Origin of the sequence: Streptomyces sp. NBC_01334 (assembly GCF_035983595.1) — a bacterium.
Classification (GTDB): domain Bacteria; phylum Actinomycetota; class Actinomycetes; order Streptomycetales; family Streptomycetaceae; genus Streptomyces; species Streptomyces coriariae.
Window position 1 is genome coordinate 5939849 of the sequence record NZ_CP130718.1, and the last position, 115343, is coordinate 6055191.

Annotated in this window: 103 protein-coding genes and 1 riboswitch (2 of these 104 running past the window's edge); of the genes, 55 read left to right on the top strand and 48 right to left on the bottom strand. The window is 72.4% G+C overall.

The genetic code is table 11. The features are described 5' to 3' along the window. Both OG736_RS26785 and OG736_RS26790 read right to left on the bottom strand, forming a co-directional pair. Positions 1–365, bottom strand: the 5' portion of a protein-coding gene (locus OG736_RS26785; protein WP_327184664.1) for a pyridoxamine 5'-phosphate oxidase family protein. It extends 109 nt beyond the left edge of the window; 365 of the gene's 474 nt are visible here — the first part of the coding sequence; the start codon lies at positions 363–365; its stop codon lies off the left edge, out of view. 74 nt (positions 366–439) lie between these two features. After that, positions 440–1066, bottom strand: a complete 627-nt coding sequence (locus tag OG736_RS26790; protein ID WP_327184665.1) for a hypothetical protein — start codon at positions 1064–1066, stop codon at positions 440–442. A gap of 109 nt (positions 1067–1175) precedes the next feature. Between OG736_RS26790 and OG736_RS26795 the strand changes: the two genes are divergently transcribed. Continuing rightward, entirely contained in the window at positions 1176–1970 is a 795-nt protein-coding gene (locus OG736_RS26795; RefSeq protein ID WP_020132127.1) for a class II aldolase/adducin family protein, read from the top strand. A 154-nt stretch (positions 1971–2124) separates the two neighbouring features. Here OG736_RS26795 and OG736_RS26800 read toward each other — a convergent pair whose 3' ends face one another. Next, positions 2125–3060, bottom strand: coding sequence for a DUF4429 domain-containing protein (locus OG736_RS26800; protein WP_327184666.1), 936 nt, complete (start codon positions 3058–3060; stop codon positions 2125–2127). A gap of 201 nt (positions 3061–3261) precedes the next feature. Between OG736_RS26800 and OG736_RS26805 the strand changes: the two genes are divergently transcribed. Then, positions 3262–4551, top strand: a complete 1290-nt coding sequence (locus OG736_RS26805) for a hypothetical protein (protein ID WP_327184667.1) — start codon at positions 3262–3264, stop codon at positions 4549–4551. A 244-nt stretch (positions 4552–4795) separates the two neighbouring features. Next, entirely contained in the window at positions 4796–5332 is a 537-nt protein-coding gene (locus OG736_RS26810; RefSeq protein WP_327184668.1) for a DoxX family protein, read from the top strand. 170 nt (positions 5333–5502) lie between these two features. On the opposite strand, the gene OG736_RS26815 is transcribed toward OG736_RS26810, so the two are convergent. Both OG736_RS26815 and OG736_RS26820 read right to left on the bottom strand, forming a co-directional pair. Then, positions 5503–5748, bottom strand: a complete 246-nt coding sequence (locus OG736_RS26815; RefSeq protein ID WP_327184669.1) for a hypothetical protein — start codon at positions 5746–5748, stop codon at positions 5503–5505. Further along, on the bottom strand, positions 5735–7489 hold the full coding sequence (locus OG736_RS26820; RefSeq protein ID WP_442817078.1) for a PspC domain-containing protein: 1755 nt from the start codon (positions 7487–7489) through the stop codon (positions 5735–5737). The genes OG736_RS26815 and OG736_RS26820 overlap by 14 nt, the downstream gene beginning before the upstream one ends. A 143-nt stretch (positions 7490–7632) precedes the next feature. Here OG736_RS26820 and OG736_RS26825 point away from each other — a divergent pair, with 143 nt between their 5' ends. Further along, on the top strand, positions 7633–8961 hold the full coding sequence (locus OG736_RS26825; RefSeq protein WP_442817079.1) for an ATP-binding protein: 1329 nt from the start codon (positions 7633–7635) through the stop codon (positions 8959–8961). Continuing rightward, entirely contained in the window at positions 8958–9704 is a 747-nt protein-coding gene (locus OG736_RS26830; protein ID WP_327184671.1) for a LuxR C-terminal-related transcriptional regulator, read from the top strand. The genes OG736_RS26825 and OG736_RS26830 overlap by 4 nt, the downstream gene beginning before the upstream one ends. A 40-nt stretch (positions 9705–9744) precedes the next feature. On the opposite strand, the gene OG736_RS26835 is transcribed toward OG736_RS26830, so the two are convergent. After that, positions 9745–10836, bottom strand: coding sequence for a C40 family peptidase (locus OG736_RS26835; protein WP_327184672.1), 1092 nt, complete (start codon positions 10834–10836; stop codon positions 9745–9747). A gap of 462 nt (positions 10837–11298) precedes the next feature. On the opposite strand from OG736_RS26835, the gene OG736_RS26840 reads away from it, so the two are divergent. After that, positions 11299–11652 (top strand): hypothetical protein, encoded by a 354-nt coding sequence (locus tag OG736_RS26840; RefSeq protein WP_171398995.1) that lies wholly within the window; start codon positions 11299–11301, stop codon positions 11650–11652. On the opposite strand, the gene OG736_RS26845 is transcribed toward OG736_RS26840, so the two are convergent. Both OG736_RS26845 and OG736_RS26850 read right to left on the bottom strand, forming a co-directional pair. Further along, positions 11630–12637: a tellurite resistance/C4-dicarboxylate transporter family protein gene (locus tag OG736_RS26845; protein ID WP_327184673.1), complete on the bottom strand. Its 1008-nt coding sequence runs from the start codon at positions 12635–12637 to the stop codon at positions 11630–11632. The genes OG736_RS26840 and OG736_RS26845 overlap by 23 nt on opposite strands. Positions 12638–13015: 378 nt before the next feature. Beyond that, positions 13016–14185 carry a C40 family peptidase gene (locus OG736_RS26850; protein ID WP_327184674.1) on the bottom strand — a complete coding sequence of 390 codons (1170 nt, stop codon included), beginning with the start codon at positions 14183–14185 and terminating at the stop codon, positions 13016–13018. A gap of 456 nt (positions 14186–14641) precedes the next feature. Between OG736_RS26850 and pcrA the strand changes: the two genes are divergently transcribed. Next, entirely contained in the window at positions 14642–17140 is a 2499-nt protein-coding gene (gene pcrA / locus OG736_RS26855) for a DNA helicase PcrA (RefSeq protein ID WP_327184675.1), read from the top strand. Between the two features lie 131 nt (positions 17141–17271). On the opposite strand, the gene OG736_RS26860 is transcribed toward pcrA, so the two are convergent. Further along, the gene (locus OG736_RS26860; RefSeq protein ID WP_327184676.1) at positions 17272–18801 is read right to left on the bottom strand and encodes a M23 family metallopeptidase; all 1530 of its coding nucleotides are present in this window, start codon (positions 18799–18801) and stop codon (positions 17272–17274) included. Between the two features lie 274 nt (positions 18802–19075). Then, a complete protein-coding gene (locus OG736_RS26865) occupies positions 19076–20080 on the bottom strand; it encodes an esterase/lipase family protein (protein ID WP_327184677.1) in 1005 nt (334 codons plus the stop codon). 498 nt (positions 20081–20578) lie between these two features. On the opposite strand from OG736_RS26865, the gene OG736_RS26870 reads away from it, so the two are divergent. Beyond that, a complete protein-coding gene (locus OG736_RS26870; RefSeq protein WP_020132112.1) occupies positions 20579–20995 on the top strand; it encodes a coenzyme B12-dependent isobutyryl CoA mutase small subunit in 417 nt (138 codons plus the stop codon). 220 nt (positions 20996–21215) lie between these two features. Here OG736_RS26870 and OG736_RS26875 read toward each other — a convergent pair whose 3' ends face one another. Together OG736_RS26875 and OG736_RS26880 are read right to left on the bottom strand one after the other, a co-directional pair. Continuing rightward, positions 21216–22826, bottom strand: a complete 1611-nt coding sequence (locus OG736_RS26875; protein WP_327184678.1) for a DUF5691 domain-containing protein — start codon at positions 22824–22826, stop codon at positions 21216–21218. 100 nt (positions 22827–22926) lie between these two features. After that, positions 22927–24279 carry an SWIM zinc finger family protein gene (locus OG736_RS26880; RefSeq protein WP_327184679.1) on the bottom strand — a complete coding sequence of 451 codons (1353 nt, stop codon included), beginning with the start codon at positions 24277–24279 and terminating at the stop codon, positions 22927–22929. Positions 24280–24458: 179 nt separating this feature from the next. On the opposite strand from OG736_RS26880, the gene OG736_RS26885 reads away from it, so the two are divergent. From OG736_RS26885 to sucD, 6 genes are all read left to right on the top strand, one after another. Further along, entirely contained in the window at positions 24459–25601 is a 1143-nt protein-coding gene (locus OG736_RS26885) for an ATP-binding protein (protein ID WP_327184680.1), read from the top strand. A gap of 112 nt (positions 25602–25713) precedes the next feature. After that, the gene (locus OG736_RS26890; RefSeq protein WP_327184681.1) at positions 25714–28350 is read left to right on the top strand and encodes a DUF5682 family protein; all 2637 of its coding nucleotides are present in this window, start codon (positions 25714–25716) and stop codon (positions 28348–28350) included. Next, entirely contained in the window at positions 28347–29519 is a 1173-nt protein-coding gene (locus OG736_RS26895; protein WP_327184683.1) for a VWA domain-containing protein, read from the top strand. Before OG736_RS26890 ends, OG736_RS26895 begins: the two co-directional genes overlap by 4 nt. A 66-nt stretch (positions 29520–29585) precedes the next feature. Next, positions 29586–30707, top strand: a complete 1122-nt coding sequence (locus OG736_RS26900; protein WP_327184684.1) for a hypothetical protein — start codon at positions 29586–29588, stop codon at positions 30705–30707. A 543-nt stretch (positions 30708–31250) separates the two neighbouring features. Beyond that, a complete protein-coding gene (gene sucC / locus OG736_RS26905; RefSeq protein WP_327184685.1) occupies positions 31251–32429 on the top strand; it encodes an ADP-forming succinate--CoA ligase subunit beta in 1179 nt (392 codons plus the stop codon). 21 nt (positions 32430–32450) lie between these two features. Beyond that, positions 32451–33338 carry a succinate--CoA ligase subunit alpha gene (gene sucD / locus OG736_RS26910; protein WP_020131111.1) on the top strand — a complete coding sequence of 296 codons (888 nt, stop codon included), beginning with the start codon at positions 32451–32453 and terminating at the stop codon, positions 33336–33338. 99 nt (positions 33339–33437) lie between these two features. Here sucD and OG736_RS26915 read toward each other — a convergent pair whose 3' ends face one another. Continuing rightward, on the bottom strand, positions 33438–34643 hold the full coding sequence (locus OG736_RS26915; RefSeq protein WP_327184686.1) for a helix-turn-helix domain-containing protein: 1206 nt from the start codon (positions 34641–34643) through the stop codon (positions 33438–33440). A 96-nt stretch (positions 34644–34739) separates the two neighbouring features. Between OG736_RS26915 and OG736_RS26920 the strand changes: the two genes are divergently transcribed. Then, positions 34740–36500 carry a cell division protein PerM gene (locus OG736_RS26920; protein WP_327184687.1) on the top strand — a complete coding sequence of 587 codons (1761 nt, stop codon included), beginning with the start codon at positions 34740–34742 and terminating at the stop codon, positions 36498–36500. Between the two features lie 134 nt (positions 36501–36634). On the opposite strand, the gene OG736_RS26925 is transcribed toward OG736_RS26920, so the two are convergent. Then, positions 36635–37393, bottom strand: a complete 759-nt coding sequence (locus OG736_RS26925; protein ID WP_327184688.1) for a hypothetical protein — start codon at positions 37391–37393, stop codon at positions 36635–36637. 310 nt (positions 37394–37703) lie between these two features. Between OG736_RS26925 and purN the strand changes: the two genes are divergently transcribed. Next, complete coding sequence (gene purN, locus OG736_RS26930; protein WP_327184689.1) at positions 37704–38333, top strand: phosphoribosylglycinamide formyltransferase; 630 nt, start codon at positions 37704–37706, stop codon at positions 38331–38333. Then, entirely contained in the window at positions 38330–39913 is a 1584-nt protein-coding gene (gene purH / locus OG736_RS26935; RefSeq protein WP_327184690.1) for a bifunctional phosphoribosylaminoimidazolecarboxamide formyltransferase/IMP cyclohydrolase, read from the top strand. The genes purN and purH overlap by 4 nt, the downstream gene beginning before the upstream one ends. Before the next feature lie 119 nt (positions 39914–40032). Here the strand turns inward: purH and OG736_RS26940 are convergent, their stop codons facing one another. After that, positions 40033–40665, bottom strand: coding sequence for an RDD family protein (locus OG736_RS26940; protein ID WP_267018784.1), 633 nt, complete (start codon positions 40663–40665; stop codon positions 40033–40035). A 292-nt stretch (positions 40666–40957) separates the two neighbouring features. On the opposite strand from OG736_RS26940, the gene OG736_RS26945 reads away from it, so the two are divergent. The 5 genes from OG736_RS26945 (at position 40958) to OG736_RS26965 (ending at position 45590) form a co-directional block, all read left to right on the top strand. After that, complete coding sequence (locus OG736_RS26945) at positions 40958–41812, top strand: bifunctional methylenetetrahydrofolate dehydrogenase/methenyltetrahydrofolate cyclohydrolase (protein WP_327184691.1); 855 nt, start codon at positions 40958–40960, stop codon at positions 41810–41812. A 76-nt stretch (positions 41813–41888) separates the two neighbouring features. Then, positions 41889–42380 carry a DUF3017 domain-containing protein gene (locus OG736_RS26950; RefSeq protein ID WP_442817192.1) on the top strand — a complete coding sequence of 164 codons (492 nt, stop codon included), beginning with the start codon at positions 41889–41891 and terminating at the stop codon, positions 42378–42380. Between the two features lie 260 nt (positions 42381–42640). Further along, positions 42641–43099 carry a helix-turn-helix domain-containing protein gene (locus OG736_RS26955; protein ID WP_267018781.1) on the top strand — a complete coding sequence of 153 codons (459 nt, stop codon included), beginning with the start codon at positions 42641–42643 and terminating at the stop codon, positions 43097–43099. A gap of 127 nt (positions 43100–43226) precedes the next feature. Continuing rightward, entirely contained in the window at positions 43227–44207 is a 981-nt protein-coding gene (locus OG736_RS26960; RefSeq protein ID WP_442817080.1) for a helix-turn-helix domain-containing protein, read from the top strand. Between the two features lie 393 nt (positions 44208–44600). Continuing rightward, positions 44601–45590, top strand: a complete 990-nt coding sequence (locus OG736_RS26965) for a malate dehydrogenase (protein WP_020131101.1) — start codon at positions 44601–44603, stop codon at positions 45588–45590. 69 nt (positions 45591–45659) lie between these two features. On the opposite strand, the gene OG736_RS26970 is transcribed toward OG736_RS26965, so the two are convergent. The 7 genes from OG736_RS26970 to OG736_RS27000 are packed head-to-tail and all read right to left on the bottom strand — an operon-like array spanning position 45660 to position 55031. Continuing rightward, a complete protein-coding gene (locus OG736_RS26970) occupies positions 45660–49007 on the bottom strand; it encodes an SAV_2336 N-terminal domain-related protein (protein ID WP_327184693.1) in 3348 nt (1115 codons plus the stop codon). Position 49008: 1 nt separating this feature from the next. Then, positions 49009–49959, bottom strand: a complete 951-nt coding sequence (locus OG736_RS26975; protein ID WP_327184694.1) for an AAA family ATPase — start codon at positions 49957–49959, stop codon at positions 49009–49011. Continuing rightward, complete coding sequence (locus OG736_RS26980; RefSeq protein WP_327184695.1) at positions 49956–52055, bottom strand: VMAP-C domain-containing protein; 2100 nt, start codon at positions 52053–52055, stop codon at positions 49956–49958. Before OG736_RS26980 ends, OG736_RS26975 begins: the two co-directional genes overlap by 4 nt. A 57-nt stretch (positions 52056–52112) precedes the next feature. Continuing rightward, positions 52113–52493 carry a CU044_2847 family protein gene (locus tag OG736_RS26985; protein WP_230194855.1) on the bottom strand — a complete coding sequence of 127 codons (381 nt, stop codon included), beginning with the start codon at positions 52491–52493 and terminating at the stop codon, positions 52113–52115. Next, positions 52478–52768 (bottom strand): DUF397 domain-containing protein, encoded by a 291-nt coding sequence (locus tag OG736_RS26990; protein WP_327184697.1) that lies wholly within the window; start codon positions 52766–52768, stop codon positions 52478–52480. Before OG736_RS26990 ends, OG736_RS26985 begins: the two co-directional genes overlap by 16 nt. Further along, positions 52750–53592 (bottom strand): helix-turn-helix domain-containing protein, encoded by an 843-nt coding sequence (locus tag OG736_RS26995; RefSeq protein WP_327184698.1) that lies wholly within the window; start codon positions 53590–53592, stop codon positions 52750–52752. The genes OG736_RS26990 and OG736_RS26995 overlap by 19 nt, the downstream gene beginning before the upstream one ends. A gap of 41 nt (positions 53593–53633) precedes the next feature. After that, positions 53634–55031: an MFS transporter gene (locus OG736_RS27000; protein WP_327184699.1), complete on the bottom strand. Its 1398-nt coding sequence runs from the start codon at positions 55029–55031 to the stop codon at positions 53634–53636. Positions 55032–55132: 101 nt separating this feature from the next. On the opposite strand from OG736_RS27000, the gene OG736_RS27005 reads away from it, so the two are divergent. Beyond that, positions 55133–56077, top strand: a complete 945-nt coding sequence (locus OG736_RS27005) for a LysR family transcriptional regulator (protein ID WP_442817081.1) — start codon at positions 55133–55135, stop codon at positions 56075–56077. On the opposite strand, the gene OG736_RS27010 is transcribed toward OG736_RS27005, so the two are convergent. Then, positions 56078–57007 (bottom strand): GNAT family N-acetyltransferase, encoded by a 930-nt coding sequence (locus OG736_RS27010; protein WP_327184701.1) that lies wholly within the window; start codon positions 57005–57007, stop codon positions 56078–56080. A gap of 255 nt (positions 57008–57262) precedes the next feature. Between OG736_RS27010 and OG736_RS27015 the strand changes: the two genes are divergently transcribed. The 5 genes from OG736_RS27015 to OG736_RS27035 are packed head-to-tail and all read left to right on the top strand — an operon-like array spanning position 57263 to position 64436. After that, complete coding sequence (locus tag OG736_RS27015) at positions 57263–58792, top strand: aldehyde dehydrogenase family protein (protein ID WP_327184702.1); 1530 nt, start codon at positions 57263–57265, stop codon at positions 58790–58792. A gap of 56 nt (positions 58793–58848) precedes the next feature. After that, positions 58849–60381, top strand: coding sequence for a GMC family oxidoreductase (locus OG736_RS27020; protein ID WP_327184703.1), 1533 nt, complete (start codon positions 58849–58851; stop codon positions 60379–60381). 5 nt (positions 60382–60386) lie between these two features. Continuing rightward, positions 60387–61517, top strand: coding sequence for a quaternary amine ABC transporter ATP-binding protein (locus tag OG736_RS27025; RefSeq protein WP_442817193.1), 1131 nt, complete (start codon positions 60387–60389; stop codon positions 61515–61517). Continuing rightward, complete coding sequence (locus OG736_RS27030; RefSeq protein WP_327184705.1) at positions 61517–63463, top strand: ABC transporter permease; 1947 nt, start codon at positions 61517–61519, stop codon at positions 63461–63463. Before OG736_RS27025 ends, OG736_RS27030 begins: the two co-directional genes overlap by 1 nt. A 1-nt stretch (position 63464) precedes the next feature. Then, positions 63465–64436, top strand: a complete 972-nt coding sequence (locus OG736_RS27035; protein WP_327184706.1) for an ABC transporter substrate-binding protein — start codon at positions 63465–63467, stop codon at positions 64434–64436. Positions 64437–64439: 3 nt separating this feature from the next. On the opposite strand, the gene OG736_RS27040 is transcribed toward OG736_RS27035, so the two are convergent. From OG736_RS27040 to OG736_RS27050, 3 genes are read right to left on the bottom strand one after another with little or no spacing between them, the layout of a single operon-like run. Beyond that, a complete protein-coding gene (locus OG736_RS27040; protein WP_327184707.1) occupies positions 64440–65177 on the bottom strand; it encodes an isocitrate lyase/PEP mutase family protein in 738 nt (245 codons plus the stop codon). Next, complete coding sequence (locus OG736_RS27045; protein WP_327184708.1) at positions 65174–65617, bottom strand: carboxymuconolactone decarboxylase family protein; 444 nt, start codon at positions 65615–65617, stop codon at positions 65174–65176. The genes OG736_RS27040 and OG736_RS27045 overlap by 4 nt, the downstream gene beginning before the upstream one ends. After that, positions 65614–66132, bottom strand: a complete 519-nt coding sequence (locus OG736_RS27050; protein WP_327184709.1) for a carboxymuconolactone decarboxylase family protein — start codon at positions 66130–66132, stop codon at positions 65614–65616. Before OG736_RS27050 ends, OG736_RS27045 begins: the two co-directional genes overlap by 4 nt. 47 nt (positions 66133–66179) lie before the next feature. On the opposite strand from OG736_RS27050, the gene pdxR reads away from it, so the two are divergent. After that, complete coding sequence (gene pdxR / locus OG736_RS27055) at positions 66180–67622, top strand: MocR-like pyridoxine biosynthesis transcription factor PdxR (RefSeq protein WP_327184710.1); 1443 nt, start codon at positions 66180–66182, stop codon at positions 67620–67622. Positions 67623–67644: 22 nt separating this feature from the next. Next, the gene (locus tag OG736_RS27060; RefSeq protein ID WP_327184711.1) at positions 67645–68130 is read left to right on the top strand and encodes a carboxymuconolactone decarboxylase family protein; all 486 of its coding nucleotides are present in this window, start codon (positions 67645–67647) and stop codon (positions 68128–68130) included. 99 nt (positions 68131–68229) lie between these two features. On the opposite strand, the gene OG736_RS27065 is transcribed toward OG736_RS27060, so the two are convergent. From OG736_RS27065 to OG736_RS27090, 6 genes are all read right to left on the bottom strand, one after another. Beyond that, the gene (locus tag OG736_RS27065) at positions 68230–69042 is read right to left on the bottom strand and encodes an aminotransferase class IV (protein WP_327184712.1); all 813 of its coding nucleotides are present in this window, start codon (positions 69040–69042) and stop codon (positions 68230–68232) included. 10 nt (positions 69043–69052) lie between these two features. Further along, on the bottom strand, positions 69053–70231 hold the full coding sequence (locus tag OG736_RS27070; protein ID WP_327184713.1) for an FAD-dependent oxidoreductase: 1179 nt from the start codon (positions 70229–70231) through the stop codon (positions 69053–69055). Beyond that, on the bottom strand, positions 70228–71811 hold the full coding sequence (locus tag OG736_RS27075; protein ID WP_327184714.1) for a class I adenylate-forming enzyme family protein: 1584 nt from the start codon (positions 71809–71811) through the stop codon (positions 70228–70230). Before OG736_RS27075 ends, OG736_RS27070 begins: the two co-directional genes overlap by 4 nt. Before the next feature lie 65 nt (positions 71812–71876). Next, positions 71877–73595: an AMP-binding protein gene (locus tag OG736_RS27080; protein WP_327184715.1), complete on the bottom strand. Its 1719-nt coding sequence runs from the start codon at positions 73593–73595 to the stop codon at positions 71877–71879. Then, positions 73592–76021 (bottom strand): chorismate-binding protein, encoded by a 2430-nt coding sequence (locus OG736_RS27085; protein WP_327184716.1) that lies wholly within the window; start codon positions 76019–76021, stop codon positions 73592–73594. The genes OG736_RS27080 and OG736_RS27085 overlap by 4 nt, the downstream gene beginning before the upstream one ends. 31 nt (positions 76022–76052) lie before the next feature. Beyond that, complete coding sequence (locus OG736_RS27090; protein WP_327184717.1) at positions 76053–76631, bottom strand: putative antibiotic biosynthesis monooxygenase; 579 nt, start codon at positions 76629–76631, stop codon at positions 76053–76055. A gap of 217 nt (positions 76632–76848) precedes the next feature. On the opposite strand from OG736_RS27090, the gene OG736_RS27095 reads away from it, so the two are divergent. After that, positions 76849–77628: a DUF3050 domain-containing protein gene (locus OG736_RS27095; RefSeq protein WP_327184718.1), complete on the top strand. Its 780-nt coding sequence runs from the start codon at positions 76849–76851 to the stop codon at positions 77626–77628. Here OG736_RS27095 and OG736_RS27100 read toward each other — a convergent pair. Beyond that, complete coding sequence (locus tag OG736_RS27100) at positions 77609–78475, bottom strand: DMT family transporter (protein ID WP_327187722.1); 867 nt, start codon at positions 78473–78475, stop codon at positions 77609–77611. The genes OG736_RS27095 and OG736_RS27100 overlap by 20 nt on opposite strands. 129 nt (positions 78476–78604) lie before the next feature. Between OG736_RS27100 and OG736_RS27105 the strand changes: the two genes are divergently transcribed. The 5 genes from OG736_RS27105 to OG736_RS27125 all read left to right on the top strand — a co-directional run bounded on the left by OG736_RS27105 (position 78605) and on the right by OG736_RS27125 (position 83856). Continuing rightward, on the top strand, positions 78605–79072 hold the full coding sequence (locus OG736_RS27105; protein WP_327184719.1) for a hypothetical protein: 468 nt from the start codon (positions 78605–78607) through the stop codon (positions 79070–79072). 32 nt (positions 79073–79104) lie between these two features. Beyond that, entirely contained in the window at positions 79105–80301 is a 1197-nt protein-coding gene (locus tag OG736_RS27110; protein WP_327184720.1) for a glutathionylspermidine synthase family protein, read from the top strand. Between the two features lie 112 nt (positions 80302–80413). Next, positions 80414–80504, top strand: a riboswitch (ZMP/ZTP riboswitch). 40 nt (positions 80505–80544) lie between these two features. Next, positions 80545–81996, top strand: coding sequence for a glycine hydroxymethyltransferase (locus tag OG736_RS27115; protein WP_327184721.1), 1452 nt, complete (start codon positions 80545–80547; stop codon positions 81994–81996). 80 nt (positions 81997–82076) lie between these two features. Further along, positions 82077–83090 carry a tryptophan--tRNA ligase gene (gene trpS, locus OG736_RS27120; protein WP_327184722.1) on the top strand — a complete coding sequence of 338 codons (1014 nt, stop codon included), beginning with the start codon at positions 82077–82079 and terminating at the stop codon, positions 83088–83090. Positions 83091–83277: 187 nt separating this feature from the next. Continuing rightward, the gene (locus OG736_RS27125) at positions 83278–83856 is read left to right on the top strand and encodes a 2'-5' RNA ligase family protein (RefSeq protein ID WP_327184723.1); all 579 of its coding nucleotides are present in this window, start codon (positions 83278–83280) and stop codon (positions 83854–83856) included. A 14-nt stretch (positions 83857–83870) separates the two neighbouring features. On the opposite strand, the gene OG736_RS27130 is transcribed toward OG736_RS27125, so the two are convergent. Beyond that, the gene (locus OG736_RS27130; protein WP_327184724.1) at positions 83871–84626 is read right to left on the bottom strand and encodes a decaprenylphospho-beta-D-erythro-pentofuranosid-2-ulose 2-reductase; all 756 of its coding nucleotides are present in this window, start codon (positions 84624–84626) and stop codon (positions 83871–83873) included. Further along, on the bottom strand, positions 84623–85996 hold the full coding sequence (locus OG736_RS27135) for a decaprenylphosphoryl-beta-D-ribose oxidase (protein ID WP_327184725.1): 1374 nt from the start codon (positions 85994–85996) through the stop codon (positions 84623–84625). The genes OG736_RS27130 and OG736_RS27135 overlap by 4 nt, the downstream gene beginning before the upstream one ends. 132 nt (positions 85997–86128) lie before the next feature. On the opposite strand from OG736_RS27135, the gene OG736_RS27140 reads away from it, so the two are divergent. The 3 genes from OG736_RS27140 (at position 86129) to OG736_RS27150 (ending at position 88641) form a co-directional block, all read left to right on the top strand. Next, positions 86129–86638 carry a phosphatase PAP2 family protein gene (locus tag OG736_RS27140; protein WP_327184726.1) on the top strand — a complete coding sequence of 170 codons (510 nt, stop codon included), beginning with the start codon at positions 86129–86131 and terminating at the stop codon, positions 86636–86638. Further along, positions 86631–87584: a decaprenyl-phosphate phosphoribosyltransferase gene (locus OG736_RS27145; protein WP_327184727.1), complete on the top strand. Its 954-nt coding sequence runs from the start codon at positions 86631–86633 to the stop codon at positions 87582–87584. The genes OG736_RS27140 and OG736_RS27145 overlap by 8 nt, the downstream gene beginning before the upstream one ends. A 139-nt stretch (positions 87585–87723) precedes the next feature. Further along, positions 87724–88641: a YihY/virulence factor BrkB family protein gene (locus OG736_RS27150; RefSeq protein ID WP_327184728.1), complete on the top strand. Its 918-nt coding sequence runs from the start codon at positions 87724–87726 to the stop codon at positions 88639–88641. On the opposite strand, the gene OG736_RS27155 is transcribed toward OG736_RS27150, so the two are convergent. After that, a complete protein-coding gene (locus OG736_RS27155; protein ID WP_327184729.1) occupies positions 88595–89956 on the bottom strand; it encodes a D-alanyl-D-alanine carboxypeptidase family protein in 1362 nt (453 codons plus the stop codon). The two genes, OG736_RS27150 and OG736_RS27155, sit on opposite strands and share 47 nt — an antisense overlap. A 91-nt stretch (positions 89957–90047) precedes the next feature. Between OG736_RS27155 and OG736_RS27160 the strand changes: the two genes are divergently transcribed. From OG736_RS27160 to OG736_RS27175, 4 genes are all read left to right on the top strand, one after another. Further along, positions 90048–90287 carry an SCO4848 family membrane protein gene (locus tag OG736_RS27160; RefSeq protein WP_142265844.1) on the top strand — a complete coding sequence of 80 codons (240 nt, stop codon included), beginning with the start codon at positions 90048–90050 and terminating at the stop codon, positions 90285–90287. Positions 90288–90289: 2 nt separating this feature from the next. After that, entirely contained in the window at positions 90290–91699 is a 1410-nt protein-coding gene (locus OG736_RS27165; RefSeq protein WP_327184730.1) for a metallophosphoesterase, read from the top strand. A 208-nt stretch (positions 91700–91907) separates the two neighbouring features. Continuing rightward, positions 91908–93446 carry an ABC transporter substrate-binding protein gene (locus OG736_RS27170; protein WP_327184731.1) on the top strand — a complete coding sequence of 513 codons (1539 nt, stop codon included), beginning with the start codon at positions 91908–91910 and terminating at the stop codon, positions 93444–93446. A 122-nt stretch (positions 93447–93568) separates the two neighbouring features. After that, positions 93569–93970: an ATP-binding protein gene (locus OG736_RS27175; RefSeq protein ID WP_327184732.1), complete on the top strand. Its 402-nt coding sequence runs from the start codon at positions 93569–93571 to the stop codon at positions 93968–93970. Between the two features lie 36 nt (positions 93971–94006). On the opposite strand, the gene OG736_RS27180 is transcribed toward OG736_RS27175, so the two are convergent. After that, positions 94007–95452 (bottom strand): sensor histidine kinase, encoded by a 1446-nt coding sequence (locus OG736_RS27180; RefSeq protein WP_327184733.1) that lies wholly within the window; start codon positions 95450–95452, stop codon positions 94007–94009. Continuing rightward, positions 95449–96138 carry a response regulator transcription factor gene (locus OG736_RS27185; protein WP_327184734.1) on the bottom strand — a complete coding sequence of 230 codons (690 nt, stop codon included), beginning with the start codon at positions 96136–96138 and terminating at the stop codon, positions 95449–95451. Before OG736_RS27185 ends, OG736_RS27180 begins: the two co-directional genes overlap by 4 nt. A gap of 167 nt (positions 96139–96305) precedes the next feature. Here OG736_RS27185 and OG736_RS27190 point away from each other — a divergent pair, with 167 nt between their 5' ends. After that, entirely contained in the window at positions 96306–98711 is a 2406-nt protein-coding gene (locus OG736_RS27190) for an MMPL family transporter (RefSeq protein ID WP_327187723.1), read from the top strand. Here OG736_RS27190 and OG736_RS27195 read toward each other — a convergent pair. The 4 genes from OG736_RS27195 to OG736_RS27210 form a co-directional block, all read right to left on the bottom strand. Next, a complete protein-coding gene (locus OG736_RS27195) occupies positions 98704–99564 on the bottom strand; it encodes a TetR/AcrR family transcriptional regulator (protein WP_327184735.1) in 861 nt (286 codons plus the stop codon). The genes OG736_RS27190 and OG736_RS27195 overlap by 8 nt on opposite strands. Positions 99565–99574: 10 nt before the next feature. After that, positions 99575–100087: a thiol-disulfide oxidoreductase DCC family protein gene (locus OG736_RS27200; RefSeq protein WP_327187724.1), complete on the bottom strand. Its 513-nt coding sequence runs from the start codon at positions 100085–100087 to the stop codon at positions 99575–99577. Between the two features lie 5 nt (positions 100088–100092). Further along, positions 100093–100509, bottom strand: coding sequence for a hypothetical protein (locus OG736_RS27205; protein ID WP_020131054.1), 417 nt, complete (start codon positions 100507–100509; stop codon positions 100093–100095). Between the two features lie 112 nt (positions 100510–100621). Beyond that, positions 100622–101029: a VOC family protein gene (locus OG736_RS27210; RefSeq protein ID WP_327184736.1), complete on the bottom strand. Its 408-nt coding sequence runs from the start codon at positions 101027–101029 to the stop codon at positions 100622–100624. A 149-nt stretch (positions 101030–101178) separates the two neighbouring features. On the opposite strand from OG736_RS27210, the gene OG736_RS27215 reads away from it, so the two are divergent. The 3 genes from OG736_RS27215 to OG736_RS27225 all read left to right on the top strand — a co-directional run bounded on the left by OG736_RS27215 (position 101179) and on the right by OG736_RS27225 (position 102593). Continuing rightward, the gene (locus tag OG736_RS27215; RefSeq protein ID WP_327184737.1) at positions 101179–101682 is read left to right on the top strand and encodes a TM2 domain-containing protein; all 504 of its coding nucleotides are present in this window, start codon (positions 101179–101181) and stop codon (positions 101680–101682) included. Further along, a complete protein-coding gene (locus tag OG736_RS27220; protein ID WP_327184738.1) occupies positions 101675–102094 on the top strand; it encodes a DUF2752 domain-containing protein in 420 nt (139 codons plus the stop codon). Before OG736_RS27215 ends, OG736_RS27220 begins: the two co-directional genes overlap by 8 nt. Positions 102095–102329: 235 nt before the next feature. After that, positions 102330–102593 carry a TM2 domain-containing protein gene (locus OG736_RS27225; protein WP_310432318.1) on the top strand — a complete coding sequence of 88 codons (264 nt, stop codon included), beginning with the start codon at positions 102330–102332 and terminating at the stop codon, positions 102591–102593. A gap of 117 nt (positions 102594–102710) precedes the next feature. On the opposite strand, the gene OG736_RS27230 is transcribed toward OG736_RS27225, so the two are convergent. The 5 genes from OG736_RS27230 to OG736_RS27250 all read right to left on the bottom strand — a co-directional run bounded on the left by OG736_RS27230 (position 102711) and on the right by OG736_RS27250 (position 106931). Next, complete coding sequence (locus OG736_RS27230; RefSeq protein WP_020131049.1) at positions 102711–103472, bottom strand: succinate dehydrogenase iron-sulfur subunit; 762 nt, start codon at positions 103470–103472, stop codon at positions 102711–102713. Continuing rightward, positions 103472–105226 carry a succinate dehydrogenase flavoprotein subunit gene (sdhA, locus tag OG736_RS27235; RefSeq protein WP_142265855.1) on the bottom strand — a complete coding sequence of 585 codons (1755 nt, stop codon included), beginning with the start codon at positions 105224–105226 and terminating at the stop codon, positions 103472–103474. Before sdhA ends, OG736_RS27230 begins: the two co-directional genes overlap by 1 nt. A 33-nt stretch (positions 105227–105259) precedes the next feature. After that, entirely contained in the window at positions 105260–105742 is a 483-nt protein-coding gene (locus OG736_RS27240) for a succinate dehydrogenase hydrophobic membrane anchor subunit (protein WP_314221136.1), read from the bottom strand. A gap of 5 nt (positions 105743–105747) precedes the next feature. Further along, positions 105748–106128, bottom strand: a complete 381-nt coding sequence (gene sdhC, locus OG736_RS27245) for a succinate dehydrogenase, cytochrome b556 subunit (RefSeq protein WP_078615861.1) — start codon at positions 106126–106128, stop codon at positions 105748–105750. Between the two features lie 263 nt (positions 106129–106391). Next, entirely contained in the window at positions 106392–106931 is a 540-nt protein-coding gene (locus OG736_RS27250; protein ID WP_327184739.1) for a 2-oxo-4-hydroxy-4-carboxy-5-ureidoimidazoline decarboxylase, read from the bottom strand. A gap of 249 nt (positions 106932–107180) precedes the next feature. Here OG736_RS27250 and OG736_RS27255 point away from each other — a divergent pair, with 249 nt between their 5' ends. The 8 genes from OG736_RS27255 to OG736_RS27290 all read left to right on the top strand — a co-directional run bounded on the left by OG736_RS27255 (position 107181) and on the right by OG736_RS27290 (position 114720). Continuing rightward, positions 107181–108788 carry a beta-N-acetylhexosaminidase gene (locus tag OG736_RS27255; protein ID WP_327187725.1) on the top strand — a complete coding sequence of 536 codons (1608 nt, stop codon included), beginning with the start codon at positions 107181–107183 and terminating at the stop codon, positions 108786–108788. A gap of 112 nt (positions 108789–108900) precedes the next feature. After that, positions 108901–109626 (top strand): DUF4328 domain-containing protein, encoded by a 726-nt coding sequence (locus OG736_RS27260; RefSeq protein ID WP_327184740.1) that lies wholly within the window; start codon positions 108901–108903, stop codon positions 109624–109626. 91 nt (positions 109627–109717) lie between these two features. Further along, on the top strand, positions 109718–110272 hold the full coding sequence (locus OG736_RS27265) for a hypothetical protein (RefSeq protein WP_327184741.1): 555 nt from the start codon (positions 109718–109720) through the stop codon (positions 110270–110272). A gap of 55 nt (positions 110273–110327) precedes the next feature. Further along, positions 110328–110801, top strand: a complete 474-nt coding sequence (locus OG736_RS27270) for a hypothetical protein (RefSeq protein WP_327184742.1) — start codon at positions 110328–110330, stop codon at positions 110799–110801. Positions 110802–110969: 168 nt separating this feature from the next. After that, positions 110970–111602 carry an RNA polymerase sigma factor gene (locus OG736_RS27275; RefSeq protein WP_267018735.1) on the top strand — a complete coding sequence of 211 codons (633 nt, stop codon included), beginning with the start codon at positions 110970–110972 and terminating at the stop codon, positions 111600–111602. A 94-nt stretch (positions 111603–111696) separates the two neighbouring features. Then, a complete protein-coding gene (locus OG736_RS27280) occupies positions 111697–112575 on the top strand; it encodes a hypothetical protein (protein ID WP_327184743.1) in 879 nt (292 codons plus the stop codon). Positions 112576–112867: 292 nt separating this feature from the next. Next, the gene (locus tag OG736_RS27285; protein ID WP_327184744.1) at positions 112868–113527 is read left to right on the top strand and encodes an RNA polymerase sigma factor; all 660 of its coding nucleotides are present in this window, start codon (positions 112868–112870) and stop codon (positions 113525–113527) included. After that, positions 113527–114720 (top strand): hypothetical protein, encoded by a 1194-nt coding sequence (locus OG736_RS27290; protein WP_327184745.1) that lies wholly within the window; start codon positions 113527–113529, stop codon positions 114718–114720. The genes OG736_RS27285 and OG736_RS27290 overlap by 1 nt, the downstream gene beginning before the upstream one ends. A 216-nt stretch (positions 114721–114936) precedes the next feature. Here the strand turns inward: OG736_RS27290 and OG736_RS27295 are convergent, their stop codons facing one another. Then, a protein-coding gene (locus OG736_RS27295) for a L,D-transpeptidase family protein (RefSeq protein ID WP_442817082.1) crosses the window boundary here: on the bottom strand, positions 114937–115343 show its final stretch. The gene runs 430 nt beyond the window's last position; 407 of the gene's 837 nt are visible here — the last part of the coding sequence; its start codon lies off the right edge, out of view; the stop codon is at positions 114937–114939.

The following is a 115343-nucleotide window of genomic DNA, read 5'->3' on the forward strand; positions in this document are numbered from 1 at the left end:
AAGAGGTGGAACGGCTGCGGCGGTTCCACCTCTTTCACGTACGTCGCCCTCGCCTCCCCGTCCGCCACCTCGACCGCCCGACCCGCGATCCGTACGTCGCCCCCGCCCATCCCGGTGCCCTCGCCGGGGTTGGCCTGGAGGCAGAAGCGTGCGTCACGGCGCAGGTCGAGGGCCTTGAGCGAGTCCGGCATCATGCCGAGCCACAGCTCACCGCCGAGGAAGCGGACCTCGATGCCGGTGGTGCGAGGGGAACCGTCCTTGCGGAGCGTCGCGAGGACGTGATGCGTGAAGGCTCCGAAGCGTTCTTCGGTGATCTTCGCGAGTGCGGGTTCGGCTGCGGCGAAGGCCGCCCAGTTCGCTGTCATACGGCGAGTGTGGCCCCCATACCCGACATCCGCTGTCGGGTATGGCCCGGACTGTGGGTCAGAAGCGCTGCGGGTCAGAAACCCTGCGGCACCGGCCGTACGTACCGCTCCAGCCCCGCCGCGTCCCGCACCGGCGTGCAGCCGGCCGCCGTGAGCCGCTGGGCCAGCTTCGCCCGCCGGGTCGTGTTGACCTTGAGGGAGCCCAGCATGAACAGCGGCATCAGCACGGCGAGCGGGAGCAGGACGGCGTACTTGCCGGTCAGCACCGCCATCAGCAGGAACAGCATCGCCGAGCCCCAGCCGATGGCCAGCATCTGCTTACGGTTGGCGGCCGCGCCGAGGGCGTCGTGGCGGATGAGCGCCGTGATCACGTCGACCTCCGGCTGCACCTCGGGGACCGGGGTGAGCGAGCCCAGGTACATGCCCGGCACCGGGCGGCCGGGGCCCGGGTCGGGGAAGGCCGCCGAGTTCGCCGCGGCCCGCTGCCGCGCCCAGGGGTTGGAGTCGCGCACCAGCTGGACGTGCATGATGCGGTGCTTGCCGACCAGGCGCACGCTCTCGTAGCGGAAGCCGTAGCACTCGGCGAGGTAGACCAGCGCGCCGAACGTCTCCAGCTCCGCGAAGGGATGGACCAGCTCGATGTCGTTGCGCGTCGCGATCTGGCGCATGAGGGCGGTGATGTGGCGGTCGGTGAGACTCACGGTGTGCTCCGAAGGTGACGGAAATCGTCATCTTTACATAACGGCTCTGCCCTTTTGCACTGACCGACGGTAACTTCCGCGTCGTAAAGCAACCAGTGCTGGAGGACCGATGCACGGGCCCACGCCGCCTGCCCCCCTGCCCACCGACCGGCTTCAGTTCGCGATGCCACCGATGCACGACTCGGTGGAGGACGAGCGCCGACACCGCAAGGAACGCCTGGCGGGCGCGGTACGCATCTTCGGGCGGCTCGGCTTCGAGGACGGAGTCTCGGGGCACATCACCGCCCGCGACCCGGAGTTCGACGACTGCTTCTGGGTCAACCCGTTCGGGATGCCCTTCAAGCACGTCACCGTCGGCGACCTGGTGCTGGCCAACGCCGACGGACAGGTCGTCGAGGGCCGCTACCACGTCAACCAGGCCGCCTTCACCGTGCACGCCCAGGTGCACGCCGCCCGCCCGGACGTCGTCGCGGTCGCCCACTGCCACTCGGTGCACGGCCGTGCCCTCGCCGCGCTCGGCGAGCTGCTCGACCCCATCACCCAGGAGAGCTGCGCGTTCTACGAGGACCACGCGCTCTACGACGCCTACACCGGCGTGGCCGTCGACGCGGAGGAAGGGCGGCGGATCGCGTCCGCGCTCGGCTCCCGCAAGGCGCTCGTGCTGCGCAACCACGGGCTGCTGACGGTCGGCGACTCGGTGGACGCCGCCGCCTGGTGGTTCCTGTCGATGGAACGCTCCAGCCAGGTCCAGCTGACCGCGCGGGCGGCGGGCCGGCCCGTCCTGATCGACCACCGGGCGGCGGTCGCGACCCGGGAGCAGCTCGGCGGCGACCTCGTGGCGTGGATCAACTACCAGCCGCTGTGGCAGGACATCAGCCGGGGCGAGCCGGACCTGCTGAGCTGAGCCACGCCCCGGCGGACGGGTCCGCAGACCGCGTCCGCAGGCCGTGTCCGGAAGCCGTGTCCGCAGGCCGCGTGCGAAGTGGGGGCCGGGTGATGGATGGGCGCCGCGTGCCGGATGGACCGCTTGCCGGATGGAGGCCGTGCCGGTGCGCGTTCTAGAAGCCGCGCAGGACGACCGCCTTCGTCCGGGCGAACTCCTCGTCCGTGAGCACCCCGTCCCGGTGCAGCTCACCCAACTCGCGCAGTCGGCGCAGCAGTACGTCGTGGTGGTCGGACGGGGGCGGGACGGACGCCACGAGCCCGCGCCCGCGGGCCAGGTCCCCGGACTCGCGTACCTGCTCACGTTCCTGGTCGCGCTCGTGCCCCCGCTCCGCACCCGTGTGGGTGGAGGGATGCGGGAGACGCACGGTGACCGCGGTCGCGACCAGGGCCGTCAGCAGGTCGCGGCTCACGTTCCCCCACAGATCCAGGGCGTACGGGTCCTTCTCGGCCGGCAGCTTCGAGAACACCGTCTCCCGGGTCACGAAGCGCAGGAAGCCGTCCTCCAGGCCCGAGTTGGGCAGCCACTCGACCCGCACGACATCGCCGACGTTGATCACGCGCGGGCCCGTCGCCCGCTTCACCCGGTCCGAGGTGTCCGCCCAGTCGACCCGCACCTGGGTGCCGTCGAAGGAGACGGTGCCGTCGGAGGAACGCACCGAGACCGGAACCGGCGGACCCGGCAGGAGGTACGCCTTGGTCGGCTCGCCCGGAACCTGGTCGAGGAGCAGTGCGTGCCGGATCTCCTCGGCGAGGTACTCGGCGACCCCGGAACGGTCCACGTCCACGGTGAGCCGGTAGGGATCGGCCCGATCGGGGAGCCGGCCGCCGGTGGCGTGCAGCAGCGGATCCGCCCCTTCACGCAGCCGCAGCCGCAGCCGCCCGCGCTTGCGTTCGGGCTCGTGGACGATCCCGGCGACCGCCTCCAGGGGCACGGTGATCTCCCCGTACGTCTGCCGGAACAGCGGTACGGAGCGGTGGAGTCCCGGGGTGATCCTGACCGATGTGCCGTCGAAGGCCCAGGTCCCGTCACGCTGGATGATCTCGGCCATACGGAAATTCTCGCAGTCGGGTCAACACGGCCCTGCCCGCTTCACCCGCGCTGACCAGACCTGCCGGGAACAAGGGGTGTGCCGTAGGGCACAATTCGCTGTCATTGCGGGGGAGTTGTTCTCAGTGCGGCGGCCGGGATCCAGACAGGGTCCTTCAAGGGTCGCCATCCGATCGGGTCGTGGGGAAGGCGGGCGTCGGACATGGCGGTACAGGAGGCGAGACAGGGCACCGAGTCGAGCAGGAGGCCGGGCACTCACGAGGGGGGCTGTACCTGCGGGGACTGCCCGCACGGGGCCCGCGCGGGACACCGGCGGGCGGTGGCGGAGTTCCTGGTGCAGCGGGACGGCTTCGCTGCCGGGCACGGACTGCCGGCCGCCGTCGCCCACTCCGTCTCGGCCTCCCGCCAGTGGGTCTCCGAGGAGCTCACCCAGTCCGCGGAACTCGTCGCCGAACGCGGCCGCGCCGAGGGCGAGGCCTGGCTGGCCCGTCTGTGGCTCCGCACGGCGGTCACCGTGTGGGTGTCGGTCGTGGCGCTGTTGCTGGTGCAGTCCCTGACCGCCATCGGCGTGGGCTGGACCGACGCCCGCACCGCCGGACTCCTCGCCGCGCTGGTCGTGGCCGGCGCGCTGACCGCCGCCTCCTGGTTCCATCGGGCGCGCGGCGGGGCCCTCGCCCCCGTGATCGGCGAGGACAACCGCCTCTCCACCTCCCGCGCGGTCGCCGTCGGCTGGGTGCTGCTCGTGGCCTACGCGGTACTGGTCCTGGTGGGCCGGCTCGCCGCCGCCTCCGGCCACGCCGAACGCGACGCGCTGCTCGCCGGGCTCGATCTCTCCCGCGGCGCCGGCGTGGTGACCGTCCTCGCCGTCGTCTGCGGGATCGCCGTGCTGGTGCGCCGGGTGGTCGGCCTGCGGGTCCTCGGCCAGCGACTCCAGAAGGTCCGCGCCCACCGCCCCCGGGCCGCCGACCTGCTGACCGACGACGCCGGTCGCGGTACCTTCGCCGACATCCAGTACGTCGTGATCTGCGCGGTCGCGCTGGCCTTCGCCGCGGTCCGGCTGGCCCGCCGCCCCGACCAGCTGCCCGACCTCCCCTGGGGCCTGGCGGTCGTGGTCCTCGTCTCGGCCGCGACCTACCTCGCCGGCAAGTACGCGGAGGGCGGCCGCCCCGTCATCCTCTCCGTCGTCCGCTCCCGCGAGGCCGGCGACCTCGACGCCCCGATCCGAACCGGCGACGACATCGAGATCCGCGGCGCCGGATTCGTCCCGCCCGGCGCGCAGACCGCCGACCGGCTCTCCCGCATGGTCGTCCGCATCGGCCCGGTCCATGTGCACGTCCCCCTCGTGCCGGTCACCGGCGGCTTCAGCAACCCCACCGACGCCGTCCTCACCGTCCCGGTCCCGGCGGACGTGGAACCGGGCCGGGTGGACGTACAGGTCGTCACGGCCGCGGGTGCGGAAACGAACCGGTACGCCATCGACGTCACGGACTGAACCGGACCCGACCGGACCCGACCGGACCCGACCGGACCCGACCGGACCCGACCGGACCGTACTGAACCGGTGGGGTGGAGGGGGCCTCTCGGACCCGGGTGGGCCGACGGGCCGCAGTGAATCGGTCGGGCGAAGTGAACCAGTGGTGCCGAGAGCTCGTGCAAACAGTTGAGCGCACCCCCCATTTCGTACGTATGGTCTGTCGAGGGGTCCCACCACTCCGGGCGAGAGGCGGCTACGGGCGATGACTCATGGCATGCGGACGGATACCTACCCCCCCTATCTCGACGGCGGCGGCCGCGACTGGCGGGACACCGCCGCCCGGTACGCCCTCCTTCCCTTGCGCATCTTCCTCGGTGTCACCTTCATCTACGCCGGCCTCGACAAACTCACCGACGGTGCCTTCCTGAAGGACAGCGGCGCCGGCTCGATCGGCGACACCATGCGCGCCGTCCGTGACTCCTCGGCCATCCCGGCCCTGGTCGACATGGCCCTGAAGAGCCCTGTCGGCTTCGGCTACGCGATGGCCTTCGGTGAACTCGCCGTCGGTATCGGCACGCTGCTGGGCGTCCTCACCCGGCTGGCCGCGCTCGGTGGCGCGCTGATCTCGCTCAGCCTGTGGCTGACGGTGAGCTGGGCCTCGGACCCGTACTACTACGGAAACGACCTCGCCTACCTGATGGCCTGGCTGCCCCTGGTTCTCGCCGGCGCCCCCGTCCTGTCCCTCGACGCCGCCTGGCGCTCCAGGCGGCGACAGCGAGCGGGGACCCGAGCCAGGTAGGCCCACGACCGGCCGTCCCCACCGACGCGTGGACCGTGCGGAAGCCTGTCTGTCGGTGGGTCGGTGGGTCGGTGGGTCGGTGAGCTGGTCACCCGGTCGGCTGGTCGGCCGGGGCCAGCCTGTTCGTCGGTGAGCCGGTGAGCCCGTCTGCCCCTCCGCCGGTCAGTCGATCAGGCGGCCGGGCCCGGGCCGGTGCCGGCCGGGGTGGTCCGGCGGGACGGGCCCCGTCGTCTGCGTATGCTCCTCGCCACGACGCCCGTCGCGCCCGCCAGACAGAGTCCTGCCGTGACGACCGGGATCACCACGAACCACGGCGTCTCCCAGAGGCCGCCCGCGTCACCTGCGTAGATGACGCCCGCGAGGGTGAAGAAGGCGCCGGCGACCAGCCTGCCGGGCCGGAACTCATGACGCAGCACGGGCCACCTCCGCCTGTCCCACGCCGACCTGGAGGTCGAGGTCGATGGTCCCGGCGTCCTTGCCGCCCGAGGCCGGCGACAGGGTCACCTCCTTGTGCTTGCCCGGCTGCACGTCCACATCCTTCTCGTCGTCGCCCGGCAGCTGGATGTCTCCCAGTCCCACGTCGATCCTCACCTTCACGGTCACGTCCGGCGGGACGATCACCCGCAGTCGGCCCGCCCCCACCTCGGCATCGGTGCTCACCGTCTGTCCTTTCGCGAGTTCCAGCCGGGACAGGTCCAGGGTCCCGTCCCCGGTGCCCAGGTCGTAGGCCGTCCGTACGTCCGCCACCGCGGCGGGCTGCCACACCGTGTCGATCCAGTGCGTCCCGATGTCCTTGGGCAGGACGGTCGTACCGGCCAGGAGACCCGCCGTGACGATCGCCAGGAACACCGACCCCGCTCCGGTCCGCCCCAGGAACGAGCTGACCGCGATACCCACGCCGAGCACGATGAGCGCGGCCGCGAGCCCCGCCTGCAGGCTGGTGCCGAGCGGGTGGTCGTCCCAGGTGAGCCGGGTGACGAGGGCGGCCGCGACCGCGGCCAGCAGGAAGAGCCAGCCACCGATCCAGCGCGGGCCGCGCGGTCCGGCGTAGGGCTTGTGCAGGGTCCGTATGTCCTCGGGGCGCCGCGTGTGGCCGACGAGGTCGACGTCGATGGTCGCCGTGATGTCCCGGGCGCGGGCGTCCCACGGGCCCCACAGATAGCCCGTGCCGCCGTCGTGGGTGCCGTCCTTGACGATGGGGTCGCGCCACCAGGAGGGGTAGGCGGAGGGGACGGGCGGTGCCTGGGCCTCCGGCGGCGCGTCGGCCACGGCCTGTGCGGCCAGGGGATCGGGGTCCGAGGAGTCCCGGTGCCGTGACCAGTAGCCGGCGCCCGCGAGGAGGAAGGAGACGACGACGGCGAAGGTCAGCACGCTGCCGTTGTTCAGCATCGACAGAAACACCCCGCAGCCGACCAGCGCGAACAGCACGGCGGCGAGAGCCTGGCCGTCGACCCGGCCGGTCAGGAGTTTGCGCACCTCGTTCTGCTCGTCGTCGGAGTAGGGGACGAAGAGCCAGGCGAAGCCGTAGAAGATGAGGCCGATGCCGCCGGTCGCGGAGAGCACGGCGAGCGTGATCCGGAAGATCACCGGATCCATGTCGCACTGCCGCCCGAGGCCCGCGCACACCCCGGCGAGCACCTTGTGCTCGCGGTCCCGTTGGAACCTGGGCGGAGGCCCGACTGCTTCGGCTGCTTGTGCTGCCCGGGGGCCACCCGGCTCCTGACCTCCGCCGGGCCTCTGGCTTTCCCCCGGCCTCCGGCTTCCGCCTGCCCCCTGGCTCGCTCCCGGTCCTCGGCCTCCCCCCGGGCCCGGACCTTCTTCCGGCCCTCGGTTTCCGCCTCCCGAACCGTCGTCGGAGTCCGTCCCGCCGTTGGCTGTCGCGCCGGTGCGGGCCGCCGCCGCGGCGGTCGCGGCCTCGGTGGCCGCCTCGACCACTGTCCTGTCGGCGTCCGCGTCCGTATCCGTGCCCGCGTCCGGGCCGGGGCCTTCCGACGGGCCGTGTCCTGCGCCCTCTCCCTGTTTCTCGTGCGCGCCCGCCCGCTCGTGCGCGCGAGGTTCCTCACCCGCGGCGCCCCGGGCGCCGGGGGACGGGGCGGCCGCGTCGGGCGCGGTGCCCCCGTCGGGCACGGCGTCCGCGGCGTGCTGGTGATCTGTCATGAGTCCATGGTGGCGGGCGAGCCGCCCTCGCGGCAGTCGGAATGACCCTGGTCGGACCCTGATATCGGCCCTGAGCCGGGGCGGGGGAGGCGTTCGACGGGCGAGGACCCCGGAGATCAGGGGAGTCTCGGGGGCGAACCCTGATGCCCGGGACCGGCGCCCGTGTGACCATCGTTGGCATGCCGGAAGCCGCAGCAGTGCCACTCGTCGAACCGCGGCCGCCGCGCAAGCTCTACCGCAGCAGTGACGGACGCTGGCTCGGGGGCGTGGCGCGGGGGCTCGCCGGGCATCTCGGGCTGCCCGTGGTGTGGGTGCGGCTCGTTTTCGTCGGCCTGTTCATGGCGGACGGTCTCGGCGCCCTGCTCTACGCGGCTTTCTGGTTCTTCGTGCCGCTCGGGGTCGGCGGGGTCGGCGGGCAGAAGCCCCCGGCGCTCGTCGGCACCGAGACCGCGCCCGACGGCCGTCGCAGGCTCGTCGCCCGCAAACCGGACAAGGGGCAGATCGTCGCGCTGCTCCTCATGGTCGTCGTCGCCATGGTCTTCGTGGGCAATGTGAATCTGGGCAGCGGTGCCAAGGCGTATCTGCTGCCCGCCGTCCTCGTCGGCGCGGGCGTGGCCCTCGTCTGGCGCCAGGCGGACAACGCGCGCCGGGCCCGCTGGGTCGAGGTCGGCCGCAGGCGCCGTACGCTCACGCTCCTGCGCGCGGGCGCCGGCGTCCTGCTCGTCACGGCCGGTGTCTCCGGCATCTTCGTCCTCCAGGGCTCCGCCGCCCACCTCGGCTCCGTGCTCCAGGCGGCCCTCGCCGTCCTCGTGGGCATCACGCTCCTCGCCGGTCCCTACCTGGTCCGTATGACCCAGGACCTCTCCGAGGAGCGCCTGATGCGCATCCGGGCCCAGGAGCGCGCGGAGGTCGCCGCACACGTCCACGACTCGGTGCTGCACACCCTGACCCTGATCCAGCGCAACGCGGAGAACGCCGGGGAGGTGCGCCGCCTCGCCCGCGCCCAGGAGCGTGACCTGCGCACCTGGCTCTACAAACCCGAGGGCACCGGCAAGGAGGAGGCCGACGAGCCGACCACGGTCGCCGACGCGGTGCGGCGCAACGCCGCCGAGGTCGAGGACAAGCACGGCGTCCCCATCGAGGTCGTGGTCGTCGGCGACTGCCCGCTCGACGACCGGGTCGGGGCACAGATGCAGGCCGCGCGTGAGGCGATGGTGAACGCGGCCAAGTACGGTGGCGAGGGCGGCGCCGTGCAGGTCTACGCCGAAGTCGAGGGCAGAACGGTCTTCGTGTCCGTCCGGGACCGCGGACCCGGCTTCGACCTCGACTCGATACCCGCCGACCGCATGGGCGTCAGAGAATCGATCATCGGCCGCATGGAGCGCCACGGGGGCACGGCGCGACTGCGGGCCGTCCCGGACGGCGGCACGGAGGTCGAACTGGAGATGGAGAGGGCGGAGAAGACGTCATGAGCGACCCGACCGACACGAACGGCACGGCGGGAGCGGCGGAGGGGGCCGAGCCGGCGAAGACCTCCGGCGACGGCACGGGCGGGCGCCATGTGCGCGTGGTCCTCGTCGACGACCACCGCATGTTCCGTACGGGAGTACAGGCCGAGATCGGCCAGACCGAGCAGACCGGCGTCGAGGTCGTCGGTGAGGCGGCGGACGTCGACCAGGCGGTCACGGTGATCACCGCGACCCGGCCCGAGGTGGTTCTCCTCGACGTCCATCTGCCGGGCGGCGGCGGGGTCGAAGTGCTGCGCCGCTGCGCTCCGTTGATGGCCGACGCCGAGCAGCCGGTGCGCTTCCTCGCCCTGTCCGTGTCGGACGCGGCGGAGGACGTGATCGGGGTGATCAGGGGCGGCGCCCGCGGCTACGTCACCAAGACGATCACCGGCACCGACCTTGTGAACTCCATCTTCCGGGTGCAGGAGGGCGACGCCGTGTTCTCGCCGCGGCTCGCCGGGTTCGTGCTCGACGCCTTCGCCTCGACGGACGCCCCGCCGGTCGACGAGGACCTGGACCGTCTCACCCAGCGCGAGCGCGAGGTGCTGCGGCTCATCGCCCGGGGCTATGCCTACAAGGAGATCGCCAAGCAGCTCTTCATCTCCGTCAAAACGGTCGAGTCGCATGTCTCGGCGGTGCTGCGCAAGCTCCAGCTGTCCAACCGGCACGAGCTGACCCGCTGGGCGACGGCACGACGGCTGGTGTGAGGGACGCGCCGCCTGACCGGGCGCGCCTCACCGGGCGGTCTCACACGACGCGCGTCGCGCCCGCGAACGGCATCTCGTCGATGGGCGCCACGCGCACCGGAGCCGACGGGTTCGGTGCGTGGATCATCTGGCCGTCGCCGATGTAGAGGCCGACGTGGGTGATGCCGGAGTAGAAGAACACCAGGTCGCCCGGGAGGAGTTCGGAGCGGGAGACCCGCTGCCCGGCGCCGATCTGGGCGTAGGTGGTGCGGGGCAGGGAGACGCCGGCGGAGCGGTACGAGGCGAGGACCAGGCCCGAGCAGTCGAAGGCGTTCGGACCGGTCGCGCCCCACACATAGGGGCTGCCGAGCTTGGAGTAGGCGTAGGAAACGGCATCCGCGGCACGGGAGTTGGGAGCTCGGTCGGTGGCGGTGGCGGTGGCGCTACCGGGGGCCTGGAGGCCGTCGCGGCCGTCTGCCGAGGAGCGTGAGGCGCGGCCGCTCGCGGTGCCGCCGCTCGTTCCCTCGCCGATCCGGGACCGATCCGCCGCCGTCAGCCGGTTCAGCAGGCGCCGCGCCGCGTCGAGTTTGCCGGTGATCGTCTTCTTGTGGGTCCTCAGCTCGGCCTGGCGCGTCTTGAGCGAGGTCAGTTCGACACGCGCGGCGCCTCGCAGCTGCTCGATCTCCCGCAGCTGTCTGCGTACTCGGGTGACGGCGGCCGACTGGCGGTCCCCGGCCCGTTCGGCGAAGGCGGCGCCGTCGAGGTAGCGGTCGGGGTCGTCGGAGAGGGCCAGTTGTACGGCCGGGTCGAGCCCGGTGCTGCGGTACTGCGCCGCCGCCATCGAACCCAGCGTCTCCCGTGCCGTGTTGAGTTTCTCCTCCTTGCGCGCCGCCTCGTCCCGCAGGCTCTCCAGTCGCTGCTCGGCCGCCGTCGCCTTCTCCCGGGCGCCGTTGTACTTCTCGGTGGCTTCCTCCGCCTCCTGGTAGAGCTTCGCCACCTTCGCCTTGACCTGGACCGGAGTCAGGTTCGGTTCGGCCTGTCCGGTCCCGTCGAAGGCCGTCGCCGTCGCGGCGCCCGCGAGAGCGAGGGTGAACGCCGTGCGGGCCGTCTGGCCGCCGAGCGAGCGCTGTCGGGGCTTGCGGTGCGCTGCCACGTGGGACTGCACGTCCTTTCGTACGACCGCCTCGCCCGTCCGTACAGCTGCCGGAGAGCCGTCGGGGGAGCGGACGGACGGCCCCGGAGGGCGGTTGACGCGTCCGGCGACGGCCCGCACAGGGGGAGCGGGACGCCGCCGGACCTTCTCGGCGGTGGTGGCCGACTGCCGCCCCTGGCCCGGGCGGCGGTGGGGAGCCGGTCACCTGGGGGAGGACGCTAGGCCCGGCTGTGACAGTCCGGTAACGCGAAGTGCGGAAGTGGCGCGAGCGGACCGCGTCATGATCACAAATGCTCGAAAACCCGGACCCGGGCCGTCGGGTTCGCGCGGCGCGCTGACCGAAACGGCGATTTCGGGACACGTCGGAGCGGCGGGGTGCTATGGGGCGCATATATGCACGTGTGGCCGGAGGGGAGGGCCGGTGGCGAGTGCCCCCAGCACGGCTCGTTAGCATCCGGCTTCATGGACGTACTCATCCATCTTTTCGTCGGCCTGCACATCATCGGCATCGCCGCGCTCCTCGGCGGCTTCCTCACGCAGATGAAGGCGATGGGCCAGGGCACGGCCCGCTTCGTCCCCGCCATGCTCCACGGCGCGGCGACGATGCTGGTCACCGGCGTGATCCTGGTCGGCCTCAACCAGGCGGACGACCAGCACGTCAACAACATCAAGATCGGCGTGAAGCTGGCCCTGCTGATCGTGATCCTCGGCCTCGTCTATGTGAAGCGGGACGACGAGACGGTGGAGAAGCCCCTGTTCGGCCTGGTCGGACTGCTGACCGTGGCGAACATCTTCATCGCGGTGCTCTGGACCTGACGGACGCCAGCGCCTTGACCAGGGCCGCCGCCGCGACCGCCAGCCACGCCGCCACCGCGACCCACAGCAGCACCTCCCCGGGCCCCTTCAGCGACGGCACGTCGACAGCGGCGGCGACGGACAGGGTCGCCGCCGCCGTCATGCCCATCGGGAACACGGTCGCCCAGCGGCACATGTCGTAGCGCGGACGCGGCCACCGCACCTCGGCGACGAGCAGGACTGCGTACCAGGCCAGGGCGAACACCAGCAGCGCCACGGTCACCGTGCGCAGGACGCCGGTGTCGTCGGCGTTCCACAGGTACAGGCCCCCGTCGTCGGCCGCGAGGAGACCCGCCCCCGCCAGCGCCGAGATGGCGAGCGCGCCGCCCGCCACCCACTGGTCCCCGGCGCCCTCGGCCACCTGCCGCAGGTCGAAGAGGGCCAGGGCGACGCCGTAGAGCACGAGCCCGAGCCAGAACAGCACGAGCGCGGTGTGCGCGAGCCAGGCCACCGCCTCCGCCTCGGCGAGGACCGCTCCCTGCACGGCGAGCCCCTGGGTGGCCACACAGCACAGGAACACCACCCCCGGCATGCCCCGTTTCCACTGCCGTACGACGGTCACGAGCAGCACGGGCCACAGCACCGCCGCCAGCGCCAGCAGCGCCTCGGCGAGGGTGTGCCGGCCGAGCGTGGTGACCCGTGTGCCGAGCACGGTCGTCGCCGCCACCGCGTTCAGCGCCCCGGGCGTGCCCGCCTCCGTCAGCCACCGCTCGCGCCTGCGCACCAGCCGTACGGCGAAGTCCGCCGCCAGCGCCGCCCACGCGACGGCCGCCATCACCAGCGTGACGCGGGAGAGGACGTCGTATCCCGTCAGGTTCAGTCCGATCGACACGATGCCGGTCGCCATGACCGCGGCCCCCGCCGCCGGTGGCCGCTGCGCCCACCAGACGCCGAGCGGGGAGCCGGGGGAGGGGGCCGGTGACGGGAGGGCGGGGGAGCCTGACATGGGGCCGATGCTAAGGAGCACGGCGCGCTGCGGAAGCGGGGCACGCGCGCGGGCGCACGAAAATACGCGCGGGCGCAGGGCGAGGGGCGTGCGCGCAGGGGCGGGGGGCGGTGCCGGGGGTGCGCGCAGGTCCGGGGTGGGGGCGCAGGGGCGTGGCGTACGAGCCGGGGTCCCGGGTGCAGGGGCGCGGCGGACCATGTCGCTCGAGAACGGAGGCCCCACGCGCGCGTGCCCCGCGTGTCCCACGTGTACGTGTCCCGCGTGTCCCACGCGTACGTGTCCCTGTGTCCCACGCGCGCGTGCGCCGCTTGTCGTACGCGTACGTGCCCATTGCGGTCCACGCACGTGTGCCCCCTGCGTCCCGCGCGCCCTGCGTCCTCAGGCCGGGCGTACGACGCTGTGGATGCCCGACTCGCCGTCGTAGAAGACGGACTCCTCGCGGACGTACGCGCCCGGCTTCGGGGCGTGGATCATCGTGCCGTTGCCGATGTAGACGCCGACGTGGCTGACGTCGTCGTAGAAGAAGATCAGGTCGCCGGGCCGGGCGTCGGCGAGGGAGACCGTGGTGCCCGCGTTCACCTGGTCGTAGGTGGTGCGCGGGAGGGTGACGCCGGCGGCCTTCCACACCGCCTGGGTGAGACCCGAGCAGTCGTAGGAGTCGGGGCCCGTGGCACCCCAGACGTACGGCTTGCCGATCTGCGCGCGGGCGAAGGCGAGCGCCTTCTCGGCCTTGGTGGTGTACGAGGGGTCCTCGGAGGCGGAGGCGGAAGGGGCGGTCGAGGAGGACCCCGTGCCCGCCGACGCGCCGCCGCTCTCCTGCTGGGCCGCGGCCTGCTCCGCCGCCTGCTGCCGGGCGAACTCCGCCGCCTTGCGCGCGGCCTCCTCCCGCCGCTGCTTCTCGATCGCCGCGAGGCGCGCCTTCTCCTGGGCCGTCAGCCGGGACAGCAGCTCGCGCGCGTCACCGAGCTTCTTCTGGACGGTGGCCTTGGCGATCTTCAGGTCGTTCTGCGCGTCGGTGAGCGTCGCGAGGCTCTCGGTGGCCTCCTGCCGCTGCTTCATCGTCGCGGACTGCTCGGTGACGTAGTCGTCGACCGCACCCTTCTGGCGGTCGGTCAGCCGGCTCATCAGCTGGTTCTGGTCGAAGTAGTCCTGCGGGTTGTCCGCGAGCAGGAAGGCCGCCGTGTCGGGCGCGGAGGCGCCGGTGCGGTACTGGGCCGCGGCGTAGGAACCCAGCTCCTCCCGCGCCTCGTTGAGCTTCTGGGTGCGCTGGGCGACGTCGTCCATGAGGCCGTCGGTGCGCTTGCGCTGCTTGGTCGTCTTCTCCTTGGCGGCGTTGTACTTCTCGGTCGCGGACTCCGCCTGGCGGTAGAGGTCGTCGACCTTCTTCTCGACCTCCTCCAGGCTGGGCTTGCCGTCGTCCGACGGAGCGGCGTTCGCCGTCTGGGAGAGCAGGGCCACGGACGTGAGGGCGGCGGTGGCGAGGGCGGGGGTGCGGATCCCCGTCACGCGCGCGCCCGCGGAGCGCGGCTTGCGGTGCTGCGACGCCAAGGGAGGCGACTCCTTCCAGTGCTCCGCCTGCCGGGTCAGCGGTGGGGGTCTCTCCCCGGCTGGTCAGGCACTGGGGGAGGGTTCGGGCAGGTATGTCGGAAGGGTTGCCCTACGGCCCGCCCCCGGAAGGGCGTTGGGCCGATTCACCCCGAGGTCTCGGTGACTCCCCGGTTCCGTCGGCGTGAGCGGACGCGTCGGACTCGGCGGAGGCCGTGCGGTCCGGCGGGGTTCGCCGGTGGGGGTCGTACGGCCTTTCGGCACGGTAGCCAACTCGTGTGGTCCGTGTGAAGGTTGATGGGCGATATGCCCGATACATTTTCGTGACCTTCGGTCGAGAACCCGCGTCGCGGTCGTGCGGGTCGCGGATCGTGACAGGGGTGCCCCGGAGGGTGAGGGCGGGAGATGTTCCCGGGACGGCGGCCGGTTGTCAGTGGCGCCCCCTAGACTCGGAGAGCGATGAGCAGCCTCTTTGACGACAGCTTCCTGGCGAACCTCCAGGGCCCCCGCGCCCACGAGGAGGAACCCCCGCCACCGCCCGAGGACGATCACGGACCGGAGTCGGTTCCGGACGATCTGTTCGGCGGGAAGTTCGACGTGCCTCCGGACCGGGACACCCACTACCGCGACGGCGCCCCGCGCCCCGTCCTGGACGTGGCCGCGCTCCTGGAGGGGCTGAACGAGAACCAGCGCGCGGCCGTCGCCCACGCGGGCTCCCCGTTGCTCATCGTGGCCGGCGCCGGCTCCGGCAAGACGCGCGTGCTCACCCACCGCATCGCCCACCTCCTGGCCGAGCGGCATGTGCACCCCGGGCAGATCCTCGCGATCACCTTCACCAACAAGGCCGCGGGCGAGATGAAGGAGCGCGTCGAAGCGCTCGTCGGCCCGCGCGCGAACGCGATGTGGGTGATGACCTTCCACAGCTCGTGCGTGCGCATCCTGCGCCGCGAGAGCAAGAGGCTCGGCTTCACGTCGTCTTTCTCGATCTACGACGCCGCCGACTCCAAGCGGCTGATGGCCCTGGTCTGCCGCGACCTGGACCTCGACCCCAAGCGCTACCCGCCCAAGTCCTTCAGCGCCAAGATCAGCAACCTGAAGAACGAGCTGATCGACGAGGAGGACTTCGCCGCCCAGGCCGCCGACGGGTTCGAGAAGACCCTCGCCCAGGCCTACGCCATGTACCAGTCCCGGCTGCGCGAGGCGAACGCCCTCGACTTCGACGACCTGATCATGACGACGGTCAATCTGCTGCGCGCCTTCCCGGACGTCGCCGAGCACTACCGCCGCCGGTTCCGTCATGTCTTGGTCGACGAGTACCAGGACACCAACCACGCCCAGTACGCCCTCGTGCGCGAGCTGGTCGGCACCTCCGAGCACCCCGTCGACGTACCCCCGGGCGAGTTCGACGTGCCGCCGGCCGAGCTCTGCGTCGTCGGTGACGCCGACCAGTCGATCTACGCCTTCCGCGGCGCGACGATCCGCAACATCCTCCAGTTCGAGGAGGACTACCCGGACGCGACGACGATCCTGCTGGAGCAGAACTACCGCTCCACGCAGACGATCCTGTCCGCCGCCAACGCCGTCATCGAGCGCAACGAGTCCCGCCGCCCCAAGAACCTGTGGACCAACGCGGGCGCGGGCGCGCGCATCACCGGCTACGTCGCCGACACCGAGCACGACGAGGCGCAGTTCGTCGCCGACGAGATAGACCGACTGACGGACGCGGGCGACGCGAAGGCGGGCGATGTCGCCGTCTTCTACCGCACCAACGCCCAGTCCCGTGTCTTCGAAGAGATCTTCATCCGCGTCGGCCTGCCCTACAAGGTCGTCGGCGGGGTCCGCTTCTACGAGCGCAAGGAGGTCAGGGACGTCCTGGCCTACCTGCGCGTGCTGGCCAATCCGGAGGACTCGGTGCCGCTGCGCCGGATCCTCAACGTGCCGAAGCGAGGCATCGGCGATCGCGCCGAGGCGATGATCGACGCCCTCTCCCAGCGCGAGAAGATCAGCTTCCCGCAGGCCCTGAAGCGTGTCGACGAGGCGTACGGCATGGCCTCGCGGTCGACCAACGCCGTGAAGCGGTTCAACGCGCTGATGGAGGAGCTCCGCACGATCGTCGAGTCGGGCGCCGGTCCGGCGACGGTCCTGGAGGCCGTGCTCGAACGCACCGGCTACCTCGCCGAGTTGCAGGCCTCCACCGACCCGCAGGACGAGACGCGGATCGAGAACCTCCAGGAACTCGCCGCCGTCGCCCTGGAGTTCGAGCAGGAGACCGGCGAGGCGGAGGGCGACGGCACGACGCCGGTCGGGCTCTCCGCATTCCTGGAGCGGGTCGCCCTGGTCGCCGACTCCGACCAGATCCCCGACGAGGACGACGGCTCGGGCGTCATCACCCTGATGACCCTGCACACCGCCAAGGGCCTCGAGTTCCCCGTCGTCTTCCTCACCGGCATGGAGGACGGCGTCTTCCCGCACATGCGCGCCCTCGGCCAGACCAAGGAGCTCGAGGAGGAGCGCCGCCTGGCGTACGTCGGGATCACCCGCGCGCGGGAGCGGCTCTACCTGACGCGGTCCGCGCTGCGCAGCGCCTGGGGGCAGCCGTCGTACAACCCGCCCTCCCGGTTCCTGGAGGAGATCCCGCCGACGCACGTGGACTGGAAGCGGACGGGGGCGACCGCGCCCGTGTCCTCCGGTCCCGTCTCCGGTGTGGCGGCCTCGCTGTCCTCGTCCCGCTCGCGTTCCTCGGCCGCGGGCGCGTCCGGCTTCGCGACACGTCGGTCCGCCGCGGACAAGCCGGTGGTCACGCTGGCCGTCGGTGACCGCGTCACGCACGACCAGTTCGGTCTCGGCACGGTCGTCGGCGTGAAGGGCACGGGCGCGAACGCGGAGGCAACGGTCGACTTCGGCGACGTCAAACCGAAGCGTCTGCTGCTGCGGTACGCGCCGGTGGAGAAGCTGTAGCTGCCGGAGCCGCGTCCGTGCTCACTGCGGTCCGCATGAAGTGAGCCCCCGCTTCGGGGGCGGGGGCTCACTTCATGCGGACAAGCCGAGCGGTCGCAGTCGCGCTCGGGCGCTCACGTCGGGTCGAGCGGCTACGTCGGGTTGAGATCGTGGCTGCGCAGCCACGGCAGCGGGTCGATCGCGGAGCCTCCCGCGGGCCGGACCTCGAAGTGCAGGTGCGGGCCGGTGGAGTTGCCGGAGTTGCCGGAGTACGCGATCGGGTCGCCGGCTTTGACCGTCGTACCGGAGGAGACGCGGTAGCTGGAGAGGTGGCAGTACCAGGTCTCCGTGCCGTCCTTCGCCGTCACGATCATCATGTTGCCGTAGGCGCTGTTCCACTGCGTCCGTACGGTGCCGTCGGTCGCCGCCATCACGGTCGTGCCGTAGGAGACGGGGAAGTCGATACCGGTGTGCTGGGACATCCAGTTGATGCCGGCCTGGCCGAAGTAGGCGCTGAGGCCGTGCTGCGCGACCGGGAGGGCGTATTTGGGGCGCAGCCGCTCCTTGCGGGCCGCCTCGGCCGCCGCCTTCTTCTTCTCGGCTTCCTGCTGCGTCTTGAGGTCGAGACGTTCCTGCGTCCGGCTGGCCCGGTCGGCGAAGTCGTCGGCCCCGGCGCTGAGGGTCTCGAGCTGGGCGTCCAGCTTGTTGTTGGCGGCGGACGGTTTCACCGGCTGCGCGTCCGAGGCGGAGGCCGTGGTGTCCTTGTCGTCGCCGCCGGTCAGCGTGCCGACCGAGGCCGCGGCGATCCCGGCGACCCCCATCACGCAGGCCGAGGGCACGGCCACGGTCAGCAGCGCGGAGCGCCTCGCGGGCATCCGCCGCCGGGAACGGTTCGCGTTGCGGGCGGCCGCCCGACCGCCCGGCGCGGGGGCCGGGGCCGCCTCCTCCTGGTCGTCGAGGAGGAGCAGCGGGGTGTCGTCGGACAACTCGCTTTCGGCCGGGGCGTGTTCGTCGAGCAGCCCGACCTGTTCGAAGGTGGCGGTGGCCTGCTGGTCGAACGGGACCTCGGCCTGCTGCTCGTGCTCGTCGGAGGCCTGCTGGGCGCCCTCGTCGCCGTCGGAGTTCCACTGCGTGGCGTCGTAGGCGCCGGTGTCGAAGGCCTGCGTGCCCCATTCCCACTGCTGGGTCTGGTCGGCGGGGCTCACGGGCTGGTCGGGCTGGAGCCAGGCGCTCGCGTCCCACTGTCCGCTGGCATCCGGTGCCGTTCCCTGCTGCGGGACGGCGTTCAGCTGCTGGTGGTGGTCCGTGGACCAAGCGGTGGCGTCGTACGCGCCCGTGTCGTGGGCGGCGTGGTGCTGGGCCGCGTACCCGTCGTAGTTCAGGGTCTGGTGACTGCCCGTGTCCGGGACATGGTGGCCGCCGGTGCCCCACTGGGTGTTGTCGTACGTGCCGGTCGCGGGGGCCGTGCCGTCGCCCGGAAGCTCACCGAAGAGCGGGTCGGCCGGCGCGAAGTGGCCGGTGGCGTGGGCGCCGGCGTCGAAGGAGCCGGTCTCGTAACCGTGGTACGTGGTGAAGCCGTCGTACTGGGCTTCCTGGGTGCCGTACGACGCGTAGTGCGCCGAAGCGGCGTCGGAAGCCGGGGTCGGGGTGGTCATGATCCCCGACGGGTGACGGTCGTTCACCAACTTCTCTTTCGCCGACAACAGGGGCTGCCAGAGCAGTGCGGCGACTGTACCCGGCAGTACGCGGGCACGACAATCTTCCGCAGGTTTCGTGCCTGCGGGAAAGGGGCATTCGGCCGTGTTTCGGGGGACGGCGGGCGCGGGTTTGGCCCTACGTTCGAATAGCGTTCGATATCGGACGGCGGTCGAAGGGCGCTCGAAGGGTGGTTGGAGGGCGCTCGAAGGGTGGTCGGGCGGCGGTCGGACGGTCGTGCGGGGCCGGCAGGGGCCGTTGTCAGGCCACGGTGAGGTCGTCGGCCTGGGCGTCTGTGCGGGTGACGGCTCGGCTGCCGGTCCGGGCGCCGGCGGACGCGCCCGTACGTGCCATGTCGAGGGCCTGCCGTATGCCGGTGGCGACAGCCGGGTGGACAGGCAGGGCGAGGTGGCCGATCCCGGTCACCCGGACGTTCTGTACCAACAGGTCGGGATGGTCGACGCAGGCGGACTCCAGCGGGTCCATGAGGTGGTCGAGGTCGCTCCAGAAGCTGACGAACTGCGTACGGCAGCCCGGCGCCGGCCGGGAGAGTTCCTCGATCAGCTCGGAGCCCGGGCGCATCTGGCGCACGATCGGGTGCGCGTTCGCCAGCGGCGCCACCCGGGTGCCGGAGTGCGGGGTGCCCAGCGTGACCAGTGTCCTGACCCGGCCGTCACCGCCCAGCCGCTGCACGTAGTAGCGGGCGATGAGGCCGCCCAGACTGTGTCCGACCACGTCGACCTGCGAGCTGCCGGTGCGCTCGCAGATCTCCTCTATGTGCCGGCCGAGCAGCTCGGCAGCCGTCCGGATGTCGCAGGTCAGAGGGGAGTAGTTGAGTGACTCCACCCGGTGCCTGCCGTGCTGGGCGAGGCTGCGGCGCAGCAGGACGAACACGGAACGGTTGTCGATGAACCCGTGCAGCAGGACGACCGGGGGCGGGGCCTTGGTCGGCAGCTGGGCGGGGTCCTCGCCGCCGGCCGCTCTGGGCAGTGCGGGGCGGGCCGTGGCGCGGCGCTCCTGGGCGATGCCGGAGGGGTAGAGGAGCAGGTGGCCCGCGAGGATCGCGAGATCCAGGGCGGTCGCCTTGAGGAGCGTCAGGGACAGCCCGGCCAGTCTGCTCGGCAGGCCGGGGAGGCCGGGGAGTCCTGGGAGGTTCGGCAGGCTCGGGAGGCTTGAGAGGTTCAGGATGCCCGGAAGGGTCCGCATGTCCGGCAACAGACGCTGGTACAGCGGAAGAAAGGGCTGAAGTGCCCGGGTGACCTTCATGGCCGACCTCCTGTCGGCACGCTGAGGACTTCTCTGTCCCCCGTGTGCCCTCGTGGAAGTCGCGTGGAGGAGGTCGATCGGGCACGGCAGGGAGTGGGGCGGGTGCGGCCTGGCGTGCGGGGCGTGTACGGCTTGTGTGACACCCGTTACACCGATGACGACAAGGAACCCTGCCGGTCTGGCGACGAGGCTCCCCGCTGTCGTGCCTTACCTGTCCTACGTGCCCATCGTGCCTTCCGATGCGCCGTACCGCCACGCCAGCGGCCTGTGGCGTGACGGTACGGCGACCTCTTTGCGGCTCCCGGTGCGACTGTTCCCCGTGGTGCGGGGGATCGGTGCGCGGTGAAAGTGTCCCTTCGTGTGATTTCCCCCTCGGTCCACACCGTGAAACTGCCGGTTGCGGGATGCTGGCGATAACGTTCGTTCACTTCCCCGGGCGGTCTGGCACGGGGTGTCCGTGCCGTTGAGGATGGACGTAGTCGCTTCATGGAGGCAGTGATGGGTGTGGCAGCCGGTCCGATCCGCGTGGTGGTGGCCAAGCCGGGGCTCGACGGCCACGATCGCGGGGCCAAGGTGATCGCGCGGGCGCTGCGTGACGCCGGTATGGAGGTCATCTACACCGGGCTCCACCAGACGCCCGAGCAGATCGTCGGCACGGCGATCCAGGAGGACGCCGACGCGATCGGTCTGTCCATCCTGTCCGGGGCCCACAACACGCTCTTCGCCGCGGTGATCGAGCTGCTGAAGGAGCGGGACGCGGCGGACATCCTGGTGTTCGGCGGGGGCATCATCCCGGAGGCGGACATCGCGCCGTTGAAGGAGAAGGGGGTCGCGGAGATCTTCACGCCGGGGGCGACCACCGCTTCGATCGTCGACTGGGTCCGGGCGAACGTGCGGCAGCCTGCCGGCGCCTGAGCGGGTTGTTGTGCGGGGGTTTTGGGCGGGCCTTCCCTGGGGGCGCTGCCCCCAGACCCCCGGTCGGCCCTGAACGGGCCTCGTCCTCAATCGCCGGACGGGCTGGATGGATGGACCGGCGCTCCTGAGGTGTCGGACGGGCTGGATGGTGTGGGCCGGGCGTTCCTGAGGTGTCGGGTGGGGTGGATGGTGTGGGCCGGCGCGTGTTTGGGTCTTGCTTCTAGGGCTTGAGTTCCGCTGCCATCACCGCCCGCAGGCGCAGTGTCCTGCCCAGTCGTTGGAATGCCTCCGCCCAGTAGCCGCCGGCGCCCGGGGAAGCGTCCTCCGGTTCGTCCGGTACTGCCAGGAGGGCGTCCAGGCGGGTTGCCTCCTCGGGGTCGAGGCAGCGTTCGGCCAGGCCCATGACGCCGCTGAAGCTCCAGGGGTAACTGCCTGCGTCCCGTGCGATGTTGAGCGCGTCCACGACGGCACGGCCGAGCGGCGTGGCCCACGGCACGGGGCACACGCCGAGCAGTTGGAACGCCTCCGAGAGGCCGTGGGCTGCGATGAAACCGGCGACCCACTCGGCCCGTTCGGCCACCGGAAGCGTGCCCAGCAGTTTGGCCCGTTCGGCGAGGGAGACCGCGCCCGGCCCGCCCGCGCCCGGCGCCGACGGCACCCCGAGCAGCGCGCGCGACCAGTCGGCGTCGCGCTGCCGGACGGCGGCCCGGCACCACGCCGCGTGCAGTTCGCCCAGCCAGTCGTCGGCCACCGGCAACGCCACGATCTGCTCCGGCGTACGGCCGCCCAGGCGCGCCGGCCAGGTGGCGAGCGGGGCCGCCTCCACGAGTTGGCCGAACCACCAGGACCGCTCACCCCGGCCGGGCGGCGCCTTCGCCGACACACCGTCGCGTTCCATGGCCGCGTCGCACTCGTGCGGGGCCTCCACGAGAAGCGTCGGGGTGTCCAGGGTGTGGTCGACCGCCACGCACGCGCCGGCCCGGACCGCCATCCGCGCGGCGAGCGCCGAACCCGGCAGCGCCGAGAGCAGTTCCGCGGCGGTGGCACGCACGTTGCGGCTCCGGTCGGTCAGGGCCTGTTCCAGGAAGAGCTCGTCCCTGGGGCCGAGGCCGGTGCGCAGCGAGTCGAGGAACATGAGCCGGTCCTCGGCACGCTCCGTCGACCAGGACGCGGTCAGCAGCTCGCGGGCCGCGTCGGGGTCGCGGAAGCGGATCGACGCCAGGAGGGCCACCCGCTCGGCGAACAGGCCTTCCTGCCAGAGCTTCGCGGCGCGTTCGGTCTCCGCGGGGCCCGGCAGCGAGGTGCCGCCGCCCGGTGTCGCGCGCAGCGCGAACCGCCAGTCGGGGTTCAGCCGGGCCAGCCACAGGGCGCGCGGTCCGGCGAACTCCAGCGCCGCCGGGCGCAGGTCGGTACGCCCGCGCGCCGCGTCGAGCAGGGCGGGGAGGGACTCGGCGGGCGCGGCGAACCCTCGGGCGTTCACCGCGGTCAGCCACTGGGGCAGCAGCTCCATGAGATCCGGTGCGGTGCCTCTGCGGCCACCGGTGCCGGTGCCGGGGCGGTCGGCCAGCAGGAAGGCGAGCCGGCGGGCCGCCGCGACGGGCAGTGCCGGACGGGGATCCTCGGCGGCCGGCGCAGGCCGAGGGGCCGCCCGGCCCGGGCGCAGGCCGGCCCGTCGGCGCACGGTCTCCGCGGCCGCCGCGTCCAAGAGCGCGGCCGGCGCGGTCCGGCCGGGGGCCGCGCCCGGGGGCGTACGGCGATCCGTGCCGAGCAGGGCGGCGGTGACCAGGTCCTCCCAGGCGGTCGGTGGGGGGAGAGGCGGGGTGGCGTTCATGAGACTCCCTTCTGCTGCCGTCCTTCTGCCGCCGTCGTCGTGGCGGTTGGTGCGCACGGTGCGCCTGGTGCGGCCGTCGTTGCTGATGCGGGGCGTCGGTTCAGCACAGGCGTACCGCCTCTCCCGGGGCCGTCGGCCAGGCCGTCAGCGGGGTGAAGCCACGATGGCCGCACTCGCCGAAGACCTTGACGGGGGCGCCGCCCGAGAGGGCGACCAGGCGCCACAGGCCGGGGCGTGAGACCGCCGCGGGGGTGAGCGGCAGCGCCGTGTCGCCCTCGGCGTCCGCCAGTTGCCAGGAGGCGCCGTCCGGGGTCGGTATGACGTTGTCCAGCGTCACCGGGACGGAGTCCTGCCAGGGGTCGTGGCGCAGGGTCTCGCCGTAGCGGGCGGTCGCCTCGGTCGTCGTCATGCCGGGGGGACGGGTTCCGGTGAGGACGGGTGGGGCGAACTGCTCGCCGAGGGAGACCCGTTGTCGTCCCGCGTCCGGGTGCGCCGACACTTCGGCTTCCAGTGCGAGGCCGACGGGCAGCGTGAGCTCCGGTGCGCGGCCCGCGGCGCCGTAGGAGAGGAGGAGCGCCGTGCGGCCCGAGGCGGTGCCGTACAGCCAGATGCGGCGGGTCGTCAGTTTCGGGTCCGGCGTGTCGTACTGGGCGAGCACCAGCCAGTGGTCGCGGACCGGCGGGCCCGTCGGGGAGGTCGGCAGACCCACGCGGGCGCGGACCGTCGCCGCCAGGGCCTCCGGCAGTCGCTCACGGTGCAACCAGCCCTGGTCGAGGAGGTGGAGCAGCGCGCTCTCCTCCAGCAACCGCACCGGCCAGTCCGGCCCGGACCCCGGAACTGCCCCCAACTCCCTTACGCGAGAAGACAGTCCGGGTGCCTGCGCGTCGACCATGCGGGCCGCCGTCTCCTCCCACAGCGCGTACCCCGACTGCTCGGCGGCGGCCAGGCCCGAGCGCAGCAGATCGGCGAGCCGCTCCTCCAGTTCCGTCGCCCCCGCGGTGATCCGCTCGGCGCGTCGCTCGGCCCTGCGGCGCGCCCCCTCCGGATCGGCGGGGCCGGACCCGGCACCCGTGGGGCCGGCCTCCCGCTTCTCCTGTGTGCGCCTGCGTCCCGCGATCCACTGCTCGGCCCAGTCCGGTGCCTGTCCCGCCGGCGTGGCCCCCTCGCCGCCCGACCAGAGCAGCAGCAGCCCGAGCGCGTGCTTGCACGGGAACTCACGGCTCGGACAGCTGCACCTGTACGCCGGACCGGTCCCGTCCGCGGTGTCGACGACCGTCCGGTACGGCGTGCCGCCGCTGCCCTCGCACAAGCCCCATACCGCCCCCTCCCGCGAACTGCCCGTGCCCGACCACGGATCGGCCGTGCCGAGTTTGCTTCCCGCTTTGCGTGACGTGGAGTCAGGCGCCAGTGCCAGCACCTGGTCCGCCGTCCAGCGCACCCCCTGCTGAGTCATGACATCGAAGGTAGATCCCACCACTGACAATCGGTCCGGCGAGCGGCCGCCGACCGTCGGGCGGCCGTCCTTCGCGGGTGGCCGGGAGGGCGTTTTCGCAGGTCGGATCGCATTGTCAGTGGCGTGGTGCACGGTGGACACCAGATGCCGAACCGGCCGAGCTGGAGGGGGCCTCAGCCATGTCCGTGTCCGTAGATCCCACGACAGATCCGACGTCCGTGCAACCGAGTGGGAACGAGCCCGCGGAAGCATTGCGTCCGCACGCCGAGGACGCCTTCGCCGACGAACTCACCGCGCTGGCGGCGCAGGACGACCGCCCGCGCCCGGCCCGCTGGAAGCTGTCGCCGTGGGCCGTCGCCACCTATCTCCTCGGCGGCGTCCTGCCGGACGGCACAGTGATCTCGCCGAAGTACGTGGGCCCGCGCCGCCTCGTCGAGGTCGCGGTGTCCACCCTCGCCACCGACCGCGCCCTGCTGCTGCTCGGCGTCCCGGGCACCGCCAAGACCTGGGTCTCCGAACACCTGGCGGCGGCGGTCAGCGGTGACTCGACGCTGCTGGTGCAGGGCACCGCGGGCACGCCGGAGGAGGCGATCCGCTACGGCTGGAACTACGCGCAGCTGCTCGCGCACGGTCCGAGCCGCGACGCGCTGGTGCCCAGCCCCGTCATGCGGGCCATGGCGGAGGGGGCGACGGTACGGGTCGAGGAACTGACCCGGATCCCGGCCGACGTGCAGGACACCCTCATCACCATCCTGTCCGAGAAGACACTGCCGATACCGGAGTTGGGGCAGGAGGTGCAGGCGGTCCGCGGGTTCAGCCTCATCGCCACGGCCAACGACCGCGACCGCGGGATCAACGAGCTGTCCAGCGCCCTGCGCCGCCGCTTCAACACGGTGGTGCTGCCGTTGCCCGAGAGCGTCGAGGCCGAGGTGGACATCGTCGCCCGGCGCGTCGACCAGATCGGCCGCTCCCTCGACCTGCCGGCCGCTCCCGACGGCATCGACGAGATCCGCCGGGTGGTGACGGTCTTCCGCGAACTGCGCGCAGGCGTCACCTCCGACGGGCGTACGAAGGTGAAGTCGCCGAGCGGCACGCTGTCGACCGCCGAGGCCATCTCCGTCGTCACCGGCGGTCTCGCGCTGGCCGCGCACTTCGGCGACGGCGTACTGCGGGCCGGGGACGTGGCCGCGGGCATCCTCGGCGCCGTCGTCCGCGATCCGGCGGCCGACCGGGTCGTCTGGCAGGAGTACCTGGAGGCGGTCGTCCGGGAACGGGCCGGCTGGACGGACTTCTACCGGGCCTGCCGGGAGGTGAGCGCGTGAACGGGAGCGACGCAAGCAACGGGAACGAGGAGATCCGGGCGTGGGCCCGCGGAGCGTGGAGGGTGGCTGTGGACGACGACACGAGGTGGCCCCGCAGGCGTGAGGGCAGGGGATGACGGGCGTCGCGGAGGGCGGCGGCCAGGGCCCGGAGGCGGGCCGGCCGTTGCTGCTCGGGGTGCGCCACCACGGGCCGGGGTCGGCGCGGGCGGTACGGGCGGCGCTGGACGCCGCCCGGCCCCGGACCGTACTGGTCGAGGGGCCGCCCGAGGCAGACGCGTTGATTCCGCTGGCCGCCGACGAGGACATGCGGCCGCCGGTCGCGCTGCTCGCCCACGCCGTCGACGAACCCGGCCGTTCCGTCTTCTGGCCGCTGGCCGAGTTCTCCCCGGAATGGGTCGCCCTCCGCTGGGCCCTGGAGCACGGCGTCCCCGCCCGCTTCATCGACCTCCCGGCCACCCACACCCTGGCCTGGGAGGAGAAGGGGCACGGCGAGAGGCATGAGGCGGGGCGGGAGAAGGGGCCGCGACCCGACGGACAGAACGAGGGCGGGAGCGGCAACGGGAGCGAAGACGACGACGCGCCCGTTGCCTGGGAGGGGGTGCGGGGGGACCCGCTCGGGCGGCTCGCCGCGGTCGCCGGATACGACGATCCCGAGCGGTGGTGGGAGGACGTCGTCGAGCACCGGTCGACGGGCGCGAAGGACCCGTTCGCGCCGTTCGCCGCGATCGAGGAGGCCATGGGGGCGCTGAGGGAGGCGTGCGCAACCGAAGCAGGGGAGCAAGGCGACGGCCGGGATCTCGTGCGGGAGGCGTACATGCGCCTCCAAGTGCGGTCGGCACAGAGGGAGTTCGGGGCGGCCGGGGTGGCCGTGGTGTGCGGGGCGTGGCATGTGCCCGCACTGCGCCGGAAGGTCGCCGTCGCCGCCGACCGGGCGCTGCTCAAGGGGTTGCCCAAGGTCAGGGCCGACCTGACCTGGGTGCCGTGGACCCACCGCAGACTGGCCCGGGCCGGGGGGTACGGGGCGGGTATCGACTCGCCGGGCTGGTACGCCCACCTGTTCGGCGCGCCGGACCGGCCGGTCGAGCGCTGGCTGACGAAGGTGGCGGTCCTGCTCCGTGCGGAGGACCGGATGGTGTCCTCGGCGCATGTCATCGAGGCGGTCCGGCTGGCCGAGACGCTTGCCGCGCTGCGCGGCCGGCCGCTGCCCGGTCTGAGCGAGACGTCCGACGCCGTGCGCGCGGTGCTGTGCGAGGGCTCGGACGTTCCGTTGGCGCTGGTACGCGACCGGCTGGTGGTCGGGGACGTCCTGGGTGAGGTGCCGGCCGGCGCGCCCGCCGTGCCGTTGCAGCGTGACCTCGACCGGCTTCAGCGCCGACTGCGGCTCAAACCGGAGGCGGACGCACGCGAGTTGGCGCTCGATCTGCGCAAGGACAACGACGCCGAGCGCAGCAGGCTCCTGCACCGGCTGCGGCTGCTGCGTGTCGGGTGGGGCGATCCGGCCGCCTCGCCCGGCAGCACGGGAACGTTCCGGGAGGCGTGGCGGCTGCGGTGGGAGCCGGAGCTGTCGGTGCGGACCGCCGAGGCCGGGGTGTGGGGGACGACCGTGCTCGCCGCGGCCACCGCCAAGGCGGAAGCGGACGCCGTCGCCGCGCGGGGCCTCGCCGAGGTGACCGGGCTCGCCGAGCGCTGCCTCCTGGCCGGGCTGTCGGACGCGCTCCCGACGGTGATGCGGGTCCTCGCCGACCGGGCGGCACTCGACACGGACGTCGGTCATCTCGCCCAGGCCCTGCCCGCGCTGGTGCGTTCGCTGCGCTACGGCGACGTACGGGGCACCGACACCCGAGCGCTGGCGGAGGTGGCCGCCGGCCTCGCCGAACGGGTCTTCGTCGGCCTCCCCCCGGCCTGCGTCTCGCTGGACGCCGACGCGGCGGACGAGATGCGGCGCCAGGTGGACGCGGTGCACGGAGCGGTGGGGATGCTCGAGGAGACGTCGACGACCCCGGGACGGGCCGACGCACCGGCCGGGGCATCGGCAGGCGCACCGACCGGGGCGGCGACCGGGGCGGCGGGGGGCCGCTCCGGGGCCGTGGAGACGGACGGGGGCGGGGGGCGGCCGGGTGCCTCCATGGGGGGCGACCGGGACCTCGGCGGTGAGTCCCGTCCGGGTGGCGGCGGGCTGCGGGAGCGCTGGCGGGGGGTGCTGCGGGTGCTCTCCGGGCGGGACACCGTGCCCGGGGTGATCCGGGGGCGGGCCGTGCGGCTGCTTCTGGACGAGGGGGAGTTGGACCAGGACGAGGCCGCGCGGCTGATGGGGCTCGCCCTGTCACCGGGGACACCGCCGTCCGACGCGGCCGCCTGGATCGAGGGCTTCGTCGGAGGCGGCTCCGGGGGCGGACTGCTCCTCATGCACGACGAACGGCTGCTCGGGCTGGTCGACGGATGGCTCACGGCGGTGCCTGCGGACGCGTTCACGGACGTACTGCCGTTGCTGCGGCGGACGTTCTCGGCGTATGAACCGGGGGTGCGCAGAACGCTCGGCGAGCTGGTCCGGCGCGGCCCGGGGCAGCGGGGCGGCGGGCCGGGCACGGGCTCCGGGACACCCGGGTTCGCGGCCGGACTCGACGAGGGACGCGCGGACGCCGTCCTGCCGGTGGTGCGGCTGCTGCTGGGGCTGGCACCGGGGCCGGGACCGGGGCCGGGACCGGATCCTGGCCCGGCCGACGACGAGTTTGCGGGGGTGGGCACATGACGACGACCGACGCGGCGACGACCGAGGCCGGACAGGAGCGGCTGCGGCGCTGGCGACTGGTGCTCGGGGGCGACACGGCGGACGGCACCGGTCACGGGCTCTCCGGGCGGGACGCCGAGATGGACGGGGCGCTCACCGCGCTCTACGGAAAGGAGAGCGGGGCGCGGACGGGGCGGGACCGCTCGGCGGGGCTCGGGGCCTCGGCGCCGTCGGTGGCGCGCTGGCTCGGGGACATCCGCACGTACTTCCCCACCTCCGTCGTACAGGTCATGCAGCGCGACGCCATCGACCGGCTGGGGCTGTCCGCGCTGCTGCTGGAACCGGAGATGCTGGAGGCGGTGGAGGCGGACGTGCACCTCGTGGGCACCCTGCTCTCGCTGAACAAGGCGATGCCGGAGACGACGAAGGAGACGGCACGGGCCGTGGTCCGCAAGGTCGTCGAGGACCTGGAGAAGCGGCTCGCCACCCGCACCCGGGCCGCGCTCACCGGTGCCCTCGACCGCGGCACGCGCGTCCACCGCCCGCGCCATCACGACATCGACTGGAACCGCACGATCGCCGTCAACCTCAAGCACTACCTGCCCGAGTACGGGACGGTCGTGCCGGAGCGGCTCGTCGGGTACGGGCGGGCGTCGCGGTCAGTGAAGAAGGAGGTGATCCTCTGCATCGACCAGTCGGGTTCGATGGCGTCGTCGGTCGTGTACGCGTCGGTCTTCGGGGCGGTACTGGCGTCGATGCGGTCGATCAGCACGCGGCTCGTCGTCTTCGACACCGCGGTCGCCGATCTCACCGACCTGCTCGACGACCCGGTGGACGTCCTGTTCGGCACCCGGCTCGGTGGCGGAACGGACATCAACCGGGCGCTCGCGTACTGCCAGACGCAGATCACCCGGCCCGCCGAGACGGTGGTGGTGCTCATCAGCGACCTGTACGAGGGAGGCATAAGGGACGAGATGCTCAAGCGCGTCGCGGCGATGAAGGCGTCCGGCGTGCAGTTCGTCGCGCTGCTCGCGCTGTCGGACGAAGGGACGCCCGCCTACGACCGGGAGCACGCGGCGGCACTCGCGGCGCTGGGCGCACCGGCGTTCGCCTGCACGCCCGATCTGTTCCCGGACGTCATGGCGGCGGCGATCGAGAAGCGCCCGCTGCCCGTGCCGGACACCGCCTGACGCGACGCGGGACGCACATGCAAGGATCGGGGCCACGTAGTCGCCGCACGGGAGGAACCTCCCCCCTTGACCTGGCCCACCGCCCTGCCTGGTGCCGCTCTGCGGATCCTGCGCGTCCTGCGCGGCGCGGCCGGGCGGCGCGTGGTGCAACTGGCGCTCCTGGTGGGCGGTTTGTTCGCGCTCGGGTTTCTCTGCGGGGAACAGGCACACGCGGCGGAGGGCCTGTCCGCACCGGCACGGTCGGCACCCGCACTGTCCGCACCGGCACGGTCGGCCCCGGTCCTGTCCGTGCCGGCCGGGGTGACCGACCAGGTCGAAACCCTGAGTTCGGTTCCGGGGGCCGGTGACGTCGTGGTGGCGGCCGTGGGTGAACAGCGTGAGCGGCTCTCGGCGCAGGTGTCGTGGTCGCCCGTCTCCCCGTCGTCCGTCTCCCCGTCGTCCGTCTCCCCGTCGTCCGTCTCGTCGCCGCCCGTCTCGTCGTCGCCGAGGCCGCCGATCTCGCCGGCCCTTCCCGAGCCCCCTGACCTTTCCGAGCTCCCCCAGCTTGCAGATCTTCCCGAGCTCCCTGGCGTCTCCGGCCCGACCGGCCTCCCGAGTCCTCCCGCCCTCCCGGTCCTCCCCGACCTGCCCGCCATCCCCGACCTTCCGGCGCTCCCCGTACTCCCCGCTCTCCCCGACCTTCCGGCCCTTCCGTCGGTTCCGGTGCGGACGCTCCCGGTGCCGGTCGTGGAGGTGCCCGGGCAGGGCGCCGTGGCCACCCCGTCGCCGGACGGACACGGGCTCGGCGACCGGAAGACCGCCGACGCGGTGCCGGAGCCGGTGACCGCGAAGGTGACGGCGGCGGACGCGGCGGTGGACGCGGAGACGGCATCGTACGGCCCGGTGAGCACCGGCGGCGGTTCGGTCGACGTCGGTCACCGCGTCGCGTCCGCCCGCACCGGGCAAGCTCCCGTGCACGCCCCTGCTCACGCTCCCGGGCCGGTGCGCCGAGGGCCCGCCGGTGACCGTGACGGTGTGCTGGCCGGCGGTGCGTCGGTGCTCGACGGCGGTGCGTCCCGGCACGGCGACACGCATGCCGTCACGCCGCGTCACCAATTCCCGCCGCGACCGGTGCCCGGCAGTGCCGCGCGCTCCGAGGCGGCAGGTACCCGGGACGGGCACCGGACCATCCCGGTCTTCCCCGGCTAGGGGCAGGCACCCCTCCCTCCCCGAGCCCCGAGCATCCGAGCCTTCCGCGTTCGGGGCGTCGCGCAGATCGCGCGAACCACGTTCCACGGCAGCGCGTCACGCGTCTGACCGGTTGACTCCGTGAGGCGGCAGGCCCCCGGACGGCCGAAAGCCACCGGTTCGTCCGACCGAAACCTCACGGGTGGGGTCGAGTGGTCCTCATTGGGGTGAGGATCGACCGACCTGAGCCCTCAAGGGGCTGTTCAGGGGGCCTCACCGGGTCAACCCCAACCCGGTGAGGCCCTTCCCGTCCCCTCTCGATCTCCTCACACCCGGCACCGGGTGCCAGTGATCCCGGCATCATGTGACAGGTATCACCGCTCAGGTGTGACCCTCGATTTAGGGGCCTCCTGCAAGCAGCGATAACCTGCGAGACGGACATGCCGCGCGCTCGGACACCGTGTGCGCCTCCCTTGTGACTGACAGACGGCGGACGTCACGTTGCCCTCGCGGCACGCCCACGCAGACAACGAACCGCGAGATCACTGATAGGGACGGAAGCGCGTGGACCTGTTCGAGTACCAGGCGAGGGACCTCTTCGCCAAGCACGATGTACCGGTGCTGGCCGGTGAAGTCATCGACACGCCTGAGGCGGCCCGCGCAGCCACCGAGCGTCTCGGTGGCAAGTCCGTCGTCAAGGCCCAGGTGAAGGTCGGCGGGCGTGGCAAGGCCGGCGGCGTGAAGCTCGCCGCCTCCGCCGACGAGGCCGTGGAGCACGCGACCAACATCCTCGGCATGGACATCAAGGGCCACACGGTCCACAAGGTGATGATCGCCGAGACGGCCCCGGAGATCCTGGAGGAGTACTACGTCTCCTTCCTCCTCGACCGTGCCAACCGCACCTTCCTCTCCATCGCGTCCGTCGAGGGCGGCATGGAGATCGAGGAGGTGGCGGAGACCCGCCCCGAGGCCGTCGCCAAGACGCCGATCGACGCCAACGAGGGTGTGACCCCCGAGAAGGCCCGTGAGATCGTCGAGGCCGCGAACTTCCCGGCCGAGGTCGCCGACAAGGTCGCCAACGTCCTCGTGACGCTGTGGAAGACCTTCATCGAGGAGGACGCCCTCCTCGTCGAGGTCAACCCGCTGGCGAAGGTCGCCTCCGGCGACGTCATCGCCCTCGACGGCAAGGTCTCGCTGGACGAGAACGCCGAGTTCCGTCAGCCGGGACACGAGGAGTTCGTCGACCACGCGTCGGCCAACCCGCTCGAGGCCGCCGCGAAGGCGAAGAACCTCAACTACGTCAAGCTCGACGGCGAGGTCGGCATCATCGGCAACGGCGCGGGTCTCGTCATGAGCACCCTGGACGTCGTCGCGTACGCCGGTGAGGCGCACGGTGGGGTCAAGCCCGCCAACTTCCTCGACATCGGTGGTGGCGCCTCCGCCGCCGTCATGGCGAACGGCCTGGAGATCATCCTCGGCGACCCGGACGTCAAGTCCGTCTTCGTCAACGTCTTCGGTGGCATCACCGCCTGTGACGAGGTCGCCAACGGTATCGTCCAGGCGCTTCAGCTGCTCGCGGACAAGGGTGAGGAAGTCACCAAGCCGCTGGTCGTGCGTCTCGACGGCAACAACGCCGAGCTGGGTCGCAAGATCCTCTCCGACGCCAACCACCCGCTGGTACAGCGTGTGGACACCATGGACGGCGCGGCCGACAAGGCCGCCGAGCTCGCGGCTGCGAAGTAAGGGAAGAGGGACAGAACAGCCATGGCTATCTTCCTGAACAAGGACAGCAAGGTCATCGTCCAGGGCATGACCGGTGCCACGGGCATGAAGCACACCAAGCTCATGCTGGCGGACGGCACCAACATCGTCGGTGGCGTGAACCCCCGTAAGGCGGGCACGTCCGTCGACATCGACGGTACCGAGATCCCGGTCTTCGGCACGGTCGCCGAGGCGATCGAGAAGACGGGCGCCAACGTGTCCGTCCTCTTCGTGCCGCCGGCCTTCGCGAAGGCCGCCGTCGTCGAGGCGATCGACGCGGAGATCCCGCTGGCCGTCGTCATCACCGAGGGCATCGCCGTCCACGACTCGGCCGCGTTCTACGCGTACGCCGTGTCGCAGGGCAACAAGACCCGGATCATCGGCCCGAACTGCCCCGGTCTCATCACCCCGGGCCAGTCGAACGCCGGCATCATCCCGGGCGACATCACGAAGCCGGGCCGCATCGGTCTGGTCTCGAAGTCCGGCACGCTGACCTACCAGATGATGTACGAGCTGCGGGACATCGGCTTCTCGTCCGCCGTCGGCATCGGTGGCGACCCGATCATCGGTACGACGCACATCGACGCGCTCGCCGCGTTCGAGGCCGACCCCGACACCGACCTGATCGTCATGATCGGTGAGATCGGCGGCGACGCCGAGGAGCGGGCAGCGGCCTTCATCAAGGACAACGTGAAGAAGCCGGTCGTCGGCTACGTCGCGGGCTTCACCGCGCCCGAGGGCAAGACCATGGGCCACGCCGGCGCCATCGTCTCCGGCTCCTCCGGCACCGCCCAGGCGAAGCAGGAGGCCCTCGAGGCCGCCGGCGTCAAGGTCGGCAAGACGCCGACCGAGACGGCGAAGCTGGCCCGCGAGATCCTCGCGGCCGGCTGAGTTCCGGACCGGGTACCGGTGGGCCCGTTCCCCTTGGGGGGAGCGGGCCCACCGGCGTTTGCGGGTCGCGGGTGCCGGGCCGGGCCGGGCGGGCCGGGTTCATTCGGCCAGCGGGATCAGCCGTTGCGGGCCGTGCTGGATCCCGGACCGCAGCTTGGCGCGCAGGTTCAGTTCCGCGTCCGAGAGCGTGCCGGGGGCCGACCGCGGGGGCACGCCCTGCACCGTCTCACCGGGGGGCACCGCGGGCTCGTAGCGGGTGGGGGCCGTGCGTACGGTCAGTGCGGTCGCGCCGATGATCGCGACCGTGAACGCGATCGCCGCCCTGGTCCAGAAGCGGGCTCGCTGTTCGCTGCCCGCCCGCACGGTGGTCGGCTCGGCCGCGCGCAGCCGTTCGGCGGACGCCACCTCCGCCAGCCGCCGGTGCAGTGCCGAGGGGCTCGCCAGCTCGGGCAGCCGTGTGGCCACCGCCTCACGGGCGTGCAACAGCCGGTTCGCCGCCGCGGGGGTGCTCGCCTCCGTCTCCGCCGCCGTCTCCGGGAGGTCGAGGCCCACACCGTCGTAGAGGAGGAGCGTGCGGCGGTAGGGCGCGGGAAGGGTCAGCAGGACGTCCAGCAGCGCGCGGTCGGCGGCGTCGGACGGGGGCGGCTCCGGGTGGCGGTAGCGGGGGCGGAACCGGTGCCAGGGCGAGAGCGCGTACTCGTACGCCGTCGCCCGCACCCAGCCCGCCGGGTCCCGGTCCACGGCCACCTCGGGCCAGCGCTGCCAGGCCACTTGGAACGCCTGCTCGACCGATTCGCGCGCGAGTTCGCGGCGGCCGCAGAGCAGGTACGCCTGCCGTACGAGGGCGGGGGCGCAGAAGGCGTAGAGCGCGTCGAAGGCCTGAGCGGGTGTCAGGGTGGTCCCGGTGGGCCGGCCTCCAGGGCCTCCAGGGGTTTCAGCGCCCTCAGCGCCCTCAGTGCTGCCAGGGACTTCGGGGACTTCGCGGGCTCCGGGGGCTCCGGGGGCTGCTGGGATCTCCAGGGTTTCGGGGTGGTCAGGGTCGCTGTTCAGGCACACCGTCACCTGGGGCGGGCGCTCTGCCTCCTGGGTGTTCGTCACCATGTCCGCCTCGGTCGGCGATGCCAGCAGTTGCGCGTACGCCTCCCGCCTGCGGCCGCGCGGTGTCGTGCGGCCGGACTCCCACGCGCGCACCGTCTCCCGGGTGACACCCACCCGCTCGGCGACCTGATCCTGTGTCAGCGAGGCCGCCTCGCGCAGGTGTCGGCGCAGCTTGGGCGGGGGGAGTGGGGCAGGGCTCTGTGTCACAGGGGAACCCTTCGCGCGAAAATGTACATAAACGTATATTGAGCGACACAACGGTACTTCGCCTGTTACGACGGGAAAGCGCGTGTCGTTGGGAGCATGACGGGCGTGACCCAGATGACCGCTCGCCGACTGTCGTTGTCGCCCCTGCTCAGCCGGATGCGTGACCGATCCTCCGGGCTGGCCGCCGGCCTCCTGGGTGGTGCGCTCGCGGCCGGGCTCGGGCTCGGTTCGTTCGCCGTGCTCGTGATGGTGCTGTGGATCAGCTCGCCGTATCCCGACAGCGGGCCGGACGGCGCGCTGCATGTCGCCGCCGCGCTGTGGCTGCTGGCCCATGGCGCGGAACTGGTACGCGTCGACACGCTGTCCGGGGTTCCGGCGCCGGTCGGCGTCACCCCGCTGCTGCTGCTCGCGTTGCCGGTGTGGCTGGTGCGGCGCGCCGCGCGGGACGCGGTGGGCGGGGGCGCCGGTGACGACGAGGGTGCGGTGCTCGTGAGTGCCCGTACGGCGTGGGCGGGTGTCGTGCTCGGCTACCTCGCCGTGGGGACGGGCGTCGCCTGCTACGCCGCCACCGGTGGCGCACTGCGGCCCTCGTGGGCGTGGACGGCGGTGTGCGTGCCGGCGGTCGCGGTGCTGGCCGCCGGGGTCGGGGTGTGGTCGGCCTACGACTGTCCCCGCGGGCCCGTCGACAGCGCGCTGCTGGTGCTGCCCCGCGGTGTGCGGCGGCTGCTGCTCGAGCCGGACGGGCGGGAGCGGCTCGGGGTCGCCGGGCGGGCGGCGGGGGCCGGGGCGGCGGTGCTCTTCGGGGGCGGGGCGGCGCTGTTGGCGGTGTCCTCGGTATGGCACCTGGGCGCGGCGCGTGAGGCGTTTCTCCAGCTGACGGAGGGCTGGTCGGGGCGGTTCGCGGTGCTGTTGCTGTGCGTGGCGCTGGTTCCGAACGCGGCGGTGTGGGGGGCGGCGTACGCCCTCGGGCCGGGGTACGTCCTCGGCGCCGGACATGTGGTGGCGCCGTTGTCCTCCGACCCGGCGCCCATGCTGCCGCCGTTCCCCCTGCTGGCGGCGGTGCCGGAGGCGGGGGGCGGGACGCCGTGGAACTGGGCGGTGGGGGTGGTGCCGGTGGTCGCCGGAGTGACGGTGGGGGTGTTCGTGGCTCGGGGGGCGGGGGCCGGGGGCGCCTGGTCGTGCGGGCGGACCGCGGGGGGTGTGGTGCTGGCGGGGGTGATGTGCGGGGTGCTGATGGGAGCGCTCGCGGGGTTGGCCGGTGGGCCGTTGGGGGTTTCCGCGTTGGCTCGGTTCGGGCCGGTGGGGTGGCAGGTGGGTGGTGCGGTGGTGTTGTGGACCGTGGGGGTGGGTGTGCCGGTGGCCTTGGTCGTGCGGGGGTGGCGACGCTGGGTGGCGGCGAGGGCGGGGAAGGGCGGTACTGCGGGTTCTGCTGCCGCCGGCTCGGTGGTGAGGGCCGAGCTGTATGACTTCTCGCCGGTGGAGCGCGGCGATGCGGTGGCGTATCGCGGTGCGGTGGCGCATGGCGACACCGCCGAGACTGGCGCGTCCGTGCAGGCCGTGCAGGCTGTGCCGCCCGTACCGGCGGTTGCGCCCGCGCCTGTCGAGCTGGTGGATCCCGTCGGTCGGTTGGACGCCATGGACCCGCGGGACCCCAGGGACTTCCGGGACCCCGTGCACCCCTGGGACCACATCGACCCACTGGACCTCAGGGATTCCAGGGGCCCCGTGGGTTACGTGGAGCCGGTGTGGCACGGGGATGTGGCTCGGGAGGCTCGGTGGGCGGCGTTGCGGGAGGCGGGGGAGGACGAGGGAGTGGACGGTTCGGAGGGGAGTGAGGGGGGTGGGGTGGGGCGGTGACCGTCCAGGGTTTCTCGCCCCCGCCGCCCCTTCCCGTCCCCGGGGGCTGCCGCCCCCGGACCCCCGCTTCGGCCCCGAAGAGCCTCGTCCTCAAGCGCCGGACGGGCTGAAAGCACGCCGGTCCGGGCCGAACGTCACGCGTTGGCGCCCAGGATGTTCTTCAGTTCCTTGGGGAGCAGGTCGTCGCAGGACTGTTTGGCCTCGTTGGTGAGGGCGTCGTTCGTGCAGGTGTAGTAGTCGCTGTAGACCAGCTGCGCGGTGAAGCTCGCGGCGACCAGGGCCAGGGCGAGGGACGCGGTGACCAGGCCGCTGACGGCGGCGGTCTTCTGGGGGCGGCCGGTGGGCTCCGGGGCCGGCGGGGCGTCGGGGTCGGGGGTGCGCGGCTTGGCGCGCAGGGCGCTGATTCCCCAGTTCAGGGCCAGCGCGCCGAGCAGCAGGGCCACGTACGGCCAGCCGAAGAGCGCGAAGAAGAAGGCCCACATCCCGCAGAGCAGGGCGTAGCGCGCGTGGCGCTGGGCGGGGTCGGTGGGGTCCCAGCGCTTGGCCGGGTCGGTGCCGGGGCCGCCGCCTTCGGGGGCGCCGCCGGGGCGCTCGCCGAAGCCACCGGGGGAGCGGCCGGGCTGCTGGTCGCTCCACTGGCCGCCCCACGGGGTGCGTCCGCCCTCGGGGGCGCCGCCCGCCGGGCGCCGGGGCTGCCAGGGGCGGTCCGGGGTGCCCTCGGGGGGCGGGGCGAAGGGGTTGTCGTCCTCGGGGGGCGGGTTGTCGCCCGAGTTGTCGCCCGAGGGGGCGTCGGGGGGAGAGGTTGGGCGCTCTCGCAGCAGCACGGCGCCGCGCTCCCCTCCCTGCCGTGACTGCGGGGGGAGCGTGAGGAGTCGCAGACTGCGGTCCGGCATCAAGTGGGCGTCTTCCCCTAGTGATCGGCTAGTGATCGGCTTTTGGCTGGTGATGAACGGTTTTGGGCTGGTACTGCCTAGCTGGGCCGTCACTTGCAGAACGCACCGCGTCGCCACCGCGTTCCCGAGCCCGCTCGCCCCAGACGCTACCTTCCGGCCACGCCCCCGTCCCGTGGGGGCCGTCCGGTGTGCCGGTATCGTTGCTGACGGTCGGCCGCTTCGTAGACTTCCCCGTATCCCGGGGCGCGAAGCATTCGTACGAATGTATAAACCGGCCGTGCAAACGCTTCCCCGAGAAAGGGCCCCCACCGTGGCCGCCAAGCCCGTGGCCAAGCGCCTCGTCGTGCTGGTCTCCGGATCCGGTACGAACCTCCAGGCTCTCCTCGACGCCATCGCGGCCACCGGCGTCGATGCCTACGGCGCCGAGATCGTCGCCGTCGGAGCCGACCGGGAGGGCGTCGAGGGGCTCGCCCGGGCCGAGCGCGCCGGGATTCCCACCTTCGTGCGCAAGGTCAAGGACTTCGGGAGCCGGGAGGAGTGGGACGCCGCGCTCGCCGAGGCGGTGGCCGCCCACGAGCCGGACCTCGTCGTCTCCGCCGGGTTCATGAAGATCGTGGGGAAGGAATTCCTGGCGCGGTTCGGGGGGCGGTTCGTCAACACGCACCCGGCCCTGCTGCCCAGCTTTCCCGGGGCCCACGGTGTGCGGGACGCGCTCGCGTACGGCGCCCGGGTCACCGGCTGCACCGTCCACTTCGTCGACGACGGCGTCGACACCGGACCGATCATCGCCCAGGGCGTGGTCGAGGTCCGGGACGAGGACGACGAGAGCGCTCTGCACGAGCGCATCAAGGAAGTCGAGCGAAGGCTGCTCGTCGAGGTCGTGGGGCGGCTCGCCCGCAACGGCTATCGCATTGAGGGACGAAAGGTAGTTATCCAGTGACCGCCGACAGCACTGTCACGGCAGAGAGCAGCAAGCGGGGCATCCGTCGCGCGCTCGTCAGCGTCTACGACAAGACCGGTCTGGAAGAGCTCGCGCGCGGGCTGCACGAGAGCGGCGTCGAGCTCGTCTCCACCGGTTCCACCGCCTCCCGTATCGCCGCCGCCGGCGTTCCCGTCACCAAGGTCGAGGAGCTCACCGGCTTCCCCGAGTGCCTGGACGGCCGGGTCAAGACCCTGCACCCCAAGGTGCACGCCGGCATCCTCGCCGACCTGCGACTCGACAGCCACCGGCAGCAGCTGGACGAGCTGGGCGTCGCGCCGTTCGACCTCGTCGTCGTGAACCTCTACCCCTTCCGGGAGACCGTCGCCTCGGGCGCCTCCGAGGACGAGTGCGTCGAGCAGATCGACATCGGCGGGCCGTCCATGGTGCGCGCCGCCGCGAAGAACCACCCGTCGGTGGCCGTGGTCACCAGCCCGGCGCGGTACGCCGACGTCCTCTCGGCCGTGCAGTCCGGCGGCTTCGACCTGGCCGCCCGCAAGCGGCTCGCCGCCGAGGCCTTCCAGCACACCGCCGCCTACGACGTGGCTGTGGCCTCCTGGTTCGCGTCCTCCTACGCGCCGGTGGACGAGTCGCGGTTCCCCGACTTCCTCGGCGCCACCTGGGAGCGCAAGAGCACCCTGCGCTACGGCGAGAACCCGCACCAGCCCGCCGCGCTCTACGTGGACGGCAGCGGTGGCGGTCTGGCCGAGGCCGAGCAGCTGCACGGCAAGGAGATGTCGTACAACAACTACACGGACACGGACGCCGCGCACCGTGCCGCGTACGACCACGCCGAGCCGGCCGTCGCGATCATCAAGCACGCCAACCCGTGCGGGATCGCCGTCGGCGCGGACGTCGCCGAGGCGCACCGCAAGGCGCACGCCTGCGACCCGCTGTCGGCCTTCGGTGGCGTCATCGCCGTCAACCGGCCGGTCAGCAAGGAGCTGGCGGAGCAGGTCGCCGAGATCTTCACCGAGGTCATCGTCGCGCCCGACTACGAGGAGGGGGCGCTCGAGGCCCTCACCAAGAAGAAGAACATCCGGGTGCTCAGGGCGCCGCAGGGCCCCGCGGGCGCCGTCGAGCTCAAGCCCGTCGGCGGCGGCGCGCTGCTCCAGGTCACGGACCGGCTCCAGGCCGACGGCGACGACCCGGCGAACTGGACCCTGGCGACCGGCGAGGCGCTCGGCGCGTCCGAGCTCGCCGACCTGGCGTTCGCCTGGCGGGCCTGCAGGGCCGTCAAGTCCAACGCCATCCTGCTCGCCAAGGACGGCGCCTCGGTCGGCGTCGGCATGGGGCAGGTCAACCGGGTCGACTCGGCGAAGCTGGCCGTCGAGCGGGCCGGTGAGGAGCGGGCGCGCGGCTCGTACGCCGCCTCCGACGCGTTCTTCCCCTTCCCCGACGGGCTGGAGGTCCTGGTCGAGGCGGGCGTCAAGGCCGTGGTGCAGCCCGGTGGTTCGGTCCGTGACGAGCTGGTCGTCGAGGCCGCCGAGAAGGCGGGCGTGACGATGTACTTCACGGGGACGCGTCACTTCTTCCACTGATCTTCCCCGATCGACGCGGCGGCCCCGGTCGCCTCTCCTGGAGCCAGGAGGGGGACCGGGGCCGCCGTGCGTTCATCCGCGGCGCAGCGCGTGCGTCAACGCGCGCGTCACGGCGTGTGTCAGTGCGTGCGGATCACGATCGAGCTGCACACCTTGTCGGCGAACGTCTGCTTCTTGGCGTCCCAGGCGGGCCACAGCCAGCCCAGGTAGCACGCCAGGCTGTCCAGGAAGTGGGCCAGGCGGCGGACGAACGCCATGCCGACACCGAGGGGCTGTCCGTCGATCTCCCGCACCAGGCGGATGCCCAGTGCCTTCTTGCCGACCGTCTGGCCGGTGCGGCCCTCCTGGATCAGCTGCCAGATCGCGAGGCCGAGCAGGGCGACGGCGCCGAGGGCCATCAGCGCCGGAGTGTCCTTGCCGATGATGACGAGGGCGTAGGGCACCGCGAACACCAGCATGTCGACCAGGGTGCCCAGGAACCGCTGGCCCCAGTTCGCGTACGGCGGCTGACCGCCGTAGCCGGGCTGCTGCGGGTAGCCGTAACCCTGCTGCGGATAACCCGGCTGCTGCGGGTATCCGGGCTGCTGGGGGTAGCCGGGCTGCTGCGGCTGGCCGTACCCCTGCGGGGGGACGCCCTGCGGCGCCTGCTGGCCGTAACCGGGCTGGCCCTGCTGGGGGTAGCCGTAACCGGGCTGCCCCTGCTGGGGGTTCTGCGGCTGACCGTAGGGGTCGTTGGGCGGGCCGAAGCTCATGGCGATTTTCCTCCGTTGCACAAGCGGGGACGACGCGGAGTGCGCGGAGGAACATCTTCAGATGAGCGGTTTGCCCCCCAACACCGACCGCATACTGCGGAGCCCCATCGTTCTTGGACAGGTGTGCTCCTGTCCAGCCGCATTCCGCAGGCTTTGTGCAAGTGCAACCTTCCCGATCATGGCCGAAACGGCACCGGGCGGACCCGTCGAGGGGGTGGCCGGAGCCGGGTTCGCCGGTGCCCGGGTTCATCCGGATTGGAACCGGGGGCCCGTCATCCGGGAGGATGGGTCCATGACCGCCCAGATTCTCGATGGCAAGGCCACCGCAGCCGCGATCAAGTCCGATCTGACCGCCCGGGTGGCGGCGCTGAGGGAGAAGGGCGTGACGCCCGGACTCGGCACGATCCTCGTCGGCACCGACCCCGGCAGCCAGAAGTACGTCGCCGGCAAGCACCGTGACTGCGCCGAGGTCGGCATCGCCTCCATCCAGCGCGAGCTGCCCGGCACGGCCACCCAGGAGGAGATCGAGGCGGTCGTCCGCGAACTGAACGACGACCCCGCCTGCACCGGCTACATCGTCCAGCTCCCGCTGCCCAAGGGCATCGACGAGAACCGGATCCTGGAACTCATGGACCCGGCCAAGGACGCCGACGGCCTGCACCCGATGAACCTCGGCCGGCTGGTCCTCAACGAGCCCGCCCCGCTGCCCTGCACCCCCAACGGCGTGCTCACGCTGCTGCGCCGGTACGGCGTCGAGATCAAGGGCGCCGAGGTCGTGGTCGTCGGCCGCGGTGTCACCATCGGCCGCTCGATGCCGCTGCTGCTGACGCGGCGCAGCGAGAACGCGACGGTGACCCAGTGCCACACCGGCACCCGGGACCTCTCGGCGCACCTGAAGCGGGCCGACATCATCGTCGCCGCGGCCGGTTCCGCGCACCTGATCCGGGCCGAGGACGTGAAGCCGGGCGCGGCCGTGCTGGACGTCGGCGTCTCCCGCAACGCGGAGGGGAAGATCGTGGGCGACGTCCACCCGGACGTCCGCGAGGTGGCCGGCTGGGTCTCCCCGAACCCCGGCGGCGTGGGCCCGATGACCCGTGCTCAGCTGCTGGTCAACGTGGTGGAGGCGGCGGAGCGCAGTGCCCACTGACGGAACCGCCGGCAAGGCCGGGAACATCGACGAGACCGACAGCGCCGACGTCACCGACGCCCACAGCACCGTCGGGATCGACAGCACCGCCGGCACCGACAGCGCCGACGTCACCGAGGGCATCGACGGCATCGAGGTGCGCGACCCGGTCAGCGCGCCCGACGCCGACGGGGTGCCGCGTCGCACCACCCGCCGCTTCCCGCTGTTCACCCGGGACACCGCGCGCCCCGAGGGCGGCGGCCGGGCCGCGCCCGGTGACGCGTTGGCCGCGCGGCAGTGGCCGATCATCGTCGTCCTGGGCATCGTCGCGCTCGGTCTGCTGGTGACCGCGCTCGACGTGTTCCGGATCGGCACGATCCTGATCGGCGTCGGGCTGCTGGTCGGCGCCGTGCTGCGCTGGCTGCTGCCCGGGGTCGGCATGCTCGCCGTGCGCTCCCGCTTCACCGACATCGTGACGTACACCGTGCTGGGCACCGCGATCGTCCTGCTGTCGCTGATGGCGCAGCCCGAACCGTGGCTCCAGATCCCCTTCCTGAAGGACACCCTGCACTTCACGGTCAGCAGCTGAGCCGACCGAGCTGAGCGAGGCCGAGCTGAGCGCAGCGCAACGCGTCGGCGGCCCGTCCCCATCCCCCGAGGAGGACGGGCCGCCGACGCGTTCCACGTTCCACCCTCCTGAACTGCCTGTTCAACAGTCGGCGGGGCGCTGTGGCACGGAGGTGACCGTTCCGCCACGGTGTGCGCGCCCCGCCACAGCCGCCCCCGCTCCGGGAACCGTCCGGCCGTCCCTTGTCGTCCCCTCAACGGATCGAAGGAAAGGTGGGCGGGATGGGCGCCTGGCAGCCGCTGCCGGACGGGCTGCCGTCGGAGGTACGGCACTTCGTGGAGCAGTTGCGGCAGCTCAAGGACGGTACGGGCCTCAGCCTGGCCTCGCTCGGCGCGCGCACCGCGTACAGCAAGTCCTCCTGGCAGCGCTATCTCAACGCCGTTCAGCCGCCGCCCCGGCAGGCCGTCGCCGCGCTGTGCCGGGTGGCGGGTCTGGCCGGCGCGGACGCCGAACGGCACGTCGTGCGCTGGGAGCTGGCCGTCGAGGTCTGGCCGCGGCCGGTGCCGGCGAACCCGGCCGAGGAGTACCGGGACGACCCGACGATCCCCTGGTGGGACCGGCTGGAGGAGCCCGCTCCGCAGGCCTCGCCCCGGCCCGCGGGACGCCTGCTGCTGTATGCGGCCCTGCTTCTGCTGGCCCTGCTGTGCACCGCCGTCGGGGGAGCGGTCGTCTTCGGCTGATGTGCGTTCGTCGCGCGGAGGTGCGCTCGTCGTGTCGATACGTTGACAGTTCGGGCATGTGTCCCGAATCGTCTCGTCATCGGGTCTAACGTGGCCAATGGGGGACTTGGCGGAGGGAGGGGGTTCGATGGCTCGCTGGAGGGCTCTGCCCGGTGAACTCGACCCGCAGGTGAGGGAGTTCGCCGAGCAGTTGCGGCGGGTCGTGGACCGCACGGGACTGAGTGTCGCGGTGGTGGCCGACCGTACGGGCTACAGCAAGACGTCCTGGGAGCGCTATCTCAACGGCCGGCTGCTCGCCCCGAAGGGCGCGATCGTCGCGCTGGCCGAGGTCACCGGCACGCCTCCCATCCATCTCACCACCATGTGGGAACTGGCCGAGCGGGCCTGGAGCCGCTCGGAGGCGCGGCACGACCGGACCATGGAGGCCGTCCGGATCTCCCAGGCGCGGGCCGCGCTGGGGGAGTTCGGGCCGGCGCCCGACGTGCGGGAGTTCGACGCGGGCCGGATGGCGTTGACCCCGGGCGTCGCGGGACCGGCGGGCGTGTCACCGACGATGCCGGTGTCGCCCGAGACGCGGGAGAAGCGCGGTTCCGCCTGGGGCCCGGGTGGTTCAGGCCCGCGGCGCACGACGCTGTTCCTCGCGGGGGTCGTGGGGGTGGTGACGATCGTCGTGGGCGCGTTCCTGCTGACCGACGGAGGGGGCCCGCAGCAGGCGGTGGGCACCACCGGGTCGCCGTCGCCCGCCTCGGCCGCGCCGAGCACCGCGCTGCCCTCCGGGGTGCTGTGCGCCGGCTCCGACTGCACGGGCCGGGACGCGGAGGAGATGGGGTGCAGCGGCGACCTCGTGACGACGGCGAAGATCGCGACGGTCGGGACGACCCTGGTCGAGGTCCGCTACAGCAGGACGTGCGGGGCGGCCTGGGGCCGGATCACCCGGGCCGCGCAGGGCGACGGGGTGCGGGTGACCGTGGGTCCGGTGCGGCAGACCGGCGCCGTCACGGTGGCCGGCGACACGATCGCGTACACCCCGATGGTGGCGGTGAAGAGCGCGGCGGACGCGACGGCGTGCGCGGTGCTGGCGTCGGGGCAGCAGGGGTGCACGCCCTGAGACGGCCCGACGCTGGGCCGAACGGGTGAGGTGAGCGGCGTCGGTGGAACCTGGCGCAAAAAAGTCGGAGCGGGCAGGAATACCGGCCTTCGCCCCGGGCACGCGAACCGTACCCCCACGGGAGTCCGGCGCGACCCGGTACCCCCTCCACGGCGGCCGCTCGGTTCCACCTCTCCCGGACCGGCGGCCGCCGCTTTCGTCCGGCCGGGGCCGCTCCTTCGGGACCGCCGGGGGCCACTCTGTGGGACGGGCCACACAACCCCGGACGCCCGGGATCCCGACGGCGCGATAGCCTGACCGCTGGTTGGATCTCTTGATACCGAGAGATCGATCATTTGTACGTCCCACCAGGGGCAGGGACGCCCCACCGACAGCTGTCATACGGAGAACGCCATGACCCGCACTCCCGTGAACGTCACCGTCACCGGCGCGGCCGGCCAGATCGGTTACGCCCTGCTCTTCCGCATCGCCTCCGGCCAGCTGCTCGGCGCGGACGTGCCGGTCAAGCTGCGCCTGCTGGAGATCACCCCCGCGCTGAAGGCCGCCGAGGGCACCGCCATGGAGCTCGACGACTGCGCGTTCCCGCTGCTCCAGGGCATCGACATCAGCGACGACCCGAACGTCGCCTTCGACGGCGCCAACGTCGCCCTCCTCGTCGGCGCCCGCCCGCGCACCAAGGGCATGGAGCGCGGTGACCTCCTCGAGGCCAACGGCGGCATCTTCAAGCCGCAGGGCAAGGCCATCAACGACCACGCCGCGGACGACATCAAGGTCCTGGTCGTCGGCAACCCGGCCAACACCAACGCCCTGATCGCCCAGGCCGCCGCCCCGGACGTACCGGCCGAGCGCTTCACCGCGATGACCCGCCTCGACCACAACCGCGCGCTGACCCAGCTCGCGAAGAAGACGGGCTCGACGGTCGCCGACATCAAGCGGCTGACCATCTGGGGCAACCACTCCGCGACCCAGTACCCGGACATCTTCCACGCCACGATCGCCGGCAAGAACGCCGCCGAGACCGTGAACGACGAGAAGTGGCTGGCCGAGGACTTCATCCCGACCGTCGCCAAGCGCGGCGCGGCCATCATCGAGGCGCGTGGCGCGTCCTCCGCCGCCTCCGCCGCCAACGCGGCCATCGACCACGTGTACACCTGGGTCAACGGCACGGCGGACGGTGACTGGGCCTCCATGGGCATCCCGTCGGACGGCTCCTACGGCGTCCCGGAGGGCCTCATCTCCTCCTTCCCGGTCACCACCAAGGACGGCTCGTACGAGATCGTCCAGGGCCTGGACATCAACGAGTTCTCCCGCGCCCGCATCGACGCGTCGGTGCAGGAGCTGGCGGAGGAGCGCGAGGCGGTCCGCGCCCTCGGCCTCATCTGAGCCCTGCCGGCCGGTCCCTGACCGCTGCCGACTGTTTCTGATCCCCGGGTGGCTTCGGCTGCCCGGGGATCAGTGCGTTCCGGGGCTCGTGACGAGTTCCGCCAGCTTCAGGTACGCCCGGGTGGTCGCCGGGCGCAGCCGGCCGAGGCCGTCGAAGCCGGAGTTGCGCAGCGCCGGGTCGAACGGGATGCGGACGACGCGTTCGGCGTCCACGCCCAGGCGTTGCGGGAAGTCGGCGGGCAGACGGCGGCTGGTGTTCCCCGGGCCGCCGACCACCACGACGACGTCCCTCAGCAGGACCCGAGACCGGTCCTCGGGCAGCCCGCGGAGCATGCGTCTCGTGTCGGCGAGGGAGGCGTCGGACGCGGTGCAACACAGGATCAGCTGGTCCGTCAGATCCAGGACCGCTTCGGCGGGTCGGCCCGAGCGCGACGGCAGGCAGTTGGTGAGCACGAACGCGTAGTAGGGATCGGCCAGGGTCAGCACCCGGGCGTACTCCTGCGCGTGTGCGGGATTGAGGTCGGCCCGGGCGCCGTACCCGGCGATCTCCAGACCGGAGTCCAGACGCGCGGTGAGGGCCCGGATCCCCGCGTACGGAGTGTCGGGCGGCAGCAGCGCGATGTCCCGCGTCGTGGCCGTCACCGGGCCCCTCGGATAGATGTCCAGGGCCCGTTCGGTGGGCGGTCCGTCGAGGGCGAGGACGGGCTCGCCGCGCACGGTGGCCAGCAGGGAGCCGAGAACCACCGTCGTGACGGTCCGCCCGGTGCCCGAGTGGGCGCCGAGCACGGTCAGCCGCCGGCCCTGCTCCAGCGGGACGCGCAGCCGCTCCAGCAGTGCCTCGCTGTCCCGGCGGGCGGTGCCGAAGCGGGGCAGCCGCAGCGGACTCACGGTCTCGGCCCGCACGGGCCCGGCGGGCGGCGGGCGCAGCGGCACCCGGGGGGCGAGGCGGATCGGCACCCGTGACGGCGAGGAGTCCCGCACCGCGCGCGCCAGGCTGATGTACCGGGCGAGGACGTCCGCGATCTCCCCCGCCGCCGGGCGCACGGCGGGGAGCGGGTCGAAGCAGCGCAGGACCAGCAGGCGCAGGCTCTCCCATCCGTCGCCCTGCCACAGGTGCATGCCGTCCGGCAGACCCGGGGTGTTCACCCCGACCCTGCTGCTGATCAGCTGGAGCAACTCGCCCAGCGAGCGCATGTTGTCCTTGACCGTGGGGGCCGAGCCGGTGCCCTCGTAGCGGCCGTCCACCACGCAGTCCGACAGGTTGCCGAGCACCACCGTGCGCCGCAGCACGAACACGCCGTCGGCGCTCAGGTCGGAGAGCACGAGCCCGTTGAGATGGCACACGCTCAGCGCGCTCGACAGATGCCAGCCGACGAGCAGTCCGGTCAGCAGGTCGAAGGGGGCGCTGCCGTCCTCGGCGGCCGCGGTCAGCAGTTCGGCTAGGCGGGGTGGCTGCTGTCGGAGGGAGCCCTCGTCGGCGATCGGGGCCATCGCCAGCCACGGCGGGCTGTCGTCGAGACCGGTGCCGAGCAGCTCGGGGGCGTACTGGCCGCCGAGCCGTTCGAGCACCCGGGCCTCCACCTCGATCAACCGCGCGTTGGCGGCGGGCAGATCGGGTCGCGGGGTACGCACCACGGCCCGTTCCCGGCTGCCGTTGGCCCGCTCGGTGACGCCCCAGTACGCCACCGTGCGGCGTCCGCGCCGCCGCCCGCGCAGCTCGTACGGACCGATGCGCCGGGGGTCGGACTCCGTGAGCTGTCCCCAGTCGTCGCTCAGGTCGGACGGCTGGGCGGGACGGGACGGTCCCGCCCCGCGGTCGCGCCGTACGGTCGACACCCCGAGCCGGGTCAGCAGCCGCCGCTCCACCGAGGTGAACGGCCGATGCGAGCCCGGGAGTTCGGCCGAGCCGTCCGGATGCGCCAGCCAGGCGGGGAAGTCCGGCGAGTTGCCCGCCAGTTGCTCGAGGCGCCGTCCGATGCTGCGGCTGGTGCCGAGGAGTTCGGCCTGCGGAACGGCGTCCAGCAGCACCGCCTTCGACTCCTCGGTGAAGTCGAAGACCAGGTGCTTGGCGGGCAGCGGACCGGGCACGGGGGCCGGCGCGGGCCGGACCAGCCCGCCCAGGAACACCTCCGCGAGGTGCGAGGTCGTCGCCGGCCACGGCACCGCCGACTGCACCAGACGCATCACCGGCACCGACAGCGGCGAGACCGCCGCCAGATGCGCGGCCAGCCGGTACGCCTCCGGGGTGGCCGCGTCCCGGAAGTGCTGGGCGCTCTGCAGGTCACGGGCGGCGGTCACGGCCGCGTGCCGGGTCGGCCGGGACAGCAACGGCAGCTCCACGGTGGTGCCGGGCGAGGCGAGCAGCCGCGCCCAGTCGCCGAGCGCCCGGGCCGAGGGCTCCAGGACCGGTACCGGTACGTCGGCGAAGCGGGCCAGTTCGGGCGGCAGCACCGGATCGGTGATCCGCCAGGACGTGTTGGCGCCGCCGATGCGCCGGGTCGTCGCCTGCCAGCGCTCGGCGTGGATGCCGGACGCCTCCCACATCTCCGGCGGCAGGGTGTGCAGCAGCGCCACCGGGCCGCGGGCCGCCCACGAGTGCAGCAGCGCGTACAGGGCCCCGTGCCGCCAGGCCCGGCCCATGCCGTCACTCACCACGAGCACCAGGGTGCGGCCCGTCGGGTCGTTGACGGTGGTCGTGGGCACGGGCGTGCTGTCCGGCTGGAAGGGGCGCACGTGCAGCCGGGGTTCGCCCGCGGAGCGGGTGTCCAGGCCGAGGACGCGGGTGGTGGCGAAGGCGCCCAGACGCTCCAGGAGGACGCGCAGCTCGGCGCCGAGCCGGTGCCACAGCAGCATCGACAGGCCGTCGTCGACGAGCAGGACGAGATGCAGCCAGCGTTCCTGTACCGGCCGCAGCACCACGTCCGGCAGCCGGGTCTCGGCGAGTTCCACGGCCGTGCGCTCCTCGTCGATCTCGCGCCGCCGACGGCTGGCCTGTCTGCGCCGCAACGGCCTGAGCGCACGGCCCAGTCCGAGTTCGTCGGTGAGCGCCTTGCCCTCCGGTACCCGCACCGGCATCGCCGACCGCGGCTCGGCCTGCCGGGCGGGCCGCAGTTCGGGCAGGGCGGGGGCCGGCGGACGGCGGGCCGACGCGTACAGGGAGGACGAGGTGAGGTCGGGCAGGTCCTCGCCCCGCGGTGGCGGCGCCGACCTCGGCGGCGTCTCGCCACCCGCCGGGGCGCTCGGCGGCGGGGGCGGCGGCTCCTCGGCCGGACGCAGCCCCCGGCTCAGCGGCGCGTCGGGGCCGGCCGGCAGCCGGCGGGCGAGCCAGAGCACGTCGAGGACCTGTTCCGCGTCCAGGTCGTGGCCGCAGGCCCGCAGGACCCGCAGCGCCTCGGCGAGCCCGCTGCCCCCGGACATCTCACATCGACCCGGTGAGCTGGTGCAGCACGGCGTCGAGCAGGCCCTCCGCGTCGAGGTCGACCCCGCCCGCGCGCAGGAAGACGGCGTTGAGTAGCTGGTCGGTGGCCAGCTCACCCGGCACGCGCCGCCGCAGGAACGCCTCCAGCAGGTCGTCGGCCGCCCGCAGCGCGTCCTGCCCGAGATGCGCGGCGACGATCCTGCGCAGCCGCTCCTCGTCGGGCACCGGCAGGTCCAGGCGGATGCAGCGGCGCAGGAAGGCGGGCGGGAAGTCGCGCTCGCCGTTGCTGGTGATGACGACGACAGGGAACTCGGCGCACTGGACGCGGCCCTGGTGCACCCGGACCGTGCCGCGGTGGTCGGCGGTCTGCACCTCGATGTCGGTGACGTCCTCGGGGAGGCGGGTCAGCTCGGGGATCTCGAAGACCCCCTCCTCGAAGACGGTGAGCAGATCGTTGGGCAGGTCGACGTCACCCTTGTCCATCTCGTCGATGAGCAGGGCGCGCGGCACCTGGGACGGCACCAGGGCGGTACCGAGCGGGCCGAGCCGGACGAACGTGCCGATGGACGGCTCGCGTTCGCCCCGGTCGCGACTGAGGGTGGTCTCGCGCAGCCGTCCGATCGCGTCGTACTGGTACAGCGCCTCCTTCACGGTGGAACGGCTGTTGATGGGCCAGCGCAGCAGCTCGCCCAGCCGCAGCTCGTGCGCGACGGCCCGGGCCAGGGAGGACTTGCCGGTGCCGGCCGGTCCGGTGACCAGCAGCGGGCGGCGCAGGTGCAGCGCGGCGTTGACGACGTCCGCGTGCTTCGGCTCGATGAGGTACGGCAGTTCCTGGCGCCCGGCCCCGGCGGGCCCGAAACGGCGCCACGGCGGGGCCGCGGGCAGGGCGACGGCACGGGGCACGCCGTCGCCGCGGAACAGGCGCCAGTCCGCTTCGGCGGCGGAAGTCATGTGCTCTCCTGGGGGTCGGTCAGGTGCAGCCGGGGCACGGTGCGGTCGGCGTCGGCCCAGGCCAGGACGGGCCGGCCGGGAAACTCCAGCGGGCGGGCCAGAGTGTTGGCGCGGTAGGAGCGCACCCCTTCGGGCAGCTCACGGGTGGCCACCTCCGCCAGGCGCTCCACCACATGGCCGTCGGCGTCCCGGTCGCGGTCCCACACGACGACCGGGACGCCCACCGCGAGGCAGATCTGCACGACGCGGTCCCGTAGGGCCGGGTCGGCGGCGACGGAGACACGGACCGTGTCGAGACGGCCCATCAGTTCGTAGTAGATCTTGTTCGGATCGAGCGTGGCGTCCGAGACGACCAGCGTCGTGCCGGAGTCGAGCCGGCTCCAGCGGCGCCGCCAGTCGGGGAGGAAACGCTCGTGCCGGCGCAGAAGTTCCGGACAGTGCACGACCAGCGGGAACTCGACGCCGAGGACGCCGGGCACGATCTGGTCCGGGGTGTGCCCCTCCCACTCGTCGATGGGCAGGTTGAGGCCGGTCCGGTCCACCAGCACCTCCACCAGGGGTCGTTGCCCGTCCACGGCTGACGGTCCCAGGGTCTCCAGGACCCGCAGCAGCTCGCGGGCCGCCCCGGACGCCGAGTACGACACGGACGTGTCCGTGGACACCTGGCGCGGACCCGCCCCCTCGTCGCACCAGATCCGCAGCCGGTGACGGCCCGGCTCGGCCCGGCCCACCTGAACCAGGACACGGGTGCGCAGGGAGCGGCCGCGCAGCACCCGGCCCCACTCCTGGGCGTCCGAGCGCCGCTCGCCCATCGCGGAGCGCGGGATGCCGAGCCGGGCGGCCACCCCGTCCGACCACAGGCGCACGCCCGCCCGCTGCGACCCGCAGAGCTCGCCGAAGTACTCCACCGCGCGCAGCAGCGCCGGGACCCGGGGTTCGCCGTCCTCGGCGCGGCCGTCGCCGGGCAGGGTCTCCAGGTGGTCGATCAACGCGTCCAGCGTCCCGCCGCCCGGGAACGCGGCCGCCAGGGGCAGCGCGGCCCGTACCGCTTCCGCGAACCGGCCCACCACCTCGTGGTCGAGGCGGCGCAGCAACTCGTGCAGCCCGTGCAGCTCCCGCGTGGAGAGCAGCCGCGGCACGCGTGAGAGCCGGCCCGCCGCCTGGATGCGGTCGACGGCCTCGGGGTCGCGGCGGTCGCGGCGCAGCAGCCCGATCAGGGCGGGCAGCGCCCGCGGCCGGGTCAGGAGGAAGGACACGAACTCCTCGACCGTGGGCGGGGTGACCTCGCTGCCGGGCGGGACACCGCACTCCCAGGCCAGTCGGCGGGCGATGCCGCCGCGCTCGCTCGCCGTGGGCAGGGCGCTGTCGATCTCCTGCATGAGCACCACGCACGCCGGATCGTCGAGGCCGACGGGCGCCGGCTCGGTGCTCTCCAGGGCTCCCACGGTACGCAGTTCGGCCTGGACGGTCTGCCAGGAGAAGCCCCAGCTGCGGCGGATCAGGTCCTGGGGGTTGAACGGGCGGGGCTGCCCGGTGGTGTCGACGGGCGGTACGAAGTAGTGGGCGACGAGCAGGCCGACGACGGCCTCGTCGTGCAGCGACCACAGCGGTCCGCCGCTGAAGCCGCGGCTGACCGCCATGCCGGTGGCCGCTCCGTCGAGGTAGGCGACGGGCCCACGGTCGGTCTTGACCTTCAGGTCGGCGAAGGTGTCCTCGCGGCCGCTGCAATGCCAGGCGCGCACCGCCTGCCCGGCCCGCAGCGCGGCCCGGCGGGGTGGCGCGGGGGCGCGGCCGGACGGGGCGTCGATCCGCAGTACGGCGAGGTCGCCGAACCACACGTCGGTGCTTTCGGACACCGGGCCGCCGTCCCGGTCACGCGGCGGAATCCAGTGCGCGACCCGGGCGGGGCAGTACTCGGCGGAGTCCCGTTCCCCCCGGAGGACCACACGCAGTGCCACGGGGCCGGGTGGCCGGGACTCCAGCAGGGACCTGCCGAGGGCGTCGTTCACGACATGGGCGCAGGTGAGCACCAGGTCGTCGCCGAGCAGGAGACCTGCCCCCGACCAGTCGCCGTCGTCCGCCCCGCCGACGGACACCGGGGCCGGTTCCGCACCGCCCCCGTGACCTGGTGTTCCCCCGAACCATCCCATGGCTCACTCCGCGCCGGGCGCCGGTTTCCAACTGGCGGTCACCGTCAGATGTGCCTGCCCGTTCCCGCCCACGATCCCGAGCTTCAGGTCCTGCCCGATCTGGACACCGAACGTGACGCTCAGCTCGGCGGGTGGGTCCGGCACGGCCGAGACGACGTCGTGCACCTCTTGCAGCAGCGGCCCGAGCGGCTTGAGCGCGGCCTTCAGCGCCCCCGCCGCGAAACTGGCGACGGCGGCGCCGCCGGTGGCCACGGGGACGGCCCGGCCCATGCCCTCGGGGAGGCCGTCACCGCCCGCCGGGACGGGGGCGGCCCTGGGCGTGAGGAGGAATCTGACGGGCGTCCCGTCGTCCAACTCTGCCTCTGCGCTTATCGGTTCGGCCACGCCGACATTGTGATCGACGAGACGAAAACGGACCAGACCGCCGCATCGAACAGGAGGGCGCCACGGTCGGGGGCTTTACTGTCCCGCACGGGGACGACAGCGGGGATGCCTTCGGCGACTTCGAGGCACTCACCACCGGTGGTGTTGCTGTAACTGGACTTGCGCCAGTTGGCGGTGCTCAGGAAGTCGTCGGAGACTTCGAGGCACTCGCCGGCGTCCGAGTTGCTGTAGCTGGACTTGCGCCAGGTCACGTTGCTCAGGTCGAGGGCTCGCACGGCAATTCCTCCAAGAGCTGCATGATGAACTTGCGTGACTCGGCGGGGGAAAGCGCCTGGTCACGCATCGCATCGTAACGCTGAAGGAGCAGCTCAACAGAGGAGGATTCCTGGATGAGTTGACCCCGGTGGGCGTTTTCCGCGTGGGCGACAGTGGTTCCGTCGGGCATCCGGAGGAACATCAGGCTGGTGCTGGCCAGTCCATGGAGACCGGCGGCGAACGGAAGCACCTGCACGGTGATGTTGGGGCGGTCGGCAGCTTCCAGCAGGCACTCCAACTGCTCCTGCCACGCCGTCGCGCAGCGCAACGGCGTCCGCAACACCGCCTCGGAGACGATGGTGCGAAACGGGGGCGCGTCGTTCCCCTCCAGCAGCCTTTGCCGTCCGAGCCGGGCATTCACATGCTGCGCGAGTTCCGAGTCCCTGGAGCCGTGCAGCGAGATGACCTCGCTCGCGTAGGCCGACGTCTGCAGCAGGCCGGGCAGCAAGCTGACGCTGAAGTGCCAGAGGGCGCGCGCCTCCGCCTCGCGGGCCATGTACTGCCGGTACCGCTCTTTGAACTGACTGTTGTCCCCCAGCGCCAGTTCCCACAGCGTCAGCAGCAACCCCGGCGTTCCGTAGTGCTGGTCCAGCGCCTCGACGATCTCGGGGCTGCCCAGCGACTCCCCGCTCTCCATCTTGCCGAACGTGGACGGGTCCCAGCCCAGCCGCTCGCCCACCTGACGCAGGCTCTCCCCGCGCGCGCCGCGCAGCAGCCGCAGTTCCTCGGCGAACCGGCGGCGCGGTTCCTGGCTCCGTCCGGTGACCACTCGTCGCGATGGCATCGCACGCTCCTCGGTGTAACCCCTGGAACACGCAGAGTAATTCAACGCCGTTCCGGGATCAGGCGGTTCGCCGGTACTGCCTCATCGGCGGCCGCCCCCCGGCCACGCAGGCCGGTCACGACCACGGCGGTCGCGGCCAGGACGATCACGGCGACCGTGCGCAGGGCCGGGCCCATGCCGCCCGTGAAGTCGGTGTGGCCGGCCAGGACGGTGCCGGTGACCGCGACGCCCAGGGCCGCGCCGATCTCCCGGGCCGAGGTGCCGAGGCCGGAGCCGAGGCCCGCCTGGTGGTGGGGGAGGGAGGCGACGACCCCCAGGGTGAGGGCGGGCATCGACAGGCCCGTGCCCGCCGAGATGACCAGCAGCCAGCAGGCGTACAGCGCGTAGGGCGTGCCGGCGTCCGCGGTGGACGCGCCGAGCAGGCCCAGGCCGATCAGGGCGAGCCCGGTGCCGATCACCGGGCGCGGGTGCGCCGACCAGCGGGCGGCCAGCTTCGGGACGAGGGCCATACCGGTGATCAGGGGGACGATCGCGACCCCGGTGACGGCGGGCCCGTAGCCCTTCACGTCCTGCAGGTACTGGGAGTTGACGAAGAACAGCGCGAACAGGCCGAAGAAGCCCGTCGCCAGGCCGAGGCTGGTTGCCCGCAGGCCGGGGGAGCGGAACACGCGGGGGTCGAAGAGGGGTGTACGGGAGCGCAGGGCCTGGAGCGTGAAGGCGGCGACGAGGAGCGCTCCGGCGCCGAAGGAGCCCAGGATGCGCGGTGAGGTCCAGCCGTGGTCCGGTCCCTCGATGATGCCGAAGAGGACGGCGACCAGCCCGGCGGTGAGCAGCAGGGTGCCCAGCGGGTCGAGGTTGCTGTGCGGGGAGCGGTCGGTGCGTGGGGTGGTCAGTGCCACGGCGAGCGCCAGCAGCGCCGCCAGCGGGACCATCGCGCCGAACAGGGCCCGCCAGGTCAGGAACTGGCCGACCAGGCCGCCGCCCAGGTTGCCCGCCAGGCCGCCGAGGCCGAGGGCGAGGGTCCAGGACGCCATCGCCTGGGCCCTGCGCCGCGGGCCGGCGAGGTGGACGAGGATCGACATCGTCGCCGGGGTGATGAGGGCCGCGCCCGCTCCCGAGATGCCCCGGCCCGCGATCAGTACCGCAGGGTGGGGCGCGAAAGCGCTGGTGGCGGCGCCCGCGGCGAACAGGCCGAGCCCGGCGAGCAGGGCGCCCTTGCGGCCGTAACGGTCGCCGAGTGCGCCGGCCGGGATGAGCAGACCGGCGAACGCGATGACGTAGGCGTCGACGGTCCACAGGATCTCGGTGTGCGACGGGTGCAGGGACGACGAACCCAGTTGCGGGATGAGGAGGTTGATCGCGGCGACCATGCTCTGCGCGACCAGCACGCAGGCGCACAGCGCGAGGAGGGTGGACCGTTTCAGGGCGTGCGAGGGCACGGCTCCTCCCGGGAGCTCGTCGGAGTGGGATGCCCTTTCAGGCCCTGTCACCGTAGGCTCGCGCCAGACCTGCTTTCCAGTGCAACCTTTGCAAGGGATAAATGCGTATGACGCAATCCGCGATCGGGCCGGCGGACGGATCCGCGGGCGGCCCCCTGGGCATCGACCTGAATCTGCTGGTCGCGCTGGATGTGCTGCTGGAGGAGCAGAGCGTGCAGGGCGCGGCCCGGCGCCTGCACCTGTCGGAACCGGCCATGAGCCGCACCCTCGGCAGGATCCGCAAGGCGCTCGGCGATCCGGTCCTGGTGCGGGCCGGGCGGCGGATGGTGCCGACGCCCCGAGCCATCGCCGCACGGGCCGAGGTGAGCGCGGTCGTGGAACGGGCGCGGGCGCTGTTCGCGCCGGTCGAGGGCACCGACCTGAGGACGGTGGTCCGCTCCTTCACGATCCTCGGCCACGACGCCATCGCGGCCGCCCACGGCCCGGCCCTCTACGCCCGCATCGCCGCCGAGGCGCCCGGTATCCGGCTCCGCTTCCTGAGCGAGAGCCACATCGACGCGCCGTTCCTGCGCGAGGGCACCGCCGATCTGGAGGTGGGCGTCCTCGACACGGCCGCCCCCGAGGTGCACCGCGAACAGCTCCACGAGGACCGCATGATGGGTGTCGCCCGGGCCGGACACCCTTTGCTGGAGGGCGAGTTGACGCCCGAGCGGTACGCGCGGGAGGCCGACCACATCCTGGTGTCCCGGCGCGGCAAGCTGCACGGGCCCGTCGATGCCGCGCTCGCCGAACTCGGCCTGGAGCGGCGGGTGGTGGGAACCGTCGGTTCCCTGCCCTCCTCCCTGTTCGTCATCCGCGACACCGATCTGGTGGGCCTCAACACCGCCTGGGGGCTGCCGCTGGCGGAGAGCCTCGGTCTGGTCTCCTTCGAGGTGCCGCTGCCTCTGCCCCCGCTCCGGCTGGGCATGGCCTGGCACCCGCGCCACGACGCCGACCCGGCCCACGCCTGGCTGCGCGGTGCGGTGCGGGACCTGGTCGCCGAGTAGTCAGCGCAGCGGCGCCGACGGCGTGAGCCGCTTCTCGAACCAGTGGTCGGCGTAGACGTGGTCGACGTACGCCGGGATCTCACGGTACCCGCACGCCCGGTACATCGCCTGTGCCTCGGTGAGCGACGCGTTCGTGTCCAGGCGCAGCACGTTGAGGCCGCGCTCGGCCGCCGCTTCCTCCAGCTGTTCGAGGAGCCGCCGGGCCAGGCCGAGGCGGCGGGCGTCCGGGTGCACCCAGACGTGCTTGAGCTCGCCGACGCCGGGTTCCAGCGTGCGCAGCCCTCCGCAGCCCACCGCCCGTCCCTCCTCGTGCGCTACGAAGAAGGCGCCGGTCGCGCCGGAGACCTCCTCCGGGCCGACCAGGTCGGACGCCGTGAAGCTGCCGAAGCGGGCGGTGAGGTCGGCGGCGTAGGCCTCCAGACAGGCGCGGGCGTCCGGCGCGGCGCCGTCGACCCGCTCGACGGTGATGGCCGCCAGGCGCAGCAGGCGGCGCGCGGTGGCCATCGCCTCGGTCAGTTCCGCGCGCTGTCGCGCGTCGAGTCCGGTCAGCAGGTCGGTCGTGCGCACGTCGGCGCGGCGGTTCTGCTCCTTGAGCTCGACGTGTCCCGCCGGGGTCAGTTCGACCATCCGCAGCCGGTTGTCGTCGGGGTGCACGCTGATCCGGACCATGCCCTGCGCCTCCAGGGCCTTGGCCATCCGGCTCAGATACCCGGCGTCGAGGCCCAGCCGGGCGCGCAGCGTGCGCAGGGACACGCCGGTCTCGGCGTCGGCGACCTCGAAGAGCAGCCGGGCCTCGCCCAGTGGGCGGCCCTGGCCGAGGTAGTGGTCGTCCAGGGCGCCGATCCGGCGCGTGAAGTAGCGGTTGAAGCGGCGGAAGGCCGCCACCTGCTCGGCCGCCATCTGCTCGGACTGCACCTGCTCAGCCGGCATCGGCTCCGTCTGCACTGGCTCCATAGTTCTTTGACTTTAGTCAAAGGTTCCGGCCGCGTCCATGGTCCGTCCAGGCCGGGCGGTCATGATCAGGATACGGTTTGTCACTTTATGTCCATAACTTCAGTGATGCAGCGCACTTTCGGCCAAACATTGCGCATGCAATGAGAGGTTGGGGGCATGTGGACGCCGTCGCCGAGACAGACCCATAGGTGACGCAGGGGGACTGAACAGGAACGGAAGGCGACAGCGATCATGGCCGACAGGACGGAACAGCCGGAACAGCGCGACCACCGGACGATCCACGCGGGCGGAGAGTGGCTGGAAGCCTTCTCCGGCGCGACCCGCGAGATTCTCGACCCCGCGGACGGCCGCCCCTTCGCGGTGGTCGCGGAGGGCGACGAGAAGGACACCGACCTCGCGGTCGCGGCCGCCCGCACCGCCTTCGACGAGGGCGACTGGCCGCGCACCCCCGTCGCCGAACGTGCCGCCCTGCTGCACCGCGTCGCCGATCTTCTCGTGCGCGATCGCGAACGGCTCGGCCTGCTGGAGAGCCGGGACGCGGGCAAGACGCTCGAGGAGGGGCGCGTCGACATCGACTGCGTCGCCGACGCCTTCCGCTACTTCGCCGCACTCGTCGCCGCCGAGTCCCCGGGCCGGGTGGTGGACGCGGGCTCACCCGACGTCCACAGCGTCGTCGTACACGAGCCGGTCGGCGTGTGCGCGCTCATCACCCCGTGGAACTACCCGCTGCTGCAGGCGAGTTGGAAGATCGCTCCGGCGCTCGCCGCGGGCAACACGTTCGTCGTCAAGCCGAGCGAGATCACCCCGATGACGACGATCGCGCTCATCGACCTGCTCCTCGAGGCCGGGCTGCCCGCCGGGGTCGCCGGCATCGTCACCGGACCCGGGCACACGGTCGGCGCCCGGCTCGCCGAGCACCCCGACGTCGACCTCGTCTCCTTCACCGGCGGCCTGGTCAGCGGTACGAAGGTCGCGCAGGCGGCCGCCCCGACCGTCAAGAAGGTCGCCCTCGAACTCGGCGGCAAGAACCCCAACGTGGTCTTCGCCGACGCCTGCGCCACCGACGAGGCCTTCGACACCGCCGTCGACCAGGCCCTCAACGCCGCCTTCATCCACAGCGGCCAGGTCTGCTCGGCGGGCTCCCGGCTCATCGTCGAGGAGTCGGTCCGGGACCGCTTCGTCGCCGAACTCGCCCGCAGGGCCGAGCAGATCCGGCTCGGCCGCGGCACGGAGGACGGCGTCGAGTGCGGTCCGCTCGTCTCCGAGCAGCAGCGCGCCAAGACCGAGGCGTACGTCGCCTCCGCCCTCGCGGAGGGCGCCGTGCTGCGGTCCGGCGGCCGGCGTCCGGAACCCGCCCCGCAGCGGCCGGAGTCCGGCTACTTCTACGAGCCCACCGTTCTCGACCGCTGCCACCGCGAGATGAAGGTCGTGCGGGAGGAGGTCTTCGGACCGGTCCTCACCGTCGAGACCTTCCGCACCGAGGACGAGGCCGTCGCGCTCGCCAACGACACCGAGTACGGCCTCGCGGGCGCCGTCTGGACCGCCGACGCGGGCCGGGCCCGCCGGGTCGCCGGCCGGCTGCGGCACGGCACCGTCTGGATCAACGACTTCCACCCCTATCTGCCGCAGGCGGAGTGGGGAGGCTTCGGAAAGAGCGGAGTGGGCCGCGAACTCGGCCCCGCCGGGCTCGCCGAGTACCGCGAGTCCAAGCACATCTACCAGAACCTCGCGCCGCGCCCCGTCCGCTGGTTCGCCGGCTGACGCCCCGCCCGCCCCGAGCCTGCTCGAAGACTTCGCACGCCCCTGGAGTACCCCCCATGCCAGAGAACGCACATGTCTACGACTATGTCGTCATCGGAGGCGGAACCGCCGGTTCTGTCATCGCCTCCCGGCTGACCGAGAACCCGGACACCACCGTCGCCGTCATCGAGGGCGGCCCCAGCGACGTCGGCCGCGACGACGTCCTCACCCTGCGCCGCTGGATGGGCCTGCTCGGTGGCGAGCTCGACTACGACTACCCGACCACCGAGCAGCCGCGCGGCAACTCCCACATCCGGCACAGCCGCGCCCGCGTCCTCGGCGGGTGCTCCTCCCACAACACGCTCATCGCCTTCAAGCCGCTGCCGTCCGACTTCGACGAGTGGGAGGCGGCCGGCGCCCGGGGATGGGGCGCGGTCCCGATGGAGGCGTACTACGCGCGCCTGCTGAACAACATCGTCCCGGTCGACGAGAAGGACCGGAACGCCATCGCCCGCGACTTCGTCGAGGCCGCTCGGCAGGCCACCGGAGTGCCGCGGGTCGAGGGCTTCAACAGCAAGCCCTTCGACGACGGCGTCGGCTTCTTCGACCTCGCCTACCACCCGGAGACCAACAAGCGGTCGAGCGCCTCGGTGGCCTATCTGCACCCGGTGATGGACGAGCGGCCCAACCTGACGATCCTGCTGGAGAGCTGGGCCCACCGGCTGGAGCTCGACGGCACCCGCGCGGAAGGCGTGCACGTCCGCACGAAGGACGGCGAGGAGATCCTCGTACGGGCCCGCCGTGAGGTCGTGCTGTGCGCGGGCGCCGTCGACTCGCCGCGCCTCCTCCTGCACTCCGGCATCGGCCCGAAGGCCGACCTGGACGCGCTCGGCATACCCGTCGTGCTCGACCTGCCCGGCGTCGGCGAGAACCTCCTCGACCACCCCGAGTCGGTGATCGTCTGGGAGACCCACGGGCCGCTCCCGGAGAACTCCGCGATGGACTCCGACGCCGGTCTCTTCGTGCGCCGCGACCCCGCCCACCAGGGCCCCGACCTGATGTTCCACTTCTACCAGGTCCCCTTCACGGACAACCCGGAACGCCTGGGCTACGAACGCCCGCCGTACGGCGTCTCGATGACCCCCAACATCCCCAAGCCGAAGTCCCGCGGCCGGCTCTACCTGGAGAGCGCGGACCCGTCCGTGAAGCCCGCCCTCGACTTCCGCTACTTCACCGACGAGGACGACTACGACGGCCGCACCCTCGTCGACGGGATCAGGATCGCCCGCGAGATCGCGAAGACCGAGCCGCTGGCCGGCTGGCTCAAGCGCGAGGTGGCGCCGGGCCCGGACATCACGGGCGACGAGGAACTGAGCGAGTACGCCCGCAAGGTCGCACACACCGTCTACCACCCCGCGGGCACCTGCCGCATGGGCGCCGAGGACGACGAACTGGCCGTGGTGGACCCACGGTTGCGGATCCGAGGCCTGGACGGCATCCGCATCGCGGACGCCTCCGTGTTCCCCACCATGACCGCCGTGAACCCCATGATCGGGGTGCTCATGATCGGCGAGAAAGCCGTCGACCTGATCGGAGACGATGCGCGATGACGATCATGCCCGCCACCCGTAAGCCGCCCACCGCGGACACCGGAGCCCCCGTCTTCTCGGTGGACGGCCTCTGGAAGGTCTTCGGACCCAAGTCCGAGAGCGTCCCGGCCGACCCCGAGCTCGCCGCGCTCCCGCCCGCCGAACTCCGCTCCCGCACCGGCTGCACCGCCGCCGTCCGCAACGTCTCCTTCGACGTGCGCAAGGGCGAGGTCTTCGTCGTCATGGGCCTGTCCGGCTCCGGCAAGTCCACCCTGGTGCGCTGTCTGACCCGGCTGATCGAGCCGACGGCCGGCACCATCGTCGTCGACGGCGAGGACGTCCGTGCGATGGACCGCACCCGGCTGCGCGAACTGCGCCGGCACCGCGCCGCGATGGTCTTCCAGCACTTCGGCCTGCTCCCGCACCGCACGGTCCTCGACAACGTGGCCTACGGCCTGGAGATCCAGGGCATGGGCCGCGCCGAGCGACGCGCCCGCGCCAAGGAGGTCGTCGACAAGGTCGGCCTGGACGGCATGGAACAGCGCAGGCCCGCCCAGCTCTCCGGCGGCCAGCAGCAACGCGTCGGCCTGGCCCGCGCGTTGGCCGTCGACCCGGAGGTGCTCCTCTTCGACGAGCCCTTCAGCGCCCTCGACCCGCTCATCCGGCGCGACATGCAGGAGGAGGTCGTCCGGCTGCACCGCGAGGAGGGCCGCACGATGGTCTTCATCACCCACGACCTCAGCGAGGCGCTGAAGCTGGGCGACCGGATCGCCCTGATGCGCGACGGCGAGGTCGTGCAGCTGGGCACGCCCGAGGAGATCGTGGGCTCCCCGGCCGACGACTACGTCCGCGAGTTCGTCCGTGACGTACCGCGCGAGCAGGTCCTGACGGTGCGTACGGCCATGCGGCCCGCGTCCCTGGAGGAGGCGGGCACCGGCCCGGCCGTGTCCCCGGACGCCACGGTGTCCCAGGCCATCGAGGCGGTCGCCCGGGCGGGCGTCCCGGTACGGGTCATGGACTCGGCCCGCTGCCTGGGCGTCGTCGACCACGAGGGACTGCTCGGCGTGGTGGCCGGCACGGGCCCCGCAGCCGTCCCGGCCGGACGGGGGCCCGGATCCGTCGCCGTCGGAACGGAGCCCCGTAAGGAGGCGGTCTGATGGCCACGCTGACCACACCCGCCCCCCGGGTCGCCCTTCCGGGCTTCCTCAAACACCAGGCCGTCCGCAAGCTCCTGATGCTCGCGCTCGCGGCCGCGATCCTCGTCCCCCTGGCCAACGCCCGGTGGTCCAGCGGCACCTGGCCGCACGCGCTCACCGTCGACCTGACCGACCCGCTCACCGGCGCCAGCGACTGGATCGTCGACAACCGCGACAGCAACCCCCTGTTCCTCTACTTCTTCGGCTACCTCAGCAACGGCGTGGTCCTCTCGGTGCGCGCCGTGTACCTGGTGCTGCTCGGCGCGGGCTGGGCCGGGGTCACCGCGGCGGCCGCACTGGTCGCCTGGCGGGTGGCCGGGGTGCGGCTCGCGCTCGGCACGGCGGCCGCCTTCCTGGCCTGCGGCCTGCTCGGCATGTGGGTGCCGACCATGCAGACACTGGCCCTGATGATCGTCGCCGTCCTCGTGTCGGTCGTGGTGGGCGTGGTGCTCGGCCTGGCCGGCGGTCTCTCCGCGCGCCTGGACCGCGGTCTGCGCCCGATCCTCGACACCATGCAGGTACTGCCCGCCTTCGCCTACCTGCTCCCGGTCGTGCTCGTCTTCGGCATCGGCGTCCCGGCGGCCGTCCTGGCCACCGTCGTCTACGCAGCCCCGCCCATGGCCCGGCTCACCGCGCTCGGACTGCGCGGCGCCGACAAGGAGGTCCTGGAAGCGGTGGAGTCGCTGGGCGCGACCGCCCGGCAACGCCTGCTGACCGCCCGGATCCCGCTGGCCCGCAAGGAACTCCTCCTCGGCCTCAACCAGACGATCATGATGGCGCTGGGCATGGCGGTCATCGCGTCGGTGATCGGCGCGGGCGGCCTCGGTGACCGCGTCTACCAGGCACTGGCCTCGGTCGACGTGGGTGCCGCCCTCGCCGCCGGTATCCCGATCGTGCTCCTCGCGGTCGTCCTGGACCGCGTCACGGCCGCCGCGGGCCGTGCCGGCGACGGCGAACCGGGCAGCCACCGGGCCGGCTGGCTCTACGCCGCCGGCGCCGCCGTGGCCGTGGCGCTCGCCGGGCGCGCGGTCGGCCGGCTCGACTGGCCCGACGCCTGGACGGTGAGCATCGCCGCCCCGGTCAACGACGCCGTCGACTGGATGACCGACCACCTCTACTCCGGGGTGCCCGTGATCGGCGGCACCGCCGACTGGGCCGGCCACTTCACCACCTGGGTCCTCGACCCCCTCAGGGCCGGCCTCCAGGGCCTGCCCTGGTGGGCCGTGCTGCTGCTGGTCGCCGCGATCGCCTGGCCGATCGGCACCTGGCGCACCGCGCTGACCGCCGTCCTCGCGCTGGCCGCGACCGGTGTGCTCGGCGTGTGGGAACCGTCCCTGGACACCCTCTCCCAGGTGCTGGCCGCCGTCGCCGTCACCCTCGTCCTCGGCTTCGCGACCGGCATCGCCGCCGCCCGCAGCGACCGCGTCGAACAGGTGCTGCGCCCGGTCCTGGACGTGTTCCAGACGATGCCGCAGTTCGTGTATTTGATCCCGGTCGTCGCCCTGTTCGGCGTCGGCCGCGCCCCCGCCGTCGCGGCGGCCGTCGTCTACGCGCTGCCCGCCGTCGTCCGCATCACCACGCAGGGCCTGCGCCAGGTGGACCCGGCGGCGATGGAGTCCGCGCGGTCCCTCGGCGCGACCGGTGCGCAGCAGCTGCGCCAGGTCCAGCTCCCGCTCGCCCGGCCCGCGCTGCTGCTGGCCGTGAACCAGGGCGTGGTCCTCGTCCTCGCCGTCGTCATCATCGGCGGTCTGGTCGGCGGCGGCGCGCTCGGCTACGACGCCGTGTTCGGGCTCGCCCAGGGCGACCTCGCCACCGGTCTGGTGGCCGGCGCCGCGATCGTCTGCCTCGGCCTGATGCTCGACCGGGTGACCCAGCCGGCCGACCGCCGCGTGAAGAAGGGAGCGTGACATGCGACTTCGTGACCTGCGGCTTCGTACGACTGCCATGACCGCCGGGGCGTCGGCGCTCCTGCTGCTGACCGGCTGCGGCGCCGCCGACATGACCAAGCAGGCGTCGCCCTTCGCCAACGCGCAGGGCGCCAAGACCGTGACCCTCTCGGTCCAGTCCTGGGTGGGCGCGCAGGCCAACGTGGCCGTCGCCCAGTACCTCCTGGAACACAAGCTCGGCTACCGCGTCGACACCGTCCAGGTCGACGAGGTGCCCGCCTGGGACGCGCTCAGCCAGGGCCGGGTCGACGCGATCCTGGAGGACTGGGGCCACCCCGACCAGGAGCAGCGCTACGTCGACGACAAGAAGACGATCGCGCGCGGCGGCGACCTCGGCGTCACCGGGCACATCGGCTGGTTCGTCCCGACGTACTTCGCCAAGCAGCACCCGGACGTCACGAACTGGAAGAACCTGAACAAGTACGCGTCGCAGTTCCGCACCGCCGAGAGCGGCGGCAAGGGCCAGCTCATGGACGGCTCCCCGTCCTACGTCACCAACGACAAGGCCCTGGTGCAGAACCTGAAGCTCGACTACCAGGTCGTCTTCGCCGGTTCCGAGGCCGCCCAGATCACCCAGATGCGGCAGTTCGCCAAGGAGAAGAAGCCCTTCCTCACCTACTGGTACGCCCCGCAGTGGCTCTTCGAGAAGGTCCCGATGACCGAGGTGAAGCTGCCCGCCTACAAGGAGGGCTGCGACGCGGAGCCGGACAAGGTGGCCTGCGGCTACCCGCACACCCCGCTCCAGAAGTACCTCAACGCGGACTTCTCGAAGGACGGCGGCAAGGCGGCCGCCTTCCTGAAGAAGTTCAAGTGGACGACGGAGGACCAGAACGAGGTGTCCCTGATGATCGCGGACCAGAAGCTCACTCCGGAGGCGGCCGCCAAGAAGTGGGTGGACAGCCACGCGTCGACGTGGAAGGCGTGGCTGTCCTGACGGTCACGGCCTCAGCTCGGTGGCGAGATCCCGCAGAAGGACCATCGCCCGCTGCTGGAGTCCCGGTCCGAACGTGACGCGGGTGGCCCCGAGTTCACCGAGTGCGGTGGGCGAGGGGCCCGCGCCGACCTGCGCGAACACGTTCAGCGGCCCCTGCGTCCCGGACCGCAGCAACGGCAGGACGGCCGCCGGGGCGCCGATCGGATAGACGCAGTCGGCGCCCGCCGCCACGTACGCCGCCGCCCGTCCGATGGCGTCGTCCGGGTCCCCGTCGCCGTACGCGAAGGTGTCGACGCGCGCGTTGACGAACAGCCGGTCGCCCGCCGCCCGCCGCACCTCGGCCAGCCACTCGGCGTGCTCGTGCGGGTCCTTGAGGACGCCGTCGACCGAGTCCTCCAGGTTGCAGCCGACCGCACCCGTCTCCAGCAGCCGTTCCACCAGCTCCTTCGGGGGCAGCCCGTACCCGCCCTCCACGTCCGCCGACACCGGCACGTCCACCGCCCGGGCGATCCGGGCGACCGCCGCGAACATCTCGTCGGCCGGGGTCAGCCCGTCCGCGTACCCGAGGGAGGCGGCGATGCCCGCGCTGGGCGTGGCGAGCGCCGGGAACCCGGCCTCGGCGAACACCCGGGCGCCGGCCGCGTCCCAGGGGCCGGGCAGCACGAGAGGGTCGTCCGGCAGCCGGCCGAGGTGCAGCCGACGGAAGCCGTCCACCTTGCTCACGCCGTCCACCTCGCTCATGGCGTGTAACCCCCGGGCGGGATACGGCGGGCGACCATCACCCGGTTCCAGCTGTTGATGGCGGTGATCAGCGCGACGAGGTGGGCGAGCCGCGGGGCGTCGAAGTGCCGGGCCGCCCGCTCGTACACCTCGTCGGGCACGAAGCCTTCCGTCAGGACGGTCACCGCCTCGGTGAGCGCGAGCGCGGCCCGCTCCCGCTCGTCGTAGACGTCCCCCGCCTCCTCCCACGCGCTCAGCAGATCGAGCTGCTTGGCGCTCACCCCGTGCTCGCGGGCGATCGTGAGGTGCATGTCGAGGCAGAACGCGCAGTGGTTGAGCTGCGAGGCGCGGATCACCACGAGCTCGGCGAGCGCGGGGTCGCCGAGACCCTGCTTCGCGGCCGCGCTGAGCGTGGACATGGCCCGGCCGACCTCGCGGTCGAGGAGGTTCGTACGGCTCATGCGTGCTGACCCGGCCGGTAGTGGCCCGGCACCAGGCGGCAGGTCACGCCGAACCGGTTCCACGCGTTGATCACCGTGATCGCGGCGATCAGCTGCGCCAGCTCGGCCTCCTCGAAGTGCTCGGCGGCCCGCTCGTACACCTCGTCGGGCACGAAGCCCTCCGTCAGGACGGTCACCGCCTCCGTCAGGGCCAGCGCCGCCAGCTCCTTCTCGGTGTAGAAGTGCGCCGACTCCTCCCACGCGCTGAGCTGGATGATCCGCTCGACGCTCTCGCCCGCCGCCAGCGCGTCCTTGCTGTGCATGTCGACGCAGAGCGCGCAGTGGTTGATCTGCGAGGCGCGGACCTTCACCAGCTCGACCAGCTTCGGGTCGAGGCCCTTACGGGCGGCGGCGTCGAGCCGGAGCATCGCCTTGAGCACCTCGGGGGCGTGCGCGGACCAGTTCAGCCGGGGGGTGTGCTCGGGAGCGTAGAGAACCTGTTCGTCGGTGGTCGTGGGGTCTGCGTGCGTCGTCATGTCCTCGACCCTAGGAGCGGGGCAGCCCAGGGGTATGGTCCATTTCCATGGCAAGATCCTGGGCCACTTTCGGCGTCGACCTCCATCTGGAACCGACCGGACCGCACCTGCGCCGGGGCCTGACCGACGCCCTGCGCGAGGCCGTCCGCAGCGGCCGGCTGCCCGCCGGCACCAGGCTCCCCTCCTCGCGCTCGCTCGCCGCCGACCTGGGCATCGCCCGCAACACGGTCGCCGACGCCTACGCCGACCTCGTCGCCGAGGGCTGGCTCACCGCCCGCCAGGGCTCGGGCACGCGGGTGGCCGAGCGTCGGGTCGTGCCGCCGTCGGGCGGGGCGCCCCCTCGCCCCGAGCGCCGCCGGCCCGCCTACGACCTGCGCCCCGGCACCCCCGACCTCGGGTCCTTCCCGCGCGCCGAGTGGCTCAGGGCGGCCCGCCGCGCCCTCACCGCCGCCCCCTCCGACGCCCTCGGCTACGGCGATCCCCGCGGCCGGGTCGAACTGCGCACCGCCCTCGCCGGCTACCTCGCCCGTGCCCGCGGCGTGCGCGCCGACCCCGAACGCATCGTGGTGTGCGCCGGGTTCGCGCACGGCCTGAGACTGCTCAGCACCGTCCTGCGGGCGCGCGGGGTGCGCACGATCGCCGTCGACTCGTACGGCCTGGACGAGCACTGGAGGCTGCTGGCGGCGGCCGGGCTGGCCATGACCGCGCTGCCCGTCGACGAACGCGGCACGGACACGGGGCTGTTGACGGACCCAGGGCCGTCGAAGGGCGCAGGGGCGGTCCTGCTCACCCCCGCCCACCAGTTCCCGATGGGCGTGCCGCTGCACCACGACCGGCGGGCGGCCGTCGTGGACTGGGCGCGGCACACCGGCGGGCTGGTCCTGGAGGACGACTACGACGGCGAGTTCCGCTACGACCGCCAGCCCGTCGGTGCCCTCCAGGGCCTGGACCCCGACCACGTGGTGTACCTGGGCACCGCGAGCAAGTCACTGGCTCCCGGCCTGCGCCTGGGCTGGATGGCGCTGCCGCCGGACGTCACGGAGGAGGTGCTGGCGGCCAAGGGCGGGGTGGACACCTCGGGCGTGCTGGACCAGTTGACGCTGGCGGAGTTCATCACGTCGGGCGCGTACGACCGTCATGTCCGGGCGGCGCGCACCCGCTACCGCCGACGCCGTGACGCGCTGGTCGCGGCCCTGGCCGCGCACGCCCCCGCGATCCGCGTCACCGGTATCGCGGCGGGCCTGCACGCCGTGCTGCGGCTGCCGCCCGGCGCGGAGGAGGCGGTCGTGCGGGCGGCGGCCTACCAGGGCCTCGCGGTCGACGGCCTCACCCCCCGCCACCGCCACCCCGACGCGGTCACCGAGCCCCTCGACGCCCTGGTCGTCGGTTACGGGACCCCGCCGGACCACGCCTGGTCCGGCGCGCTGGACGCGTTGTGCGCGGCGCTTCCTTTCGGTGAGAACGGCTCGGGAATTCCTTTTCCCGGATAGATTTCCCGGATACAGTCTCCCCATGACGAACAACAATTCCGTGTCCCGCGTGGCCCTCAAGAAAATAACCCCCGATGTTTCCGCCGCGATGGGATCCCTGCACGGCGCCGCCGTTTCCGCCGCCCAGGACGCCAAGGTCGAACCCGAGATCCTGGAACTGGTCAGGATCCGCGCCTCACAGCTCAACGGCTGCGCGTTCTGCCTCGACATGCACACCAGGGACGCCCGCGCCCAGGGCGAGGCCGAGCAGCGGATCTACGCGCTGAACGCCTGGCGGGAGACCCCCTTCTTCAGCGTCCGGGAGCGCGCCGCACTGGCGTTGACCGAGGCGGTGACCCTGGTGCACGACGGGCAGGTGCCGGACGCGGTGTACGCCGAGGCCGCCGAGGTCTTCGACGAGGCCCAGGTGGCGGCGCTGATCTGGGCGGCCACGGTCATCAACGCGTACAACCGGATCGCCATTGCGACGCGTATGGTGCCGGGGGCCTACCAGCCGGCCAAGAAATAATTCCGGGCACCATCCGGGAAAAGCATTTCCGGGCCATGCGGAATCGGGGCATCTGCGGTATTCGCCGATGCCCGTCCTTTTGTTTCTTCGCTCGGTTCTCTATTGATCCGGAAGCGGCTCCGGCAGTCCCTCCAGCCATTCCCGCCATTCCGGCGCCCGTACCGCGGGCCCGGCTGTCATCGGCTCACCGATCCAGCTCGTCACCGGTCGCAGCCCGTGCAGCGCGTTCACTGTCCACACCTCCCGGCCGTCCAGCTCGGCGAGGGTCCGCTCGCGGTGGGCGACGGTGATCCCGGACCGTACGGCCCGCTCCCGGACGAGTCCCACGGTCACTCCGGGCAGGACGGGCAGCCGGGGCGGCGGCAGGCACAGGGTGTCGTCCTCCCACCACAGCACGCTCGCGGTGGCCGACTCCAGCACCACCCCGGACGGACCGACCAGCACCCCTTCCTGCGCCCCTTCGTCGATCGCCCGCCCCCGCACCCGGGCCAGGACGTCCAGGTCCGGGCCCTTGCGGAGGGGAGCGGTCCGCCGGTCCGGCTGGCCGACGGACCAGAGGCGCACCTCCGTGCCGAGCGGCGGGGCGGGCCGCAGCCGCAGTCTCAACTCCCGGGAACCGGCTGAACCGGCCGTGAGTTCCACCCGCGGGAACCAGTCGCCGGTGCGCGGCAGCGCCGCGGTCACGTCCTGCCAGAACTCGACGAGCCGGCGCGGCCCCGGGCCGCCGCACTCCGCGCAGGCCCGCAGAAACCGCTCCCGGTGCCGGCCGTACCCGCGCACCCGGCCCTCGCGGACCAGCCACGAGTCCGCGACGAGCAGCGGCCCGTCCGTCACGGATTCCGCGGCGACGGTCAGCCCGCGGCCGGGCGTCCACGTCGACAGCCCCTCACCGACGGTCAGTCGTGCACCCACTCGGTCCTCCTCAGTACTTCCCGCCCGCCACCGCCGGCGCCCCGCCCCGGGGTCCGTACGGCGCGTGCTCCAGCCATGAGCCGCACGAGGGCAGCACGGGCGCGAGGGCCGCCGCCGCGCGCTGTCTGAGCCGCACGGTCCGACGCCGTGGCCGCAGATGTTCCAGGGCCAGTCCGGCGGCCTCGCTGTTGAACAGCCCCGCGGCCCGCCGTACCTCCGCGAACGCGGCCGCCGCCTCCGGCGTCCCGGCGGCCACGGCCTGCGCGGCCGCCGCCGCGTCGGCGATCCCGCTGTTCATGCCACGCGCGCCGAACGGCGGGAAGAGATGCGCGGCCTCGCCGACGAGCAGCACCCGCCCGTGCGGGTCCGTGAAGGAGGCCGCGACCTTGCGCAGGAAGCGGTACGTGGACACCCACAGGATCCGGTCGGCGTACCCGTCGCCCACCACCCCGGGCAGCCACTCCCGCACGGCGTCCTCGGTGCCGAAGGCCTCCTCCGGGTCGTCGTCGCGGCACTGGAGGTCCACCTGGAAGCCGCCGGTGAACGGCACCCGCATCACACTGCGGCCCCCGACGCCCGGATGCTCGTAATGGAAGACCCGCTCCAGCGGCAGCTCGGCGCCCGGCACGTCCGCCACGTCGACGACGACATGGAAGCCCTCGCCGCGCACGCCCTCCAGGAGGATGCCCAGCCCGCCCCGGACGGCCGAGCGGGCCCCGTCGGCGGCGACGACGTACCCCGCGCCCCACTCCCGTCCGTCCTCGCCGACGAGCGTGACACCCGACCCGGAGGTGCGGACGTCCTCGATCCGCGCGTCCCAGACGAAGTCCACCCCGGCCCGCTCGCACGCGGCACGCAGGAAGCGCTCGGTGTCGAGCTGGCGCAGGCTCGTGAAGGGCGGCAGCCCGGACGGGGGCGGGAAGGTGCGCGCGTACACCTCGCGGCCCCGGTAGAGGGTGCGCCGGGTGTGCCACGTCCGGCCGTACGCCGTGATCTCGGCGGCCAGGCCCGGGGACATCCCGTCGAGCAGCCGCAGGGTCTCCCGGTGCACGAACAGGGCCCGGCTGCCCGGCCGTTCACGGCCGGCGGGGTCCGCCTCCAGGAGCACGACCGGCAGCCCGTGCCCGCGCAGGGCCAGCGCGGCCGAGAGACCGACCGGACCCGCGCCCACCACGATCACGGGATTCACGCGCGCACGCTCGCCGGGGTCTGTGTCAGCTGCGTCAGCATCCGGGTGATCTCCACCCGCTTCACCTTCCAGGTCGCCGTCATCGGCAGCTCCTCGAACCGCCACTGGCGCGGCTCGGCCATCGCGGGCAGATCGGCGGTCGCCTCCCGCCAGCGCTCCGGGTCGAGCGGCTGTTCGCCCCGCACGCACACCACCGGCACCGGCTCACGGTCCGCGCCGGCCACGATCACCACCTCGCGGAGTTCCTCCAGCCGCTCCATCAGCGCGTCCTCGACCGCCAGATTGCTGTGCACGGCGTCGATCCGGTCGACCTCCCGGTCGATCAGATGCAGCGCGCCCAGGCGGCTCATGTACCCCATGTCGCCCATCTGCCACCAGCCGCCGTCGAGTTGACGCTCGTACTGCGCCCGCGCGCCGAGGTAGGTGAGGATGCGGCCCCTGGTGCGGGCCTCGATCCGCCCGGCAGTGCCGGGCGCGACCGGCCTGCCGTCGGGGTCCGCGATCCGGACCCGGGTGAAGCCGGGGATCCCGATCCCCACCCGCCGCCCGTCCGCCCGTTCCGCGCTGCGCCGGGTGAACCACTGGAACGCCACGGGCCCGGTCTCGCTCTGCCCGTACAGCTGGATCAGCCACGGCGCCCGCCGACGCGAGGCGCCCAGCAGCCGTCGTACGGTGCGCGGATGGATCGCGTCGAAGGTGGAGCCGTACGACTTCACCCGGGACAGCGGAGCTCCGGGCGCGTCGGCCAACTCCTCCCACAGCACGAAGGTGTTGGGGTGGGTCTCGACGATGCCGGGGCGGTGCCGGGCCAGCAGCGGTCCCACGCTCGCCGGCTCCGGGTCGGTGATCAGCACCAGCGGGCTGCCGAAGTGCAGCAGGACGCCGAGCAGGTGATAGAAGCGCGAGTGCACGAACGACATGTGCAGCGCGGCGGTCTCGCCCCGGGTGGGCCAGCCCATCGCCTTCTGCGGCACCAGCCGGTTCCACATGGTGTTCGGGCAGTGCACGGCCAGCTTGGGGACCCCGGTCGTGCCCGAGCTGTGGGTGATCAGGGCGGGCTCACGCGGGTGCAGCCGTACGGGAGCGGGCGGCTCGGCGCCGGCGTACTTCGCCAGGGGCTCGGCGCCGGGCGCGTCGTCGACGGAGAGGGTCCGGCGCACCTGCGAGGCGAGGCCGGCGTCCTTCAGTGGCCCCTCCAGCTTGGCCCGGTCGGTGATCAGCCAGGGCTGCCGCAGCCGTTCGAGCAGCTGCCCGACGACCGGACCGGCCAGACCGGGGGAGAGGAGCACGGGGACCGCGCCGATACGGGAGACCGCGCAGGTCAGCAGCACGATGTCGACGTTGTCCGTCTTGTGGACGACCACCTGTTCCGAGGGCCGTACCCCGGCCGCCCACAGCCGGCCCGACAACTCCTCGACCACGTCGGCCAGCTTCCGGTAGTCGAGGTCGACCCCGAGGGAGGGGTGGGTGTCCAGCGGCCGGTCCAACGTGACGAAGACGGCTCCGTGCCGGTCGGCAGCCCGCCGGAACAACGGACCCAGGTAGAACCCGCGATCGGCGAGCAGGGGTTGCTGCGACATGTGGCTGTTCCTCTCGGACACGGACGGGGACACAGGCGGGGACATGGACGGGGATGCGGACGCGGTCACCACGCCCCCTGGCGCACCAGGTGCCGACGGAGCTTGCCGGTGGGAGTACGGGGCAGCGACGCGACGAAGCTGACACCCCGCGGCACCTTGAACGCGGCGAGCCGCTCCCGCGCGAGTGCGACGAGCTCGGCCTCCAGCCGCGCGAGCCCGGTGGGACCGGTGGGTCCGGCGGGACCGGTGGGTCCGGCGGATCCGAGGGGCCCGGGCGGGCCGGGTGGGGCAGGTGGGTCCGGGGGAGCGGTCGAGGTGGTCGGGGTGACGGGGGTTGTGGGGGCGGTCGGTGTGGTCGGGACGACGAAGGCGCGCAGGCGGGTGCGGCCCTGCCCGTCCGGGACGGCGGCGACCGCGACCTCGCGGACCGCCGGGTGGGTGCGCAGGACGGCCTCCACCTCCAGCGGGGAGACGGTGATCCCGCCGACCATCTCCATGTCGTCGGTGCGGCCCAGGTGCCGGTAGGTGCCGTCCGGCTCGCGGCGTGCCCGGTCGTGGGTGGCCAGCCAGCCGCCGACCAGCGTGCGCCGCGTCTCCTCGGGCCGGTTCAGGTATCCGGGTGTCACCGTCGGTCCGCGCACCCACAGCTCCCCTTCCGTACCGTCCGGCACCGGCCGCCCGGCGCGGTCGCGCAGCTCCACCTCGAAGCCCGGCACGGGACGCCCGACGGTGCCCGGACGGTCGTGGCCGAGACTGTTGGCGCAGAAGGCGTGACCGGCCTCGGTCGAACCGATCTGCTCCAGCACCGGTGCGCCGAGCAGCTCGGTGATCTGTCCGCCGAGCCCGTCCGGCAGGCCCTCGCCGGCCGACACCGCGGCGCGCACCGAGGCGAAACAGGCCGCGTGACCGCTGCCCCGGTCGGCGACCAGCGCCGCGTACGCCGACGGCACGGAGTACAGCAGGCTCACCCGGTGCCGGGCGACGAGTTCGTCGACGGCGGCCGGTGTCGGCCGCCGGTCGACCAGGACGGCACTGGAGCCGGAGAAGAGCGGGAAGACGAAGGCGTTGCCGAAGCCGTACGCGAAGTACAGCTTCGACACCGACAGCGTGACGTCCTCCTCGGTGATCCCGAGCAGCCGCCGGCCGATGAGGGCGTGGTACGCCCCCGGATCGCCGTGGGTGTGCACGACCCCCTTCGGGCGGCCCGTGGTGCCGGAGGTGTACTGCACGTACAGCGGCGTCCGCGCGTCCACCGGGTGGGCGGCGGTCGGCTCGGCGGCGGGGGCGAGCGCGAGGAACTGGTCGGCGCCGAGGCACGCCCGGTCCGGGAAACGGTCCTCGAGACCCGGCCCGGTCACACACAGCACGGCGTCGACGTCCGCGGCCATGAACGTGTGCTCGGGCGCGGGCAGTTCGGGATTGACCAGGACGGCCACGGCCCCGAGCCGGGCGACGCCGAGGAAGGCCGCGACCCATGCGATCCCGTCGGGCAGTGCCAGCAGCACCCGGTTCCCGGCCCGCACCCCGAGCTCGGCGAGCACCCCGGCCGCCCGCGCCCCCAGCTCGTGCACCTCACCGTGGGTCCACACCTGGTGCCCCTGATGAAACGCGGCCCGCCCACCCCACCCACTCCGCTCGGCGAGCGCGGCAAGCTCCGCGGCGAGATTCCCGACCCCGACTCCCACCCCCTGCTCACGGGAGCCACCCGAGCGACTGGAGCCATGGGGACCATCGGCCGGCCAGGTCGCGGGCTGTGAGGTCGTCGTCGACCGCGGGGGCGTCATCGGGTGGCCCCCTTCGCACCGGCCGGGCCGGGGGTGGTGCCCCGGGAGCGGCCCGCGCCCGCCCGTGCCGCGGCCGGCTCCGGCTCCCCGGGCGCCCGGGTGAGCGCCGCGCCGTGCTCCCGCAGGGCCCGCATCTGCGCGGCCGTCTTCAGCAGCATCTCGTCGTACTCCGCCGCCGGATCGGAGTCCAGGACGATCGCGCCCCCGGCCCCCATCCGCATCAGACCGTCGGCCAGGACGGCCGTGCGGATGACGATGTTGAGGTCCGCGCCGCCGCTGCACCCCAGATAGCCGAGGGCACCCGCGTACACACCGCGCGCCTCGGTCTCGAGACCGTCGATGATCTCCAGGGTGCGCTGCTTCGGCGCCCCGGTCATCGAACCGCCGGGGAAGCAGGCGCGCACACAGTCCACCGCGTCGGTGCCCTCGCGCAGCCGGCCCTCGACGGTGGAGACGAGCTGGTGCACGGTGGCGTACGTCTCGGTGGCCATGAGCCGGGAGACCCGCACGGTCCCGGTCCGGCTGACCCGCCCCAGGTCGTTGCGGAGCAGGTCGACGATCATCAGGTTCTCGGCACGGGTCTTGGCGTCCGCCGCCAGCGCGTCCCTGAGCCGGGCGTCCTCCAGCGGACCGGCACCGCGCGGCGCCGTCCCCTTGATGGGCTTGGCCTCGGCGACACCGTCCCGGGTGATCCGCAGGAACCGTTCGGGCGAGGAGCCGACCACGTCGAGGTCGCCGAATCTCAGGAAGGCCGCGTACGGCGCGGGGTTGACCCGGCGCAGCACCCGGTAGAAGCCGTACGCGTCGTCCGGAGCGGGTAACACCGCGGCGTCGGTCAGGCAGATCTCGTAACTGGTGCCCTCGGCGAGTTCGCGCCGGCAGGCGGCGATGTCCGCGAGATATGTCTCCCGGTCCCGCACCAGCCACGGCTCGACGTCACCGACCCCGTGATCGCCGACGCCGAGTCCGCCGCCCGCCCCGCCGTCCCCGCGCCCGACCCCGTGTCCGACCACGAGTCCGCCTCCGGCCGCGCGGAGCCGGGCCCGGACTTCGGTCCCGCCGGTGCCGAGCCCGGCTCCCGCCGATCCGGGTCCGAGCCCGCCGACCTCACGTGCGGCCGCACCCCGTGTCGTACCCGTCCCGGGCGTCCCGTCCGTCCCGGGCGGCGTCGGCCGTGGCCGCCGGTCCGGTTCGACGGGCAGGGAGGTGAGCCGGGCCAGCATGGTCTCGAGCCAGTCGGTGGCCTCGCCGGCCGCCTGGGGGGTGTCCTCCGCCAGACAGACCGCGTAGGTGAAGCCCTTCTCGTGGTCCACCGCGACCAGCCGGTCGGCGAACAGCCAGCAGGCGTCCGGGGTGGTGGCGCGATGCCGGTTCGGGGAGCCGCAGTCGGCCTTGGTCTCGTAGCCGAAGTAGCCGACATAGCCGCCGGTGAAGTCGAAGGGCAGCCCGGTGGCGTCGACCCGACGGTTCGCCAGCTGCCGCTTGAGATAGTCGAAGACGCTCGCCCGGACCTTGCGCGTGGGCCGTCCCGCCCGCTCGATCTCGCAGTGGCCGGCCTCGACGTCGTAGCGGACGAACTCGGCGAGCGGACCGCTGTCGTCGCCGAAGAACGAGAAGCGGGAGAGTCCCCGCTCGACCCGGGAACTGTCCAGCCAGAACGCCCGCGGCGAGTCGGCGTACAGCCGCGTGAAGGCGGCCTCCGCGTCGATCGCCTCGGCGATGCGGCGGGTGTGCAGCCGAAGGGCGGGCCGGTCGGCCCGGCGCGGGCGGGGGACGGTCACCCTGGGGCTCGGCATCGCCGCCGCGGCCGGGGTGACCGCGGTGTTCTTGGTGCGTGGCCTGCGGGCCCGTTCGGCGGTCAGGTTCCGGAAGTTGACGAGCATCCGGTGGCCGTACTCGGTGAGCACCGACTCGGGATGGAACTGCACGCCCCACAGGGGCCGTTCGCGGTGCCGCAGTCCCATCAGGACGCCGTCCTCCGCCCAGGCGGTCGGCTCCAGGGAGTCGGGCAGCGGCTCGCGTACGGACAGCGAGTGGTAGCGGACCGCGGTGAAGTTCTGCGGCAGCCCCTGGAACAGGTCCCGACCGTCGTGGCGGACGGCCGACAGATGCCCGTGCCGCGGCTCCGGGGCGGGTGCCACCCGGCCGCCCTCCCCGTGCGCGATGCCCTGGTGGCCGAGGCAGACCCCGAGCACCGGCACCGGGGACTCGGCGAGCACTCGGGCGCTGATGCCGAAGTCACGCGTCTTCGACGGATGCCCGGGTCCCGGCGACACCACCACGTTGTCGAAGGCGGAGATATAGGGAACGGCGTCCGCGGGGGCGTCATTGAGGATCACCACCGGCTCCTCGCCGTTGACCTCGGCGATCAGCTGGAACAGGTTGTACGTGTACGAGTCGTAATTGTCGATGAGCAGGGTCTTCACCCGCCCACCTCCTTGGGGTCGTTCTCTGGTGCTATGCGGTCCGTCGTTTGTGCCGTCCGCGAAGCGCCTGGAGCGGTGGATACAGCCATTTCTTGAAGAAACGCTGAAGGCGAGGCATAAGAATCCAGGTGACCAGCGCCGTCACGCACAGGCAGAGCAGCAGTGTGCGAATGAACGGATTGAGATCACCGAGATAGGGAAGCACGATCAGATTGAAGAGGAGCACTGGCGGGAAAACCGCGCTCATATTCACGAACCATAACTTCCATTTCGACGGCGGGGCCGGCGCCTTCGGCGCGGGGGTCTGGGCGTCGAACCAGGCCTTGGAGCCGCGCACGCTTCTGCGGTCCGTCTGTCGGGCGATGCCCAGCGCCCGGTCGTCCCACTCGACCCTGACGGCCGAGTCCTCCCAGGCCCGGGCCGTGCCTTCGGTCGCGAAGCGATAGACCACATGCCACTCCGCCTCTCCATCGACAAGTACACCGCCCCCCAGGAAGCCGGGTTGCCGTGCGCTCGCGCCCAGCATGGCCCACCCCCAGGAGTGGAAGTCGGCCTCGCGGCCCGGCACCACGCGATATGCGGCGGTGACGGTGACGGGATTACTGGTCACACCGTCGAGTACGCGGGAGAGAGCGCTTGCGTTCACAGGTTCTTCAAACTTCTACAACTGTCGCCGACTGTCCGAAACGTGGTTTTTGGCCGCCTTTTCGGCGGTCTTGGCTCATTCTGTCGAGCGGTACTGCCGGTAACTTCTCCGGGATTCCTGGAAGCGCTTGCCGGTGCGCCGAGAGAAGTGCACGATCGATTTCCCCCGTCGAAGGAGAACCATGTCCAGGTACGACTGGAATCTGACCCATGAGGGAATCGAAAGGGCTCGTTCCGCAATAGAACCGGTCCGAAAAGAAGTCACCGCCCATCCGATCTACCAGCGGATAAGCAGCCGGGAACACATGGCGGTCTTCATGGCGCACCACGTGTTCGCGGTATGGGATTTCATGTCCCTGCTCAAGTCGCTCCAGCGCGACCTCACCTGCGTCGACGTCCCCTGGGTGCCGCGCGGCTCGGAGGTGAGCCGGCGGCTCATCAACGACATCGTCCTCGTCGAGGAGAGCGACGAGCTGAACGGCGGCTTCACCAGCCACTTCGAGCTGTACCGGGCCGGCATGGCCGAGGCGGACGCGGACACCGCCCGGATCGACACCTTCCTCGCGCTGATCGGCGAGGGTCACGACGTGCCGTCGGCGCTGCGGGTCGCCCAGGCCCCCGCCCCCGCCGCGGAGTTCGTGCGCACGACCTTCCGGATCATCGCCGACCGGCCGCTGCACTGCCGGGCCGCCGCCTTCGCCTTCTCCCGGGAGGACCTCATCCCGGACATGTTCGACCAGGTGATCAAGAAGGAGGGCACCGACCGGTTCCCGCTCTTCTGCGACTACCTGGCCCGCCACATCGAGGTGGACGGCGAGGAGCACACCCCCATGGCCATGCAGATGGTCGCCGACCTGTGCGGGACGGACGACACGCGCTGGCAGGAGGCCGTCGAGACGGCGACCCTCGCGCTGGAGGCGAGGACCCGCCTGTGGGACGGCATCACGGAGGCGATGGCCTGACCGGCGGCTCCGGTGCCGGCTCCGCCGCGGGTGCCGTTTCGGGCGCCTCCCCGAACCGGGCCAGCGCCAGCGCTCCCGCCACGGCGACGGCGAAGCCGAGCACGGCCAGCCAGCCGAGCCCCTCCCGGGTACGGTCACCCAGCCACACCACGCCCACCAGCGCCGGCCCGATCGTCTCCCCGATCACCATCCCGGCCGTGGCGGTCGTCACCGACCCCCGCTGGAGAGCCGTCGTCAGCAGCAGGAACGCGGCACCGCCCCCCAGCAGCAGGGCGTACAGCGCCGGGTCGGTGAGCAGCTCCGACGGGTCGAGCGAGTCGATCAGCCGCACCGCCACCTCCACCACCCCGAACCCGAAACCGGCCCCGAGGCCCAGCACCAGCGCCCGTGCGCGCCCGGCCAGCCGCCGTCCGGCCAGTCCCAGCAGCAGCACCCCGCCCGCCGCGCCGAGCATCACCCACGGCAGCGCCCGCGGTCCGCTCTCCTCGCCCTCCGTCCCCGCCGCCAGACCCAGCATCGCCAGCCCCGCGCACACCACCCCCACCGCCGCCCACTCGGTCCGGCTCAATCGCACCCGCAGCAGCCGGGCCGCGACCACCGCCGTCACCGCCAGGCTCGACGCGAGGGCCGCCCCCACGGCGTAGATCGGCACCGAGCGCAACGCGGCGATCTGGAACAGGAACCCCAGCCCGTCCAGCGCGAGCCCCGCCAGATACCGCCACTCCCGCACCGCCCGCAGCAGCAGCGCCGCGTCCCCGCCGCTCCCGCCCACGGCCGCCCGCGCCGCCATCGCCTGCAACACCGTCGCCGTACCGAAGCAGACCGCCGCGCCGAGGGCGCACACCATTCCGAAGAGCACGAAAGGACTGTAGGGGAACGGCTGGTGGGCGGGCCGCCTTCGGTCGCTCTCGGCACGGTGTCTAGGCTGACGGCCGGAAATCGTCGTAGGGGCGATGCGAAAACGGGGAGACGGAACATGGCGGACGCGCGTCGCAGACTTCGCTCGGGCACGGTCGTACTCGGCGGCATGGGAGTGCTCGCGGCGGCCCTGTCCGCCTGCTCCTCCGACCCCGACAAGCGATGCGTCGACCGCGACAGCTACAACCTCACCAAGGGCTACAAGGTCGTCGCCGACAAGAACTGCAAGTCCACCGGGTCCGGCACGTCCGGCAAGGTCGGCAAGTCCGCCACGGCCTCCGCCGACGCCGCCTGGTACTACGGCGGCGACAAGAAGGGCTCCTGGGTCGACGGCGGCTCCTTCACCAAGCCGGGCAAGGGGTCGAGCGGCTCGACCGGCTCGAGCAGCAGCATCGGAGGCAGCAGCAGTGGTGGCAGCAGTAGCAGTGGCGGCAGCAGCAGTGGCGGCAGCGGAGTCGACCGGAACGGGTTCGGCGGCGACGGCGACAGCGGCAGCGGTGTCGGCAAGGGCAGTTCAGGCGGCTGAGCGTCCGAGCGGCTGAACAGGACACCGGCACCGTGCGACGTCACAGCATCGAACCCCGACCCGACTGGCAGCGGACCGTCGAGGACCAGGGTCTCGTCTACCCCCTCACCCGCCACCCCGACGGCCGACTGCGCCCCTACTGGGACGAGAGCGCCTACTACGTCTTCACCCTCGACGAGGTCGAGGCGCTGGAGGAGACCGTCGAGGAACTGCACACCATGTGCCTGGCGGCCGCCGCCCACCTCGTCGAGACCGACCGCCTCGCCGACCTCGGCATCACCGACCCGCGGATCGCGGCGGCGGTCGTCGAGGCCTGGCACCGGCGTGCCGAACTCCCGTCCGTCTACGGCCGTTTCGACCTCCGCTACGACGGCACCGGCCCGGCGAAGCTTCTGGAGTACAACGCCGACACGCCCACCTCGCTCGTGGAGGCGGCCTCTCCCCAGTGGTTCTGGATGGAGGAACGATTCCCCGGCGCCGACCAGTGGAACTCCCTCCACGAACGCCTGGTCGCCGCCTGGAAGAAGCAGGCCCCCCTGCTCCCGCCCGGCAGCCCGCTCTACTTCGCGCACTCCTCGGAGGACGAGCTGGGCGAGGACCTCATGACGGTCGCCTACCTCAAGGAGACCGCCGAGCAGGCCGGCCTGGACACCGACTGGATCTCCATGGAGGAGATCGGCTGGGACCCGCTGTCCGGCCGCTTCGTCGACCGTCAACTCCGCTTCATCCGCAGCTGCTTCAAGCTCTACCCCTGGGAGTGGCTGACCACCGACCGCTTCGCGGGCCATGTCCTCGACACCCTCGACAACGGCGGCGGCACCGGCACCACCCTGTGGATCGAACCGGCCTGGAAGATGCTCCTCAGCAACAAGGCCCTGCTGGCCGTTCTGTGGGAGCTGTACCCCGGACACCCCAACCTCCTCCCCGCCTACCTCGACGGCCCCCGCGAACTGGCGGCCACCACCGGCTATGTCGCCAAGCCGCTGCTGGGCCGCGAGGGCGCCGGCGTCACCCTGCACGCACCGGGCGGCGATCCCGCCCCGCGCACCGACGAGGCCTGCTGCTACCAGCAGTTGGCGCCCCTCCCCACGTTCGACGGCAACCACGTCGTCCTCGGCGCGTGGACGGTGGAGGGCGAGTCGGCCGGCCTCGGCATCCGTGAGTCCTCGGGCCTGATCACGGACGAGTACGCCCGCTTCCTGCCCCACGTGATCCTCCAGGCCCCGTGACCCCGGTCCGACGGCTGCTCCAGAGCGACCGGAGGCACGGTCCCGCGCGGGTCCGACGTCGCTCGCATGGTGGACGCCGGACCTTGGGATTCGGGCGTGACCGGTAGGCTGACGAGCGGGCCGTGACTGGCGCGCTGGGATGGGACGGACCATCGGGGAGCGGCCTGTGAGCGACAAGAGTGCCGTGCGCCTGGGCCAGACCGAGAACCGTGACCGCACGCCACGCCCCCGGAGGCCGACGACATGTCCGAGCAGCAGTCCCTCTCCACCGAGTCCACCGCCTTCCGTGCCGCACTCGACGTGATCCGCGCCGTCGAGCCGCGCGTCGCCGACGCCATCGGCCAGGAGGTCCAAGACCAGCGCGAGATGCTCAAGCTGATCGCCTCGGAGAACTACGCCTCCCCGGCCACCCTCCTCGCGATGGGCAACTGGTTCAGCGACAAGTACGCCGAGGGCACCATCGGCCGCCGCTTCTACGCCGGCTGCCGCAACGTGGACACCGTCGAGGCGCTGGCCGCCGAGCACGCCCGCGAACTCTTCGGCGCCCGCCACGCGTATGTCCAGCCGCACTCCGGCATCGACGCCAACCTCGTCGCCTTCTGGTCGATCCTCGCCGACCGCGTGGAGGCCCCGGCCCTCGCGAAGGCGGGCGTCCGCCAGGTCAACGACCTCTCCGAGGCCGACTGGGCCGAGCTGCGCCAGGCCTTCGGCAACCAGCGGATGCTCGGCATGTCCCTGGACGCCGGCGGCCACCTCACCCACGGCTTCCGCCCCAACATCTCCGGCAAGATGTTCGACCAGCGCTCCTACGGCACGGACCCGGCCACGGGCCTGATCGACTACGAGGCCCTGCGTGTCTCGGCCCGCGACTTCAAGCCGCTGATCATCGTCGCGGGCTACTCCGCGTACCCCCGGCTGGTGAACTTCCGGATCATGCGCGAGATCGCCGACGAGGTCGGCGCGACCCTCATGGTCGACATGGCGCACTTCGCCGGCCTGGTCGCGGGCAAGGTGCTGACCGGCGACTTCGACCCGGTCCCGCACGCCCAGATCGTGACGACCACCACCCACAAGTCCCTGCGCGGCCCCCGCGGCGGCATGGTCCTGTGCGACGACTCGCTCAAGGACCAGGTGGACCGCGGCTGCCCGATGGTCCTCGGCGGCCCGCTCCCGCACGTCATGGCCGCCAAGGCCGTCGCCCTGGCGGAGGCCCGCCGGCCGTCCTTCCAGGACTACGCCCGGCGCATCGTCGACAACTCCCGCGCCCTCGCCGAGGGCCTGACGCGGCGCGGCGCGACCCTGGTCACCGGCGGCACGGACAACCACCTCAACCTGATCGACGTGGCCTCCTCCTACGGGCTCACCGGCCGCCAGGCCGAGGCGGCGCTGCTCGACTCGGGCATCGTCACCAACCGCAACGCCATCCCCGCCGACCCGAACGGCGCCTGGTACACCTCCGGCATCCGCATCGGCACCCCGGCGCTGACGACCCGGGGCCTGGGCACGGCCGAGATGGACGAGGTGGCGTCCCTGATCGATCGGGTCCTGACCACGACGGAGCCGGGCACGACGAAGTCGGGCGCCCCCTCCAAGGCCGCCCATGTCCTGGACGCGAAGGTCGCGGACGAGATCTCCCGGCGGGCGACCGACCTGGTGGCGGGCTTCCCGCTGTACCCGGAGATCGACCTCGGCTGACATCGTCGGCACCCCGGGCGGACCCGTGGCCGCCCGGGACCCGTTCCGGGCGGTCTCCGCGCTCTGAGACAATGATGGACATGGCCTCAGACCGACCCCGCGTGCTCTCCGGAATCCAGCCCACCGCAGGCTCGTTCCACCTCGGCAACTACCTCGGCGCCGTCCGCCAGTGGGTGGCGCTCCAGGAGACCCACGACGCGTTCTACATGGTCGTCGACCTGCACGCGATCACGGTCCCGCAGGACCCGAAGGAGCTCAGCGCGAACACGCGGCTGGCCGCCGCCCAGCTCCTCGCGGCCGGTCTCGACCCGGACCGCTGCACGCTCTTCGTCCAGAGCCACGTCCCCGAGCACGCGCAGCTCGCCTGGGTCATGAACTGCCTCACCGGCTTCGGCGAGGCCAGCCGGATGACCCAGTTCAAGGACAAGTCCGCCAGGCAGGGCGCCGACCGCGCCTCCGTGGGCCTGTTCACGTACCCGATCCTCCAGGTCGCGGACATCCTGCTGTACCAGGCCGACGAGGTGCCGGTCGGTGAGGACCAGCGCCAGCACATCGAGCTGACCCGCGACCTCGCCGAGCGTTTCAACGGCCGCTTCGGCGAGACCTTCACGATCCCGAAGCCGCACATCCTGAAGGAGACCGGGAAGATCTACGACCTTCAGGACCCGTCGATCAAGATGAGCAAGTCGGCGTCCACGCCGAAGGGCCTCATCAACCTGCTCGACGAGCCGAAGGCGACCGCGAAGAAGGTCAAGAGCGCGGTCACGGACACCGACACGGTCGTCCGCTACGACACCGAGAACAAGCCCGGCGTCAGCAACCTGCTCGGCATCTACTCGACGCTGACCGGTACCGGCATCCCCGAGCTGGAGCAGCGGTACGAGGGCAAGCTCTACGGCGCGCTCAAGACGGACCTCGCCGAGGTCGTCGTCGACTTCGTGACGCCGTTCCGGGACCGCACCCAGCAGTACCTGGACGACCCCGAGACGCTCGACTCGATCCTGGCCAAGGGCGCGGAGAAGGCGCGCGCCGTCGCCGCGGAGACGCTTTCCCGGACGTACGAGCGTGTGGGCTTCCTGCCCGCGAAGCACTGAGCGGCGCTCGGAAGCACGCGGAAGCACTCGGGGCGCACCGCACACCTGTTCCTCTGGGCAGAGCGCTGCACATCACTTTCCCTGCGCCTGCCCAGAGCACAGCTGTGGCCGTACAGTCGATAGCCGTACGACTGAGTACGAACCCGGCAACACACCCCGCCATGACGACATGACGACAGGAGAAGACGTGGGGACCGTAACGATCGGTGTGTCGATCGCGGTCCCGGAGCCTCACGGCAGCCTGCTCCAGGAGCGGCGCCTGGGCTTCGGCGACGCCGCGGCTCACGGCATCCCCACGCACGTCACGCTGCTGCCGCCGACCGAGGTCGGGACGAGCGCGCTGCCCGCCGTCGAAGCGCATCTCGGCGAGGTCGCCGCGGCCGGCCGCCCGTTCCCGATGAGGCTGTCCGGCACCGGCACCTTCCGGCCCATGTCGCCGGTGGTCTACGTGCGGGTCGTCCAGGGCACCGAGACCTGCGCCTGGCTCCAGCAGCGGATCCGGTCCGCCTCCGGGCCGCTGACCCGCGAGCTCCAGTTCCCCTACCACCCGCACGTCACCGTCGCGCACGGCATCGACGAGGCGGCGATGGACCGGGCCTTCGCCGAGCTCGCCCACTACGAGGCCGAGTGGTCCTGCACCGGCTTCGCCCTCGCCGAGCAGGGCGCCGACGGCGTCTGGCGCAAACTGCGCGACTACGCCTTCGGGGGCGCGGTCGTACCCCCGCAGGCGGCCCACGTCGACCGCGGCACGCTGCCGACGCGCTAGGGCCCGCCCCGACCCTAGATCGGCAGCCTGCGGAACAGCCCGCGGGGCGCGTGGCGCAGCGCCGACATCACCACGCGCAGCACGCCGGGCACCCACACCGTCTCCGAGCGGCGCCGCAGCCCCAGCTCGACGGCCGTGGCGACCGCCTCCGGGGTGGTCGCCAGCGGCACCTCCGGCAGCCCGGCGGTCATCTTCGTCCGGACGAACCCGGGGCGTACGACCATGACGTGCACGCCGGTGCCGTGCAGCGCGTCGCCCAGCCCCTGGGCGAAGGCGTCGAGGCCCGCCTTGCTGGAGCCGTAGATGAAGTTCGAGCGGCGGGCCCGCTCGCCGGCGACGGAGGAGAGGACGACCAGGGAGCCGTGGCCCTGGGTCTGGAGGCCCCGCGCGGCGACCAGCCCGGCCGACACCGCCCCCGTGTAGTTGGTCTGCGCGACGCGCACCGCGGCCGCCGGGTCGCGCTCGTCGTTCGCCTGGTCGCCGAGGACGCCGAAGGCGAGCAGCACCGCGTCCACGTCGCCCTCGGCGAAGACCTTGCCGAGGACCGTCTCATGGGACTCGGGGTCGAGCGCGTCGAAGGGCACGGTGTGCACGTCCGCCCCCAGGGTGCGCAGCTCGGCGGCGGCCGACTCCAGGGCGGGCGACGGGCGCCCGGCCAGCCACACCGTGCGGGTGCGGCGGGCGATCAGCCGGCGGGCGGTGGCCAGCGCGATGCCGGACGTGCCGCCGAGGACGAGAAGGGACTGGGGCAGGCCGAAGGCGTCCTTCATGGTGACTCCTGGAAGTTGAGCCGGCGGGCGAGGTCCGACACGAACACCCCGCGCGGGTCCAGTTCCGCGCGCAGCGCGCGGAAGTCGTCGAGGCGGGGGTACATCGTGGTGAGCAGTTCGGGGCGCAGCCGGGAGTCCTTGGCGAGGTAGACGCGGCCGCCCGCGGCGGCCACCTCCTCGTCCAGCTCGTCGAGGAAGGCGCCGAGGCCGGGCAGTCCGGCCGGGATGTCCAGGGCGAGGGTCCAGCCCGGACGCGGGAAGGACAGCCAGCCGGGGTCGGCGTCCCCGAACCGCTTGAGGACGGCCAGGAAGGACGGGCAGCGGCGGGCGGAGATGCGCGCCACGATCCGGCGCAGGGTGTCCTCCCGGCCGTACCCGACGACGAACTGGTACTGCACGAACCCGTCGCGGCCGTAGACACGGTTCCAGTGCGGGACGCCGTCGAGGGGGTGGAAGAAGGCGGACAGGCTCTGGAGTTCGCCGGTACGCGCGCGGGGCGCTCTGCGGTACCAGAGCTCGTTGAACAGCCCGACGGTCGTGCGGGTGAGCAGGCCGCTCGGCAGGAACGCGGGAGCGGCCGGGAGCCGGGACGGGCGGAACGCGAGCGGGGCCCTGCGCGCGCGGGCGGGCAGCGCGTCCAGGGGCGCGTGCTCGCCGCGGGTCAGGACCGCGCGTCCGGTGGCCGCACCGCGCGCGAGGAGGTCGATCCACGCGACCGAGTAGCGGTAGCGGTGGTCGCCGGCCGTCAGCCGGGCCATCAGGTCGTCGAGGTCGGCGGCCCGCTCGGTGTCGACCGACATCAGTGACGTTCCGACCGCCTGGAGCCGGATCCTGGCCGTCAGGACGACGCCGGTCAGGCCCATGCCGCCGGCGGTCGCGTCGAACAGGTCGGTGCCCTGCTCCACCGTGCGGATCGTGCCGTCCGCCGTGAGCAGTTCGAAGGACAGCACATGCCGGGCGAAGGACCCGGACACATGGTGGTTCTTGCCGTGGATGTCGGCGCCGATCGCGCCGCCCACGGTCACGTACCGGGTGCCGGGGGCCACCGGCACGAACCAGCCGAGCGGCAGCAGGACCTCCATGAGCCGGTGCAGGGAGACGCCCGCGTCGCACAGGACGCTCCCGTCGGCGGCGTCGATGACGTGGATCCGGTCCAGTCCGGTCAGGTCGATCACCGCCCCGCCGGCGTTCTGTGCCGCGTCCCCATAGGCCCGCCCCAGGCCCCTGGGAATGCCTCCGCGAGGCCCGCAGTCCCGGACCGCCGTCACGGCCTCCGCGTAGGTCCGGGGGCGGACCAGGCGTGCGGTGGTGGGGGCGGTGCGGCCCCATCCCGTGACGGAGACGTTCTCGGCAGTGGTCTCGGCAGGCATGCTCGCGACCGTATCGCCTCTATATGGGCGATTAATTTTGAAACATGCATTACTCCCCGAAATGGGTGATTAATGGGATGTCGCTCAATATTGCCGGAGTTCCGAGGACGCAGGCGTGAACAGTGGGTCCACATGGACGAACTCGACGACCTGGACCACCGGATCCTCTCGGCGCTCCACGCCCGGGGCGCGGACCCACGCGTCGCCCGCGTCGCGCGCGCCCTCTCCTGGGCGGGCGAGCACGCCGCCCTGTGGCTCGCGGCCGGCGTCGCGGGAGCCGCCGTCGACGGCTCCCGGCGCGGCGCCTGGCTGCGCGCCACCGCGCTCACCGCGGGCGCGCACGCCGCCAGCATGGGAATGAAACGTATCGTCCGACGCCCGCGCCCCGCCCACGTCGAACCCCTCGTGCGCACCGCGGGACGGCACTCCTTCCCCAGCTCGCACGCGACCTCCGCCGCGGCCGCCGCCGTCGCCTACGGCTCGCTCGGGGCGTACGCCACCGCGCCGCTCGCCGCCGCGATGTGCCTCTCCCGCCTGGTCGCCGGCGTCCACCACCCCTCCGACGTGGCGGCGGGAGCGGCCCTGGGGGCGGTCACCGCGCGGCTGGGGGCGCGCTGGATGAGAGAGGGCCACCATGGCTGAGGCACTGCTCCACCAACAGCGCTCGCACCGCCCGCCGGCCCCCCGGCCCCCGAGCGACCGCCCCGGCACCCTCGTCGGCGGCCTCCTGCGGACCACCCGCCCCAAGCAGTGGGTCAAGAACATCCTGGTCGTCGCCGCCCCCGCAGCGGCCGGCCGGCTCTTCTCCCTGCACGCGGTCACCCGACTCGCCCTCGTCTTCGCCCTGTTCACCGCCTGCGCCGCCGCCGTCTACCTGGTCAACGACGCCCGTGACGCCGATGCCGACCGCGCCCACCCCACCAAACGGCACCGCCCGATCGCCGCCGGACAGGTCCCGGTGCCCGTCGCGTACGGCGTCGCGGTCGCCCTCGCGGTCCTCGCACCGGCCGCCGCGGCCCGGCTGACGACACCCGCCGTCGCACTGCTGCTCACCGCCTACCTGGGCATGCAACTGGCGTACTGCGTCAGCCTGAAGCACGTCCTGGTCGTCGATCTCGTCGTCGTCACGACCGGCTTCCTGATGCGGGCCATGGCGGGCGGGCTCGCCCTGGGCATCCCGCTCTCCCGCTGGTTCCTGATCACCACCGGGTTCGGGGCGCTGTTCATGGTCGCCGCCAAGCGCTACTCCGAGGCCGTCCAGCTGGCCGGCACGGCGGGCGCCACGCGCGTGCTGCTCACCGAGTACACCACCGGCTACCTGCGATTCGTCTGGCAGCTGGCGGCCGGTGTCGCCGTGCTCGGCTACTGCCTGTGGGCCCTGGAGGAGGGCGGCGTCCCGCACCCGGGCGTGCTGCCCTGGCGTCAGCTGTCCGTGGTCGCGTTCATCCTGGCGGTCCTGCGGTACGCCGTCTTCGCCGACCGGGGCACCGCGGGCGAACCCGAGGAGGTCGTCCTGGGCGACCGCGCCCTCGCCCTCATCGGCCTGGCCTGGCTGGCCATGTACGCGCTGGCCGTGGCCGGTTGGTGAGCCACGCGCGCGTGCCGCGACCAGGTGGCACGGCACCGGCCACCGTCCCGCGATCCCGGGGTACCCGAATTCTGGTGTTCCGCGATATCCGCATCGGCGATATCCGCGTCTTTCCTCCGGACAGGGGCAGAGTCGGATCATGGACTGGCTGAAGAAGCTCCCCGGCATCGGGCCGTGGGTCGCGCGCCTCATGGCCACGCACGCGTGGCGGTCGTACGAGCGACTGGACCGGGTGAAGTGGACGCGGCTGGCCGCCGCCATGACGTTCGTCAGCTTCGTCGCGCTGTTCCCGCTGCTGACCGTGGCCGCCGCCGTCGCCGCCGCCACGGTGAGCGAGTCCCAGCAGCAGGAGCTCCAGGACAAGATCGCCGATCAGGTCCCCGGCATCTCCGACCAGCTGGACATCAACGGCCTGGTCCAGAACGCGGGCGCCGTCGGTCTCATCGCCGGCGCGCTGCTGCTGCTCACCGGCATCGGCTGGGTCGGCCAGATGCGGGACTGTCTGCGCGCCGTCTGGGAGCGGCCCGACGACGACGAGAACCCCGTCCTGCGCAAGGTCAAGGACACGGGCGTCCTCGTCGGCTTCGGCGGCGCCGTCCTGCTCACCCTCGCCATCTCCACCGTCGCCTCGGCGCTGGTCGGCTGGATCATCGAGCAGTCCGGCATCGACAAGGAGGGCTGGGGCAGCGTGCTGCTGCGCGTCGCCGCGTTCTCCGTCGCCGTCCTCGCCGACTTCCTGCTCCTGCTCTACGTCCTCACCCTGCTGCCCGGCGTCGAACCCCCGCGCCGCCGCCTCGTCGTCGCCGCGCTCATCGGCGCCGTCGGCTTCGAACTGCTGAAGCTGCTGCTGAGCGGCTATATGCAGGGCGTGGCCGCCAAGAGCATGTACGGCGCGTTCGGCGTGCCCATCGCCCTGCTGCTGTGGATCAACTTCACCTCGAAGCTGGTCCTGTACTGCGCGGCCTGGACGGCGACGGGCAGCGTCCCCGACAACCCGCGGGACATCGACGTCAGCGACGACGTCGTACCAGGTCCGGCAGCGGCCAGCGGCGGTTGACGAGGTACCCGCCGCCCGCGAGCAGCACCAGCAGTCCGCCGGTGATCGCCAGCGCGATCCACATGCCGCCCGAGCCGTTCTCGGTCACCGCGCCCGCCACCGGCTTCGCCGACACGTCCCCGGCGCCGCCCGCCTGTCCGTCCTCCTCGGAGGCCGACGGCTTGGCGCCGGGCTGCGCGCTGGCCTGCGCGGTGCCCTTCGGCGCGACCAGTTCACCGACCGGCGTCACCTTGCCGGCCGCCTGGAAGCCCCAGTCCAGCAGGGCGGCGGTCTCCTTGTAGACCTCGTTGTGGTCGGTCTTCTCCGGGTTCATCACCGTGACGAGCAGCACCTTGCCGTTGCGCTCGGCCACGCCGGTGAAGGTGGCGCCCGCGTTGGTGGTGTTGCCGTTCTTGACGCCCGCGATGCCCGGGTACTGGGAGATGTCGTAGTCGCCGCTGAGCAGCCGGTTGGTGTTCTGGATCTCGAAGGTCCCGCGGGTCGTCTTGCCCTTCTTCTTCGTCGTCTCGCCGGGGAACTTGGCCGTGACGGTCGAGCAGTACTCCCGGAAGTCCTGCTTCTGGAGTCCCGAACGGGCGAACAGCGTCAGGTCGTACGCCGAGGACACCTGGCCCGGGGCGTCGTAGCCGTCCGGGGAGACGACGTTCGTGTCGAGGGCCTGGAGCTCCCCGGCGTGCTCGTTCATGTCCTTGACGGTCTCGCCGATGCCGCCGTTCATCTGTGACAGGACGTGCACGGCGTCGTTGCCGGAGCGCAGGAAGACACCGAGCCACAGGTCGTGGACCGTATACGTCTCGCCCTCCTTTATCCCGACGAGGCTGGAACCGGCCCCCATGCCCGCCAGGTCCTTCGCCTCGACCTTGTGCACGGTGGACTTGGGGAACCTCGGCAGCACGGTGTCGGCGAAGAGCATCTTCATCGTGCTCGCCGGGGGCAGCCGCCAGTGCGCGTTGTGCGCGGCGAGCACGTCCCCCGACTCGGCGTCGGCGACGATCCACGACCGTGCGGTGAGGTCCTTCGGCAGCACCGGCGCGCCACCCGCGATCGCCACCTGCGTCCCGGCCTGCCCCAGCCGCGTACCGCCCAAGGACGACATGTTCGCCGGGGGAGTGACCGACGGCGAGGCGGACCCGGACGGTGCGGTGGACGGCGATCCGGACGGCGAGGCCGACGCGGACGGCGATCCGGACGCCGCCGGGGACGGTGACGGGCTCGGCGCCGCGAGCGAGGCGGGCGCGGTGAGCGCGAGGGACGCGAGGGTCGCGGAGGTGACCAGCAGGGTTCGCCTGACGGTCTGCATCATGGGTGCGGGCACGACGGAGAACGTACCTGGCACGCGACGGGAAGTCCCGTCACCCTCCCCACCCCGGTCACGGAACCGGACAACCGCCGGTGATACTGAACCCATGAAGCTCAGCCGCCCCGTCTCCTGGTTCCTGCTCGCCTTCGGGGTGTGGAGCTGGGTCATCTGGGTCACTTTCGTCAAGAACCTGATCAAGGACAGCAGCGGGCTCGCCTTCGACGACGGCGATCCCACGGCGTACTTCTGGGTGCACCTGACGCTCGCTGTCGTCTCCTTCGTATTGGGGACGGTCGTCGGGGCCATCGGGTTGCGCGGTCTGCGCGCACTGCGGCAGGCGTCATAGCCATGGTGATCGTCTTCGTCCTGCTCGCCCTGACCGTGCTGGTCACAGCCAACTGGTACCTGTGGCGGCGGCTGTTCCGCGACACCACCCGCGGCCCCGGCCGGGCGCGCCGCGGTGGGGCGGTGCTGGTCGCGGGCGGCTGGGCGCTGGCGATCGGCGCCCTGGTCGCCGAACGCACCGGCGCCCCCTTCTGGCTCCAGCGCGTACTGGCCTGGCCCGGCTTCCTGTGGCTGGCCCTGTCGGTCTACCTGCTGCTGGCCGTGATCGTCGGCGAGGCCGTACGGCCGCTGCTGCGCCGCTTCCTGGAGAAGCGGGCGCCCGCCGAGACCTCCGCGGCACAGCCCGAGCCGAAGCCGGTCCCGATCGGAGCGCCGGCCTCCGAGGCACCGGAGGCCGAGCGGCCGCAACGCGCCGAGGCGGCGCCCGACGGTCCGGAGGCGGAGCGGCCGGTGTCCGAACGGCCGGAGTCCGACGGTCCGGAGTCCGACGGTCCGGCGTCCCAGCGGCCGGAGTCCGGGAAGTCGGCGTCCGAGGGTGCGGCGTCCGAGCGCCCGGAGCCCGAGCGCCCGGAGCGGTCCCCCTCGGCCCCCTCCCGTCGGCTCTTCGTGTCCCGGGTAGTGGCCGGTGCGGCGGCCGCGGCCGCCGTCGGCACGGTCGGCTACGGCACCTACGGCGTGCTGCGCGGCCCCGGGGTCAAGCGGGTGACGGTGCCCCTGGCCAAGCTCCCGCGCGCCGCCCACGGCTACCGGATCGCGGTCGTCAGCGACATCCATCTGGGCCCGGTCCTCGGCCGGGGCTTCGCGCAGAAGGTCGTCGACACGATCAACGCGACGCAGCCCGACCTGATCGCGGTCGTCGGCGACCTGGTCGACGGCAGCGTGAAGGACCTGGGCCCGGCGGCGGCCCCGCTCGCGGGGCTGAAGGCCCGGCAGGGCAGCTTCTTCGTCACCGGCAACCACGAGTACTTCTCCGGCGCCGAACAGTGGGTCGAGGAGGTGCGACGGCTCGGCCTGGACCCGCTGGAGAACGCCCGTACGGAGCTGCCCTGGTTCGACCTGGCCGGCGTCAACGACATCGCGGGCGAGAGCGAGGGCCAGGGGCCCGACTTCGCCGGCGCGCTCGGCGACCGTGACACCACGCGCGCGTGCGTGCTCCTCGCCCACCAGCCCGTCCAGATCCACGACGCCGTACGCCACGGCGTCGACCTCCAGCTCTCCGGCCACACGCACGGCGGCCAGCTGTGGCCCGGCAACTTCCTCGCGGCCGCCGCGAACCCGACCGTGGCGGGGCTGGAGCGCTACGGCGACACCCAGCTGTACGTGTCCCGTGGCGCGGGCGCCTGGGGCCCGCCCACCCGCGTCGGGGCCCCCTCCGACATCACCGTCGTCGAACTGGCCTCGACGCACGCCTGACGGCCGGTCAGAAGCCTGTGGAGAGGCTGTGAAACCCGGTCGAAACAAGGCGTCGGTAAGTTCTTTCCCATCTCGCCAGAATCCTCTTCCCCCTGGCGAAACACGTGTGGTTAGGTGAGCCCGCCGCCAAGGGGAGCGGCACTTTTTCTGTGGACTGGGCCCGTCTGGCGGCCTGGGGAGGCAGGGCATCACCATGCGATCTGTTCGCATGCGGATACTCCTGACGCTGCTGGTTCTCGCGGTCGTCGGAGTGGGCGGCTGGCAGTTGCTGCCGTCGCAGGACAGCGGTGGTGCGACCATCACGGTCGGCACCACGGACACCGTCACCTCGCTCGACCCGGCGGGCGCCTACGACGCCGGATCCTGGGCGCTGTTCAGCAACGTCTTCCAGTCGCTGCTGACCTACGAGCCGGGCGGCGTCTCGCCCGTGCCGGACGCGGCCGAGAGCTGTGCCTTCGACAAGGGCAGCCTCGTCACGTACGCCTGTGAGCTGCGTGACGACCTCACCTTCGACAGCGGCTCCAAGGTGACCGCCGAGGACGTGAAGTACTCCTTCGACCGGGTCAAGAAGATCAACTCGGATGTCGGCCCGGCATCCCTGTTCTCGACCCTGAAGTCGGTGGACGCCAAAGGCCTGAAGGTCACCTTCCACCTGTCGTCGCCGGATGCCACCTTCCCGTTCAAGGTGGCCACCGGAGCCGGCTCGATCGTCGACCACACCCGCTACCCGGCGGACGGGCTGCGGGTCGGCAGCAGCGTCGACGGCACCGGCCCGTACCGGCTCACCGGTTACACGAAGGGCAAGAAGGTCCTGCTGTCGCCCAACTCGCGCTACAAGGGCGCCGTGTCGACCGGCGCCCCGATCGAGTTGCGCTACTACGCGGACCCCCAGGCCCTGGAGAAGGCCTGGAAGGCCAAGAAGGTCAAGGCCGCCACCCGTCAGCTGCCGCCCGCGGTGCTGGCCGCCCTCGACACCAGCGACCCCGGACAGCGCGTCTACGAGGCCGACGGCTCCGAGACCCGCAACCTGTACTTCAACACCCGCTCCGGCTCACCGCTGCACGAGACGGACGTCCGCAAGGCGGTGGCGTGGCTGATCGACCGCGAGCAGCTGGCGGCGAGCGTCTACGACGGGACCGTCGACCCGCTGTACTCGCTCATCCCGACCGGCATCACCGGTCACACCACCTCCTTCTTCGACAGCTACCCGGACCGGAGCGCCGAGAAGGTCCGCAAGCTGCTGAAGTCGGCCGGCGTGAGCATCCCGGTGAAGTTCACCTACGGCTACGGCCTGGGCAGCGGCGCGGCGGCGGCCGAGGCCCAGGAGCTCAAGCGGCAGCTGGAGGCGAGCGGACTGTTCGAGGTGGACGTCAAGGGTTACGAGTGGACCGACTTCCAGAAGCGGTGGGCCACCGGCAAACTCGACGCGTACGCGGTCGGCTGGGTCGCCGACTACCCCGACCCGGACACCTTCGCGGGCCCGCTCGTCGGCACCGACTCCACCATGAACACCGGCTACAGCAGCAAGGCCGTCGACAAGTACATCGCCGGAAGCCGGCAGTTCGCCGACCGCAGCCGGGCCGCCGGCGACTTCCGCGACCTCCAGCAGGTCATCGCCCAGGAGGTGCCGGTCGTCCCGCTGTGGCAGCGCAAGGAGTACATCGTCACCAGCGCCGACATCGGAGGCGGTCAGTTCCTGGCGGACGGCAACGGCGTGTTCCGCCTCTGGAAACTCGACTGGATCTGAGCCGAAGTCCCCACCCGGCATGCGGACTTGATCCCGTGAGCCGGGCATGCGCCCCCGTCGCACCGGGCAGGCACCCGAAGCGGCACCATGTGACGGAGGTGTGTACGGGATGAGGAGCAGACGTGCTGAGACGCAACTCCTTCCGGCTGCCCCGGCATCCGGCGTCCGTCGGTCTCGCCCGGCGCCGGGTACGGGACCATCTCGCGGACTGGGGGCACGGCCCCGACGACCCGGCGCTGGCCGACGCCGTCCTCGTCGTGTCCGAGCTGGCCACCAACGTCGTACGCCACGGCCCCCTCCTCGAGAGGGAGTTCGAGGTGGCCGTCACCGCCCTCGGTGACGGCTCCTGCCTCATAGAGGTCTCCGACGAGGGCCGCCTCGAACCCCGGCCGCGGTCGGTGGGGGAGTCGGAGGAACACGGCCGCGGGCTGCACCTGGTCGAGCACCTCGCCGCCGCGTGGGGCGTGTGGAGCAGAGGCCGGCACGGCAAGACGGTATGGGCCCTGGTCACGGCCCCCACCTAGACAAGCCCCACGGGCCGGCCCCTCGGTGGCACGCGCTCAGACGCAGGCCTTCGGCCGGGCCGGCAGCGTCACCGTGACGGCCAGTCCCTCGCCCGGTGCCGTCCGCACGCTCACCTCGCCGCCGTGCGCCCGGACGACCCCCTGCACGATCGCCAGACCGAGACCGCTGCCCGCGCCGCCCCCGGCCCGGAAGAAACGGTCGAAGACCCGCGCCGCGTCCTCCGGTCCCAGCCCCGGCCCCTTGTCCTCGACCGACAGCCGTACGACCCCGTCCGCCCGCTCCACACCGAGCCGCACCGGCACCTCGGCCGACGTGTGCGTGCGCACGTTCGCGACCAGGTTGCCCAGCACCTGACGCAGCCCCGACTCGTCGGCCCGCACCAGCACGGCTCCGTCGGCCTCGACCGTCACCGGCCGCCCGGGCTGCTGCGCGCGCAGGTCCTGCGCCGAGTCCCGCACCAGCCGGCTCACGTCGACGCCCCGCAGCCGCAGCTCGGGCCGCTGGTCGAGGCGGGCCAGCGTGAGCAGCTCGTCGACGAGCCGGCCCATCCGGTCCACCTCGCCGTTCATCCGGTCCCAGGCCCGCCGGCGCTCCTCCTGCTCGACCAGCATGCCCTGGTCGTACAGCTGGAGATAGCCGCGGATCGCGGAGAGCGGGGTGCGCAGTTCGTGCGAGGCGTCGGCCACGAAGCGCCGCAGCTGGGCCGTGCTGTGCTCGCGCGTGCGGTACGCCGTCTCCACCTGGTGGAGCATGGAGTTCAGGGCGAGCCGCAGCTGTTCGACCTCCTGGGTGGGGTGGTGGCTGGAGGGCACGCGCCGGGTCAGGTCCCCCTCCGCGATCGCCGACGACGTCTCCACCATGTCCTCCAGCGGCCGCATCCGCTGCCGCACGCTGAACAGGGTCAGACAGGCGAGCAGGGCCAGCAGCAGCGTGCCGACGGCGAGGTCGAGCTTCAGGGCCTTCGCTATGCCCTTGTGGAGGGCTTCGGTGGAGGTGGCCAGCAGGATGTACGTGCCGTCGGGCAGCCGGGTCGCGGTCGCGCGGTACGTGTCGCCGTGCACCGTGACGTCGTGCGGGTCGGCGTCGGTGCTGAGGTCGAGCGGGTCGGAGACCGCGTCCGCGAGGCCGCGCTGGGCATCGGTGGGCTTGACGTCGAAGATGGTGAGGGCGGTGCCCCGGCCGTCGACGGCGGTGAAGATCGAGTCCGGCGCCGGCCGGTTGTCCGTGTCCTGCGGCACGAGGCGGTCACTGACCACGCTCAGCACGGACAACGAGTCGATCTGGCGCAGAGTGAGCCGCGAACTGCCCAGCGAGTCACGCATCTTGGTCAGCTCGGCGTCCACCTGGTCGAGCAGGTAGTGCCGCATCCCCATCAGGCTGACGGCGGTCGCGACGACGATGCCGAGCGCGAGCAGCCCCACGTTCGCCGCCGTCAGCTTGGCACGCAGCGAGTGGATGCCGTGCCGGTGGATCCGCCTCACGCCAGCCCGTATCCGACGCCCCGCCGGGTGGTGATCACCGGCGGTCCCAGGACGTCCAGCTTGCGCCGCAGGTAGCTGATGTAGGTCTCGACGACCGTCGACTCCGGCGGGGTGTGCTCGTACTGCCAGACATGGCGCAGGAGTTGCTCCTTGGGCACGATCCGGCCGCCGTTGCGCACCAGGAACCGCAGCAGCGCGTACTCGGTGGGGGTGAGCTCGACCGAGCGGCCCGCGCGGCGCACGCTGTACGTCGTCTCGTCGAGCTCCAGGTCGCCGTACCGCAGCGGCGGGCGCTGCGGAAGGACGTCGGCCGGCCGGGTACGGCGCAGCACGGCGGTGATGCGGGCGACGACCACGTCGATGTCGAACGGTTTGGTGATGTAGTCGTCGCCGAAGCCGAGGGCGCCGACGATCTCGGTCGGCGCGTCCCGCGCGGTGAGGAACACCAGCGCCAGGTCGGGCCTGCGCGACCGCAGTTCACGCCCCAGCGCCCGGCCGTCGCCGTCCGGCAGCATCACGTCCAGCAGTGCCACGTCGGGCCGGGTGCGGTCGGCGAGGGCGAGGGCCTCGCCGACGGTGCCCGCGGTCATGACCTCGAAACGGTGGTAGCGCAGGGCGATGGCCAGGACGTCCGCGATGCTCGGTTCGTCCTCCACGACCAGCACGGTGCCGCAAGCCGTCGTCATGCCCCCAGTATCGGCGGACCCACCGACGATCGCGCCGGTTCCCGCTTTGGAGTTCCTTGAGAGTCATGGTCGTCACATGTCCACGCACGCGTGGCGCCGCCGATCCTGTTGCCCAGGACCTGGGGGACCGACCGACGATCTGGTGAAGGAGATTGAGCGTGGCGGCATTGGCACGCTGGTGCTATCGGCACCGGCTGGTGGTCCTGTTGCTCTGGGTGGGGGCGCTGTTCGGCCTGGGATTCTCGGCCTCGACGGCGGGCACGGACTACGCGAACGTCTTCTCCCTCCCCGACACGGACTCCAAGAAGGCGTACGACCTGATGGAGAAGGCGTTCCCGGCGAGCGCCGGCGACACCGACACGGTCGTGTGGAAGGTCGACGAGGGCTCGGTACGGGACCAGGACGTACGGTCCAGGATCCAGCCCGCGCTCGACGAGATCGCGGGCATGAAGGGCGTCGGCGGGGTCACCGGCCCCTACGCGGCGGACGCGGCGCAGATCAGCGGTGACGGGCGGATCGCCTACGCCCAGATCACCTTCACCGAGCAGGCGAACGCCGTACCGAAGGAACTCGTCCAGGACGTCGTCGACACCGCGCGGGGCGCCGGACAGGACGGCCTGGAGGTCGAGGTGGGCGGCCAGGCCATCCAGCGGGTGCAGGAACCGCCCACCGGCCTCGCCGAGATGGTCGGCCTCGCGGCGGCGGCGGTGGTCCTGTTCCTGGCCTTCGGCTCGCTGTACGCGATGCTGTTGCCGCTCGCCGTGGCGGTCTTCGGCGTCGGCATGGGCCTGTTCTCGACCCAGCTGCTCAGCCATGTCACCGACATCCCGGACCTGGCCCCGCTGCTGTCCTCGCTGATCGGCCTCGGCGTCGGCATCGACTACGCCCTGTTCATCGTCACCCGGCACCGCAAGGGCGTCCTGCGCGGCCTGGACCCGGAGGAGTCGACGGTCGTCGCCCTCAACACCTCGGGCCGGGCCGTCCTGTTCGCGGGCGGCACGGTGTGCATCGCCCTCGCCGGCATGCTGGTGACCAACCTGCGCTTCCTGGACGGCGTCGTCATCGGCACCTCCCTGACGGTGGTGCTGAGCGTCCTCGCCGCGACGACCCTGCTGCCCGCGCTGCTCGGCTTCCTCGGCGCGCGGGTGCTGAGCCGCAAGCAGCGGCGCGTGCTGGCCGCGACCGGCCCGGAGCCGGAGAGGTCGAGTGGTCCCGCGGCCCGCTGGTCGACGGGCGTGCAGCGCCGGCCGCGGACGATCGCCGCGCTCGCGCTGGCCGTCATGGCCGTCCTCGCGCTCCCCGTGCTGTCGCTCCGCCTCGGCGCCACCGACCAGGGCAACGACGACGCCTCGACGACCACCCGGAAGGCCTACGACCTGCTCGCCGAGGGCTTCGGGCCGGGCTTCAACGGCCCCCTCCAGGTGGTCGTGGACGGCGGTGACGCCACCGCCCTGACCCAGGGCATCAAGGACACGCCCGGTGTCGCCCAGGTGGCCGCCCTGCCGCCCGCGAGCGGGGTCACGGTCATCCAGGTGGTGCCCACGACCTCGCCGCAGTCCGCGGAGACGGACACCCTGATCGACCGGCTGCGCGACGACGTCATCCCGGAGGCCGGGGCCCAGGCGCACGTGGGTGGCGTCACGGCGGTGTCCAAGGACTTCGCCACGGTCACCGGCGACCGGCTGCCGCTCTTCATCGCCACCATCATCGGCCTGGGCTTCCTGCTGCTGCTGGTCGCCTTCCGCTCGCTGGTGGTGCCGCTGACGGCCGCCGTGATGAACCTGGTCGCGGCCGCGGCCTCCTTCGGTGTCCTCGTCGCGGTCTTCCAGTGGGGCTGGGGCCTCGACCTGCTCGGCCTCGGCAAGGAAGGGCCGATCAACGCCTTCCTGCCCGTCATCATGCTGTCCCTGCTCTTCGGCCTGTCGATGGACTACCAGGTCTTCCTGGTCAGCCGGATGCACGAGGAGTGGGTGCACACCAGGGACAACGCGCGAGCGGTCCGGGTGGGCCTCGCGGAGACCAGCCGGGTCATCAACTCTGCCGCCCTGATCATGGTCTGTGTCTTCCTCGCCTTCGTGCTCAGCGGTGACGCGGGCGCCGCGATGGCGGGCGTTGGCCTCGCGGCCGCCGTCGCGCTGGACGCGTTCATCCTGCGTACGGCACTGGTCCCGGCCGCGATGCACCTGCTCGGCGACTCCAACTGGTGGCTGCCCGGGTGGCTGGAGAAGCGGCTGCCGCACCTCGCGGTCGAGCCCAAGGAGGACGCGGCGGCGCCGGCGACGGCCGCGGCGGGCGAAGGGCCGGCCTCGGTCGTGCACGGCTTCGTCCGGAACACGGCCGGTGAACCGGTCGAGGACGCGACGGTCACCCTGATGTCGCAGGGCGGACGGGAACTGGACCGCGTGGCCTCCCTCGCCGACGGCTCGTACATCCTCTCCGTCCCGGCCCCGGGAACGTATCTGCTGGCGACGACGGCCGCGCCGCCCCTGCTGAAGCGCGCCCGGCAGCTGACGGTCGCGGGGGAGCCCCTGGTCTACGACGTGGAGCTGGAGGAGGCCGCGGAGGTCAGCTGACTCGATCCGGAGAAGAGCCCGCAGGGCCCTCAGGGCCCGCAGAGCTTTCGGAGCCCGCCTGGCCCGGCGGGCTCTTCTTCACGGGGTCCGGCAGGGCGTTGGTCATGCCGGGCAGGAAGTCCGTGAACAGGTCGTGGACCTCGAGGACGAGCGGCCGCAGCACCCGGAACCGGGCCAGCGCCACGCCCCGCGCGGTGAGGCGCGCGCCCCGGCCGGCCAGCCGGTAGCTGCGCTCGCGCCCCTCCGTACGGTCGTAGATCCAGTACATGACGAGGCCCATCTGAGAGAGCCACATCAACTCGGGCAGCACCTCGCGCAGCTCCTCCGGAACCTTTGCCTTCGACCCCGCGAGCACCTCCTTGTGGACGGCGATGGCCTCCACGCGCGCGTGCTCCGACTCGGCGGAGAAGGGGCTGAGCGGGCTGTCCGGGTCGGCGGCGTTCTTGAAGAACTGGACCGCGAACTCGTGGTACGGCTCGGCCACCTCCAGCCAGACCCGCAGCACCCCCGCCAGCCGGGCCTCCAGGCTGCTCTCCCGCGCCAGGACGTCCCGGACGGCCTCCCGGTGCTCGGCGGCGAGCCGGTCGTAGAAGCCCTGGATCAGGTGCTCCTTGCCGGCGAAGTAGTAGTAGGCGTTGCCGACCGAGACGCCGGCCTCCTGGGCGATGGCCCGCATCGTCGTCTTGTCGTAGCCGCGCTCCTGGAACAGCCGCATCGCCGTCTCCAGGATCAGAGCGCGGGTCTGCTCGGACTTGGACGTGGGGGCGGCCTCATGACGTTCGGTCGCGGAAGCGGCCTCATGGGGCTCGGACGGGGAAGCGGCCTCGGCGGGACCGTCGTTGTTCGCGGGCACATGCACGAGCCTAGCCAGTGGAACAGGTGCCGTCGGCACAGGTGGGCGGCTGGTAGCTCCAGCCCAGCTGCGGGTCGTACGACCAGCCGTCGCCCCGGCGGTAGACGCCCCCGCCCCAGCCGACGGACCGCCCCTGTCCGTCGCGCCACTTGGCGGCGGCGAGAACGGCGCCCCGCGCCAGTTTCGCCCCGGCGGGGGTGCTCAGCCGGTGGGACAGCGGGCGGTACTCGCGCAGCGCCCACAGGGTGACGATCCAGGCGGCGGTGCCGCGGTAGACCTGGCCGGAGTCGCCGACGACGGTGATCTCGTCGAGGGTCGCGCGATGGTCGAGGCCGGGGAAGCGGGCGGCCGCCTCCGCGGACCCCGCCGGGACGAACTCAATCGGCACCAGCTGCGGCTGCCGGCCCAGCCAGTCGCGCAGGAAGCCGCACAGGGAGCATCCGGCGTCGTGGAGCACGGTGAGCCGGCGGACCGGGACGCGCTGGGCGTCCCGGTCGGCGGCGGTGGCCCGGTCGGCGGCCATCGTGCTCACGCCCCGGCGGTGGGCGCCGAGGGGGCGGCCCAGGCCTGCGGGGCGACGGGCGGGACCTGCTCCCGCTCCATGACCCCGCGCCGCCGGATCCGGTTGAGGACGTACACGTTGGCCAGGTGCATCGCGCCGAGCACCAGCAGCACCACACCCACCTTGGTCGACAGGGCCTCGAAGATGCCTCGCGTGTCCTCGATGGTGTCGTCGCCGCTCAGGTAGAGGGCGACGAAGCCGAGGTTGACGAGGTAGAAGCCGACCACCAGGAGGTGGTTGACGGCGTCGGCGAGCTTCTCGTTGCCCTGGAGCACGTCGGCGAGGAAGATCCGTCCGTTGCTGCTGAGGGTCCTGGCCACCCAGACGGTCAGTCCGATGCTGACGACCAGGTAGACGACGTAGGCGATGACCGTGCGGTCCATGTTCCCCACCCTTTCTTGAACGCGTTCAAAACGCTGTCGTGGATGACTGTAGCGCTTGTTTTGAACACGTTCAACTGAAGGAGTGCGGGCCGGGTGCCGCCGCCTCGCCGCCCTAACGCCTCGCGAGCTCGGGCCGCTTGAGGTAGTCCGTGAACCCGAGGACGTTCCCCCACGGGTCGGCGATCTCGACGGTCCAGCCGGTGGACGTGGAGAACGGCGGATCCAGGGGGGTGATGCCCGCCTCGGTCAGCCGCCGCGCCGCCGCCCGCGCGTCCGGCACCTCCAGCCAGACACGTGGGGACGGCCGGGGCGGCGGCCGGTGCCCCAGGGCCTCCTCGTGCCGGAGGAGGACCCCCGGCGTCTCGCCCCCGACCTTCAGCAGCGCGATCCCGGCCTCGTCGAACCGCAGCCCCACCGTGAACCCGGCCCGCTCGTAGAAGCCGACCGCCTCGCCGAGGTCCCCGACGGGCAGCAGGAGGTTGTCGAAACCGAGCAGCTCGTACGACTGGTCATCTGACATGGCGTCAGATTAGGCGTGGGGGACCCGAAATCCGGTCAAGAGCACCCCGGTCTCCGCGTGGCGGGATTTCTGCTGCAAGATGTTCTGCACTCATCCGCACTCGTCTCATCTGCGGATGATCCGATCACCAGACCTCGGGGGAACTCACCTTGTCCGAAACGCCCCAGCAGCCCCAGCAGCCTCAGCAGCCCCAAGAACCCCAGCAGTCGCCGCAGCCGCCCTCGCCCGGCTACGGGTACCCCGCCGGCGGGCCCGGGGGTCCGGGTGGCCCGCAGGACGCCGGCCCCGGCCCCTACGGCTATGCCCAGCCCGGCCAGCCGTACCCGGGCTACGCCCACCCCGGCTACCCGGGCCCCGGCTATCCCGCCGGCGGCTACATACCGCCCGGCACCTTCACCGGCGACCCTCAGGCCCCCTACGGGTACGACCTCATGGGCCGCCCCTACTCCGAGAAGTCGAAGATCATCGCGGGCGTTCTCCAGCTCACCCTGGGCAGCTTCGGCGTCGGCCGGTTCTACATGGGGGACGTCGGCATCGGCCTCGCCCAGCTCTTCACCTGCGGCGGCCTCGGCATCTGGGCACTGATCGACGGCATCATCCTGCTGGTCAGCGACGACAAGACCGACTCCGACGGGCGGATCCTGCGTGGCTGACGCGGAGCGCCTCTCCGTGAGGTGTTCGGCCGCGCTGCGGCACCCGGCGGCGGCACCCCTCACGGTGCTCGCCGCCGGCGCGGCCGGCTCCGCGTATCTCTACGTCACCGACCCGCACCAGCCCGGCCACTGGCTCCCGCGGTGCCCGTTCCGGCTCGTCACCGGCCTGCTCTGCCCCGCCTGCGGCGGCACCCGCATGGTGTACGACCTGATGCACGGTCACTTCACGCAGGCCTGGCTCGACAACCGCGTCCTGCTGCTCGCCTCGCCGTACGCGCTCGCGCTGCTGGTCCGCTGGATGTGGGCGGGCCTGCACGGCCGCACCTGGCATCCGCGCCTGGGGTCAAGGGGTTTGACGCTCGTCCTCGGTGTCGCGGTGGCGTGGACGGTGCTCCGGAACGTAGTTGACTGATTTTGATCACGGATCAGGAACGATGGATCTTTTGTACTCCCTTTTTACCCTCTGTTTTCTCTAGGCTCACCAGTCACAGGGGGGACGTCCTGGCATGGCGGAGCCGTGCGAGGGCGTGGGTCGAGATCGGTCGACGTCGGTCGACGCGTGTGCTTGTCGCGTCGCATCCCTCCTGGACTCCCCATTTCGGAGCAGGCCGCACCGGCCTCCCGCAGGCATTTCAGGAGCAGTTCTCATGACCGTCCCCACCCCGCAGGCCCCCTACGGGGTCGACCCGCTTGGTCGTCCGTACTCCGACAAGTCCAAGATCGTCGCCGGTATCCTCCAGCTCTTCCTGGGCACCCTCGGCATCGGACGCTTCTACGTCGGCTCCGTCGGCGTGGGCATCGCCCAGCTCTTCACCTGCGGCGGCCTCGGCATCTGGGCGCTGGTCGACGGCATCCTGTTCCTGACCAGCAACGACCGCACCGACAAGCAGGGTCGCGTCCTGCGCGGCTGACACCGCCCGACGACGGCGCGGCGACACCGGCGGACGTCGGCGCGGCGACACGGCGAGGGCCCCGCTCCTTCAAGGAGCGGGGCCCTCGCCGTGTGCGGAACTCAGGGAGCCGGAGGCTCAGAAGCGGCGCGTGATCAGCGCTCGCTTCACCTCCTGGATCGCCTTCGTGACCTCGATACCGCGCGGGCAGGCGTCCGTGCAGTTGAACGTCGTACGGCAGCGCCAGACGCCGTCCTTGTCGTTCAGGATCTCCAGACGCTGCTCACCCGCCTCGTCGCGCGAGTCGAAGATGAAGCGGTGGGCGTTCACGATCGCGGCCGGACCGAAGTACTGGCCGTCGTTCCAGAACACCGGGCAGGACGACGTGCAGGCCGCGCAGAGGATGCACTTCGTCGTGTCGTCGAACCGCTCGCGGTCCTCGGCGGTCTGGAAGCGCTCACGCGTGGGCTCGTTCGTGTCCTTCGTGATGAGGAAGGGCATGACGTCCCGGTACGCCTGGAAGAACGGCTCCATGTCGACGACCAGGTCCTTCAGGACCGTCAGGCCCTTGATGGGCTCGACCGTGATCGGCTTCTCGGGGTTGATGTCCTTGATCAGCGTCTTGCACGCGAGGCGGTTCTTGCCGTTGATCCGCATCGCGTCCGAACCGCAGATGCCGTGGGCGCAGGAGCGCCGGAAGGTCAGCGTGCCGTCGACGTCCCACTTGATCTTGTGGAGACCGTCGAGGACGCGCTCCTTCGGGTCGATCTCCAGGGTGAAGTCCTGCCAGACGGCCTCCGCCGAGACCTCCGGGTTGAACCGGCGGACCCGGAAGGTGACCGTGATGTACGGAGAGGCCGCGGACTCCGCCTCGACCTTGTCCAGAACGGGAGTTGCCATCAGTACTTACGCTCCATCGGCTGGTAGCGGGTCTGGACGACCGGCTTGTAGTCGAGACGGATGGACTCGGTGCCGTCGTCGCCGACCTCGCGGTACGCCATGGTGTGGCGCATGAAGTTGACGTCGTCGCGGTTCGGGTAGTCCTCGCGGTAGTGACCGCCGCGGGACTCCTTGCGGGCCAGCGCCGACACCGCCATGACCTCGGCCAGGTCGAGCAGGTTGCCCAGCTCGATGGCCTCCAGCAGGTCCGTGTTGAACCGTCGGCCCTTGTCCTGGATCGAGATGTTCCGGTAGCGCTCGCGCAGCTCGGCGAGCTTCTCCACCGCCGTCTTGATCGTCTGCTCGGTGCGGAACACCATGACGTTCGCGTCCATGGTCTCCTGGAGCTCGCGACGCAGCTCCGCCACCCGCTCGGTGCCGGTGGACGAGCGCAGGTGCTCCACCTGGTCGATCACCTGCTGCGCGGGGTTCTCCGGCAGCTCGACGTACTCCGCCTTCTGCGAGTACTCGGCGGCGGCGATACCCGCCCGCTTGCCGAACACGTTGATGTCCAGCAGCGAGTTGGTGCCCAGACGGTTCGCGCCGTGCACCGACACGCAGGCGACCTCGCCGGCCGCGTACAGGCCCGGGACGACCGTCGTGTTGTCGCTCAGGACCTCGCCCTGGACGTTCGTCGGGATGCCGCCCATCGCGTAGTGCGCGGTGGGCTGGATCGGGATCGGGTCCGTGTACGGCTCGATGCCGAGGTACGTGCGCGCGAACTCCGTGATGTCCGGGAGCTTCGCGTCCAGCTGCTCCGGCGGGAGGTGGGTGAGGTCCAGGTAGACGTGGTCGCCCTCGGGGCCGCAGCCGCGGCCTTCCCGGATCTCCGTGTAGATCGAGCGGGACACGACGTCACGCGAGGCCAGGTCCTTCATGACCGGCGCGTACTTCTCCATGAAGCGCTCGCCGTCCTTGTTGCGGAGGATGCCGCCCTCACCGCGGGCGCCCTCCGTCAGCAGGATGCCCATGCGCCAGATGCCGGTCGGGTGGAACTGGAAGAACTCCATGTCCTCCAGCGGCAGCCCGCGCCGGTACACGGCCGCCTGGCCGTCACCCGTCAGCGTGTGCGCGTTCGAGGTCACCTTGAAGAACTTGCCGGTGCCGCCGGAGGCGTAGATGACGGCCTTCGCCTGGAAGACGTGGATCTCGCCGGTCGCCAGCTCGTACGCGACCACACCCGCGGACCGCTTCACACCGTCGACCTCGGTGATCAGCTGGTCGAGGACGTAGAACTCGTTGTAGAACTCCACGCCCTCCTTCACGCAGTTCTGGTACAGCGTCTGGAGGATCATGTGACCGGTGCGGTCGGCCGCGTAGCAGGACCGGCGGACCGGGGCCTCGCCGTGGTTGCGGCTGTGACCGCCGAAGCGGCGCTGGTCGATCGTGCCGTTGGGCGTCCGGTTGAACGGCAGGCCCATCTTCTCCAGGTCGAGGACGGAGTCGATGGCCTCCTTCGCCAGGATCTCGGCGGCGTCCTGGTCGACCAGGTAGTCACCGCCCTTGACCGTGTCGAAGGTGTGCCACTCCCAGTTGTCCTCCTCCACGTTGGCCAGCGCGGCGGCCATGCCGCCCTGCGCGGCGCCCGTGTGGGAGCGGGTGGGGTAGAGCTTGGTCAGCACGGCGGTGCGGCTGCGCTTCGTCGACTCGATCGCGGCGCGCATACCGGCGCCGCCGGCGCCGACGATGACTGTGTCGTACTTGTGGATCTTCATGAGTGTTTCTCTCAGTCCCTCGGTCCCGTGCGCCTAGCGGATGTTCGGGTCGAAGGTGAAGATCACCAGCGTGCCCAGCAGGATGGTGAACACCGCGGCGGTGTAGAGCAGGCCCTTCAGCCACAGCCGGGTGTTCGCGCGCTCCGCGTAGTCGTTGATGACCGTGCGCAGGCCGTTCGTCCCGTGCAGCATGGCGAGCCACAGCATCAGCAGGTCCCAGACCTGCCAGAACGGGGAGGCCCAGCGGCCGGCCACGAAGGCGAAGCCGATCTTGGAGACGCCGCCGTCCAGGACGAGCTGGATCAGCAGGTGACCCAGGACCAGGACGACCAGTACGACGCCGGACAGGCGCATGAACAGCCAGGCGCCCATCTCGAAGTTGCCCCGGGTGGACCTGGGCGTCTTCTTGGTGCGCAGGCGCGGGGGCTCGATGAAGGGCGCGGGGTTGTCCACGTCGTAGACAGAGCCGCCCTCGACGGGGCCGATCCCGGCCGCGGTGGTTTCAGTGGTGGCCATCGGTCTCAGCTCCCGAACAGTTCACGAGCGGCGTGGCCGAGCACGGGATAGATCGCCCCGAGCATCAGCAGCAGCCACAGGCCCACGACACTCCAGAGCATCTGCTTCTGGTAGCGCGGGCCCTTCGACCAGAAGTCGACGGCGATGACGCGCAGGCCGTTGAGCGCGTGGAAGAGGATGGCGGCCACGAGGCCGTACTCCAGCAGCGCCACGACCGGCGTCTTGTAGGTGGCTACGACCTTGTCGTAGTCCTCGGGGGAGACACGCACGAGGGCGGTGTCCAGCACGTGAACGAACAGGAAGAAGAAGATGAGGACGCCGGTGACTCGATGAGCCACCCAGGACCACATTCCTTCCCGGCCGCGGTACAGCGTTCCAGCCGGCACGGAAGAACCCTCCGGGAGCGGGGATTGGGGCCTGCCGGCTTGGGGTGTCGGACGGGCCCGGCCGGGTACGGTCCACCGGCCCCCAGCATCGTAGCGAGGCGCTGGCGCTCGGCTTACGTCGGGCCTACCTGTGTGATCAAAGTGGCACGCAGATGGGTGAGCGTTGCGGCATCTGGGGTGGAGTGTCCTGTTTGGGCCCGGATGTGGCGCCGTGGTGGCCGGTCGTGCCCCGCGGCGGAGCCGCACCGGCACTGTCCCGCCTCTCAAGCGAGCCGAGTCAGCCGTTGCCTTGCCAGTCTCCGGAGTTCCTCTGCCGCCACTACCCGTTCGTCCTCGGGATCGTTTGTCAATCGTGACCGGATGCCTTCCAGGACGTGGTCCAGGGACTCCTCCTGGGGAACACCGTCGAGGCAGATGACGAACGCGTGTCCGAATCGGGCCTCGTAGGCCGCGTGGGCCGCGTCCAACGCCATGTGCGCCGCTCCGTACGCGTCCGCGGGCAGGCCGGGCAGGGACTCCGACGCCAGGGCCTCCGCCAGATCGGCCGGGCTCAGGTCGTACGCGGCCTCGTCGGAGGCGGCCAGCAGGGCGTCGAGCGTCGGATACGGGCGGTGGTCGGCGATCCGGCGGGCCCAGCGGAGGCTGCGGAGGCAGGCGAGGAGGATGCGGTGCGCCTCGGCGGCGGGGGCGGTGTTGAAACCGTCCGGCAGCGATGCGGGTGAGGTCCGGGTCTGCGCCGGTATGGCGAGGCAGCCGGAGGTAGGGGAAAGACGGTGCGCAGGCAGCGTGGATCCTCGCGTCACGTGTGATGTGGCAGGGGATGCAGTGAAAGGTGTGTCGACACGTTATCGAGAGCGGTCAGGACGTGTCTGACCGATGCCTGAATTTCACCCGAACGAGAGAGTTTCGGAATGTGTCGTGGACTCCGTCACGCCGGGCTCGACGCGCTTCGGGCGGCCGGGAGTCGTACGGTGGGCGGAGTGAGCAGGCACAGGCACCGGCGCCGGGCGCCGCAGAGGAAGCCGCACCAACAGGTCGCGGCACGGGCAGTGATGGCGGGCGGGCTGGTCGCCGCGCTCGGTGTCGGGCTCGGCGTGTGGGCCTCGTCGGACGACGACGGCACGACACCGGCCGGATCGGCCGCCTCCCGGCAGGCCGCCGCGAGGACGCCCGGCGCGGGTGACACGGGCGCCGCCGCCGCGCAGGCCGCGACCCCGACGCCCAGCCGCTCCTACGCCCTCTCCAGCACCCCCCGCACCATCCCCGCCGTCAGCGCCCACACCCCGGCGCGCGGCCCCGGGTGGAAGCCGCAGTCCACCCGCCGCGTGGTGGTGAGCGACGCCGGCCTCGCCGACGAGGGCCGGCTGGTCGCCGGCGAGCTGGGGCTGACGTACGCCGGGGAGAAGGACGACGTGCGCGCCGGGGACCTGCGGCTGGCGCTCAACGACGACGAGGGCGCGAACCCGGAGTCGTACACCATGACCGTGCGCGGCGGGCGGGTCACCATCAGCGCGCCCTCCGACGCGGGCGTCTTCTACGGCACCCGCACCCTCAAGCAGGAGGTGCACGCCGGCGGTACGGCGCCGGAGGGCGTCGTACGGGACCAGCCGGCCAAGCCGCAGCGCGGGTTCACGCTGGACATCGCGCGCAAGCACTTCACCGCCGCCTGGATCGAGGACCGGGTGCGCGAGCTCGGCGATCTCAAGTACAACCAGCTCGGCCTGCACTTCTCCGACGACCAGGCCTTCCGGATCGAGTCCGACAGCCACCCGGAGATCGTCTCGAACCCGCACCTCACCAAGGCAGAGGTGAAGAAGATCGTCGACCTCGCGGCGAGCCGGCACATCACCGTCGTACCCGAGATCGACTCACCCGGACACCTGGGCGCCGTCCTCGCGGCCCACCCCGAACTCCAGCTGCGCAACGCGAGCGGGGTGGCGACCCGCGGGGCGATCGACATCTCCAAGGACGAGTCGGCGGACCTTCTCGACGACCTGCTGGACGAGTACGCCGACGTCTTCCCCGGCGCCTACTGGCACCTCGGCGGCGACGAGTACCAGGCCCTGACGGTCTCCAGTCCGGCGGCCTCCTACCCCCAGCTGGCCGCCGCCGCGACGGCCCGGTACGGCTCCGGCGCGGGCGTCGCCGATCTCACCACCGGCTGGCTCAACGACCGCGCCGACACCGTCCGCGCCCACGACCGCACCATGCGGGTGTGGAACGACGGCTTCTTCCGCGGCACGTCGGTCAAGCCGGCCTCCGACCTCGTGGTCGCCTACTGGACCGGCAAGGAGATCGGGGCGCGGCCGCCGGTCGAGTACCTGAGCGCCGGGCTCAAGATGCTCAACTACAACGACGAGTACCTGTACTACGTCCTCGGCGAACCGAACGACTTCGTCTACCCGACCGGGAAGCGGATCTACGAGCAGTGGACCCCGCGGGTGCTGCGCGGCACGACGCCGGTCCCCGCGAAGTACGACGCCCAGATCCTCGGCGGCTCCTTCTCGGTGTGGTGCGACCTCGCGAACTCGCAGACCCAGGACCAGATCGCGGCCGGGATCCGGATGCCGCTGAGGGCCACCTCGCAGAAACTGTGGGACGCCGGGACACCCCCGCTGACCTGGACGCAGTTCACGGCCCTGGCGAACAGGCTCGGTTGATTTCCGCTGGACGCACGGCGTCGGTGAACCGTATGTTCCGCGTGCTGCCGCGCGCGAGGCCCAGGGGAGGGCCGGGCGTGGCCGCCATCCGCACGGACCTCGGGGGATCCTCATGCTGCGCTCACCTGTCCTGCTCGCGCGGGCGACCGTCGCCCTGCTCGGCCTCGTCATCGCCGCCGACCTGTTCGCCCTGTGGGCGGACTTCGTCATGTACGATGTCACCGGCGACATCGCCGCCGGCTCGCTCCGGGAACCGGACCGGGCCCGGCACGCGGACCGGCTCTTCGACCGGGCCGCCTACGGCCAGACGGCGGCCCTGCTCGCCTGCATCGTCGTGTTCCTGTGCTGGTTCCACCGGGTGCGGGTCAACGCCGAGGTGTTCCGGCCGGACGGGCACAGCAAGTCGCGCGGCTGGACGGTCGGCGCCTGGTTCACACCGATCGTGAACCTCTGGTACCCGCGCCGGATCGCGCTGGACATCTGGGACGCCAGCAGCCCCGGCAACCCCTGGGACCGCCCCCGGCCGCACGGGCCGGTCAACGCCTGGTGGGCGATGTGGATCGTCTCGCTGGTCGCCGACCGGGCGGGCTTCCAGGCGTACCGGAAGGCCGACACGGCCCCGGAGATCCACGACGCCATGACCCAGGTGATCTTCGCGGACGCGGTCGACATCCTCGCGGCCGCCCTCGCGATCGCCTTCGTCCTGCGGCTGACGGGGATGCAGAACGAGAAGGCGCTCCAGGGCCCGGGCGCGGTATTGCCGCCGGTCGGAGCCGTCGGCGGGATCGGTGCAGCCGGTGGAACCGGCGAAGTCGGTGGCCCTGGCGGAGTTGGCTGAAAAGGCTCGCCTGTGACACTCCTGGCCCGTCGCACGCAGTAAGGGGAAGTGCGGGCTCCGTAAGGTCGGTGCCCTGGCGAGGGAGGCGCGGATGAGCCTGGTGGAACTGATCGCTCAGGCCGACGAACGCGGACTGGCTGCCAGTGGGCTGGCTTGTTTGGATCGGTGCATACCCCTGCTCGGGGGTGACGACGAGCTCCTGCGACCGCTGTGGGGGGCCCTCACGGAGGATTCCGACGCCGCCGACTGGGGCGAGCTGCTGGAACAGGCGCGCGGCAAGCTGGCGTCGGCCGCGGAGGAGGGCGACGAGGCCGAGCTCCTGGCCCGCCGGATGCTGGCCGCCGCACCCGACGACCGCTCCGCCGCCGAGGTGAGGCTCTGGGCCGACGCCTGCTCCGTCGCCTCGCTCCAGATCCACCGACTCCTCGACCCGGCCGAGGACGCCTCCCCGGTCGGCTCCCGCCGGGAAGGCCGTACGGAGGGCATGTCCCCCCTCGTCGCCGCCGAGCTGCGCCGCCAGGTCACCGTCCTGGAGGTGCTCGCCGGTCATGGCGCGGGCGGACTGCGCCGGGCCCTCGAGGTGTCCACGGAGGGCCGCCGGGTGCTGCGCGCGGTGGTCTCGCGGCGGGCCCGTGGACGTAAGTGAGCGGAGTGCGGGGGATGTGGGGCGGTCCTGCACCGGTCTCGGAACGGCCCCGGATATGAGTGACGCAACCCGCGCCGACCTCGCTCTTCCTGATGTGACGCGTAGGACGACCGACCAGAGCGACCAGACCGACCAGACCGACCGGGCCGACCGGCCCCCCCGTCCCTCCGCCGCCGCGAAGCCCGCGCGGTGGGCGGCGGAGGCGGTGGCCGCCGCGCCCGACGGCATCCGGCCCCATCTCGACCACTCCGCGCAGAGCCTGTGGCGTGTCGACCGCATGATCGAGGAGCTGCGGCGTGAGGGCTCGCCGTACACCGCGGTGGCGAACGTGCTGCGCGGGCTCGGCGCCTACGCCGGCGAGGTGATCGTCCGGCAGACCGGCGCCGAGTGGTGGGGCTCCGCCGGCGACCACTGGGTCCGCACCCCCGACGGCCGCCTCTGGGAACCCCTCGACGAGTCCCGCCGCTGCTTCGGCGGCCACGGATCCCTGCGCCTGCTGTGCCGGGACGCGATGCGGGGTCGGCGGTAGCCCCGGCCCGTCCGCTCCGCGCGGGCGGGCCCGGTGGTGGGATTCGTCCGCTGTGACACTTCTGCGCGGCCCGGCGCTGAATGACCGTGAGGGCGTGGCCGTGTTCGGACCCGGGGTCCGGCGGGGGAGTCGCGCGCCGGAACGAACTCCGCACGAACGAGGACAGTCTTGGGCCAGGGAGGGGAACCCCGGCGCGCGCAGGCGTACGACGGGGAACTGGGCGCGGCCGTGACGCGGGCCCAGGACGGCGACGAGGCCGCGTTCGCCGTGGCGTACCGGATCGTGCAGCCCGGACTGCTCGGCTACCTGCGCGGGATCGTCGGCGACGACGCCGAGGACGTGGCCTCCGACGCCTGGCTGGAGATCGCCCGGGACCTGGGGCGGTTCAAGGGCGACGGCGCCGGGTTCCGCGGCTGGACCGCGACCATCGCCCGGCACCGGGCCCTCGACCATCTGCGCCGGCTGCGGGTCCGGCCCCGGTCGGCGGTGCTGGACCAGGACGTCGTCCTCGACCTGGCCGGCCCGCACAGCACACACGACGAGGCGCTGGAGTCGCTCTCCACCGAGCACGCCCTCGAGCTGGTCCGCGGGCTGCCGCGCGACCAGGCCGAGGCGGTGCTGCTGCGGGTGGTCGTCGGGTTGGACGGGCCCGCCGCGGCCCGCGTCCTCGGCAAGCGCCCCGGCGCCGTCCGTACGGCCGCGCACCGGGGCCTCAAGCGGCTGGCCCACCAACTCGGCGCCGCGGGCGCGGGCGAAGGTGTGACGGATGGCGGCCCCCGAACGCTGGGGGAGTCGACATGAACGGCGAGGGCCCCGGACCGTATGGATCGGAGGCGGGCCCGGCCACCAGGTCGAACGGTCTGATCGGACGGACGGGACAGAGGCGGGAACGGACATGGGCGAACGGCTGAACGACGGCGCGGGCCACAGCCGTCGGCGCGCACACCCCGTGGACGCCGCTGCCGACGACGAAGCCACCGCCGACGCGCCGGGGGCGGCTGCGCCTGGGGCGGCGGCACCCGCGCTGGAGGCGCTGCTCGTCCGGGCGCTGAGTTCTCAGGCCCTGCGCGCTCACGACGCTCAGGGCCTGCGCGGGCCCGGCGACGGCGAGCGGCGGGCCGTCGCCGCCTTTCGGGCCGCCCGGGACGCGGGTGCGCACAAGGCCCGTACCCGGCGCCGGGACGACTGGCGGCCCAGGGTCCGGCGGCACACGGCCCGCTCGCTGCGGGCCACGCTCTCCGTGCTGGTCGCGGGACTCACCCTGGGCGGGGTCGCGTTCGCCGCCGTCGGGTCGTCCCCGCACGGCGTCGCCGGCGGCGCGGGTCGCCCCGAACCTGCGGCAACCCTGCCCGGCGCGTCCGGGGCCCGGTCCGCCGACACCGTTTCCGTGAGCCCTCGGCCGCCCGCTGCCACCGAGCGGGACCGTCCCGTGAGCGCCGAGGACACCGACGCGCACTGCCGTGCCTACGAGAAGGTCCTCGGGCGAGGCAAGGCGACGGACTCCACCGCCTGGCAGCGCCTCGTGACGGCGGCGGGCGGCGCGGAGAACGTCGTGGCGTACTGCGAGGCGGCGGCAGCCGCAGCGGACTCGGGATCGGGATCGGCCGGGGGCGGACCGAAGACCGGCAAGGCCCCGAAGGCCGGCAAGAGCCTGGAGGCCGGGGCCGGGAAGACGCGGAAGGCCGAGCCTGCCCCGAAGGCCGGGAAGACACCCGAGGTCGGGCAGAGTGCCAAGGCCACCCAGGCCGCCAAGAGCGGGGCCGAGGGCCAGTAACCGGTTGCCGCCAAAGCAACGGCCGAGGCCGCCACCCCCCACAGGAGAGGCCCCGGCCGTCGCGCGGCACGGGCCGCGCGGCGGCCCGTATCTCCTACAGCGCCATGAGTGCGTTTTCTGTCACACCCCCCGCGCGCCCGCTCGCGTCACGAGTTAGTTGCATGTTCTACGGACATGGACGTGCGGCGGTTTCAGGTCGTAACGTGCCTTTCGCGCCGGACGGCCAAGCGGCAGACCACCGCAACGACCTGCGGTCCAGAAAACCGCGCACCATCGACCGAGGAACCACGACGTGGGGGACGACGCGGAGCTGACAGCCGCGGTGCTCGCGGCACAGAACGGGGACGAGACCGCGTTCCGGACTGTGTACCGCACGGTGCACCCGCGGCTGCTCGGGTACGTACGCACGCTCGTCGGCGACCTCGACGCCGAGGACGTGTCCTCCGAGGCCTGGCTCCAGATAGCCCGGGACCTGGAGCGGTTCAGCGGCGACGCGGACCGCTTCCGCGGCTGGGCCGCCCGGATCGCGCGCAACCGTGCGCTGGACCACATACGCATGCGCGGCCGGCGCCCGGCGACGGTCGCCGACGAGACCGAACTGACCGGCCGGCCCGCCGAGTCCGACACCGCGGGCGAGGCCATGGAGGCGCTGGCCACCGGCCGCACCCTGGACCTCATAGCCCGGCTGCCGCAGGACCAGGCCGAGGCCGTCGTACTGCGGGTCGTCATGGGCCTGGACGCGAAGACGGCCGCCGAGACGCTCGGCAAACGGCCCGGTGCCGTGCGCACGGCCGCGCACCGCGGTCTGAAGAAGCTCGCCGAACTGCTCGGCGAGGACCCGGAGACGGCCGGCGCGCTCGACGCACTGCCGTCCCAGCGAGAACCGCGCTCGCGCGCGGTGACGTCCGCCGGTGTGACGCATACGTGCGCGCGGACGCAGAAGGACATGTGATGGCCGACAAGCAGGACAGGTGGCTCGATCGCGAAACGGCGGAGCGTCTGCTGCGCGGTGAGTCACCGGACAACGCTGTCGACGCTGTCGATGCCGTGGCCCGGGAAGAGGCCGAGCGGCTCGCCCGGACCCTCGGCGCGCTCGCCGCGCTGGCCGCCGAGCCCCTGCCCGCCGACGAGGAACTGCCCGGTGAGGCCGCGGCGCTGGCCGCCTTCCGCAAGGCCCACGCGGACCGCGCCGACCTCGCGGGACGGGCCGTTCCCGCCGGCCCCGCCACGGGTCCCGCCGGCTTCGACGGTGGGACGGCCGCCGCCGGCGGTCGGCTCCGCTTCGCGCACGACGCCGACGCGGGACTGGTGCGCATCGGCGGGCGCGTCCCGGAAGCCGGGCGTCCGGCCCGGTGGAGCAGGCCGGTACGGCTCGGACTGGCCGCCGCGCTCGCCGCCGGGATGGTGGGCGGGATCGCGGCCGGGACCGGTGTCCTGCCGACCCCGTTCGACGGCGCCGAACCCGCCCGTCCCGTGGCATCCGTCTCGGCCCCCGTGGCCCCGGACGAGCACGCGCTCGTCCCGCCCACGCCGGACGCCTCGGGTGGCGACGAGGACCCGGCGACACCGGACGGCGGCACGGGCGCCACCGGCCGCGAGGACGCCGGGAACGGGAAGACGGACGGCGCCCCCTCGGCCACCCCGGATCCCCGCGGCACCTGGCCGACCGGCGTGGCCTCCGCCTGCCGTGACCTGAGCGCCGGCCGCACCCTGGACACCGAGAGCCGCCAGACCCTGGAGCGCCTCGCGGGTGGCCCGGCACGCCTGTCCAAGTACTGCGCGGGCGTCCTCGACGGCACGGCCGCCGGCAACTCCCGAGGCGACGACCGCGCTCCGAGCGGCACCACCGGCCGGGACACCGGAAAGAACCAGAGCGACCGCGGAGGCCGCGGCGGCGCCACGGGCGACAGGTCCGGTTCGGGCGACAAGGGCGGCTCCGACGACGACGGCGACGGCGACGGCGACGGGGGCCGTGACCGTGACCGTGACGGCGACCGTGACCGTGACGGCGACCGTGACCGGGGTCGTGGTCACGGTGGCCGTGGCGAGGGTCATGGCGGCGGTGGCCACCACAGTGACGGTGGCGGTCGGGACCGCGGCGGCTCCGGCCGTTCCGGCGGAAACTCGTCTTCTCACCACCGCTGACCTGCGGGTTTCGCGGGTCAGCGAAGTTTCTTCGCCAGGGGTGTGACGTTTTCGGCGGCCGGAGCGCAGTAAGAAGTGAGCCGACTGGTCATCGGCCCTTGCACAGAGCCGGGGTTCCCCCCGTACTTCCGGCTCGTGCGCTCGGCGCGGGCGGGACACGTTCCCCCGGTCCCGCTCGCGCCCCAAACACCTCACGCCTCTCCCGCGCCGCCGCGCTCACCAGGACACGACGACCTTGTCGCCGTTCCTGACCTGCGCGAAGAGACTCGCGATCGCCGTCTGGTCCCGCACGTTGACGCATCCGTGCGAGGCCCCCGCGTAGCCGCGGGCGGCGAAGTCGGACGAGTAGTGCACCGCCTGCCCGCCGCTGAAGAACATCGCGTACGGCATCGGTGAGTGGTAGAGCGTGGACACATGGTCGCGGGACTTCCAGTAGACGTGGAACACACCCTCCCGGGTAGGCGTGTACTGCGAGCCGAAGCGGACCGACACCGTCGCCAGGGTCCGGCCGTCGACCATCCAGCGCAGGGTCCTGGTCGTCTTGTCGATGCACAGCACCCGTCCGGACAGGCAGCGGTGATCGGGTGCGGCGGCCGGCTGGCCGCCCATCAGATACAGCTCCC

Coding starts and splice junctions, on each gene's coding strand:
- OG736_RS27165 (WP_327184730.1), top strand. CDS start 90,290: ATGGTGATCGTCTTCGTCCTGCTCGCCCTGACCGTGCTGGTCACAGCC.
- OG736_RS27045 (WP_327184708.1), bottom strand. CDS start 65,617: ATGAGCCGTACGAACCTCCTCGACCGCGAGGTCGGCCGGGCCATGTCC.
- OG736_RS27255 (WP_327187725.1), top strand. CDS start 107,181: ATGGCGGGCGGGCTGGTCGCCGCGCTCGGTGTCGGGCTCGGCGTGTGG.
- OG736_RS27025 (WP_442817193.1), top strand. CDS start 60,387: ATGCCCGCCACCCGTAAGCCGCCCACCGCGGACACCGGAGCCCCCGTC.
- OG736_RS27095 (WP_327184718.1), top strand. CDS start 76,849: ATGTCCAGGTACGACTGGAATCTGACCCATGAGGGAATCGAAAGGGCT.
- OG736_RS27060 (WP_327184711.1), top strand. CDS start 67,645: ATGACGAACAACAATTCCGTGTCCCGCGTGGCCCTCAAGAAAATAACC.
- OG736_RS27240 (WP_314221136.1), bottom strand. CDS start 105,742: ATGGCCACCACTGAAACCACCGCGGCCGGGATCGGCCCCGTCGAGGGC.
- sdhA (WP_142265855.1), bottom strand. CDS start 105,226: ATGAAGATCCACAAGTACGACACAGTCATCGTCGGCGCCGGCGGCGCC.
- OG736_RS26890 (WP_327184681.1), top strand. CDS start 25,714: ATGACGGGCGTCGCGGAGGGCGGCGGCCAGGGCCCGGAGGCGGGCCGG.
- OG736_RS26970 (WP_327184693.1), bottom strand. CDS start 49,007: ATGTCCGGGGGCAGCGGGCTCGCCGAGGCGCTGCGGGTCCTGCGGGCC.
- OG736_RS27145 (WP_327184727.1), top strand. CDS start 86,631: ATGGCTGAGGCACTGCTCCACCAACAGCGCTCGCACCGCCCGCCGGCC.
- OG736_RS27080 (WP_327184715.1), bottom strand. CDS start 73,595: ATGACGCCCCCGCGGTCGACGACGACCTCACAGCCCGCGACCTGGCCG.
- OG736_RS26840 (WP_171398995.1), top strand. CDS start 11,299: ATGGACGTACTCATCCATCTTTTCGTCGGCCTGCACATCATCGGCATC.
- OG736_RS26960 (WP_442817080.1), top strand. CDS start 43,227: ATGGCTCGCTGGAGGGCTCTGCCCGGTGAACTCGACCCGCAGGTGAGG.
- OG736_RS27050 (WP_327184709.1), bottom strand. CDS start 66,132: ATGACGACGCACGCAGACCCCACGACCACCGACGAACAGGTTCTCTAC.
- OG736_RS26845 (WP_327184673.1), bottom strand. CDS start 12,637: ATGTCAGGCTCCCCCGCCCTCCCGTCACCGGCCCCCTCCCCCGGCTCC.
- OG736_RS27130 (WP_327184724.1), bottom strand. CDS start 84,626: ATGAAGGACGCCTTCGGCCTGCCCCAGTCCCTTCTCGTCCTCGGCGGC.
- OG736_RS27260 (WP_327184740.1), top strand. CDS start 108,901: ATGCTGCGCTCACCTGTCCTGCTCGCGCGGGCGACCGTCGCCCTGCTC.
- OG736_RS26820 (WP_442817078.1), bottom strand. CDS start 7,489: ATGACAGATCACCAGCACGCCGCGGACGCCGTGCCCGACGGGGGCACC.
- OG736_RS27150 (WP_327184728.1), top strand. CDS start 87,724: ATGGACTGGCTGAAGAAGCTCCCCGGCATCGGGCCGTGGGTCGCGCGC.
- OG736_RS27290 (WP_327184745.1), top strand. CDS start 113,527: ATGGCCGACAAGCAGGACAGGTGGCTCGATCGCGAAACGGCGGAGCGT.
- OG736_RS26885 (WP_327184680.1), top strand. CDS start 24,459: ATGTCCGTGTCCGTAGATCCCACGACAGATCCGACGTCCGTGCAACCG.
- OG736_RS26805 (WP_327184667.1), top strand. CDS start 3,262: ATGGCGGTACAGGAGGCGAGACAGGGCACCGAGTCGAGCAGGAGGCCG.
- OG736_RS27005 (WP_442817081.1), top strand. CDS start 55,133: ATGCGTATGACGCAATCCGCGATCGGGCCGGCGGACGGATCCGCGGGC.
- OG736_RS27030 (WP_327184705.1), top strand. CDS start 61,517: ATGGCCACGCTGACCACACCCGCCCCCCGGGTCGCCCTTCCGGGCTTC.
- OG736_RS26865 (WP_327184677.1), bottom strand. CDS start 20,080: ATGAAGGTCACCCGGGCACTTCAGCCCTTTCTTCCGCTGTACCAGCGT.
- pdxR (WP_327184710.1), top strand. CDS start 66,180: ATGGCAAGATCCTGGGCCACTTTCGGCGTCGACCTCCATCTGGAACCG.
- OG736_RS27040 (WP_327184707.1), bottom strand. CDS start 65,177: ATGAGCGAGGTGGACGGCGTGAGCAAGGTGGACGGCTTCCGTCGGCTG.
- OG736_RS27035 (WP_327184706.1), top strand. CDS start 63,465: ATGCGACTTCGTGACCTGCGGCTTCGTACGACTGCCATGACCGCCGGG.
- OG736_RS26875 (WP_327184678.1), bottom strand. CDS start 22,826: ATGAACGCCACCCCGCCTCTCCCCCCACCGACCGCCTGGGAGGACCTG.
- OG736_RS26870 (WP_020132112.1), top strand. CDS start 20,579: ATGGGTGTGGCAGCCGGTCCGATCCGCGTGGTGGTGGCCAAGCCGGGG.
- pcrA (WP_327184675.1), top strand. CDS start 14,642: ATGAGCAGCCTCTTTGACGACAGCTTCCTGGCGAACCTCCAGGGCCCC.
- OG736_RS27210 (WP_327184736.1), bottom strand. CDS start 101,029: ATGTCAGATGACCAGTCGTACGAGCTGCTCGGTTTCGACAACCTCCTG.
- OG736_RS26810 (WP_327184668.1), top strand. CDS start 4,796: ATGACTCATGGCATGCGGACGGATACCTACCCCCCCTATCTCGACGGC.
- OG736_RS27170 (WP_327184731.1), top strand. CDS start 91,908: ATGCGGATACTCCTGACGCTGCTGGTTCTCGCGGTCGTCGGAGTGGGC.
- sucD (WP_020131111.1), top strand. CDS start 32,451: ATGGCTATCTTCCTGAACAAGGACAGCAAGGTCATCGTCCAGGGCATG.
- OG736_RS27115 (WP_327184721.1), top strand. CDS start 80,545: ATGTCCGAGCAGCAGTCCCTCTCCACCGAGTCCACCGCCTTCCGTGCC.
- OG736_RS27205 (WP_020131054.1), bottom strand. CDS start 100,509: ATGGACCGCACGGTCATCGCCTACGTCGTCTACCTGGTCGTCAGCATC.
- OG736_RS26995 (WP_327184698.1), bottom strand. CDS start 53,592: ATGCCATCGCGACGAGTGGTCACCGGACGGAGCCAGGAACCGCGCCGC.
- OG736_RS27200 (WP_327187724.1), bottom strand. CDS start 100,087: ATGGCCGCCGACCGGGCCACCGCCGCCGACCGGGACGCCCAGCGCGTC.
- OG736_RS26825 (WP_442817079.1), top strand. CDS start 7,633: ATGCCCGGGACCGGCGCCCGTGTGACCATCGTTGGCATGCCGGAAGCC.
- OG736_RS26975 (WP_327184694.1), bottom strand. CDS start 49,959: ATGACTTCCGCCGCCGAAGCGGACTGGCGCCTGTTCCGCGGCGACGGC.
- OG736_RS27100 (WP_327187722.1), bottom strand. CDS start 78,475: ATGGTGTGCGCCCTCGGCGCGGCGGTCTGCTTCGGTACGGCGACGGTG.
- OG736_RS27140 (WP_327184726.1), top strand. CDS start 86,129: ATGGACGAACTCGACGACCTGGACCACCGGATCCTCTCGGCGCTCCAC.
- OG736_RS26830 (WP_327184671.1), top strand. CDS start 8,958: ATGAGCGACCCGACCGACACGAACGGCACGGCGGGAGCGGCGGAGGGG.
- OG736_RS27225 (WP_310432318.1), top strand. CDS start 102,330: ATGACCGTCCCCACCCCGCAGGCCCCCTACGGGGTCGACCCGCTTGGT.
- trpS (WP_327184722.1), top strand. CDS start 82,077: ATGGCCTCAGACCGACCCCGCGTGCTCTCCGGAATCCAGCCCACCGCA.
- OG736_RS27015 (WP_327184702.1), top strand. CDS start 57,263: ATGGCCGACAGGACGGAACAGCCGGAACAGCGCGACCACCGGACGATC.
- OG736_RS26800 (WP_327184666.1), bottom strand. CDS start 3,060: ATGGCCGAGATCATCCAGCGTGACGGGACCTGGGCCTTCGACGGCACA.
- OG736_RS27160 (WP_142265844.1), top strand. CDS start 90,048: ATGAAGCTCAGCCGCCCCGTCTCCTGGTTCCTGCTCGCCTTCGGGGTG.
- OG736_RS26880 (WP_327184679.1), bottom strand. CDS start 24,279: ATGACTCAGCAGGGGGTGCGCTGGACGGCGGACCAGGTGCTGGCACTG.
- OG736_RS27185 (WP_327184734.1), bottom strand. CDS start 96,138: ATGACGACGGCTTGCGGCACCGTGCTGGTCGTGGAGGACGAACCGAGC.
- OG736_RS27075 (WP_327184714.1), bottom strand. CDS start 71,811: ATGTCGCAGCAACCCCTGCTCGCCGATCGCGGGTTCTACCTGGGTCCG.
- OG736_RS27135 (WP_327184725.1), bottom strand. CDS start 85,996: ATGCCTGCCGAGACCACTGCCGAGAACGTCTCCGTCACGGGATGGGGC.
- OG736_RS27010 (WP_327184701.1), bottom strand. CDS start 57,007: ATGCCGGCTGAGCAGGTGCAGTCCGAGCAGATGGCGGCCGAGCAGGTG.
- OG736_RS27020 (WP_327184703.1), top strand. CDS start 58,849: ATGCCAGAGAACGCACATGTCTACGACTATGTCGTCATCGGAGGCGGA.
- OG736_RS26965 (WP_020131101.1), top strand. CDS start 44,601: ATGACCCGCACTCCCGTGAACGTCACCGTCACCGGCGCGGCCGGCCAG.
- OG736_RS26795 (WP_020132127.1), top strand. CDS start 1,176: ATGCACGGGCCCACGCCGCCTGCCCCCCTGCCCACCGACCGGCTTCAG.
- OG736_RS26955 (WP_267018781.1), top strand. CDS start 42,641: ATGGGCGCCTGGCAGCCGCTGCCGGACGGGCTGCCGTCGGAGGTACGG.
- OG736_RS26925 (WP_327184688.1), bottom strand. CDS start 37,393: ATGCCGGACCGCAGTCTGCGACTCCTCACGCTCCCCCCGCAGTCACGG.
- OG736_RS27280 (WP_327184743.1), top strand. CDS start 111,697: ATGGGCGAACGGCTGAACGACGGCGCGGGCCACAGCCGTCGGCGCGCA.
- OG736_RS26895 (WP_327184683.1), top strand. CDS start 28,347: ATGACGACGACCGACGCGGCGACGACCGAGGCCGGACAGGAGCGGCTG.
- OG736_RS26920 (WP_327184687.1), top strand. CDS start 34,740: ATGACGGGCGTGACCCAGATGACCGCTCGCCGACTGTCGTTGTCGCCC.
- OG736_RS27105 (WP_327184719.1), top strand. CDS start 78,605: ATGGCGGACGCGCGTCGCAGACTTCGCTCGGGCACGGTCGTACTCGGC.
- OG736_RS27270 (WP_327184742.1), top strand. CDS start 110,328: ATGAGTGACGCAACCCGCGCCGACCTCGCTCTTCCTGATGTGACGCGT.
- OG736_RS27230 (WP_020131049.1), bottom strand. CDS start 103,472: ATGGCAACTCCCGTTCTGGACAAGGTCGAGGCGGAGTCCGCGGCCTCT.
- OG736_RS26940 (WP_267018784.1), bottom strand. CDS start 40,665: ATGAGCTTCGGCCCGCCCAACGACCCCTACGGTCAGCCGCAGAACCCC.
- OG736_RS27265 (WP_327184741.1), top strand. CDS start 109,718: ATGAGCCTGGTGGAACTGATCGCTCAGGCCGACGAACGCGGACTGGCT.
- OG736_RS26945 (WP_327184691.1), top strand. CDS start 40,958: ATGACCGCCCAGATTCTCGATGGCAAGGCCACCGCAGCCGCGATCAAG.